Raw genomic sequence first — 115,343 nt, 5'->3', positions numbered from 1 at the left:
AAGGTGACCCTGGCCGTGTTCGCCGCCATGGCGGTCGCCACTGCGGCCGCCGCCATCGGGGTCCAGCACCGCAGCTTCGGCCTCTTCTTCGGCTCCTACATGGTGGTGTTCCTGCTGAGCGGCCTGGGCAACGGGTCGATCTACAAGATGATCCCGTCGGTCTTCGCCGCCTACGGGCGCCGGCATGCCGCCGATGCCGGGATCCCGCCCCAGTCGGTGGCCGGCGGCTTCAAGCGCCAGGCCGCGGCGGTGATCGGCATCGCCGGGGCCATCGGTGCCTTTGGCGGGGTGCTGGTCCAGGTGGTGTTCCGGCAGGCCAGCCTCCACGTCTCGGCCCTCGTCAAGGCCGCCACCACACCCGCCGCCAAGCTCACCGTCGCCGTCGCCCACGCCAACTGGTCGGTCCCCGCCCTGTGGGTCTTCCTGGGGGCGTACGTGGTGTTCGCCGTGGTGACCTGGGCGGCGTTCCTGCGGAGGCCGGCAGAGGCGCCGATATAGTCGGGGGGTGACCGATGACCTGCAGCCCCGCCTCGCAGACGCCGAGGGGAAGCTCGCCCACGTAAAGGAGTACCTTTGACGTCCCGGCCAAGCGCACCCGGGCGGCGGCCCTGCACGATCTCGCCGCCCAGCCCGGGTTCTGGGACGACCAGGCGGCGGCCACCCGCCAGATGGCCGAACTGGCCCGCCTCGACGACGACCTGAAGTCCTACGACCGCCTGGCCGAGTGCCTCGAGGAAGCCGGCGTGCTGCACGCCCTGGCGCTCGAGGAGGCCGACGAGGCCACCCAGGTGGAGGCGGTCGCCGCCCTCGACGCAGTCGAGGCGGAGCTCGAGGCGCTGGAGGTGCGTACGCTCCTGTCGGGCGAGCATGACGAGGCGGCGGCCATCGTCAGCGTGCACGCCGGGGCGGGCGGCACCGAGTCGTGCGACTGGGCCGAGATGCTCCTGCGCATGTACCTGCGCTGGGCCGAGCACCATGCCTTCAAGGTAGAGCTGGTCGAGGTGGCCGAGGGGGAGGAGGCCGGCATCAAGCGGGCCACGTTCACCCTGGAGGGGCGCTCAGCATACGGCCTGATGTCGGCCGAGAAGGGTGTCCACCGCCTGGTGCGGATCTCGCCGTTCGACGCCTCGAAGCGCCGGCACACCTCCTTCGCCAGTGTGGATGTGGTGCCCGCCCTGGCCGACGAGGACGAGGTCGAGATCGATCCCAAGGAACTGCGGATCGACACGTACCACTCGTCCGGGGCCGGCGGCCAGCACGTCAATGTGACCGATTCGGCGGTGCGCATCACCCACCTGCCTACCGGCATCGTGGTGTCGGTGCAGAACGAGCGCTCGCAGATCCAGAACCGGGCCGTCGCTATGAAGATCCTGGGGGCACGGCTCGCCCAGCGCGCCGCCGAGGAGCGGATGAAGGAGCTGGACGAGATCCGGGGCGAGCAGATGGAGAACACCTTCGGTTCCCAGATCCGCTCCTACGTCCTGGCCCCCTACCAGCTGGTGAAGGACCACCGCACCGGGGTGGAGGTGGGCAACGTCGAGGCTGTGCTCGACGGCTACATCGATGGGCTCATCACTGCCGAGTTGCGCAGGCGTGCCTCGAAACCCGGAGCCAGCAACTAGATCGAGCCGAGAATCGGACCCTCTGACAGTTTCCTGAGGATCGCTTAAGGTACCGGTAAATCACGACAAAACAGGCACAAATTTTCGGGATTCCGAGACCCATCTGGTAGGATCGGTCGCCTAGGCGTGCCCGCCTTACCCGGTCTGGGGGAGAGCTTCGGATGGACAGATGATCCGGCTCGAGAACGTAAGCAAGGTCTACAAGGAATCCGTCGTTGCGCTGCGCGACGTCTCGGTGGACATCGCCAAGGGCGAGTTCGTCTTCCTCGTCGGCACCACGGGATCGGGCAAGACCACGCTGATCAAGATGCTCCTCCGGGAGGAGGACCCCAGCGAGGGCCGCATCTACGTCGCCGGCAAGGACCTCAGCATGCTGCCCCGGTGGCGGGTGCCCTACCTGCGCCGGATGATCGGCTGCGTCTTCCAGGACTACAAGCTGCTGCCCAACAAGACGGTGTACGAGAACGTGGCGTTCGCCCTGGAGGTCATCGGCAAGCCCCGCCACGACATCCGGGAGCGGGTGCCCGAGATCCTTGACCTCGTCGGGCTCAGCGACCGGCTCACCAACCGTCCCGATGAGCTCTCCGGCGGCGAGCAGCAGCGGGTCTCCGTGGCCCGGGCGATGGTCAACCGACCGGCCATCCTGCTGGCCGACGAGCCCACCGGCAACCTGGACCCCGCCACCTCGGCCGACATCATGAAGCTGCTCCTGCGCATCAATGCGGCGGAGACCACCGTGTTGATGGCCACCCACGACCACGCCATCGTCAACCAGTTCCGCAAGCGGGTGATCGAGCTGGAGAACGGCAAGGTGGCCCGCGACCAGGTGCGGGGCGTCTACGGGCTGGGGGGCAAGTAGCGCTCGTGGGGCTCCGCCTGAAGTACTTCGCTGGCGAAGCGGTCGTCAACCTGAAGAGGAACCTCTTCATGACGGTCGCCGCGGTGTCCACCGTCTCGGTGAGCCTTTTCCTGCTGGGCGGCGTGATCATCTTCGGCCACATCGTGGGCAACGTCGTCGGCGACTTCGGCCAGAAGGTGCAGATCAACGTTTTCCTGGACGACAGCATCACGTCGCAGGCCCAGGCCGACCTGAAGACCTCGATCCAGTCGATGCCCGATGTCGCCCAGGTGATCTTCGTGTCCAAGGACCAGGCGTACAAGGACTACAAGGACATGTTCGCCAGCAATCCCGACATCACCAAGGACGTGTCCCCCGACGCCCTCCCGGCCTCGTTCGAGATCCGCCTGAAGGACCCCAACCAGGTGTCCGCGGTCAAGAACCAGCTGGTGGGCCGGGCGGGAATCTCCGATGTCAACGACGGCGGCCAGGCGGTGAAGAGCCTGCTGCGCATCAACTCGCTGCTGCGCACCGTCAGCCTGGTCATGACCATCCTGCTGCTGGCCGCCGCCACGGTGCTCATCGCCAACACCATCCGCCTGGCCATCTACTCCCGCCGGCGGGAGATCGGGGTCATGAAGCTGGTGGGCGCCACCAACTGGTTCATCCGGGTGCCCTTCATCTTTGAGGGCGTCGTCGAGGCGGTGACCGGGGCGCTCGTCGCGGCCGCGGTCATCGGGATTGCCAAGGTGCTCTGGCTGAACCGCCTGTCCAAGGCCCTGGTCATCCTGCCGATCGGCGTGACCGGCAGCACCGTGGTGTGGATGCTCATCGTGCTGGTGGCGGTGGGCATGACCGTCGGGACGCTCGGTTCCACGCTGGCACTGCGCCGCTTCCTCGAAGTCTGAGCCCGCCTTCCCCAGCCGTAATTTCACCCACGTAATTACGTCGGTGAATCATAAAGGAATTACTCTCCTGTAATTAGGCATATTTCCCGATCTCCGGCTCGTAACAGGCGTTATGCTCTGTGAGCCGAATGCAAGTTCTGATTCCATGAGTCGTCTTCTGAGGTTATCCGCCGCCGCCTGCGTCCTGGCGCTTCTCGCCTTCGGGACGCCGGGCGCGGCGTCCACCCCTCGTGCCGTGCCTGCGGCATCCGGGGGGAGTGGGACGACGTCGGGCTCGGGTTCCTCGCAGACCGCCGACCAGATGGCAACGTTCTGGAACGGGTTCCGGACCGCGCAGCTCCAGGCGACGGCCCTGCAGGCCAAGATCACCCAGGAGACCAAGCAGCAGAACCAGCTGAAGGGCCAGATCGCCAGCTACACCTCGCAGATCGCCGCCGCCCAGGCGCAGCAGGCGGCCGACACAGTGCAGCTCACCGCCACCGACGCCCAGCTTGCCAGCCTGGAGGCAAGCATCGCCACCACCACCGCCCAGGTCAGCGACGCCCAGCAGCAGGTGCAGCAGCGCTTCGTGAGCCTGTACAAAGCCGGGCCGGCGTCGTATCTCGGGCTGATCCTCGGGGCGACCAGCATGAACGACTTCATCAACCGGCTGAACTACGTCGGCAGCGTGGTGGGCTCCGACAAGGGCAAGATCGACGCCCTGAAGACGCTCAACGACCAGCTGGACGCCCAGAAGACCCAGGCGAACCAGCGCAAGGCGCAGATCGCCGCCGAGCAGGCCGCCGTCCAGGCCGAGGGTGCCAAGATCACCGCCCTGCGGGCCAGCGTCAGCCAGGCGAGCGCCACCCTGACCAGCCAGATCGCCGCCCAGAAGCCCGAGCTGGACCAGATCCAGGCCCAGAAGGCGATCTACCTGCAGGACATGGCCACCCTGGCGGGCGAGTCCTCGTCCATCACCGCCATGGTCCGTGCCCGCCAGGCCAACCAGGCGTACACCTGGCAGGGCAAGAAGCTGATCTGGCCGGTGCACGGCGCCATCTCGTCGCCCTTCGGGCCCCGCATCAACCCGATCTTCGGCAACAACGAGTTCCACACCGGCATCGACATCGCCGTCGACATGGGCGTGCCCATCCTGGCCGCCGCCCCCGGGCAGGTCATGTACGCCGGGGTCATGCAGGGCTACGGCAACGTGGTGATCCTGGACGACGGCGGGGCGCTCGCCACCCTGTACGCCCACATGTCGGTGATCGGGGTGCACCTGGGCCAGACGGTGAAGCAGGGCCAGCAGATCGGCGCAGTCGGCTGCACCGGGCTGTGCACCGGCCCCCACCTGCACTTCGAGACCCGGGTGGGTGGCACGCCGGTGCAGCCGCTGGGCTTCATGCCGTAGGTGCGTCCGCCACAATAGGCGGATGGCCAAGAAGAAATCCAAGACGAAGCCGGCCGGGACGGTGGTCATCAACCCCAAGGCCCGCCACGACTTCGAGATCCTCGAGTCGATGGAGGCCGGGATGGTGCTGACCGGCAGCGAGGTCAAGTCGCTGCGGGCCGGGGGAGCGTCGCTCCGGGAGTCCTTCGCCGTCATCCGGGACGGCGCGCCGCTGCTGATCGGCATGCACATCGCCCCCTATCCCCAGGCGGGCTACGCCCAGCACGAGCCCGTGCACAACCGCAAGCTGCTCCTGCACAAGGACCAGATCGAGCGCCTGGTGGGCAAGACCGCCGAGCGGGGCCTCACCTTGGTGCCGCTGAAGGTGTACTTCACCCACGGCCTCGCCAAGCTCGAGCTCGGCCTCGCCCGGGGCAAGAAGACCTACGACCGGCGGGAGTCGCTGAAGGAGCGGGACGCCAAGATGCAGATCGACCGGGCCCTCAGCCGCCGGCGGTAAACTGACTCCCAGAGAGGGGGCGAATTGGTTTCGAGGCCGGTATCGCGTTTGGTGGAAGCGGGCCGAGGTCCGGGTACCTCGTAAAACTGCCTGGAACACTAAACCGAAACGTCGCTGCCTAAGCGATAACCCGCCGTTATATCGGCGGGCGTTCCACCCGGGAGGGCCTGCGGCCCGGGATGGGGCGTCGTGCAGCAGGCTGACCCTGAGCGCCCCCGTCCGGTGAGCGCCGGGGGACAATCCAACCGGGCTGGGCACCGGCAAGCCAGCCAGCAGCACCTGCCGGGCTGAGACAAAAAAGTTGGCTACGCCCGTAGATGCCCCAAGTGGGAGCCGTGTCGACCCGGGTTCAAGTCCCGGCGCCTCCAAGAGCGCTCAGGCGCGAGTCTGAGCGTTGTTGGGGGCGGCCAATGCCCCGTTGCTGTGCCGGTGAGCATTTTTGGATCAAAATCACGCGCCTCGCGTGATTTTCATCCAATAATCGGAGCCTCACCACCGGAGCGGCAACTCTGAGGCATCATCACCTCCATGACCCCGAAGGCTGTCCCCGCCACGCTCATCGTCGGTGACGACCCGTACCTTGTTGCCGAAGCGGTGGCCAAGGCCCTGGCCGGCATCGATCCCCTGTCGGTCGAGGATCTGAAGGCAGCCGACGACAAGGAGCGGGTCCTCCCCGCCCTGGACAGCACCTCGCTGTTCGGCGGCCGGCGGGCAGTGGTGGTGCGGGGGGTCGACGAAGCCGGGGCCGACGCCCAGCGGGCGTTCGTCGCCTACCTGAAGGATCCCAACCCCGACTGCCTCCTGGTGCTGACCACCGCCAAGGCGATACCCAGCCTCGCCGAGGCAGTCCGCAAGGTGGGCCATGTGGTGACGGCCGGGAAGGGCAAGCGCAACGACCTCTTCATGTGGCTGCGAGAGAAGGCCAAAGCTCTGGGCCTGCGGCCGTCGGGCGACGCCATGGGGGCGCTCATCGAGGCGGTGGGGGAGGAGCGGATGGCGCTCGCCCACGCCCTCGAGGAGCTCTCGCTGGCGCTCGGCCGGGACGCCCGGGTGACGCCAGACGACATCGCCCGCCAGTTCCGGGGGCGCAGCCAGGCGACCACGTTCGCCTTCCTGGACGCCGCCGCCACCGGGCAGACCGGGACGGCCCTGCAGGCGATGCGGGTCCTCATCGACCAGGGCGAGGCTCCCCAGGCCCTCTTCGGCGCCCTGAGCCGCCACGTGCGCTCGATGATGGAGGTCACCGACCGGACCCCGGCCGAGGTGGTGAAAGAGGTGGGCATGCACCCGTTCCGGGCCGAGAAGCTGGTGAAGCAGGCGGCGGGCTACCCGCCCCCGGCGCTGGCGAGGGCCTACCGGGCGATCGCCGAGGCCGACCACCGCCTGAAGTCCGGCCAGGACAGCGACGAACTTGCCCTGGAGCGGGCCGTGATCGCAGTGACGACGCTGCGGGGGCGCTGAGGTCGGCCATGCCGACCGAGGCGTACGGCTGCAGACAATACCGGGGGACATTTGCCCCACTGTCCGGGACGAATGTCCCCGACTTCAGCCGAGGGGGCCGCTGAGGCCCGAACCCGAAACGCCCTACGAGGGCGTGCGCGCTGCGTGGACCCGCTTCGCCAGCGACGACTTCTTGTTCGCTGCGCTGTTGGCGTGGATCACGCCCTTGGCGGCCGCCCGGTCGATCTCCCGGCCCGCCTTGCGCAGGGCGGTTTCCGCCTCGTCGAGGTCGCCGGCGTCGATGGCGGTCTGCACCCGCTTCATGTAGGTGCGGAGCGAGGACCGTACGCTGCGGTTGGACTGGCGGGCAGCCTCGTTGGTGCGGATGCGCTTGATCTGCGACTTGATGTTGGCCATGGGACTCCAGAGTAGCGGAAGGATACCGACAGGTGAACCGGATGAGGGAACGCCGGAGTCTAGCACCAGCTGCGGTACCCTCGGCAGCGTGACTGATGACCCGGGAGCAGACCAAGCGAACCGGCGGGCGCGGGTGCGCGCCTTCAGCCTGATCGCCCACGTTGACCACGGCAAGTCCACCCTGGCAGACCGCATCCTGCAGCTGTGCAAGGCTGTCCCGGACCGGGAGATGCGCGAGCAGTACCTGGACCGCATGGACATCGAGCGGGAGCGGGGGATCACGATCAAGGCCCAGGCGGTGCGCCTCGCCTACCCGGCCGCCGACGGGCAGATCTACGAGCTGAACCTCATCGACACCCCGGGCCACGTGGACTTCAACTACGAGGTGTCCCGGTCACTGGCGGCGTGCGACGGCGTGATCCTCCTGGTGGACGCCGCCCAGGGGGTCGAGGCGCAGACGCTCGCCAACCTGTACCTCGCCGTCGAGGCCGGCCTGGAGATCATCGCGGCCGTCAACAAGATCGATCTCCCCGCCGCCGACCCCGACCGGGTCTGCGCCGAGCTCGGCAACCTCATCGGCGTGCCGGCCGAGTCGGTGCTCCGGGTCTCGGGCAAGACTGGCGCCGGCGTGCCCGAGCTGATCGAGGAGGTCATCCGCCGGGTACCCCCGCCCCAGGGCAACCCCGACGCCCCCACCCGGGCCCTCATCTTCGACTCGGAGTACGACAACTACCGGGGCGTGGTCACCTTCGTGCGGGTGATCGACGGCACCCTCGAGCCCCGCCAGAAGGTGCGCATGATGGCCACCGGCACGGTGTGCGAGCTGGAGGAGGTCGGTGCCTTCGCCCCCTCCATGATGGCCACCAAGGGCCTGGGCACCGGCGACGTCGGCTACGCCATCCCGGGGGTGAAGAACGTGCGCGAGGCCAAGGTCGGCGACACCATCACCGACGCCAGCCACCCGGCGGACCACGCGCTGCCCGGCTACCGGGAGCCCAGGCCGATGGTGTGGGCCGGCCTGTACCCCACCGACGGCGACCAGTACGCCGACCTGCGCGACGCCCTCGACAAGCTGCGCCTAAACGACGCCGCTTTCGTCTATGAGCCCGAGACCTCCCAGGCCCTCGGCTTCGGTTTCCGGTGCGGGTTCCTGGGCCTGCTGCACATGGAGATCGTGCGGGAGCGCCTGGAGCGCGAATTCGACCTCGACCTGCTCATCACCGTGCCCAGCGTCGCCTACGAGGTGCTCAAGCGGGGCGGGGAGATCCTTTCGGTCCACAACCCCGCCGAGATGCCCGACGCCGTCGCCATCGAGGAGATCCGCGAGCCCCTGGCCGCGGCGATGATCATCACGCCCACCGAGTTCCTCGGCGCCCTTATGGAGCTCTGCCAGGAGCGCAGGGGGGAAATGAAAGAGATGCACTACCTCTCCGAGGACCGGGTAGAACTCCGCTACCACCTGCCGTTGGCCGAGATGATCGTGGACTTCTTCGACCAGCTGAAGAGCCGCACCCGGGGCTACGGATCGTTGGACTACGAGGCGGTGGGCTACCGGGCGGAGGACCTGGTCAAGGTGGACATCCTGTTGCACGGCGAGCCGGTGGACGCCTTCAGCGCCATCGTCCACCGGGAGCGGGCGGTGAGCTACGGCCGGCGCATGGCCGAGAAGCTCCGGGAGCTGGTCCCCCGGCAGATGTTCGACGTGGCGGTCCAGGCAGCCATCGGCTCACGGGTCATCGCCCGGGAGACGATCCGGGCACGCCGCAAGGACGTGCTGGCCAAGTGCTACGGCGGCGACATCACCCGCAAGCGCAAGCTCCTGGAAAAACAGAAAGCCGGTAAGCGCCGCATGAAGCAGGTGGGGTCGGTCGAGATCCCCCAGGAGGCGTTCATGGCCGCGCTCCGTTTAGACGACAAGAAATGAACGGGGAGCAGTGAACCTGCCGGCGGCGCCCGCCCTCAGCGGCCGGGGGGTCTACGTCCACATCCCCTTCTGCCTGGTCCACTGCCCGTACTGCGACTTCAACGCCTACGCCGGCATGGACGACCTGAAGGCGCCCTACGTCGAGGCCCTCCGCCGCGAGATCGAGGCGGCGGCCGATGGCGAGCCGGTGGACACCGTCGCCTTCGGCGGGGGCACGCCGACGGAGCTGGCGCCCGCCGACCTGGCGAGCATCCTCACCACCATCCGGGAGTCCTTCGCCGTCCGGCGCAACGCCGAGATCTCGCTGGAGGCCAACCCGGAGTCCATTGACATGGCGGCGTTCGACGCCCTGCTCGAGGCCGGCTTCACCCGGGTCAGCCTGGGGGTGCAGTCCCTCGCCCCGCATGTGCTGGCGTGGCTGGGGCGGGCGCACAGCCCGGAGCAGGCCGTCGCCGCCCTCCGGGACGCCCGGGCGGCGGGCTTCGCCCACGTCAACGCCGACCTGATGTTCGGGACCCCGGTGGAGACCCTCGATGACTGGCGGTCCAGCCTGACCGGGGTCATCGCCACCGGGGTCGACCATGTCTCGACCTACGCCCTCACGGTCGAGGAGCGCACCCCCCTGCACACCTGGGTGCAGCGGGGCCTGCGGGACGCCCCGGACGACGACGACCAGGCCGACCGGGACGAGGTCAGCAACGACTTGCTGCCGGTGGCGGGGCTGCTGCGCTACGAGGTGTCCAACTGGGCCCGCCCGGGCTGCTGGTCGCGCCACAACATCGGGTACTGGACGGGCACCGACTACCTCGGGTTCGGCGCCGGGGCGCACTCCTTCCGGGACCACCGGCGCTGGTGGAACCTGCGCTCCCCCCGGACCTATGCCCAGCGGTCGCCGGACGTCCTCGAAGGCGAGGAGACCCTGCTCCCCGACGAGCGCTCCGCCGAGGCCATGATGCTCGGGCTCCGCCTGGCCGGGGGCGTCATCCGGGCCCGCTTCGAGCACCGCTACGGCGCCGACCCGGCTCTCCGCTGGGCGCCCGAGCTGGCCCAGGCGGTCGATCTCGGCCTGGTCCGGGTGACCGAGGAGAAGGTCCTCCTCACCGCCCGGGGCGTGTTCCTCTGGGGCCACGTCGCCCGCTCCCTGCTCGCCGCCTGACGGCACCAGCGCCCGCGAAAAAGCGAAGCTTGCCCCAGGCGGGGGCTTCTGGGAGAATCCCCCACTGGCGGGGGGAACCGCTAGCGGGCGACGGGGGGTGGTCACCATGTTCTTGGCACAAACGACATCCAATACGGCCAGCGGTGGGGCAGTCGGAGCGATTTTTCTGATCTATCTGGTCCTTATTATCTTCTTCATCGCAGTTGGTTGGAAGATCTTCACCAAGGCCGGTCAGCCCGGGTGGGCAGCGATCATCCCCATATACAACCTCTACATCCTGCTCAAGATCATCGGGCGACCAGCATGGTGGATCATCCTGTTCCTCATCCCCTTCGTCTCGCTCATCATGGCGATCATCGTGGCAATCGACCTGGCGAAATCGTTCGGTAAGGGCACGGGCTTCGCAGTTGGCCTGATCCTTCTTGGGCCGATCTTCGCTGCCATCCTCGCTTTCGGCAGCGCCACCTACCGCGGCCCCGCCGCCGAGGGCCTGCCGCCGGGCGGCTACCCGCCGCCCGGTTACGGCTACCCGCCGCCCGGATACCCCCCTCCGGGCTATCCCCAGCAGCCCGGCTACCCACCCCAGGGCTACCCGCAGCAGCCGCCGGCCGGGTACCCGCCACCGCAGGGCTACCCCCCGCCGCCCCAGTACCCGCCGCCTCCGCAGTACCCGCCGCCACCCTCGCCGCAGTAGCGGACCGGCGGCTGGGGCCCCCCAGAGCGGGAAAAATTAGCAGTCGGCTTCCTCAAGTGCTAGATTTGAGGATGCCGCCGGGCAGGCCGATATCCCGTAGGGACTGGGGATTCGCCGTTGACGATCACCGGAAGGACTGCTGTGCTTGACTCGCGCAAGGGGGCCATCCTGCGGGCCATCGTCCGTGAGTACGTCCGCGCGGGCCAGGCGGTGGGGTCCAAGGCCCTTACCGAGACCATCGGCCTGGGTGTCTCCGCCGCCACCGTGCGCAACGACATGGCCCTCCTCGAGGAGCTCGGCTACATCAGCCGGCCCCACTCCTCGGCGGGCGGCGTCCCCACCGATCTGGGCTACCGCTGGTTCATCGACAACTGGCCCGGCCCCGCATGGCCCGAGCTGCCGCCCGGCCAGCAGCGGGTCATCGAAGACGCCTTCCAGAGCGGTTTCCACGCCCTGGAGGAGGCGCTGAACGCCACCTCCCAGCTCCTCTCCGAGGTCACCGAGTCCGTGGCGGTGGTCGCCGCCCCCCCGGCCCGGGAGAACCGCCTCCGCCGCCTGGAGCTGCTCGCCCGCTCCGATGGGCGGGTGGGCCTCCTGCTGATCGCCGACACCGGCCTGGTCGAGCAGGGTCTGATCGATGTCCCGGAGCCGCTCTCCGACCAGCAGCTGGCCGACCTGGGCGCCCACCTGACGGCGCGCCTGAGCGGTGAGGCCCTCGAGGTGGTCCCCGCTCGCCTGGCCGCCATCGCCGAGCACACCGGCCCCACCGGGGTGGTGCCGCGCATCGCCGCCGAGGTGGGCCGGGTCGTGAGCGGGTCGGTGTGGGAACGGATTTACCGGGGCGGGACGGCGAACATCCTTTCGCGGGAGAAGTTTTCCGACCTGGAAACCGCCCACGGCGTCGTGGGCGCCATCGAGCGCCCGCCGGTGCTCGCCACCCTCATGGCGGAGGCTCGGGAGTCCCGACCGGGGTCGGGCACCCTGGTGGTGCTGATCGGCCAGGAGAACCCCATCCAGCAGATGCAGGTATGCGCCACCATCTTGGCCCCCTACGGCTCGAACGTTCCCGGTGAAGGGCCGGCGCACCGGGGCATGGTGGCGGTCATCGGCCCCACCCGGATGGATTACCCCTACACGATCTCGGCGGTGAACCTGGTGGTCCGCTCGCTGTCGGGCCTCCTCGACGAACTGGCCAGCTGATGCCCCGCGACTACTACGAGGTCCTCGGTGTGGACCGCCAGGCGGCCGAGGAGGACATCAAGAAGGCCTACCGGCGCCTCGCCCGCCAGTACCACCCGGATGCCAACCAGGAGGACCCGGAGGCCGAGGAGAAGTTCAAGGAGATCGCCGAGGCCTACGGCGTGCTGGGCGACGCGGGACGCCGCCGGGACTACGACATGTTCGGCCACGCCAAGATGCCCGCCCAGGGCTTCGACCCCTTCGATTTGTTCGCCTCCTTCTTCGGCGGGGACCCCTTCGGCTCCTACGCCCGCCGGGGCGAGAGCCGGCGGGGTAACGACCTTGCCCTCGAGCTCGAGGTGACCCTGGAGGATGTCGTCAAGGGGGCCACGAAGTCGGTCACCCTGCGCAACCTCACGCCGTGCGCCACCTGCTCGGGCTCGGGCTGCAAGCCGGGCACCTCGCCGGTGCGCTGCTCGCGCTGCTCCGGGACTGGGGCGGTGCGCCAGGTGGGGCGGAGCATCTTCGGCAACGTCATGACCTCCTATACGTGCCCGCAATGCCACGGCTCGGGCGAGGAGATCGCCTCCCCCTGCCCGCAGTGCAACGGCGACGGCCGGATGGAGCGGGTGGACGAGGTGGCGGTCACGGTCCCGGCGGGGGCCGACGACGGGGTCCAGATCCGGATCTCGGGCCGGGGCGAGGCCGGGCGGCGCGGGGGTGGCGTGGGCGACCTGTACGTCGCCATCCGGGTGGCGCCCGACGAGCGCTTCCGGCGCTCGGGCTACGACCTGGTCACCCGGCTGGACGTGGAGATGACCCAGGCCGCGCTCGGGGGCAGCGCTGAGGTGGAGACCTTCGACGGCCCGGTGACCCTGGCGGTGGCCCCCGGCACCCAGCCCGGGACTATCACCCGGCTGAAGGGCAAGGGCGTCCCGCACCTGGGCCGGTCGGGGCGGGGGGACCTGCTCGTCGAGATCGGCGTGCGCATCCCCACTCATCTGGGCGACGAGGAATCCAAGACGCTGCGGCGCTTCGCCGCCCTGCGGGGCGAGGAGGTCAACGAGGACCACGGGCTCCTCGGCAAGCTGCGCAGCGCCCTGCACGGCTCCTGACCGCACGACCCACCGGACCCATAGGGCCCGCCGGACGCTCGTGAGCGGGCACCCGCCCTACTTCTTCGTCGAGCCCGGGCGGCTCGCTGACGACACCGTCAAGCTCGAAGGCCCGGAGGCCCGCCACCTCCTGACGGTCCGCCGGGCGGCCCCGGGCGACGAGGTCACCCTGTCCGACGGCCACGGGTCCGTCGCCGAGGCCCGCATTGCGTCTACCGGGCGGGGGTCCGTGACTCTGGCGCTGGTCGACCGGCGCACCGTCGAGCGTCCCCGGCCCCGGATCGAGGTCCTTCTCGGCCTGGCGAAGACCCCCAAGGTGGACAGTGCCATCCGCCAGCTGGTCGAGCTGGGGGTGGACGCAGTCACCCTCTTCCCGGCGACCCGCAGTGTCGTCCGGTGGGACGCCGGCCAGGCCGGAGCCGCCCGGCGGCGGTGGGAGGGCATCGCCCAGGCCGCCGCCCAGCAGTCCCACCGGGCGTGGTTGCCGGAGCTCGAGGGCCCCCTGCCCCTGGGCACGGCGGCGGAGCGGGCCGCCTCCCAGGGGGCCGGCTTGGTGGCCGATCCCGGCGCCCCGAGCGCGCTGAGCGCGGTGCTGGCTGGGTGGCCGGTGGACCCGGCAGGCGTCTGGGTGGTGGCCGGGCCAGAGGGGGGGCTCACCGAGGCCGAGGTCGGGCTCCTCCGGGAGGCGGACGCCGTGCCCGCCACCTTGGGTGCCCAGATTCTGCGGGCGGAAACGGCGCCGATAGTCCTGGCTAGCATCCTGCTGTACCACTTCGCTAGATTCGAACGATATTTGCCATAAAAAGTGGAAGGTTTTGGTCGACGGGGTGAACTACGGCGATGTGGTAGCGTCGCAAGCGATTGATCGTCGTCTTCGGGGGGAGCGATGACCTACGCCCAGTCCGTTGGTGAGCGCCTTCGCAACGTCCGTTTGCAGAAGGGTCTCTCCCTGCATGAGGTCGAGCACAGTTCCCGGGAAGAGTTCAAGTCCTCAGTGCTGGGTGCCTATGAGCGGGGCGAGCGGAGCATCTCGGTGCCGAGGCTCCAGCGCCTGGCCCGCTTCTACGGCGTCCCGGTGGACCACCTCCTGCCCCGGGACGCCGGCGGGGACGCCTCCCCGGCCAGCCCGGCGGCGGGCAGGGTCTGCATCGACCTCGTCCGGCTGCGGGAGACCGAGGCCCCGGAGTGCGTGGTCCTGCAGCGCTACGTCGGCGTCGTGCAGGCGCAGCGGGGCGACTTCAACGGCCGGGTGCTCACCATCCGTTCCGACGACCTGTGGGCCCTCGCCAGCGCCCTGGGCGCCTCTCCCGACGCCCTGCTGACCACGCTGGGGGACCTCGGCCTGACGGTGGTCTGAGGTTCGCGCCCGGGATCGGGCATCGGATCCAGGCCATCGAGCCTGGCTCGGATCTGCGATGTGCCTCGGCGCTCGCCATCACCGTGATTGAACGGGCTGTGCTCGGGAGCCTGACATCCCCGGGAGGATGGGCACCGAGCCGGCCAGCCATTCCTGAGCAAACGGTTGCCCGGCCCCGCTCTATCCGGGAAGATGGGGCCAGCCCGCCGCAGGGTCTGCTTGGACGCGGGCAGGAGAGGTTGTTCCAATGAAGCTACTCATCTTGACTGCCAGCGTCGGGGAGGGCCACAACGCGGCCGCCCGGGCGGTGAGCGATGAAATCCGGGAGCTGGACCCCGCAGCCGAGGTCCAGGTGGAGAACGGCCTCGCCGTCGTGGGCGCCTTCTGGGAGAAGTTCGTCATCGACGGCTACAAGATCCAGCTGGACAAGGCCCAGTGGTCCTACTCGTGGCTGTACTGGTCGATCGTCAAGTCCAAGAAGGTCACCTACTTCTACAAGGGGCTCTGCGCGGTCATCGGCTGCCGCAAGATCCACCGCCTGATCGAGGCGTCCCAGCCCGACATCGTCCTGTCCACCTACCCACTGACCTCGGCGATGCTGGCGTCGCTCAAGCGCCGGGGCAAGATCACGATGCCGTGCGCCAACCTGGTGACCGACTTCGCCCCGCACCCGATGTGGATGTACCCGGACCTCGACGACAACTACGTGATGCACATCTCCACCGTCGAGACCGTCGCCTCGATGATGGAGCCCTCGCCCACCACCGTGGTCGCCCCGCTGGTGGCCCGCCGGTTCCTGGGGCCGTCGCGCCGGGCGAGTGCCCGGGCCGAGCTCGGCGTGCCCGACGACGCCTTCGTGGCCATGGTCATCGGCGGCGGCTGGGGCGTGGGCAACATCGAGCGCTCCGCCCGGGCCGTCGCCACGGTGGACGGGGTGTGGACCCTGGTGGTCTGCGGCAAGAACGAGTCCCTCAAGGCCAAGCTGGACGCCGATCCGCCGCCCCGCACCATCGTCTGCGGGTACGTCACCAACATGCCCGACCTGATCGACGCCTGTGACCTGGCGGTGCAGAACGCCGGCGGGCTCACCTCGCTCGAGGCCCTGCGCCGGGGCTGCCCCCTGCTGATCACCGACGCCATCCCGGGCCACGGTGTCGCCAACGGCGAGCTGATGGACCGGGTGGGGGTGGCCCGGTACGTGCGCGACGTCGCCGACCTGCCGGCCGCGGTGGCCGCCTGCCGGGACGACCCCGGCCTGCGGGCCCGAGCCGAGCGCCTGGCCGTGGGGTTCGCCGAGCTGCCCTCGGCGGGCTCGGCGCTGGTCGACCTCCACTCGGGTGCCCGGAGCCGGGCGGCCGTCGGGCTGCCCGACCACCTCCACCCCGAAACCGATCCGGCAGCCTCCTCCGGCCGTCCCCAGCAGGCCGGCCCTGCCCGGCGGAATGCAACCACCCCGACCGGGTCACGGGCGGGCAAGGCCGGCGGCCGGCACCGGCTGCGCTGGCTCTCGGCCACCGGGGTCGCCCTGGTGGCCCTCTTCGTCCTGCTCACCAGCGGGACCTCGGTGTCCTTCGCCGGCGGCCACCTCGGGTTGCCCGTCGTGGAGCGGGCGGGCACGGTCCCGGCCGGCTCGGTCGTGCTCTGCATCCGGATGGCCGACACGGCATCGGTCAACGGCCTGCCCGCCCTCCTCGCCGACCACGGGGCGCAGGCGACCTTCTTCCTCCCCGCGGGCGACGCCGCCGGGGCGAGCGCCTTCCTGGCGGACTACGCCACCGCCGGGGAGATCCAAAACGGCGGGGTGGGCGGGGTGTCCCGGCTGTCCACCCCTTCGGCGGTGCGCCGCCAGGTGGACGAGGGCTCGGAGGACGTGCGCGGCGCCACCGGGCACGCCCCGATCTACTACCTGCCCGCACACGGCTCACTGACCCCGGCCGCCTACCTGGCCGCCCGGGCGGCGCACCTGCGGGGCGTCGTGGGCAGCCTCTGGATCCACAACTCCGGTGGGGCCAGCTGGGCCAGCCACCGCCTGCGCTCGGGCGACGTCGTCGTCCTGGACCTGACCCGCACCACGCCCGCGGGCGGCCGCGCGATGCTGGGTGCCTTCCTCGCCGAGGCGGCGTCCCACGGCCTGCACGTGGTGGACCTCAGCGCCTCCGGCGCCGCCCTCCCGGCATGACGGGGGGCAACGGCCACCACGCGAGCGGGCGCAACGGTCATTCCCGGGGCCGCCCGGTCCGCCGCCTCCTGTTCACCACTGCCGCTCTGGCGACGGTGCACGCTGCCCCGGCGCTGGCGGTCACCGCCCTCGGGCGGCCCGTGTTCCGCACGGTGCGCCACCTGGACCAGCCTGGGAAAGTGGGCCTGACCTTCGACGACGGCCCCGAGCCCCAGGCGGTGGAGGCGTTCCTGGCGGCCCTTGCCGAGCTCGAGGTCACCGCCACCTTCTTCCTGGTCGGCGAGCAGGTCCGGCGCAGCCCGCAGTCCGCCCGGGCGATCGTCGAGGCGGGCCATGAGATCGCCTGCCACGGCTACCGCCACCTCAACCACCTCCGGCTCACCCCGCCAGGCACGGTGAAGGATCTGCTGGACGCCCGGGACATCATCGAGGGGGAGACCGGCGCCCTCGTCCGCCACTTCCGCCCGCCCTACGGGGTCTTCAGTGCCGCCTCCTGGGTGACGTCGGGCCGGCTGGGCTGGAACCGGGTCCTCTGGGCGCGCTGGGGCAAGGACTGGGAGCCCACCGCCACGCCCGCCCTCATCCACAGCCGCCTCCTGGAGGGGGTCCGGGACCGCGACGTGCTGCTGCTCCACGACGCCGAGGCCTACTCGTCGGCAGGCGCCTGGCGCCGCACGCTGGGCGCCCTGGAGCCGATCGTGGCCGAGCTGCGCTCCAAGGGGCTGGAGCCGGGCCCGGTGGGCGCCGCCCTGGGGGAGGCAACAGGGCGGCGATGAGCCTGTTCCGGGCTGGGTCCCTGGCGGGCATCGCCCAGCGGGCCCGCGCCCGGCCCTTCGTCGCCCGCTGGAACCGGACCCGGGCGCACGTCACCGTCGGCGTCCTGGTGGCCGGCACCCTGGGCGCACTGCTGACCCGCCAGAGCCGGGGCCTGCCCCTCCTGCTGGTGGCGTCGGCCGCGTTCGTCCTCCTGGTCGTCATGGAGGTGCTGGCCCCGGTGCTCGATCGCCGGGTGGTGCTGTGGGTGAGCGCCGGGCTGGTGCTCGCCGCCGTGCTGGCCCCGCCCCGGGACTCCCAGGACGTCTGGTCGTATGCGATGTACGGCCACATGGTGACCCACTACCACGCCAGCCCGTACGCCGCCTCGCCCATGGCGTACTCGGGCGACCCCTGGTTCTGGCGGGTGTCGGTGTGGTGGCAGGACACCAAGACGGTCTACGGCCCGGTCTTCACCGGGCTGTCGGCGGCAGGCATGCTCGGGGCCGGGGGATCGGCGCTCGCCGCCCGGCTGTTCTTCCAGCTCCTCACCGGCGCCGCGGTCCTGGGCGCCGTCGTGCTCCTGTACCGCCGGGGAGCCGAGGCCGGCGCGCTGGCGTTCCTCGGGCTGTCGCCGGTCATGACCGTGAACGTGGTGAACGGCGCCCACAACGACGCCCTGGTGGGGATCGCCGCCCTGGCGGCCGTCCTGGCCCTCTCCCGCGGGCGGCCCACCCGGTCCGCGGGCGCCGTCCTGGCCGGGGTGCTGCTCGGTCTGGGCGCGCTGGTGAAGCTGGTGGCCGTGCTGCCGGCGGCGGCCCTCGTGGCGTGGTTGTGGCGCCGGGAAGGCGTCCGGCGGGCGCTCGGGGTGGCGGGCATCGTGGCCGGGATCGTGGTGGTCGGCTACCTGCTCGTCGGCGGCCTTCCGGCCCTCGGCCCGGTGCAGGACGCCTCCCGGCTCGTTGACCACTGGTCGCTGTGGGGCTGGTTCGGCCACAAGGTCCCGCCCTCGCCGGTGGCGCAGGGCCAGCTGGGCGGCCTTTTGATTCCGCCCGCCCCCAAGCTGTGGCTGACCGGCAATGCCCGCTACGCCGGGAGCGCCCTGGTGGCGGTCGTGGCGGCCGTCGCCGGCCTGGCAGGCAGCGCCGACTCCCGCCCCTCCTCCGGGATGGCGGCCACCGCCCTGGGCTTCGTGCTGGCCACCTCGTACATCCAGCCCTGGTACCTGGCGGCGCTACTCCCCCTGCTCGCCCTCCAGTGGCGGTCCCGCCTGGCGGCCCTGGGGCTCGCCTACTCCGTCCTGTTGCTGCTCTCCGACGCCTGGACCAATTCGACCGGGGTGCTGAAGACCGTGCTGCGCGTGCCGCTGTCCACCGCCTTCCCGGTGTTCCAGCTCGTGGCCCTGGTGGCCCTGATCGGCCTGGCGGTGGCGCAGGTGCGCCGCGCCGGGCTGCCGCCCCTGCGCCCGGCGCTGGCCCGCCCTCCCGAGACCCTCACTGCTGCATGATGCCCGCCAGCTCGAAGTGCATCGGGTCGGGGGGGTAGAACACCCCGCCCCAGCGGTAGCCCCACCGCTCGAACGCCTCGATGAGGCGGGGGTCCTGGTGGTTCGAGCCGCCCTCCGGGTTCTCGGTGCGGTTGATGTCGATGGCGATGCCCCAGGCGTGGTACGAGATCCCCCGGGACGGGTCGCTGTCGACGAAGCGGGGCTGCCAGCAGTTGCCCTCGTGCTGGTGGTACTCGGCGACGTTGATCAGGTTCGCCAGGCCCTCTTGCTGGAGGTCGGTCATCACCCCGATCAGCTGCGGGAACATGAGCTTGTTGCAGGTGACCGACCCCAGGACCGGCACCGTCCGGGTGACGATGTTGGCGTTGACCCAGCGGGAGTCCTCGGTGATGGAGCCGTTGGGATTGGCCTTGTAGTTGAAGGAGCCCAACAGCTTCTCGGCGGCGCTCCCCGAGACGAGGGCGTGGTCCACCAGCGCCACCAGGGGCGTCGTCACAGCCTGCGGGATCGCCTTGGCGATGGCCTTGGTGACCGGGTCGATGTCCACCCCTTGGGCCACCGACACGAGCATCTCGGTCGGCCCCGGGAGCCCGAGGTCGGCGGCCTCCTGCATCGAGATCAGCCCGCTGGCGATGTTCGGGGTCCCGTTGGCCGCCAGCCCACCCACCCGCAGGGGCACCGTGGCCTCCGGCCCGGTGGTGGCGAGGTCGGCGCCCAGGGCGACGTTGAGCACCGGCTGCTCCTCGTGCGCCAGGTAGATGTCGCCGGCCAGCAGCCCCTGCCAGACGAAGTCGGCCTGGGCCGTGACCGCCGGGGCGAGCGGGCGGAACTCCAGCGGGTCCACCGCCGCGATCGACACCTGGCGGAGGCCCCCGGCGGTGTGGGCGGTGACGTAGGCCAGCACCACCCGGGCGACGCCCACCACCCCGGAGATGCCCCGCACCGCCTGGGCCTGGGCCGCCGAGAGGCCGGCGGGATCCTGGACTTGGAGGGCCGGGGCCACGGGGTTGACCGGTGGGAGTGGCGAGGGCGACGGCGTGGGGGTCGCGCCCCGGACGGCCCGGGTCGATGCCTCAGTGGGGGTGGGGGAGGTCGGCGAGACGCTGGCGGGCGCGCCGCTTCCGCAGGCCGCCGCCACCAGGGCCACCACCACGGTCAGGGCCGCCCCCAGGTGGGCACGGGCGGATCGCGCTCGCACAACGCCCCCGAGGATACCGCCCGAACTTCCCGGGTTCGCCTGTGGACCGGCTGTACCGGGGCGCGCGCCCGGCACGCTGGTATCCTCGCGGGGCAGCCCAAACTTGGGAAATCAAAAAGAAAAGACATCTGTAGGCAGACTTGCAGGCCACAACGCAGGTGAAGATTCTCGTCCCCGGGGATCTCCCCTTGGTGAATCTCTTCGGGACGCGGGACGAGCTGCTCAAGCTCGTGGAGCAGAGCTTCGACGCCTCGGTGTTGGTGCGCGGCAACGAGATCACCCTGAGCGGGGAGCCGCACGAGGTGGGGCTCGTGTCCTACCTCTTCGAGGAGCTCATGGAGCTGATCGGCCGGGGCTACCCGCTCACCGCCGACGCCGTCGTTCGCTCGATCGACATGGTGAAGACCGGCACCGTGAAGCCCTCGGAGGTGTTCTCCGACGCCCTCCTGGTGTCCCGCACCAAGTCGGTGCGCCCGAAGACCGTGGGCCAGAAGCAGTACGTGGATGCCATGCGCACCAACACCATCGTCTTCGCCATCGGCCCGGCCGGCACCGGCAAGACCTACCTGGCGGTCGCCTCGGCCATCCAGGCCCTCGCCCAGAAGCAGGTCCGGCGCATCATCCTGACCCGGCCGGCGGTCGAGGCCGGGGAGAAGCTGGGCTTCCTGCCGGGCGACATCGCCGCCAAGGTCGATCCCTACCTCAAGCCGCTCTACGACGCCCTCTACGAGATGCTCGAGCCCGAGGCCTACGCCCGGGCGATCGAGCGGGGGGAGATCGAGGTCGCCCCGCTCGCCTTCATGCGGGGCCGGACGCTGAACGACTCGTTCATCATCTTGGACGAGGCCCAGAACACCTCGCCCGAGCAGATGAAGATGTTCCTGACCCGCCTGGGATTCGGCTCCCGGGCCGTGGTGACCGGCGACGTCACCCAGATCGACCGGCCCGAGGGCCAGTCGGGCCTGGTGAGCGTCCAGGAGATCCTGGGGGGGATCGACGGGGTGGCCTTCGCCTACCTCGATGCCCACGACGTCGTCCGGCACAAGATCGTCCAGCAGATCGTCGAGGCCTACCGCCGCTACAACGAGGCCGAGCGGCCGGACCGTGCCGGGGGGCCAGCCCCCGACGTCCGGGCGGCGGCCCGATGAGCGGCGGCCACGTAGCGCTCACCCCTTCGGTCTCGGTCAGCATCGATGACCAGCAGCCCGACCTGTGGGTCGACCTCGACCGCCTCGCCGACGTCGCCACCCGGGTGGCCCTCGCCGAGGGGGCGAACGGCGAGATCTCCATCATCCTGGTGGACGAGGATCGCATCGCTGACCTGAACGAGCAGTACATGGGCGGCGACGGCCCCACCGACGTCCTGGCCTTCCCCATCGACGGCCTGGTCACCACGGCGCCCAAGAAGGGTCCGCCGGTGATCATCGGCGAGATCGTGCTGTGCCCGGCGATTGCCGCCGGCCAGGCCCCCGAGGGCGACGGGGGCGTGGTGTCGGAGCTGGACCTGCTCGTCACCCACGGGACGCTGCACCTGCTGGGCTACGACCACGACACCGAGGAGGCCGCCGCGGCGATGCGGGCGCGCGAGGAGGCCGGCTGCGGGCGGTCCGGGGCGCGGGCGTCCGAAGACGAGCCGGAGGACGAGCCGGAAGACGAGCCCGCAGCGGAGCCGCCGGCAGAGCAGTCAAGCCCACCGGAGCCCCGAAAACCATGACGTGGTCGGGCTGGGAGCTCGCGATCGCGGCGGTGGCCGTCGCAGTCGCCTTCTCGGCCTCGGCCTGGGTCAATGCCCTGAGCCACCTGTCCCACGCCCGGGCCCGCCGCCTGGCCGAGCAGGACCCCCGCCGGGGCGAGCTGCTGGTTCGCCTGGCGGCCAACCCCCGCCCCTACCTGGCGTCGGCACTGCTCGTGATGCTGCTGGCCCGGGTGACCGCCACCGTGCTGGTGGCCGACGTCCTGCTCCGGGAAGGGGTGCCGGCGGCGGCCGCCGTGGCCATTGCGGTGATGACCTTCGTCGCCTTCCAGTTCGCCGAGATCGCCCCGCGGGCGTGGGTCCTGGAGCGGCCCGACCAGGTCAGCCTGCTCTCCGCCCGCCCGGTGTGGTTCCTGGGCTCGGTGCTGCGCCCGCTCGTGGCGGCGCTCATCGGCATCAACCGGCTGTTTCTGCTGGTACTGCCCGGGCGGGGCGTGCCCCGCGGCCCGGTGGCCTCCGAGGAGGAGATCATGTCCATGCTGGAGGTCGCCGAATCCGAGGACGTCATCGAGACGCAGGAGCGCCAGATGATCTCCTCGATCTTCGAGTTCGGCGACACCGTCGTGCGGGAGGTCATGGTCCCCCGGCCGGACATGGTCTGCGTCCAGGCGGAGGCCGAGCTGGCCCTGGTGCTCGACCTCATGCTGGACCAGGGCTTTACCCGGGTACCGGTGATCGGCGCCGACATCGACGACCTCGTCGGCGTCGCCCACGCCCGGGACGTGATGCGCCGGCTGCGGGCCAACGGCGGCGACCAACGCCATGCCCCCCGCCGCATCGGCGAGGTGGTGCGGGAGGCGTACTTCGTGCCCGAGTCCAAGAAGGTCGCCGAGCTCCTGGGCGAGCTGCAGGCCTCCAAGACCCACATGGCCATCGTGGTCGACGAATACGGCGGCACCGCCGGGCTGGTGACCATGGAGGACCTCCTGGAAGAGATCGTGGGGGAGATCGCCGACGAGTTCGACTCCGACGAGCCGCCGGTGGTCCGGGTGGACGACGACACCTACCGGGTCATCGCCCGCCTCGGCGTCGACGAGCTGTCCGAGCTGGTGGGCGCCGACCTCCCCGACGCGGAGTGGGACTCGGTCGGGGGCCTGGTGGCCGGAACGCTCGGCCGGGTGCCGACCCAGGGCGACGAGATCCACCTGGAGGGCGTCGACCTGCAGGTGGATCGCATGAACGGGCGCCGGGTGGCGTCGATCCTGGTGCGCCGCCACCGGGAGCACACCAAGGACAACGGCAAAGAGCCCGAGGCCAACACGCCCGGCGACCCCCCGGAGTGACGCACCGCTCCGGCTTCGTCGCTCTCGTCGGCAGGCCGAACGCCGGCAAGTCCAGCCTGCTGAACCGCCTGGTGGACGCCAAGGTGGCCATCGTCTCCGACAAGCCCTCGACCACCCGGCACGCGGTGCGGGGCATCCTCACGCTGCCCGAGGCCCAGATCGTGTTCGTGGACACGCCGGGCCTCCACAAGCCGGCCAACGCCCTGGGCCGCCGGCTGAACGAGGTGGCCCGGGAGGCCCTGGGCGACGTCGACGAAGTGGTCTTCGTCCTCGACGCCGCCGCCCGGATCGGCGAGGGGGACCGCTTCATCGCCCGGGCCCTGGGGTCAGTGGACGTGCCGGTGCTGTGCGTCATCACCAAGGCCGACCTGGTCCTCCCGCCCAAGCTGCTGGCCCAGATTGAGGCCGCCCGGGGGCTGGGGTCGTGGGTGGATGTGCTCACCACCTCGTCCCCGCGGGGCACCGGGTTCGGGGACCTGGTCACGGCCCTGGTTGCCGGGCTGCCCGAGGGGCCGCCCTACTACCCGCCCGATGAGGTGAGCGACCAGCCCACCACCCGGGCCGCCGCCGAGCTGATCCGCGAGAAGGCGCTCGCCCTGCTGGCCGAGGAGGTGCCCCACTCGGTGGCGGTGGTGGTGGACGAGATCGCCCCGGGGGACACCCCCGGCGTCCTCGTGGTCTCGGCCTCGGTCTACGTCGAGCGGGACTCCCAGAAGGGGATCCTGATCGGCAAAGGAGGCCGGACGCTGAAGGAGATCGGTACCCGGGCCCGGCCCGACCTCGAGGAGCTGCTCGGCGCCCCCGTGTTCTTGGACCTGCGGGTGCGGGTGTCGCCCAACTGGCCCCGCCGGGAGGACCGCCTGGAGCGGTTCGGGTACTGACGCCGGGCCTGCGTGCCGCCCCACCCGGGCTGCAATCCGGGGCCATGTCCTACCCTGCTCCTACACTTGTGCGGTGCTCTACAAGGACGAGGCCGTGGTCCTCAAGACGATGCGCCTCGGCGAGGCGGACCGCATCATCACCTTCGTCGGGCGGGGGCAGGGCAAGATCCGGGCAGTCGCCAAGGGCGTCCGCAAGACCAAAAGCCGGTTCGGGGGCCGCCTGGAGCCCTTCACCCACGTCTCCCTCGTCCTGTGGCGGGGCCGCTCCGACTTGGACATCGTCAACCAGGCCGACCCCATCGACGCCTTCCGGGAGGTGCGAGAGGATCTCGACCGCTTCGCCCTCGGCCAGGTGATGCTGGAGGCGGTCGACCGGGTGGTGCAGGAGAAGGAGCCGGCGTCCCGGGTCCTCGGCCTGCTGCTGGATGCCCTCAAGGGGCTCAGCGCCAGCAACTCACCGCTGGTGCTGGCGTGGTTCCTGCTCAAGCTCTCCGGAGTGGCCGGCTTCGCCCCTTCGCTGGACGCCTGCACCGAGTGCGGTGCGCGGGCGACGTGGTTCTCGCCCGGGCAGGGCGGGGCGGTATGCGGCGGGTGCCGCGACCTGGCCGCCAGCCATGTGCCGCCCGGCGTCCTGAAGCTGCTGCACGACCTGGTGACCGAGGGGGCCTGGATGAAGACCGACCCCGAGGTCGTGACCGCCGCCACCCGGCTGGCCCGCTCCTACGCCGAGTACCACCTGGAGCGCCGGTTGCGCTCGGCCGTGGCCGGGGCGGCGCTCATCAAGGCATAGCCGGCACCAGGCCCGGATCTACACCGCCGCGGCCACAGGCCGGGCGGCGACATCCACGGCTTCGACAAGGACCTGCCGGCGGTGCCAGAACCCCAGGATGGAGAGGGCAGCCATCACCACGGCCAGGACACCGGCGACCAGCCCTGCGATCAGAGCCAGCTGCCCCACCCGCCACCACGCATAGGCGCTCAGCAGCAGGCCGCGGAGCGTCTCCCCCTTGAAGAGGGTGTTGACCTCATTGGTCAAGGTGGTGTTGGTGGGGTCCGCCTGCGCGGCCGCGCTCACCTGGGCATAGGTCTGGCCTTTGGCCACCTCGCTCAGGTGCACGGCGATAAAGTGGTCTGCGTAGGCCTCAGCCTGGGCCCCGTTCACCAATTGCTGGCCGGCGTAGCGGTCCAGGTAGGGCCCGATCGTCTTGGGTGCCAGGGCGGCGCTGCCTGCAGCCGGGAAGAAGATCTCTTGCGTCGCCAGCTGATTATGGATCTGGTGGTCCACGAAGGCGGCTCCCCACAGCAGCAGCGCGCTGGAACCCACCAGGGCAGCGGTCATCAGGACGCCGATCCACGAGACGATGCGGTCAATCTTCTGGCGTTGCATGGCACTCCCCTTTCATTGCCGGGCGATAGTTCTTGCGCCACCGGAAGCTACTCCTCCCCCATGTGCGAGTCAGGGGCCGAACGGCCCCTTTCCCCGGGCCCCCCGGACCCATTCGCGCCCAGAGCCGATATGCGTCAGGATGCAGGAATGACTCACGGTCGCGACGACCCCGGCCAGCGTCGCTCGGGGTCTCCATCCGTCGACGACGCCTTGGCCGGTACGGATCTGCGGCTGCTGGATGCGTACTGGCGGGCGGCCAACTACCTCGCTGTCGGCCAGATCTACCTGCTCGCCAATCCGTTGCTCCGGGAACCGCTCCAGCCCGCGCATATCAAGCCCCGGCTGCTCGGGCACTGGGGGACAACACCGGGCCTGAATCTGATCTACGCCCACCTCAACCGGGTGATCCGCGCCCGGGGGCTCAACATGATCTACATCGCCGGGCCGGGCCACGGCGGCCCGGCGATGGTCGCCAATGTCTACCTGGAGGGGACCTACTCGGAGATCTACCCGGGTGTGAGCCGCGACCTGGCTGGGCTCGCACGGCTCTTCCGCCAGTTCTCCTTCCCCGGAGGGGTCCCCAGCCACGTCGCCGCCGAGACACCGGGATCGATCCATGAGGGGGGCGAGCTGGGTTACAGCCTGGCGCATGCCTACGGGGCAGTCCTCGACAACCCCGACCTCATCGCCTGTTGCGTCGTGGGCGACGGTGAGGCCGAGACCGGTCCCCTAGCGGCGAGCTGGCACAGCAACAAGTTCCTCGACGCAGCCCACGACGGCGCGGTGCTGCCCATCCTGCACCTCAACGGCTACAAGATCGCCAATCCTGCCGTGCTGGCCCGCATCCCGGACTCGGAGCTGGACGCCCTTTTCACGGGATACGGGTACCGGCCGCTTGTGGTGGGGGGCAGCGACCCATTTCAGGTACACCGCGACCTGGCTGCGGTCCTCGACGCCGCCCTGGATGACATCGGGGCCATCCAGCAGGCGGCCCGGGACGGTGACCGGCACCGGCCGCGCTGGCCCTTGATCATCCTCCGCACGCCAAAGGGCTGGACCGGCCCCAAAACCGTGGACGGTGAGCCGATGGAAGGCACCTCCCGGGCGCACCAGGTCCCCCTGGCCGACGTTCGGAGCAACCCCGTCCAGCTGGCGGCCCTGGAGGCCTGGATGCACAGTTACCGCCCGGACGAGCTGTTTGACGCCGCCGGCGCCCTCCGCCCCGAGCTGGCGGCCCTCGCCCCGTCGGGAAGCAGCCGGATGGGGGCCAATCCCCACGCCAACGGCGGGCTGCTCCTCCATGATCTCAGCCTGCCTGATTTCCGGTCCTACGGGGTGAAGGTCACCGCCCCCGGTGCCTCAACCAGCGAACCGACCCGGGTGCTGGGGCAGTGGTTGCGCGACGTGGTGTCCGCCAACCGGGACCGCTTCCGGGTCTTCGGGCCCGACGAGACGGCGTCCAACCGCCTGACCGCGCTGTTCGAGGCCACCGACCGGGCCTTCGATGGCCGGATCGAGCCAGGAGACGACCATCTCGCCCCGGACGGGCGCGTGATGGAGGTCCTGTCCGAGCACCTGTGCGAGGGGTGGTTGGAGGGCTACCTCCTGACCGGGCGCCACGGCCTGCTGAATTCCTATGAGGCCTTCATACACATCGTCGAGTCGATGTTCAACCAACATGCCAAGTGGCTGAAGGTGTCCGCCGGGTTGGGCTGGCGGCGCCCGATCGCTTCCCTCACCTACCTGCTCAGTTCGCATGTGTGGCGCCAGGACCACAACGGGTTCTCCCACCAGGACCCGGGGTTCATCGATCACGTCGTGAACAAGAAGGCGGGCGTCATCCGCGTCTATCTCCCGCCCGACACCAACTGCCTCCTGTCGGTGGCTGACCACTGCCTGCGGAGCCGGGACTACGTGAACGTGGTCGTCGCCGGCAAGCAGCCCTCGCTCAACTGGCTGTCGATGCCCGACGCCGTCCTGCACTGCGCCCGCGGCATTGGGATCTGGGAGTGGGCCAGCCGCGGTGTCCAGGATCCCGATGTGGTGATGGCCTGCTGCGGCGACATCCCCACCCTGGAGACCCTGGCCGCAGTCGACCTCCTTCGCCGGGAACTGCCCGAACTCAAAGTGCGGGTCGTGAACGTCGTGGACCTCATGCGCCTGGAACCGCCAACCGAGCACTCGCATGGCATGACCGACGTGGAGTTCACGTCGGTGTTCACCCCCGACCGCCCGGTGATCTTCGCCTACCACGGTTACCCCTGGCTCATCCATCGCCTGGCTTACCGGCGGGAAAACCACCTCGGCCTGCATGTGCGGGGCTACAAGGAGGAGGGCACCACCACGACGCCGTTTGACATGGTGATGCTGAACGACATGGACCGCTTCCACCTCGTCATGGATGTGATCGACCGGGTGCCGGGACTCAACTCCCGGGCCGGCGATGTCCGCCAGCGCATGGTCGATGCCCGGGCACTCGCCCGCGCCTACGCTCACCGGGAGGGCGAAGATCCGCCCGACATCCGCGAGTGGGTCTGGCCTGGGTAAGGCAACGCGCGGCGGTGCGGGTCCTGGTGGTGAATGCCGGATCTAGCAGCCTCAAGCTGCGGATCCTCGACGGCGCTCGCGTGGCGGGCCGGACCGATCTCGCTCCCGCGGCTGCCGAGAGTGCCGAGCTCGTCCGGTGGGCTGCATCGGCGTCGCCCGAGGCGATCGGGCACCGCGTCGTGCACGGTGGCCCGGAATTCACGAAGCCCGTGCGCGTTGATGACAGGGTCCGGGCGCAACTTGGGAACCTGGTTGCCCTCGCCCCGCTGCACCAGCCACCGGCCCTGGCGGCGATCGACGCCCTGCGCGCCGGGTTGCCAGAGTGCCCTTCGGTGGCGTGCTTCGACACCGCCTTCCACGCCACCCTCTCCCCGGCGGCCGCCACCTATGCCCTCCCGGATGCCTGGCGGGAGCGCTGGGGGATCAGGCGGTACGGGTTCCACGGTCTGTCGCACGCCTACGCCGCCCGCAGGAGCGCCGAGATCATGGCCCGGCCACTGGCCGGACTGCGGATCGTCACCTGCCATCTGGGGGCAGGCGCGTCGCTGGCCGCGGTGGCAGGGGGACGCTCCGTCGACACCACGATGGGCTTCACCCCCCTCGAGGGCTTGGTGATGGCGACCCGCGCGGGCACGGTCGACCCGGGGCTGCTCCTGTGGTTGCAAACCAACGGCGGGCTGTCCGCGGCGGACCTCACCGACGCCCTGGAGCGCCGTTCCGGCCTCCAGGCGTTGGCCGGCACCGCCGACATGGCCCGGATCGTCGAGCGGGCGCGTCTTGGCTCCGGCCGTGAGCGTGCGGCGCTGGAGGTCTACCTGCACCGCCTCCGAGGCTCGATCGCGGCGATGGTAGCCAGTCTCGGGGGCCTGGACGCCCTCGTCTTCACCGGAGGCGTCGGGGAGAATTCCGCCGTTGTGCGGGAGCAGACAGCGGCCGGCCTCGGGTTTCTGGGCGTAGCCGTCGATCCTGCCGCCAACCGGAGTGGGACCGGGGACCGAGATGTCGCGCCGCCCGGCATCGCCGTCCGCACTCTCGTGGTCGCCGCCCGTGAGGATCTCGAGATCGCCCGGGCCGTAGCCGCCGTCCTGGCCTGAGGCTCAGCCGGCGTTGGCCAACCGCCCGACGGCCTCCAGCAGCGTCTCGCGGGTCAGAGGCCCGAACAGCATCTCCCGCCCCGGTCGGATCCTGATCGGCGGGTCGCCGATGCCCCGCAGGAGCATCCGGGGCGTGCCCGGGTGGGTGGCCTCGTGGCCCTGCCACACGGCCCGCCCTTCGATGGTTGTCAGTCCGAGGTCGTCGATGATCACGTCTGCCTGATCCGCCATCGGGCAGCGCAGGCCCTTCATGAGGGGGCAGCCGAAGGCGGTATCCGCCGGGCCCCCGCAGACCGTGACGTCGTAGCCCTGGTCACGCAGGACCGTGGCCACCGTAGCCGGCAGGGCCACTCCGGGCATCTCCAGGAGAACGCGAGGCCGGCGGATCGGCGGTGTGCTCCCCGGGATGCCGCTGGTGTGCATGTGCCACCACTGGCGCTCATCGTGGTCGTCCGACCAGGCCAGCGATCCGGGGCCGAGGGCCGGGTGGTGGAGGGCCAGGTGGAGGTCGTCGGGTGTGTCCATCGTCTGGGTTCCTTTCGTGGTCTGGCGGTGGCAGCTGTTCCTTCTGGGAGTGTGCGCCCAGCGCAGGGACGACCACCAGGGCTGGTCGGCCCGAACTTTTAGGACAGGTGGCCTCCGCAAAGGAGGCCGAACTGCCGTATCGGGTTGGAGGTCTCCAGCTGATGATGGTTGGCGGGCCGCCGGAAAGTGCCAGACCGCGGCACGAGGAGGGCCAGAGTAAGGACTAGAGCAAGGAAGGGACGATGAAAACGAGGACACAGGACGCGCGAAAGGACATGTGATGGGCAGGATCGTAGTGGGCGTTGACGGGTCGCCAGAGTCGTTCGGAGCCGTGCAATGGGCTGCCCATGAGGCCGCGCTGCGCGGTGACCGCCTCGTCCTGGTGCACGCCTGGCACCTTCCGGCGGCCTTGGGGCTGGCCGATGCGGTGGGGGAAGCGGTCGATTGGTCCTTCGTGGAGGGTGTGGCCCGGCAAACCCTTGACCGGAGCCGGGAATGGGTGACAGAACCCGGCGTCGAGGTGGAGCAGGTACTGATTCAGGACCCGCCGGTCCAGGCGCTGCTGGAGGCCGCGCGGGGTGCGGAGCTGCTGGTGGTCGGCACCCGCGGGCTCGGGGCAGTTGCCGGCCTGGTGCTCGGGTCGGTCAGCAAGGGCGTGCTGCATCACGCCGGCTGCCCGGTGGTGGTGATCCCGGCACAGGCCTCCCGCGAGCATGCACCGGCGGAGTCATCGAATGCAGCACGAGCCCCTGCAACCGGCAGGCGGGCAGTCGGGTCCCGGGAGCACAGTCCTCTCGGCCCGAGCCCGGCAACCGAACCGGTCACCTGATGGGTCACCATGCCACCCCGTTCCCCCACGCCGGCCGCAGCACTCCCGGGCCTCGGGGTGCGGGCGGTTCGCGAGCTGGTTTGGTCCGCCGTCCCGAACCTCCGGCGCCCGACGCCGGGCCTGTCCCTGCGCGGCCGTCGCCTCGGCGCCCCGGGCACTCCACTTTCCCCGGCAGCCCAGCTGCCACCGCAGGACCCGCCGGTGGTGGATCATTCCGCTCTGGCTCGGGGCCCGCGGCGGATTTCGGCCTCCAGCTCCTCCACCAGCGTGCGCATGTGGCTGGCCGCCTCTCCCTCCAAGGGGCTGACCCCGCCCAGGAGCCCTTCGAGATCCCGTGCCAGGTGGCTCCCGTGCCCGAGACCGAAGGTCCCCAGCACCCCGGCCAGTTTGTGCGCTTCCGCTTCCGCTTCGCTGCGCTGGGGCGGCGAGATGCGCCCCTCGGACGCTGCCGTGGAGGCGGCCTTCAACCGGCCGAGGCGGCTCAGGATGGCCTCCAGGCTCTCCCACCAGACCCCTATCAGGTAGGCCGGCACGGCCGCGGATTCCGCGTCCCGCACCGGTGCGCCGGGCCCGCCGCCGTCCGCCGTCAAGCCTTCGGGCCGCCGGCCGGACCGCGCGAGGTAGGGGTCCAAGGAACGCATGAAGCTGGTGGGCTCGATAGGCTTGGCGAGGTAGTCGTCGAATCCCGCCGCCAGTAGCCGTGCCCGGTCCTCCGGTTGGGCAGCGGCAGTGAGGGCCACGACCGGCACGTCCGGGGTTGCCGGGTTCGAGCGCAGCAAGGTGAGGGCCTGCACGCCGTCCATGTCGGGCAGGTGCTGGTCCACCAGGATGAGATCCGGCGGGTCAGTCCGAAGTGCCCCGGCCATATCCGAGCCCCTGGTGCACACCGACAGCCGGTGCCCGGCGCCCCGTATGAGGTAGCCGACCAATTCCGCGCTGGCCGGGTCATCCTCCACAACAAGCACGCAGGCCACGCCTTGCTCCAGTGCGCCAACGGTGCGCCTGCCCAGGCGCCGGTTCTCCCCTGGAGGATTGTCCCGCTCCCGGAGCAGCTGCGCAACCCGTCGCCCGTTTCGCACTCGACGGCAAGACGACCATGTGTCACTATCACTTCCTAAAGCAAAATGACGGCACCGGAGCGCCCGTGGCTCACCTAACTATTCGTCTGGATCCCTCGCCCACCGGACCTCTGCGGGCGTTCCCGACGCCGCTGGGCGGCATTGCCTGTTGGCGATCAAGGCCCCCTACGCCATGAGCGCCAGCGATCTTGAGGCCCAGAACCTCCGGTGGAACGAGGGCGCCCGCCGGCTGTATGGATACGACCCAGCCGAGGCGGAGGTCAAGGCCCCCCACCGCGACCCTTCGGCGAACCCCATGGGGTCCCTGCTCATCTCGCGGGACATCTTCGAGGAGGTGCGCCTCACCGAGGCGTTGAAGGCCACGCAGTACTGCACGCGCTCGCTGAGCGAGCAGCAGCGGCGCGAGTCGGAGTCCTGCAACCGAGGGCTGATCGAGGCCTCCCTACACGGGCTGATCACGGTGGACTCCCCGCTGGCCATCAGCGATGTGAACAAGACGATGCGCCGCGTGTCCGGCTACACCCGGGACGGGGTGACCGGGTCGCCGTTTCGCCCTCCCAATTCACCGACCCCAGGCGCCCCCGGCGCGGGGTCCGGCTCACGCTGGAGCAGGGGGATGACCAACGACGAGTCGATCCTGGGCACCCGCCAGGGCCAGGAGCGCTTGGTTTCCCTACATGTCGACGTCTTCAAGGACCAGGACGGGCATGTGCCCGGCATCTTCGCCTCCGCCCCGGCACACACCGAACTCGCCGGCCAGTAGCGGGCGTGGGGACCATCCTGGTGGTGGACGATACCCGGCAAGTCCGGGCCCTGCTGGGCAGCATCCTGCCGTCGGCTGGGCACTTGGTGGTCTGGGCCACCGACGGCGCCGAAGCGCTCGAACGGGTGGCCGCCGAGGCCCCTGACCTCGTGATCAGCGACATCCTCATGCCGACACTCGACGGCTACGGCCTCCTGCGCGCCCTGCGGGCGCGGGCCGAGACCGCCGCCACCCCATTCCTGTTCTACTCCGCGACCGACTCCACGGAGGAGGTGGCTCGGCTAGCCGGAAATCTCAGCTATTCGGGCATTCTCACCAAGGCCACCGGCCCCATGGAAATCCTGCAGTCCGTGGAGGCCGCCCTGCGCCGCGGGCCTCTGCCGACCCAAGGAGGGGACCCGGACGACTACCACCAGGAGCCCGTGGCCCTCCTGAACGCCAAAGCCCTGGACCGGGGAGCGGACGCCGAGGCCATGGACAGCGCCCGCCAGGATTTGGCACGTGAGCTGCGGGCAGTGGAGGCCCAGCGGGCCGAGCTGGTCCGCCGGCTGGTCTCGGCCCAGGAGGAGGAGTCGCGGCGTGTCGCCGCCGACATCCATGACGACTCGGTCCAGGTGATGGCGGCGGTGGCGCTGCGGCTGGGTGTGCTGCGGATGACCCTTAACGGGCAGGACCAGCTCCAGGAGTTGGACGAGCTTCAGGCCGCCGTGCAGACTGCCATCCGGCGGCTCCGCCGGATGCTGTTCGTGCTGCGCCCCGCCCCTCCGGATCTCGACGGCCTGGCCGGCAGCCTGGAGGAGCTGGGCGCCATCCTGGGCCGCGAGGCCGACTTTGCCGCGACGGTGGCCATCGAGGTGGGCACCGCCCCGCCGCCTGAGATCCTGGTCGTCCTCTACCGGGTGGCCCAGGAGGCCCTGGTCAACGTCGCTAAGCACGCCCGGGCGCGCCACGTGACCATCGGCCTGCGCGAGCAGGGACAGGGCCTCGGGCTGGTCATCGCCGATGACGGCACCGGCTTCGAGGCGGAAGCCGCGCCGGAATCGCCGGGCCACTACGGGTTCACTTCCATGCGGGATCGGGCCGAGGTGTGTGGGGGGCGCCTGGAAATCACTTCCTCACCCGGGGCGGGAACCACGGTCGCCTGCTGGGTTCCCACCCGAATTCCCCGCGCTGCCCCGGCGTGAGTGCCATCCGGGTCCTCGTCGCCGATGACGATCCGATCGTGCTCGCTGCCCTCAGGGCGGTGCTGGCAAGCGACCTGAGCCTGGTTCTGGTGGCCACCGCGGTCAACGCCACGGAGGCGGTCGATCTGGCCCTGCTCCATCAGCCCGACGTAGCGTTGCTGGACGTCCGGATGCCGGGCGGGGGGGTGCAGGCGGGGGCACAGATCTCCCGCCTGTGCCCCAGTACCCACATCATCGCTCTGACCGCCTACGCGGACCGGCGCACCATCCTGGCGATGCTGGGCGCTGGCGCCCGGAGCTACCTGGTGAAGGGTGCCAGTGCCGAGCAGATCCTGGCGGCCATCCACCGGGGTGCTCGGCACCAGGGGTCGGTGTCCGCCGAGGTCGCCGAGGTCCTCATCGAGTCACTGGCCGGGATGCCCCAGGCCCAGACAATCGAAACGGAACGACGGTCACAGCAGATCGGGCGGGTCACCAAGGCGCTGCAGGAGGGCTGGTCGAGGGTCCAGCTCCAGCCGATCGTGGACCTGCGTGCTGGCTGGGCAGTGGGCGCGGAAGCCCTGCTTCGGGTGGAGGGGGAGCCCCGCCGGGGCCCAGACGTCTGGCTGGCCGAGGCGGCGTCGGTGGGCTTGGGGGAGGCCTTCGAGCGCGCCGCGGTGTCGCTGGCGGTGGTCTCCGCCCATGCACTGTCTCCCGAACTGTTCATCTCGGTTAATATATCCCCCGGGGCCATCCTGGAGCCCCGGACCCGAACGCTGCTGGACGAGATCGCGCCCGAGCGCCTCGTGATCGAGGTCACCGAGCACGACCCCATCGAGGACTACGACGAGCTGATGGCGGCGCTGCGGCCACTCCGGGCGCGGGGTGCGCGGGTGGCGGTGGACGACGCCGGGGCGGGCTACGCCAGCTTCCGGCACATCCTGCGCCTGCAGCCGGACATCATCAAGCTGGACATCAGCATCGTCCAGCGGGTCACCGTGGATGAGAAGGCCCGGGCGCTGGCCGCCGCGCTGATCTCGTTTGCCGGCGAGACCCGGGCAACCCTCGTGGCCGAGGGTATCGAGACCCTCGCCCAGGCCGGCGCCCTGCGTACCCTGGGTGTCATCTGGGGCCAGGGCTACCTTCTGGGCCGACCGGCGCCGCCGCCGCCCAGCGGGATGTACCCCCGCTATGTCGGAGCTCCCGGAGGGGGGGATCTGGGCCCTCCGCTGGTCGGGCTAGGCGAGAAGAACACCCAGATCGCGCTCCTGCGAACCGCCATCGAAGCGGGTTCGGCGGGCAGCGTCGAGGCGGCCCTGCACCTGGCGCTGGAGCGCATCTGCTTCTACACCGGCTGGCCCGTGGGCCACGCCTGCCTGCTCACCGGTGAGCCAGCGGTCGGCCCAGCAGGTGGGGACACGGGTGGCGACGCGCGTGGCGACGGAGAGCTGGTCAGCACCGCAATCTGGCACCTGGCCGCCGGGGCGCAGTTCGACGCCTTCCGAAGGGCGTCGACCGGGCTGCGTTTCGGCCCCGGGGTGGGCTTGCCGGGCAGGACGCTGGAGGCGGGGGAACGCGTGCTGATGGCCAATCTGGAACTCGACCCCCGGCTCGCCCGCTCAGCGCAGGCGGTGGCGGCGGGCCTGCAGGCCGGTTTTGGGATCCCGCTCGCCTTCGAGGGCCGGACTCTCGGCGTGCTTGAGTTTTTCTCGATGCAGTCTGAGATGCCCGACGAGTCATTGCTGGTGGTGCTGGACGGCTTTGCCAGCGAGCTGGCCCGGGTGCTGGACCGCCAACGCGTCGAGGCAGCGTACCGGGAGCGGACCCGGCACCTAGACTTGACCGAGGCGATGACCCACGCCGGGAGCTGCCGCTGGGAACCGGAGCGGGGCGCTGGCTGGTTCTCCGACGAGCTGCGCCGGATCGCCGGATTTCCCGTGGGTACAGCCGCGTCCTTCGATGACTTCTTGAGCATCGTCCACCCCGATGACCTCCCGGCGGTGGTCAGCGCCATTGATAGCGCCGCCCGGGGCGGGGTGGTCGACTTCGCCTGCCGCTTCGTCCGGCCCGACGGCACTCAACGGCGGCTCTCGTGCCGGGTGGAGCTGGACGCGAACCCCGGTGCCACGCCGGCCCTGACCGGCGTCTTCCAAGACGTGACCGAACTGGTGGTCCAGCACCGACCATCTGCACCGGCCGCCCCGTCCCTCGGCCAACCCCTCTGGATGGGCGGGCCGGGGTAGCCGGGCGGCAGGCGGGGGCCATGATGCGGCGAGGGCGGCCACGCCGAGGCGGACGCGCTCGACGTTCTGGGACCTGGCGCTGTGGATGCCGAGCCCGGGCCTACAGACCGGGCTCGCGTCCCCCTGTCTGGTGGTGGGGCCCGGCATCCGGCCCGGCACCAGCTCCGGCCCGCATTCTAGGCAGCCTGGGGCGCAGTCTGCGCGGTGTCCGACGTGGCGTCCGTGGACGCCGTGCTGGCGGCGTTCTGGCTTCGCTACGTGCTGTCGCTCCCTCGGCGTTCAGTGCGGTCCCGGTCGGCGTTGCCGTCCTGGCGGGGGACCATGGCCTCCGATCCGACGCCGGCCGGTCAGGGAGGTGCTGGCGGACGTCCTCGGCGCTGCGCTCAAACTGGTTGATGACCTGATAATATGCTGAACTCATCATGCCAGGTCATCCTCACAGGTACGTCCAGGCACATGAATGTTCCATCGACCCAATCGTCGGGTTGAAGAGGTCTATATCCAGCAACATGACCGCCCAGGGTGTGCTGCTGTGGATCGCCCCGTTCTATTCCTGTGCAGCCACCGATCCCGAAACGCCGGTGGCGTTCGATGACACCTTTGCCCATCTGGTGCGCCACCAGTACTCAGGGCGGATCGCAGGTACGTGCCCGGCTCCCTCCGGGAGGGAGATCCGCTCCTGCGCCATGGGGGGGAACCCCCGCCCTCGTGTCCGCCGCCGGGCGGCGTCGCCCTGAGGTGGGACTACCGCAGCTGGATCCGTCGTGCTTGCGGCTAGGTAGTCTACTATGTCCGGATATGCGCAGCCGGTGCTTGCGCGAGAAGGAACCCTGGATGGGGGATGCGCCTGCTACAGGGCCTCCGCTGACCGCTGGTCTGCCGTGACGGTCGCCGTCGCCCATGCGCCATGGAGTACCGCCGGCGAGCGGGGATGCACCAGAATGCGACGAACGGAGGGGATCGATTGATGAGCGAGCAGGGCGTAATCAAGGTGCTCGTTGTTGACGACCACCAGATGTTCGCGCAGACCCTCATCCGGGTCTTCCGGGACCAGAGCGATCTCGAGGTCGTCGGCGCTGCGGCTACCGCGGCGGACGCCCGACATATGGCCGCCCGGTTCCACCCCGATGTGGTGCTAATGGACAACCAGCTGCCCGATGGCGCCGGCATCGATGCCGCGGCCGACATCAGGGCCGAGTGCCCGGCGACAAAAGTGGTCATCCTGACCGCGTACGCCGACGACAACGCGTTGGTCCATGCCATCGAGGTCGGGTGCTCCGGCTTCATCTCCAAGGTGGGTTTGGTGGAGGACGCCCTCTCCGCCGTCCGGGCTGCCGCGGTGGGGGAGACCCTCATCCCGCCCGAGCTGCTCATGCGGCTCCTCCCCCGGCTGCGCCGGGAGCATCAGCAAGTGTCATACGGCTTGACCGACCGGGAACTCGAGGTGCTGGAACTCATGGCCCGAGGCTTGCACAACGCGGCAATTGCTGAGGCATTGTTCTTGAGCGTCAACACCGTACGCAAACATGTCCAAGCCATCTTGACGAAGCTGGAGGCCCACTCGAAACTCGAGGCGGCGGCGATCGCCGTGCGCCAAGGCATTTTGCAGATGACTGAGGACGGGCCGAAGGTCATGAGAAAGCGGCACCGATAATTCCGCAGCCGGGTCCCTCTTTCGCATCTACGTGCTCTCCTGACCCGAGCACGTAGGTGGTGGGGTAACCCCTGTTTTCCCTAGGGCGGTTGGGGACAAAATTACCGGAGCCCCGGACCCTAGGGCCCGAGGCTCCGGAGCGTTTTATCGACCAAGCATCGGGGAGGCTGGTCCCGCTACCTGCGGGAGAACACGGTGAAGATCTTGAAGCCCCCGCCCAGGGCCATCAGGCAGCCGGCGGCCAGGAGCCCGGCGTACAGGAGGCCACCCTGGGGGTTACTTGCGCCGGTGCGGCTGGCGGCGGCATCCGCTTGGCCATGGTGGGCAATGGTCATCGTGGTGACCCCCGCGTGCTCAGAAGCCGGGGCAGCCGGGGGCGGGGTCGGTGCTGCGACGGTGGGGACCGGGAACACCGGAGCCGGGGCAATGACAGGGGCAGGGGCGACGACCGGCTTGGGGGCAGGGGGCGCCACCGGCTTGGGGGCTGGTGCCACTGCCGGCTTGATGGCTGCAGCCGGGCGGGCGGCCGGGGCCGGGGCGGGGGAGCCGCCATCAATCTCGGAGAAGTCTTCAGTGACCCATACCTGGCCGTTTTCATCGATGGTGACAGCGACGCCCAGATAGTTGAAGCGGGGGTTCATGATGTTGGCGTAGTGCTCCGGGCTGGCCTTCAGCAGCGACTGGACAAAGTCGAGAGTTGTGCCCTCGCCGACGTTCTCGCCCAGGTACGAAGCGTGCAGGGCGCTGTGCGCCACGTCCATGTACCCGGTCATGTTGTGGTACAGCTGGTCCTGGTTGGCCATGTCGTCCGAGTGGGCCTGGGCAACCTGCTGCGCCCAAGGCTGGTTCTGCAGCGCCGCCAGACCGCCGGCCGCCCGGAGCGAGTTGACCCAGGCGAAGTTGGTGCTGGCGGCGTCCGGAGCGGGGGTGGAGGCCGGGGCGCCGGCCGCCAGGGCTGGCGCGGCACCGAAGGTGAGGGTCATGGCAAATCCAGCACCAATCAGAGAGGTGAGAATGCCCTGGGTCCTTCGCATCGTCGTCTCCTTTCTTGAGGCGACATGGACGGACTCTCGAGGGATTTCTCGGGCATCCGGTAGCTGGCTGCCGTGATCGCTGTGATCGACGGCCCTATAGCTTTGCGTCGCCTCGTTTCCGAGGGTTTGCCTTTGGCGGTGCTTGTTTCCTACTTCAAATATCGGGCTCATGGGATCGTCTGAACAGCCGCACAGTGACCAATAAATCTGGTACATGAAGGCGGACGCGGGGAGCCATTTGGGGCCACGCCGGACGGCGCGAATGCAGTAGGCCCGGATCGTTCGCCCGGACTAGGGGTCGGCCAGCAGAAGAAGATGCACAGAAGCGGTAGCGGAGGCTTCTGGAGGACCGGGCACCGCGCGGTGCGCCGGTGATGGCTTGTGGAGCCGGCGGGCTGGCCGCGGAGTGCCCCATGCGCCCAGCTGGGAGGTTCCTACCAGTGCATGCTGCCGGGACCTAAGCCTGGATCCACGATGAACCGGCCGATCTGAGGCCCGGATAGACGCGAAAAATGCCCTCTGACCAGGGAGAATGGTGTCTGCGAAAACGACATCCGCCCTACTCAGAAAGGCACTTTTCAGGTGACATCTTCCCACAGCCTCGACCGAGCGTCGGTGATCTTCGACGACGACCACGCGGTGGCCAACGCCGGGCTGGTCCTGCCCGCCACCTTGGCCCAGCACCTGGGCATCGAAGAGCTGGTGCATGCCACCGTTGAGCTTGGGGATCGCCCCGGGGCTGCCCTGCCGGGGCGCAAGGTGCTCACCCTGGTGCACTCGATGCTGGCCGGTGGCGACTCGATCGACGACGCCGACGTGCTGCGCTGCGCCTCGACGGCCTCGGTGCTCGGGCACCGGGTGATGGCCCCCTCGACGCTCGGCACCTTCCTGCGCTCTCAGCTTCGGACACGTTCGCCAGCTCGACAAGGTGACCGGGAAGCTGCTTGCCCGGGCCTGGGCGGCGGGGGCGGGACCGGGCGGGGAGGTGCTGATGCTGGACTTCGACTCCACCATCTGCGAGGTGCACGGCTACCACAAGCAAGGTGCCGCCTACGGCTACACCCGCCGGCTCGGCTACCACCCGCTACTGGCCACCCGGGCCGAGACCGGTGAGGTGCTGCACGTGCGCCAGCGCAAAGGCTCGGCCGCCAGCGCCCGGGGCTGCGTGCGCTTCCCGGACGAGACCGTCGCCCGAGCACGGCGGGCGGGCTCCAGCGGGGAGCTCCGGCTACGGGCGGACTCGGCGTTCTGGTCCGAGAGGTTCGTCAAGGCGTGCCGCCGCCACCGCATCGGCTACTCGATCACGGTGCCGTCCAACTCCGCGGTCAGGCTGCCAGCGCCACGATCCCCGAGGAATCGTGGGTGAGCATCGACTACACCGCCATGGGCGAGGCGCAGCTGGCCGAGACCAGCTACAAGGGTGACCGCCTGATCGTGCGCGGCACCCGGCTGATCGGCGACCAGGCCGAGCTGTGGCCTGACTGGCGCCACCACGCCTTCGTCACCAACCGCCCGGGGGAGGCCGTCGCCCTGGGCGTCGAGCACCGGGGCCACGCCGTCGTCGAGCTCGCCATCCGGGACCTCAAGGAGGGATCGGGGCTCAGCCACTGCCCCTCGGGCAACTTCTCGGCCAATTCGGCCTGGCTGGTGATCACCTCCCTGGCCCACAACCTGATCCGCTGGGTCGCCTCGCTCGGCCTGGGCCACGTCGGCCCCGTGGTCGCCCAGAGCATCCGCCGGCGCTTCCTCACCCTGCCGGGACGCCTTACCCGCTCGTCACGGCGATGGCACCTGCACCTGCCGTCGGGCTGGCCCTGGGCCGAGGAGTTCTCCGCCGGCCTCGACCGCCTGCGGGGCATTGCCCTGCTCGCCTGAGCCGGATCACCGCAGGTGCAACCCGCCCCACCGGACAGGTTCCGGGCCACAGCCGTGCCCTGGGCATGAAATTGGCTCAGTTGTGGGCCTTCAGGTCACCCCAAACGTCGACGTGACGCCGGTCCAACTCGGCGACCGGGGCCCAGATCATCACCTCGCCTCCCAACGGTGGCACCTGCCGCCGTGGGGTCAGGCTATCGGTGGATCCAGGCTAAGCCGCTTGGTCCCCTCAGAGGGCACCGTGGACCGGGATCAATGCGGTTTGCCGGCGAGCGGAGCGTGACCACCGCCGCCGCGGACCCTGCTCGGCGCCAGATGGAGTTAGAAGAGGTGGCGGAGAAGGGTGGTGGCAATCGCGGCCGCCCTCTGAATGGCGTTCTTCCTGCCCGGCCGGTAGCTGGTCGACAAGCCGCGAAGGGCGTGTGGCGCAACGGTGGGCATCGTGGCAACCGTCGAGGGCTCAGGGTCGACGACGGGCGTGGCCGTCGGGGCGGGGGTGACCACCGGGGCGGGGGTGCTGGCGGCGGGAGCCGGGGCCGTCGCGGCGGGGCCGGGATCGGTGGCCGGCACCGGGGCGGCAGCCTTGCCATGGATGGCGGCCCGGGCGGGCGCAGGCGTGTGGACCGGGCCCTGCGCCGGGGTCGAGGCCGCCGGGGTCGAGGGCGCCGGGGCTGCCGCAGGCGTGCGCACCGGCGTCGAGGGCGCCGGGGTCGAGGGCGCCGGGGCGTCCGCAGCCGTGCGGACCGGGGTCGAGGGCGCCGGGCTGCCGACCGCGGCTGGCGCGGGCTGAGCGGGCGCTGGTGCGCTCGTGCCCATGAAGTCCTCGGTCACCCAGATGGTTCCGCCTGCCCCGTCAACCACGCCGATGCCAACCTCGGTGTAGTGGACCTGCAAGATGTTGGCCTTGTGTTCGGGCGAGTTGAAGAAGGCGGTGACGAGTGAAGAGCAGTCCGGGCCCTCTCCGACGTTCTCGCCGAGGTACTGCCAGTCGGACGGGGCCTGGTTGGTGAGGCTGGGATTGTGCGACAGCGAGCCGGCCGCGGCCAGCTGGCCTGACCAGGCCTCGGCCATGGTCGCCAGCGCTCCGCTGTTGGTCACTGCACTCAGCCCGGCGGCGGTGCGCTCGGAGTTGATCGCTGCGAAGAAGCACGATTCCTCCGAGGGGCTGGCAGAAGCGGGAGCGACACCCGCAAGAACGATCGTGCTCAGTGTGCCGGCGGCTACCAGGGCACGGATGGTCAGAGTCTTCACGGCGCTCTCCTTCGGCGGTCTGGCGATCTCCTCTCGAATAAGACGAAGGGGAGATCCATGACTTTGCGTCCCCAGGTCGCCCTGGGTTTGCCTTTATCGGGGGGCCCAAGCGGAAGCTCCTCGTGCTGCGCCTCGGGGTGCCGCATTGCACGGTGCGCCCCTCGGCTTGGTGCGGTTAGAAGCCCTCTAGCAACGAACCCTCTGCTACGAACCTTCGTGGCCCTCGATGGTTGTCGCTGATTGCACTAAGAGTTTCGTCATGACGTTGGAGTCCCTGCATGACGCATTCGCTCCAACTTTGTGCGGTTCAATTGGACCGCGCGCAGCGGCTTGGGGGCCACGGGGCCCCGGTCGGCACGGGCCGTTCGGCCCTGCCGCCTACTTCATTTGAGTCCCGCCACGGTACGCGCTAGGGACGAGAGGAAGATAGGCCGGTGAGCCCTTGGCGACGCTCCGCGTGAATCCGACACTACAACCGGAAGACTTGTTCCCACGACGAGACGAGGAGCGCACATGAGCACCCAGGACCTGAGGCGCCCCCTGTACGAAACCCTGCGACACGCCCCTGCCAAGTTGGCGGCCATGCTCCCTTCCGGTGGATCCCTCGCCCTGCCAGAGTGGCGGCGGCGTCACCGGGCCATCGTGTGGCTGCTTTGGGCGCATGTGGTGGGCGTGGAGATCTACGGGCTGATCCGTGGGTTCAGCTTCATCCACGTGAGCCTCGAGGTCTGCGTCATGGCCCTCTGCGCCCACGTGGCAAACCGGGAGAGCCTCACGCCCAAGCGACGCTCCATTGCGGCGAGCATCGGGCTCATGACCGCCTCCGCCGAGCTGGTGCACCTGTCCGGCGGTCTCATCGAGATGCACTTTCATTTCTTCGTGATGGTGGCGGTCATCGCCCTGTACCAGGACTGGCTACCCTTCCTACTCGCCGTCAGCTTCGTCCTGGTGCACCACGCGGTCATGGGGACCATCGACCCCCGCTCGGTGTACGACAATCCTGCAGCCATCGCCAACCCGTGGCTGTGGGCCGCCATCCACGCTGGTTTTGTCCTGGCCGAGTCGGTGGCATGCCTGGTGTGGTGGAAGCTGGCCGAGGAAGCCAATGTGCGCCAACGCAGCGCAGAGGCGGCCAGCAGGGCCACCACCGAGCAGCTGGCCCGCAACGGCAACCGCTTCCGCGCACTGCTACAGAACGCCTCTGACGCCGTCCTGCTCCTCGACGCCCAATTCCGGATCACCTACGTGAGCGAATCGGCCGGCCGGGTGCTGGGGCGGGTGCCCGGCGAGCTGATCGGCGGCAGCTTCCCCGAGATGGTTCATCAGGACGATCTGAATGAGGTCCTTGCACAATTGGAGGCGGCCCGCACCACGCGTGATTCGGTAGCGTCCCTCGAGCACCGGTTCTCGACCGCTGGCGGGTCCTGGTTCCGCTGCGAGACGGTGGTGGCCAACCTCCTCGACAACCCAAGCGTCGAAGCGTTGGTGCTCACGACCCGGGATGTGACGGTCCGCCGAGACCTCGAGGACCAGCTCCGCGTGCTGGCGTACCGGGATCCCCTTACTGGCCTCGCCAACCGGCATGCTTTCCTGGCGCGGGTGGAGGATGCCTTGAGCCGGCGTGACGGGGGGGCCGGCGGATGCACCGTGCTGTTCCTCGACCTCGACAACTTCAAGACGGTCAACGACAGCCTGGGTCACCCCGCCGGCGACTCCCTGCTCTGGACCGTCGCTCGACGGATCGAGGCCAATGTTCGCCCGCATGACGTGGTCGCACGATTGGGCGGAGATGAGTTTGCCGTCCTTATTCCTGACATCCTCGATCTAAACACGCTGATTGGCCTGGCGGAACGTCTCCTGGCGAAGATCCATGAGCCGGTGCTGCTGGATGGCACCGAAATTCTCCCGCAGGCCAGCCTCGGGGTGTCGCTCGGCAGCGGCCCCGCCCAGGACGTTGCTGCGCTCCTGCGGGACGCTGACGCCGCCATGTACGAGGCCAAGCGGCGCGGCAAGGGGTGCTACCAGCTCTTCCGGCCGGAGTTGCTGGCGGGAGCCCTGGCCCGGCTGGAGCTTGAGGCTGACCTGCGCCGGGCCATCGCCGAGGAGGAGTTCGTTATCCGCTACCAGCCCGTGGTGACCCTGGGCGACGGGGAGTTGGCCGGCGTCGAGGCACTGATCCGCTGGGAGCACCCGCAGCGCGGCCTGCTCAGTCCCGCCGAGTTCATAGAGGTCGCCGAGGAAACCGGCCTCATCGTGCCCATCGGGCGGTGGATGTTGCAGAGGGCCTGCGAGCAGATGGTCCGTCTCCAGCGCCGCACGGGTAGCCGTTTCCATTTGAACGTGAACCTCTCCTCCCGCCAGATTGCGGAGGACGGGTTCGAAGCGGAAGTGGCGGCCGTGCTGGCGTCGACGGGCATGGACCCCGCGTGCCTGGTCCTGGAGATCACCGAGACCGTGCTGATGAACGACGCGGACGAGACCGTCGGGCGGATGCGCCGGCTGCACGAGCTGGGGGTCCGCTTCGCGATGGACGATTTCGGCACCGGGTATTCGTCGCTGGCCTATCTCCGCCGCTTCCCCATTCAGGTGCTCAAGATCGACCGAGCGTTCGTCAGCTCCATGGGGGACGGCGTTGAGGAGCTCGCCCTGGTCCGTGCGATTATCAGCCTGGCCGAGACATTCGGGATGGAAGTGGTCGCCGAGGGCGTCGAGCACCAGTGGCAGGCCACCCGGCTGTTCTCGATGGGCTGTGGGTTGGGCCAGGGGTACTTCTTCGACCGGCCACTGAGCATCGACGCACTGGAGGCACGCGTCTCTAGGCCCCCGCTGCAGCGCCGCCCCCTGGTCTCGGCATCCCTCGTGCCAGCCCTGCCCGCCACCGCCTGAGGAGCCTGACGCCGGCGACCACTTCTCTTCGAGTTTTCGATGGGGTGGTGATCGCCGCGGCCCCCGGCGTCAAGCTGGTGCTGCCGGCATGTGGAGAAGGACCGCAGGGCCTGACCAGAGCGCGCTGGGGACTCGCCGAAGCCGGGGCGGTGTCCACGCTCCGTGCCCTACGGAGCGCAAACGAGTGCAACGGGGCTCGCTAGCTCAAGGGCACGCTGGTCACGGCAGCGTGAGGGCGGGGACGGGCCCTCCAGGAGAGCCGCACCCTTTGCGAATCAATGTGGCATACTCGTTGGGTATCGCGAGACGAAAGTCCCGCGGTGTACTGGACAGGATTTTCTCGGAATCTTAGGTTTCTGAACGTTGTTGGCCGGGGGGCCTGAACACGGGAGGAGCCCGTATGGTCCCCGAAGGTGGTACGCACACCCCAAACCCCCGCGCCCCAAACCCCCGCGCCTTGCCATCGATGGCAACAAGCAAGCGAGGGTCCCTCCCCTGCATCCTGGTCGGCGAATTGCCGGAGTACGCAGCCCTGGTGGGCGGGGTCTGTGCGTGTCTCGCCTCGTCAGACGCCGTTCGCAATGACCGCGTGGACCAAAGGAAGAATCCCGCCCATTCAGCCGTGGCAGTGCTCGCGGTGCGGCCTGGACCCTCGCCATCTGCCATTTCCGAGAGGGCCCGCCCGTGAGCATGCCTCCCGGCCCCTCGGACGGTCGGCCGGTTACGATCGGGGCACTACGCCGTCATGCTGCTGTCCGGACGACCATATTCGTCCTGCTGGTCGGTCTATTGGTTACCGCGGCTTTGGGCCTCGTTACCGCCAACTCGGTGCACCGGAACCAGCGGACCCTGCTGGTGCAGCAGGCGGACCTGACGGCCGGCACACTGAACGCCCTGGTCGGCCAACTCAGGAATGCGTTGGACATGGTCGGTTCGGTGGCATCCGCCACCGCAGGCCGGCCCGCCCCGATTCAGCGTGCGTCTGCCCTGCCCTCCCTCGCGTCGTTTTCCTCCCTGGTGGTCCTGCAAGCCCCAGATCCCGCCGGCGGGGAGTGGATCCCGACCCTGACCCTAAAGCCGGCGACAGTGACTGCCGGTACTCCCCCCGAGGCGATGATGCAGGCCATCAATGGCACCAGTGCCCAAGGGCTCACCGTGCTCGGCGTCGTGACTTCGGGGTCTGCCCGGACGGTTGCCCTGCTGGACCGGCCACCCGGCGTGTCCCAGTACGCCGTCTACGCGGAGGTGCCCTTCAGCACGGCGAAGCCCTTCGAAGGGCTGGATTTCGCTCTCTATCTCGCGGACCGAGAGGTTCCAACAAACCTCTTGTTAGCCAGCACCACCCACCTACCCTTGACCGGCAAGCGAGCAGTCGCCAGGCTCGACACCAACACGGGTGCAACACCCCAGGGCCGTCTGAGCACACGTCCCGACGACACGACCGGCCCGCCGGGTGCCCTTCTGCTCGTCATCCGCCCGACGCAGCCGCTCAATGGTCGCCTCAGCGCTGATCTTCCCTGGCTTTTTGTGTCTGCCGGGATCCTGCTCTCCGTGCTGGCTTCAGCCGGTTTCGGCGCGATCGTGAGCAGCCGGAACGCCGCGGTGGGCCTCGTCAAGCAGGCCCAGCAATCGGAGGCCAGCCGGGATCGAGCCCTCGAGGAGCGGGAGGAGGCTGAGCGGCACCGTGCGCGCCTGGAGGCGCAATTGGGGCAGGCGCAACGGCTCGAGGCTGTGGGACACCTTGCTGGCGGCATCGCACACGATTTCAACAATCTGCTGGCCGTGATCTTGAACTTCGGTCACTTCGTGCTGCAGCAACTCGAGGGTCATCCCGCAGAGGATGACGTCAAGGACATGTGCCGGGCTGCCGAACAGGCTGCCACGCTCACCCGCCAGCTGCTGGTCTTCAGCCGCAAGGAAGTGGTCAGTTCCCAGCAAGTGGACCTCAACTCCGAGATCGAAGCCTCCACTCGCATTCTGGAGCGGGTTCTGGGCGAGGATGTGGCGATCGACCTGCGCCTGGCCAAGTCCCTCCCCCCGGTCGAAGCCGATGTTGGCGGAGTTGAGCAGGTGCTGATGAACCTCGCCGTCAATGCCAGGGATGCCATGCCCAACGGGGGGCAGCTGACCATCGCCACCTCCGTGGCCCATCTGGACGAAAGCTATACCGCCGCACACCTGGGGGCCTCAACTGGACCCAATGTGCTCCTCGAGGTCACCGACACCGGCTCGGGCATGCCGCCCGAGGTGAGCCTGCAAATCTTCGAGCCTTTCTTCACGACCAAGCCCGCCGGCGTCGGGACCGGGATGGGCTTGGCAACGGTCTACGGCATCGTCAGTCGCTGGGGCGGCCACATCAGCGTGTATTCCGAAGTCGGTATCGGCACGTCGTTCAAGATATGGCTTCCCGTGCAAGCGTTGCCCTCCACTGCTCCCAACCCAGGGTCGGCGGAGAAACTCGAGCGGGGGACTGCCTCTCTGGTACTCCTGGTTGAGGATGAACCCGGAGTACGCCGCGCCGCCCACCGGATCCTGGAATCGGACGGGTACGCCGTCATCGATGCCGCCAATGGTACCGAGGCTCTGGAGGCCGTTGCGGCCGGCCCACCCGACGTGGTCGTCACCGACGTCATCATGCCGGGGCAAATGTCCGGGAAGGCCCTTGTGGAGGAGTTGCGAGCGAGGTTTCCGGGCCTCCCCGCCCTGTTCATGTCCGGGTACACCGCCGACATCATCACATCTCGGGGCTCGCTCAATCCCGACATGATACTCATCCAAAAGCCATTTACCGCCGACACCCTCGTCCAAGGGGTGAGGCGTGCGCTGCGAGCGGGAGCGGCAGTGACCACCTCAAGCTCAGAGGATCCGCCGGTAGCTCCGCAGAACGGGTAGCAGGCGCTGGTTCGGTTCCCAAAGCAGCCGTCCGGCTATCACCGCATTGTTCCTGGGGCCGCTCTGGCGCCCCGCGTGGGCCATGGCGCACTGCCTCCGGAACTGGTCCTGCATGGCCACCCAAGATCGCGCAAACGGATCATGTGCCGGACCCTTCCCCGCCCGAAACATCTAAGGGAGAGGCCACCCAACAGCCGGTGGCACCGGGACGGAGCGCGAGGTCGCTATGGAGAGTCAGCGGGGATTCCGGTCCATCCGGCAGCGGGAGGACGACGCCGGTCAGGGACGGCGTGGGCTCGGCTCCCGGGGCTCGGCGGCGCTGGAGTTCGCTCTGGTCATCCCCATGGTGGTGATGCTGGTCCTAGGCGTCGTGGACTTCGGCAACGTCTACAACCAGTGGGCCGGGCTCCGCTCCGGCGTGGCCGCCGGGGCCCGCTTCGGCAGTGTCGCCAACTTCGGGGCGACCTCCGCGTGCCCGCTGACCTTCGTCGGCGGCACAGCACCCTCCGCCGACCTCCAGAACCTCATGTGCCTGGTGAAGAGCAGCATCGGTCTTCCGCAGAGCGGCGTGCGTATCGACGTGCTCATCTCCGATCCGACGCTCAGCACCACCGGCACCGCATGGCTCGTGGGCGGGGGGCTGACGCTGTGTGCCGAGTACCCGGTCCTTTCGGTCACTGGAGCGTTCGGTTCCGCCTTCGGCGGGCACTACCTGCGCTCCAAGACCACCATCCGCATCGAGCAGGCAGCCAGTCAAGTCGAGACCCAGGGTGCCGAGACAGACCCGTCGGGATCGGGGTGGGCATGGTGCACGCCATACAACTCGGGTCCATAGTTCGCCGGATGGCGGCGGCGGTCGCCCGGCGCGTCGCGGCTTGCGCAGCCGACGACCGCGGCGCCATCGCAGTGGTGGTTGGCGTCCTCATGGTCGTACTGGTGGGCATGGCGGGGGTGGGGATCGATCTGGCCCGCACCCGGAGCTACGCCGAGGCCGCTCAGGCCAGCGCCGACTCGGCCGCCCTGGCCGGTGCCCAGGACCTGCTGGCTTTCCCGGGGTGGCCCCGGGTGGTGTCGGATGTCGAGACGTTCGTCCAGGCAAACCTGCCGAGCGCGGCGCTCTCGTGGAGCGGCTGCACGGACGCAGCTGCACTCCCGTACCAGCCCGACGCCGCGCATGGCAACGGCTGCATCTCGGCCGACTCCAGCACCTCGCCCACCCGTCTCCGGGTCCGGCTACCCGCCATGGCGGTCCCCACGAGCTTCGGGCGCGTGCTGGGGGTGGTCTCGGTCCCAGTTGCGGCGGCCGCCACCGCCCGGGTGATCACCTCGCCCGACTGCGGTCTGTGCGTGCTCAGCTCCACGGCCAACCCGGCGTTCAGGGCCAACGGTACCGCCCTGGTGCAGGTAACCGGCGCCGCGCTGCTGGACAACTCGACGGCGGCGGATGCCGCCAGCGTGATCGGCTACTCCAGCGTGGTGGCCGACGAGATCGGCGGCCCGTCAGCCCCCGACGGCTTCCGGACCACGGGCAATGGCCGCTATACGCCCCAGCCGGTGCAGGCTCCCCCCGTCGGCGACCCCCTTGCCTCCCTCCTGCAGTGCCCGCAGGCCGGGGCGGCGGTGTGCCCGGCCGTGGTGGATCCCGACGTCAACCTGACCGGCAGCACCTCGGCGTCGATCACCCCCGGCATCTACCAGAACATCTCGGTGCAGGGCCAGGCATCGCTCACGATGGCGCCGGGCACCTACATCATCACGCACTCGATGAGCTTCTCCGGCGGCGGCGCATTGACCGGCAACGGCGTGACCCTGTACTTCGCCTGCTCCGCCTATCCCGCGCCGTGCACCGCCGGGCAGTCCGGGGCCACCTTCTCCATCACCGGCAACGGGGCCACCGGCATCACGCCCCCCGCCTCCGGGCCTTTCCAGGGGCTGGCGATCTTCGCCGACCGCAACAACGCCACCTCGTCCAGCCTCAACGGCAATGGCGGCACGTTGTTGACGGGCACGGTCTACACCAAGGGCGAGGCGCTGGCGCTGACCGGGAACGGCGCTGAGACCAGCACCCTGAACTCGATGGTGATCGCCAATACCGTCACCACCTCGGGCAACGGGAACCTGGCCATCGCATTCTCGGCCGCCCAGAACGCTTCCCTGGGCACCGTAGCTCTCCAGGGCTGAAACCCGGCCGGGTTTATCTTGCCGCCGCACGAAACCCTCCCTGCCCATATTTACGGCGCCGGCCCCTTCCCGCCTACGGCGTGGCTGCCTCCGCAGGCGGCTCGGCTGGTTGGGCCGGCGGCTTCACGTCCACCGACAGGATGCGCCGCCGACCGAGGTTCGCCACCCGCAGCTTCCACCCGCCGACGTCCACCTCGTCGCCCCGCCGGGCGAGGCGCCCCAGCTGCTCGATGACGAAGCCCGCCACCGTCTCGTAGTCGCCCTCGGGCAGGACCAGGCCCGTCAGGTCCTCCAGCTCGTCCGGGCGCAGCGTGCCCGGCACCCGGTAGCCGCCCTCCACCCGCCGGGGACCGGCGGGCTCCCGGCGGTCGGACTCGTCCTGGATCTCGCCGACCAGCTCCTCGAGGATGTCCTCCAAGGTGATGATGCCGGCGGTCGCTCCGAACTCGTCCAGCACGATCGCCAGATGCGCCCGCTGGCGCTGCATCAGCACCAGCAGCTCGTCGAGCGGCAGGGAGTCGGGGACCAGCACGGGCGGGCGCATCGCCTCGCCCGCCGTGGCGCTCGGGCGCCGCCGGGCCAGGCGCAGCATGTCCTTCAGGTGGACCCACCCGACGTACTCGTCCGGGCGTTCCCGCCAGACCGGGAACCGGGAGAAGCCGGTGCGCTCCACCCGCTCCAGGATGCTCTCCAGCCGGGCCGAGAAGGGAACCGCCTCGACGGAGACCCGGGGCACCATCGCCTCGACGGCACGCCGCTCGGGGAACTCGAGGGTGCGGGTGAGCAGCTCGCTCTGGCTCGGCTCGATCGACCCGCCCCGGCGGGACTCCTCGACGATGAGGGCCAGCTCGCCGGGGGTGTGGGCGCTCGACACTGCGCCCGGGTTCACCCCGAGCAGGCGCAGCACGGGAGAGGCGCTCGCCTGGATCAGCCAGATCAGCGGCCGGAAACAGGCGGTGAACGCCCGCAGCGGGGTGGCCACGGCGAGGGCGACGCGCTCCGCCTTGGTCAGGGCGAGGTTCTTGGGCACCATCTCGCCCACGACGACATCGAACAGGGTGATGGCCACGAAGGCGATGATCGCCGCCACGGCGTGCGAGCCGGCCGAGCGCACGGCGTGCGGCAGGTGGGCGAAGACCCGTTCGAGGGCATCGGCCAGCGCCGGCTCGCCCAGGGCGCCCATGCCGAGGGCGGTGAGGGTCACGCCCAGCTGGGTGCCCGACAGCATGCGCCCCAGATGCCCGGTGGCCTTCTGGGCGCTGGCCGCCCGCCGGTTGCCGTGTGCCACCAGCTCTTTCAGCCGTGTGCGCCGCACGGTCACCAGGCCGAACTCCGCCCCGACGAAGAAGGCGTTGATCAAGGTGAGGACGACGATGCTGGCGATCTTCCAGAGGTTCATGGCGCTCCCGCCACCACCGAGATCGGCACCGGGAGGGGGCCGGTGGTGAGCACGGCGGCGAACTCCTGCGCCTGGGCCTGGGTGAAGGCGCCCTCGATGACGGTTGCCGCCGCCGTGATGCCCACGCCGCAGCGCACGTCGCCACTGACCGAGGGCGCCGACGCCACCTGAGCATCCAGTACCAGGGCCATCTGCCGGCCGGAACCGGTGGCGCACGCCAGCTGCCCGGTGAAATGGGTCCACACCGCTGCTGCCTCCGGGGCGAAGCCGACCTGGACCACCCACCCCTGCCCCCCCGGCGAGACCGCGGCCGCCGATTGGACGGCGGTGCCGGTGAGGACGGCGGGGCCCAGGGAGAAGGTCTCGGTGGCGGCCGGGCCCAGGCCCCCCAGCACCACCGGCTGCGCCGGATCATCGACCGCGGTCGGCGTCGCCGTGCCCGTCTGCGAGACCCCGAGCACCGGCCGCACCTCGAAGGTCCCGGGGTCCTGCACCAGGTTCAGCAGCTGCTGGGCGTTGCTCGAGGGTGGCAGGGTGACCAGGACCCCGGTGCCCTGGCGGGTCACCGACACCCCCGGGATCCCCACGAGCCGGGCCGAGAGCACGCTGGCCACCTGCTGGATGACGGTGGCCGTCGTCCCGGCGGGCACGCTCACCTGGAGGCGGACGGCGGGCGACGTCGGCCCTCCGGACGCGGTGGCCGTGACCGCCGGGTGGGTGTTCAGGGGCGTCGACACCCCGTTGGTGTTCCGGGACTTGTTCCCGCCCCCCAGAATCACCCCCGCCGCCACCAGGGCGATGACCACCACGAGCCCGGCACCCACCACCCAGCGGCGCCGCGGCCGATGATCCTCGTCACCGGGGGCGTCGGGCTCCGGATCCCCGGTGGCCGGCGGATCGGTCACCGGCGGCTGCTCGTCGTGGTCGTCCATGCTCCGAGGAGTGTGCCCGCAGACCAGGGTTGTTGCAACGCCAGCCCGCCTCAGGCGTTCACGGGCCCCCGGGGATTGCCGGCGGGGGTCGCTGCTTCATGACCCCAACCCCAAGGCGGACGGGGAGCTGACCACTGGTGAGCACGGTCGCCAGCTGCTGGGCCTGCGCCTGGGTGAAGTCACCGTTGATTTCGGTAGTGCCGCCCGGGATGCCGACTCCGCAGGTGACGACGCTGTTCACGGTCGGGGCGTCTGACACCTGGCCGTCCATCACGATGGCCAGTTGCCGCTGGGCGCCGGAGGCGCACGCCAACTGGCCGGTGAAATGAGTCCAAACCGGCCCAGCCTGCCTCGTGAAGGTGACGACGATGGACCACGCGCCATCACTCGGGTTGACCACAAGGTCGGTGTTCTGAACCGCGGTGCTGGTCAAGATCGCCGGCCCAAGGGAAAAGGTCTCCCCGTCTGCCTCAGCGAGCACTGCCGGCTGCGCCGGATCGTCGATGAAAGTGGGTGTAACCGTCGACGTGGGGATCCCGAGGACCGGCCGGATCTCGAATATGCCCGGGTCCAGAACCAGGTTCACCAGGCCTTGCGGATCGATCGTCTCAGGTACGTGCACAAAAACTCGGCTTCCCTGGCGGGCGATCGTGGCCCCTTTCACCCCGTGCAGGCGGGCAGAGAGCACGTCCGCCACCCGCTGGACCACGCTGGCCGTCGTTCCGGGAGGCACGTAGACCTCCAGCCCGTTGCCCACGAACCCGGGCGGATCCGAAGCCGTGGCTGTGGGAACTCCACTTGCTGGCGGCACGGCGGTGACTCTCTGCGAGCCACCGCTCCGCGCCAGTAGGCCGACTCCCACTGCCGAAGCGGCCAGCGCCACGACGAGCACGAGCACCAGGCGGCGGGTTTTTCTCTGGGCGTCAGGCTCGTCCATCGTGCGAGTGTGCCCGCCCACTCCCGGCGATGCAACGCCAGCAAGCCCCAGGCACGGGAGGGCCCCATGGCATGATGGGCGCCACTATGCCCAGCTCTTCCGGCGCTCCGCCGGCTCCGCTGTCTTCCAAAGGCCCCTCCCTCGACACCATCGTCAACCTCGCCAAGCGCCGGGGCATCGCCTTCCAGTCCTCCGAGATCTACGGCGGGCTGCGCTCCACCTGGGACTACGGACCCCTGGGCGTCGAGATGAAGGACAACGTCAAGCGGGCGTGGTGGAAGGCGATGGTCCAGGAGCGCGACGACGTCGTGGGCCTGGACGCCTCCATCCTCATGCACCCCCGGGTCTGGGAGGCGTCGGGGCACGTGGAGAGCTTCACCGACCCCCTCGTCGAGTGCCTGAACTGCCACCACCGCTTCCGCGCCGACCACCTCGCCGACCCGCCCGTGTGCCCGGACTGCGGCAACAAGGCCTTCACCGACCCGCGCAACTTCAACCTGATGTTCAAGACCTACGCCGGCCCGGTCGAGGACGCCGGGGCGCTCGTGTGGCTGCGGCCCGAGACCGCCCAGGGCATCTTCGTGGACTTCATGCAGGTCCAGGCGGTCTCCCGCAAGAAGCTGCCCTTCGGCATCGCCCAGCGGGGCAAGAGCTTCCGCAACGAGATCACGCCCGGCAACTTCATCTTCCGCACCCGGGAGTTCGAGCAGATGGAGCTGGAGTACTTCGTGAAGCCGGGCACCGACGAGGAACGCCACCAGTACTGGATCGACCAGCGCTTCGCCTGGTACCTGCGCCTCGGCATCCGGCCCGAGAAGCTGCGCCTGCGCGAGCACGGCGCCGACGAGCTGTCGCACTACTCCAAGCGCACCGTGGACATCGAGTACCAGTTCCCCTGGGGCTGGGCGGAGCTGGAGGGCATCGCCAACCGGGGCAACTTCGACCTCACCCAGCACGCCAAGTTCTCCGGGGCAGACCTCTCCTACTTCGACGCCGAGACCCAGGAGCGCTACGTGCCCTACGTCATCGAGCCGTCCGCCGGTGCCGACCGGGGCCTGCTGGCCTTCCTGGTGGATGCCTACCGGGAAGAACCGGTGACGTCGGCGGCCGGTAAAATCGAGACCCGCACCGTTCTCGCCCTGCACCCCGACCTGGCGGCGTACAAGGCGGCGGTGCTGCCGCTGTCCCGCCACGAGACCTTGGTGCCCAAGGCGAGGGAGGTCGCGGCGGTGCTGCGGCGGCGCTACATGATCGACTACGACGACGCCGGGTCGATCGGGAAGCGCTACCGCAGGCAGGACGAGATCGGGACGCCGTACGCCGTGACCGTGGACTTCGACTCCCTGGAGGACGAGGCGGTCACCGTGCGGAGCAGGGACACGATGACGCAGGACCGCATTCCTATCGCTGGGCTGGTGCGCTACCTCGACGAAAGGCTGGTGGGCACATGAGCATTGTCGCCACGGTCGTACGCGGCACGGTCACGAAGGACGGCACGCCGACCGAGGGGGCCTACGTCCGGGTACTGGGGCCGTCGGGTGAGTTCGTCAACGAACGGCGCACCGGCCCCGACGGCGGCTTCACCCTGCACCTGACGCAGGCGACCTGGACGTTCATCGCCTTCGCCCCCGGCACGAACCGCATCGAACAGGCGGTGACCATCGAGGGCGGTCCCGAGGCCGCCATCACCCTTGACCTGTCCACTACGCAATGAATCGCGTACATGAATTAGGAGGACCTTGATCATGCCCACCGCTGGCACCTCCCCCAGCCCGAGGACTGAACCCGGCACCACGCGAAACAAGAACCACCGCTACGTCTTCGACTTCGAGGAAGGCACCAAGGACCAGAAGGACCTGCTGGGCGGCAAGGGCGCCGGCCTGGCCGAGATGACGAACCTCGGCCTGCCCGTCCCCCCCGGCTTCACCATCTCGACGGTCGCCTGCAACGACTACATGGACCTCGGCGCCCTGCCCGAGTCCCTGATGCCCGAGGTGACCCGCCACCTGCGCCGCCTCGAGAAGAAGATGGGCCGCCGCTTCGGCGCCGCCACCAACCCGCTGCTGGTCTCGGTGCGCTCGGGGGCCAAGTTCTCGATGCCCGGGATGATGGACACCGTCCTCAACCTGGGGCTGAACGACACCACTGCCGCCGGGCTCGGCGCCCAGTACGGCGACCAACGCTTCGCCGCTGACGCCTACCGCCGCTTCGTGCAGATGTTCGGCAAGATCGTCATGGGGGTGCCCGGCGAGCGCTTCGAGGAGGAGATCGCCGAGGTCAAGCACACCAAGGGCTACCGCGCCGACACCGACCTCACCCTCGAGGACCTCACCGGGCTCGTGGCCCGCTTCAAGGCGATCGCCGCCGCCGGGGCGGGCACCGCCTTCCCCGACGACCCCATGGCCCAGCTGGAGATGGCCATCCGGGCGGTCTTCGCCTCGTGGAACGGCGAGCGGGCGCGCATCTACCGCCGGCGCAACAAGATCTCGGACCACCTGGGCACCGCGGTCAACGTCGTGTCGATGGTCTTCGGCAACGTCGGCGAAGGGTCCGGGACCGGCGTGGCCTTCACCCGGGACGCCTCGACGGGCGAGAACAAACACCTGGCCGAGTACCTGCCCCAGGCCCAGGGTGAGGACGTCGTCTCCGGCGCCCGCACCCCCCTCAGCCTCGACGAGCTGAAGCGCAGCAACAAGGCCGCCTACACCGGACTGTTGCAGGTCATGGCCACCCTGGAGGGCCACTACCGGGATATGTGCGACATCGAGTTCACCGTCGAGCAGGGCCGGCTGTGGATCCTGCAGACCCGCATCGGCAAGCGGACCGCCGCCGCGGCCGTGAAGATCGCCGTGGACATGGTGAAGGAGAAGCTGATCACCAAGGAGCAGGCGGTGCTCCGGGTGGACCCGGGCTCCCTCGACCAGATGCTGCACCCGCAGTGGGACCCGGCCGCCGAGATCCACGTCATCGCCCAGGGCCTGAACGCCTCGCCCGGCGCCGCCTCGGGCAAGGCGGTGTTCGACGCCGCCACCGCCATGGCGTGGGCCGACAAGGGCGAGAAGGTGATCCTGGTCCGGCCCATGACCGAGCCCGACGACGTCGGCGGCATGTACGCCTCGCAGGGAATCCTCACGTCCCGGGGCGGCAAGACCTCGCACGCCGCCGTGGTGGCCCGGGGTGCGGGCACGCCGTGCGTGTGCGGCGCCGAGTCGCTCTCCATCGACGTCATCGCCCGGCGCTTCACCGTGGACGACACCGTGGTCTCCGAGGGCGACACCATCGCCATCGACGGCAGCACCGGCCGGGTGGCCATCGGGGCGGTGCCCCTGGTGCCCGCCGCGCTCTCCGCCGACCTGGAGAAGGTCCTGCGCTGGGCGGACGGCGTGCGCCGCCTCAAGGTCCGGGCCAACGCCGACAACCCCGAGGACGCCGCCAAGGCCCGCTCCTTCGGGGCGCAGGGCATCGGCCTGGCCCGCACCGAGCACATGTTCCTGGGGGACCGGCTCCCCGCCGTCCGCCGGGTGATCCTGGCGGTGGACGCCGACGAGGAGCGCGCCGCCCTGGGCGAGCTGCTGCCGCTGCAGCGGGAGGACTTCCTCGGCATCTACGAGGCGATGAGCGGCCTACCGGTCACCATCCGCCTGCTGGACCCGCCGCTGCACGAGTTCCTGCCCTCGTCCAAGGAGCTGGAGCTGCACATCAAGGAGTTGGAGCACGAGCTGCGGAGCGCCAAGAGCGACGACCGGGTGCGCCTCAAGACCGAGATCGCCGAGGTGGTCGAGCTGCTGGGCAGCGTCGAGCACCTGGAGGAGTCGAACCCGATGCTGGGCATGCGGGGCGTGCGCCTAGGCGTCATGCGCCCGGGCCTGTTCGCCATGCAGGTGCGGGCGATCATGGAGGCCGCCTGCATCGCTCAGGACCGCGGGCTGAAGCCGGTGATCGAGATCATGATCCCGTTGGTGGCGCTCCCCGAGGAGCTGCAGATGGCACGGGCCGAGGCCGAGGCGGTGATCGCCGAGGTGATGCACGGCCGGCGGCGCAGGATCGACGTCCTGATCGGCACCATGATCGAGCTACCCCGGGCCGCCTTGGTGGCGGGGGAGATCGCTGCCAGCGCCGACTTCTTCTCCTTCGGCACCAACGACCTCACCCAGACCACCTACGGCTTCTCCCGGGACGACGTCGAGGCCAAGTTCCTGGCCCAGTACCTGGACAAGGGGCTGCTGAAGGCGAACCCGTTCGACTCGCTCGACCGAGCTGGCGTCGGCCGCCTCATGCGCCTGGCGGTGGCCGAGGGCCGGGAGGCCCGGCCGGGCCTGAAGGTCGGCATCTGCGGCGAGCACGGCGGGGACCCCGCCTCGGTGGAGTTCTGCCACCAGGCGGGCATGGACTACGTGTCCTGCTCGCCCTTCCGGGTCCCGGTCGCCCGCCTGGCGGCCGCCCACGCCGCCCTGCACGAGGCGGGGGCGCACGGGGATGCTCGGGGGTCGGACACCCGCTGAGCACCGGATGGCCCTGACCGATCGCATCCCCGATCCCGGGCCCGACGGCCCGGGAGGCCCGGGTTGGCCGGGTGGTCTCGACGTCGCCCTGGGGCGGCCGGTCGAGATCGCCTGGGTGATGGCCGGGGCGGGCCGGGCGCTGGCCACCCTGCTGGGCCTCCTCGAGCCGCCGCTGGTGGCGCTCAGCGAGCTGCAGACCGCCGTGCTGCGGGTGCCCTGGCTGGGCCGCATCCGCAACGCCGAGACCCCGGCCTTCGCCGTGGGCCTGGTGGGGATCGACGAGGAGGCCTGCCACATCTTCCTGATGGAGGAGCGGGAGCCGGTGCCGGGGGAGTTCGGCGCCTACCGGGTGCCGCACCTGGACGAGGTGGGCTACCGGCCGGGGATGCACGCCATCGTGCGGTCGGCCGGATCGCCCGTGGGCCATGCGGTGGCGGCGGCCACGGCGGTCGCCGTCGCCCGGGAGAGCGGCGGGGCAGTCATCGACCGGGCGCAGGAGTGGCTGGCGGTGGACCCGGCCACCGGGTCGGCCACCCACAGCCCCGACGAGGTCATCCAGGCCCTGACCGCCGACCGGCGCTACGCCAGCTCGACGGATGGTGCCCAGGCGCTCTGGGCGCGGCGGCCGCCGATAGGACGGAGGTAACTTCGCCTTCGACCCCGAATTTTTGCGAGAGTTGGTCCCACAAAATACCCAACGTATTTCGGTCAAATACAGGAGCAATGAGCTGCCATCGTCGCCGCCAACCCCGCCGGCGCCCAGAGCACGCATGCCGAGGTGCGGGAGCTGGCGAACGAGGAGTCCCGCCAGTCCTACCTGGCGGGGCGGCTGCCCACCCTGGCGACCGGGCGGGGGGTGGCGGGCAACTACGCCGTCGGCACCGAGTTCGTCAAGGCCTCGCCCGCCGACCATCTGAACCATGACTCAACCGACCTCCTGTCAAACCGGAACGTCACCCCGGAGATGGCCCGGCCCGCCTCCGGCCAGGACCTGATCGAGCGCAAGCTGTCGGTGAGCGAAGGGGCCTGAGTCCTGAGGTGCCGGGCAGGGACTGTCGTACTCCGCTGTTAGCCTGAACCCCGTGGTGGACACCCAAAAACTGAGCTGCGTCCGGGAGGAGATCGAGGGGCGCGAGCGCGCCACCCTCGCCCCGGGCGCCACCCTGGCCGCCGAGACCCGGGGCCGGGTGCTGCCTGAGCCCGAGCACCCCCTCCGCACCGCCTACCAGCGGGACCGGGACCGGATCCTGCATGCCAAGGCGTTTCGCCGCCTCGCCTACAAGACCCAGGTCTTCTTGGCCCCCGAGGGCGATCACGTCCGCATGCGCCTCACCCACACTTTGGAGGTGACCCAGATCGCCCGCACCATCGCCCGGGCGCTCCGGTTCAACGAGGACCTGGTCGAGGCCATCTGCCTCGGCCACGACCTGGGCCACACCCCGTTCGGGCACTTGGGCGAGGACGTCCTCTCGGACTTCCTCGGCCACCCGTTCCGCCACAACGAGCAGTCCCTGCGCATCGTCGACGTGCTGGAGACCCGGGATGCCCGCCGGGGGCTCAACCTGACCTGGGAGGTGCGCGACGGCATCGTCAACCACACCTGGTCGATGCCCACCCCCGCCACCCCCGAGGCCCAGATCGCCCGCTACGCCGACCGGATCGCCTACGTCAGCCACGACATCGACGACGCCGTGCGGGCGGGGATCCTCGCCCCGGGCGACCTGCCCGAGGTCACCCGGCGAGTCCTGGGGGAGACCCCATCGGACCGCATCGACGCCATGGTGGGGGCGGTGGTCGATGCCAGCTCGGGGGTCGGTGCCGACAACGCCGGAGAAGACGCAAACAATGAAGACGCAAACAATAAAGGGGCAGCCACGAGCGAGGTCACCATGCGGCCCGACGAGTTGGCCGCCATGCTCGAGACCCGCAAGTTTCTCTTCCGCCAGGTCTACCAGCGGCCGTCGATCATGGCCGAGGTGGGTGAGGCCCGGGGGGTGCTCAGGGCCATCTGCGACTGGTACCGGGCGCATCCCGACGCCCTGCCGGCGGACGCCCCGGAGGGCACCCCCCCGGACGTCCGGGTGGTGGACCACGTCGCCGGCATGACCGACCGCTACGCCCTGCGGGAGTTCGACCGGATCGCCGGTCTCGTGGGGGATTAGTGCGCTGTCTGCCGGTTAAGGGGGGAACATTCTGGGGAAAGTTTTCCGTCAAAACGACGGCAAAGTTTCCCCAGAACCCAAACCCGGCCCGCCCCCGCCCCGCCCCCGCCCGCTGATGCCCGGGCGCTACCTGCAGGAGGACGTCAACGAGGTCCGTGAGCGGGCCGACCTCGTCGAGGTGATCTCCGGCTACACCCAGCTGCGCAAGGCAGGCGCCATCTTCAAGGGGCTCTGCCCGTTCCACCAGGAGAAGAGCCCCTCGTTCACCGTGGACCCGGCCAAACGGCTCTACCACTGTTTCGGCTGCCACGCCGGGGGCGACGTGTTCACCTTCCTCCGGGACATTGAGGGCCTGCCCTTCCCCGAGGCCGCCGAGCGCCTCGCCGGCCGGGTGGGGATCACCCTCCGGGCGGAACCGGGCACCGGCGCGGGCCAACGAGCCCCCGAGGGGGGCCGCCGGCGGCTCATGGAGGCCACCAAAGCCGCCCAGGAGTACTTCGCCGGCCTCCTGCTCCAGAGCCCGGAGGCCGCCGCCGCCCGGCGCTACGTCGAGGGTCGGGGCTTCACCTCGGAGGACGCCAAGGCCTGGGGCCTGGGCTATGCCCCGGCGGGCCGGGACACGCTCTACCGTCACCTGCTGGCCGCCAAGTTCTCGCCCCAGCAGATCGTCGATGCCGGCCTGGCCCTGGTCACCGAGCAGGGCGAGCACCGGGACCGCTTCCGGGGCCGCCTCACCTTCCCCATTGCCGACCTGGCGGGCGACGTGGTGGGCTTCGGCGCCCGGGCGCTGGGCGACGAGCCCCCGAAGTACCTGAACTCCCCGGAGACGTCCCTCTACCATAAGTCCAAGCTCCTCTACGGGCTGGACCGGGCCAAGCGGGAGATCGTGCGCGAAGGCCAGGCGGTGGTCTGCGAGGGCTACACCGATGTGATGGGCCTGCACCACGCCGGGGTGCGCACGGCGGTGGCCACGTGCGGCACCGCGCTGGGCGAGGACCACTTCGCCACCCTCAAGCGCTTCTGCGACCGGGTCGTGCTGGCCTTCGACGCCGACGCGGCGGGCTCGTTCGCCTCCGAGCGGGGCTTCGGCATCGACGAGAAGGTGGGCCTCCAGGTGCTGGTCGCCCTCCTGCCCGCGGGCAAGGATCCGGCCGACCTGGCGCTGCAGGACGGCGCCGAGGCGGTCGCTGCCACCCTGGGCGCCGCCGTGCCGCTCCTGGCCTTCATGCTGGAGACTGAGCTCGCCCGCCAGCGCACCGACACCCCGGAGGCCAAGGCCCGCGCCCTGAAGGCGCTGGCGGCGATGATCGCCCGGGAGCCCAACCGTATCGTGCGGGGCGAGTACGCCTTCTGGATGGCCAGGGCCCTGGCCGTCGACGCCCGCCAGGTGCAGCAGGAGATCTCCGAGCTGGCCCGCCCGCCCGGCCGCGACGCCGGCGGCCCGCGGGTGTCCCCCCGGCGCTCGGGCCAGCTGCGCCTGGAGCGGGAGGCCCTCGCCCTCCTGCTGGACAGCCCGGGCACGCTGCACCGGGTCCGGGAGTGGCTGACCGAGGAGCACTTCACCACCCCCGAGCACCGGGTGGTGCTCCAGGCGCTGCTGGCGACTTCGGGCACCGGGGCGTCGGCGCTGGACGCCCTTCCGGACGACGCCTCCCGCCGCCTGGCCGCCGAACTGGCCCTGACCACCGTCACCACCGAGGCCGTCGATGAGGTCTTTTTAAGACTGGCGGAGACCCTGCTCGAGCGGCAGATCGCTGCTTTGCAGGCTACACTCGGGCGGCTCGATCCCAACGCAGACCCCGACAACTACGACGCCACGTACCGCGAGCTATTGCGTTTAGAAGAACAACGGAGGCGCTTCGATGACCGATGAGGGCGTGGCTGTGGCACCGGGAGCCGAGAAGGACGGCCATCTCGATGAGATCCGTGAGCTGGTCGCCCGCGGCAAGGAGAAGGGCTGGCTGACCGCCGACGAGATCGCCGACTCCCTGGGCGTCCTGGACCTCTCCGCCGAGCAGGTGGACGGGGTGTACTCGGTGATCGCCGAGGAGGGCATCGAGGTCGTGGACCGCGAGCCGGGCGGCGAGTCGGACGACGTCGAGGACTTCCGCCGGGACCCCGAGCTCCTCAAGGCTCCGACGAATGACCCGGTGCGGATGTACCTCAAGGAGATCGGCAAGGTCCCGCTGCTCACCGCCGAGCAGGAGGTCGACCTGGCGATGCGCATCGAAGCCGGCCTCTTCGCCGAGGAGATGCTGGAGGACACCAAGCACTTCAACCCGGAGCGGGCCCGGGAGCTGGCCATCCGCTCCAACCTCGAGGTGCAGTCCACCAAGCTCAGCAACGACAAAGCCCGGGAGATCTGCCGGCGGATCGTGCGGGACGGGCTCCTCGCCAAACGAAAGCTGGTCGAGGCCAACCTCCGCCTGGTGGTGTCGATCGCCAAGCGCTACGTCGGCCGGGGGATGCTCTTCCTCGACCTGATCCAGGAGGGCAACCTCGGGCTCATCCGGGCGGTCGAGAAGTTCGATTACAAGAAGGGGTACAAGTTCTCGACCTACGCCACGTGGTGGATCCGCCAGGCCATCACCCGGGCCATCGCCGACCAGGCCCGCACCATCCGGATCCCGGTCCACATGGTGGAGACCATCAACAAGCTGGTCCGGGTCCAGCGCCAACTCCTGCAGGACCTCGGCCGGGAGCCCCTCGCCGAGGAGATGGCCGAGCAGATGGAGATGACCCCGGACAAGGTCCGGGAGATCCTCAAGGTCTCGCAGGAGCCCGTGTCACTGGAGACGCCGATCGGTGAGGAGGAGGACTCCCATCTCGGCGACTTCATCGAAGATTCCGACGCCGTCGTCCCTCTGGATGCGGCGTCCTTTATTTTGTTGCAGGAGCAGCTCGAGTCGGTCCTGCACACGCTCTCCGACCGGGAGAAGAAGGTCATCCAGCTGCGCTTCGGCCTGCACGACGGGATGCCCCGTACCCTGGAGGAGGTGGGCCGCGAGTTCGGCGTCACCCGGGAGCGCATCCGCCAGATCGAGTCCAAGACGCTGTCCAAGCTCCGCCACCCCTCCCGCTCCCAGAAGCTGCGGGACTTCCTCGAGTGAGCTCCCCGGGATTCCGGGAGCACCTCCAGGGATTTATTTCCAATCTGCACCAGCCGGGGATGCCCCGCGGCGAATACCTGAGCAAACTGGTCCGGAACCGGTGGCGCGCCCGGATCATCGCCAATCGGTGCTGCGGCCACCCGGGCGAGCCCGGCTGTTGAGAGGGCCACCCCCTCGGGCACCGGTCGGCGTCCCACGATCATCCGCACCCTCACTAAGCCTGATCCTGGGAAGACCTGGGAATGTAAGAATCTGGCACCACGGGACCGGGCCATAGCTACTGTCATATTATGGAAGTGATAGAAGGCGGGCTAGTGGAGGGCCTGACCCACCTCTCCGGTCCCGGGGGCCGATGCTATGCTCGTTTGAGCCCTTCGGGGCTCGTTCGGGGGTGGCGCAACGGCAGCGCGGCTGACTGTTAATCAGTAGGTTGCGGGTTCGAATCCCGCCCCCCGAGCCGGTAACGCCGAAACAACGCGCGTCTAGGGGGCCGGGTGCGGGCTACACGGGGTGCGCTGGGGGCTGTGGCCGTCGTCGTGATGATGGCGAGCGCCTGCTCGTCGGGGCCCCCCAAGGCCGGCACCTCGGCGACCTCCGGGACCAGGGTGCTCGCCGGCGCCCCCCCCACCGCCAGCGCCCGGCCGGGCCATTCCACCGCTCCGGTGCTGAACCAGCGCATCAACGTCGCCGACTTCGCCTTCTCGCCCACCCGGCTCACCATCCGGTCCAACACCACGGTGATCTGGTACCAGGAGGGGCCGTCGCAGCACACGGTCACCTCGGGGAGCGACAACACCGCCACCGGCGCGGTCAAAGCGGACGGGAAGTTCACTTCCGGGACCCTCAAGGTGGGGTCGAACTTCTCCCGGACCTTCACCCAGCCCGGCACCTACACCTACTACTGCTCCATACATCCCAAGCAGATGAGCGCCCTCATCATCGTTGAGTGACGTCGAGAAGGTGTGACTTGAGTCTTTTCCCGCGCCTGCGCTCACCCAGAGTGGTGATCCGGTCACAGAATTCCTTATGAAGATTCTTTCATTGGGCTTAAGTCCCCTCGTTTTCCCGACGAGACCACTGCTAGGCAATTTTGCTCAGCCGACGCGGACTAGTCCGTCTCCGGCTGGGCGACCGGCATCGACGCGGTATTAGGGGGAGTCCGTGAACATGTACGAAGACGAGCAGGTGCCCTCAGTCGACGCCCAGGCCGGTGTTCGGATCAACCGGCGGCGGGCGTACCGGCTCAAGGTTTACAAGTCGCGTATGGTCCGGATCGTCATCATCGGGCTGCTGGCCGCCCTCCTGCCGTCGGCCTTCTCCGCGCCCTCCAACTTCCTCGAACTCGACGGCAACATCATCAAGGACGGCAGTGGGGTCTATGACTGGGCAAACAGCGGCCCCCTGAACGTTACGGGCACCACCGTGACGACGGGCACCGTCATCAGCCGGAGCGGCTCGGGAGGCATCTTCGATGGCGGCACCTACCAGGGCACCACCACCCCCCCACTGCCGCCCCACCTGACGCCGGCCGCCGCCAGTGACCCCTCCATTCCCAACGCCATTTTCATCCCGGACCCCCTGAGCACTGACAACACCACCTGTTCGACCAAGGCCGCCGACCCGACCACCTTTACGGGCAGCAACAAGAATGCCGATCCGATCAGCTCGATGACCTGGGGGGCCGGCCAAGTCCCCGCCAAGAGCGAGCTGAGCGACGTCTACGCCGTCTCCCACGTCTCGCAGACGGTGAACGAGATCTTCTTCGGCGCCGAGCGGGTGGTGAACAACGGCGACAGCCACGTGGACTTCGAGTTCCTGCAGTCGCCCATCTCGACGAATGCCGACTCCAACGGGTGTGCCCCGGCGGGGGGCGGCACCTTTAGCGGCCACCGCACCGAGGGCGACCTCCTGGTGGCGGTGGACTTCGGCAACGGGGGCGCGCTGGGCACCGTGAATATCTTCCGCTGGCAGTGCGGCACCGCCGCCGGCCCGGACGGGGTCATCTGCGACCCCAGCGTCAGCACCACCGCCAACTACGTGTTGGCTTCCACCAGCGCGGTCAGCGTGCAGGTCAACTCGGGCGGCCCCATCGAATGTGGTGGCTGGGCCTGCCGGGACGTCAACGGGAACTTCACCGCCACCCTGGATACCAACGAGTTCCTGGAGGGCGGCATCGACCTCGCCGCCGCCGGGTTCGCCACCGGGTGCTTCAGCACCTTCCTGCCGCACACCCGCACCTCCACCAGCTTCAGCTCGAGCCTGGAGGACTTCGCCGGCCCGATCAGCTTCAGCAACTGCAAGACCCCCACGGTCGCCACCACGCTTTCCAGCGGCTCCCAGTCCGGGACCCACCTGACGGTCTCGGCCGGGGCCTCGGTCAGCGACACCGCGGTCCTCACCAAGACGGCCGGCACCCCGGCGGGCTCGGTCACCTACACCGTGTTCTCCAACAGCGCCTGCACCCCGGCCAGCGCCATCGCCACCCAGACCGTCACGCTGAACGGCGACGGCAGCGTGCCCTCGACCTCGAACATCGCCTTCCCCGATGCCGGCACCTTCTATTGGCAGGCCGCCTACAGCGGGGACGGCGCCACAGGTGGCAAGAATCTCCCAGCCGTGAGTCCGTGCACCGCTGAGGTCCTCACGGTGAACGCCGCCCACATCACGCTTACCAAGACGGCCGACGCCACGCCGGTCGACGACGGCATGCCCATCGGCTTCACCGTCACCGCCACCAACACCGGGGCGGGCGACGCCACCGGCGTCACGGTCAACGACCCGCTGCCCGCCGCCGGCGGGGTCAACTGGGTGATCGACCCGCCCAACGCGGCGTGCACCATCACCGGTGCGGTCGGCAGCCAGGTCCTGCACTGTAGCTTCGGGACCCTGGCGTCGGGCGCCTCGGCCAGCGTCCACATCCTCTCGTCGACCGACGCCAGCACCGGCACCAGCCACCTGGTGAACGTCGCCTCGGTGACCACCACCAATGACGGCAGCGCCTCGGCGACTGCCACGGTGGACACCCGGGCGGCCCACATCACCCTGGCCAAGACCGCCGACGCCGACCCGGTGAACGACGGCATGCCCATCGGCTTCACCGTCACCGCCACCAACACCGGGGCGGCCGCCGCCACCGCGGTGACGGTCAACGACCCGCTGCCCGCCGCCCCCGGCGTGAGCTGGGTCATCGACGCCGCCAACTCGACACCGGGTTGCACCATCAACGGCACGGCCCCCAGCCAGACCTTGGTGTGCAACTTCGGCACGCTCGGGTCGGGGGCGTCCGCCCACGTCCACATCACGTCCGCCACCGACGGCACCACCGGCACACAGACGCTGGTGAATGTCGCTTCGGTGACCACCACCAACGACGGGAGCGACACCGCCACCGCCACGGTGCACACCCTCGCCGCCCAGATCGGCATCACCAAGACCGCCGACGCCTCGCCGGTGGCCGACGGCAGCCCCATCGGGTTCACCATCCAGGTGGGCAACTCGGGCGCCGCCCCGGCCACCACCGTCACCGTGAACGACCCGCTGCCGGGAGCACCGGGGGTCAGCTGGAGCATCGACGTCCCCAACTCCGCCCCGGGCTGCACCATCAACGGGAGTGCGCCCGCCCAGACCCTGGTCTGCAGCCTCGGCACCATCGCCTCGGGGGCCAGCGTCTCGATCCACATCACCTCGCCCACCACGGGGGCCACCGGCACCCGGACGCTGACCAACACCGCCACCGCCGCCACCGGCAATGACGGCAGCGGGCAGTCCACCGCCACCGTGAGCACGCTGGCCGCCGCCGTCGGGGTGGTCAAGACGGCCGATCAGGCCGTGGTCTCGGCGGGCGACCCCATCGGCTTCACCATCACCGCCACCAACACCGGCGCCGCCCAAGCAACCACCGTCACCGTCACCGACACGCTGACCACGCCGGCCGGGGTGATCTGGACCGCCACGCCGTCGCAGGGGTCCTGCACCATCGTCGCCGGCCTGCTCACCTGCACCCTGGGCACGCTGGCGGCCAACGGCGGCACGGCCACCATCCACCTGACGTCCCCGACGAACGCCGCTTCGTGCACCACGATCGACAACACGGCGTTCATCACGTCGGGCAATGACGGCTCGGGCAGCTCGCAGGCGGCGTCCATCACCATCCAGTGTCCGGACGTGGGGGTCACCAAGACCGCGGTCACCGCCACGATCAATGCCGGCGACACCGCCGCCTTCACCATTGTCGTGTTCAACAACGGCCCGGGGTCGGCGGCGGGTGTGACGGCCACCGATACCCTGCCCCCCGGCCTGAGCTGGACCATCACCACCCAGCCCGCCGGCACCCCGTGCGCCATCACCGCCGGTGTCCTCAACTGCACCTTCGGTACCCTGGCGGCCGGCACCTCCGTGACCGTCACCGTCGCCGCGCTGACCTCGGCAGCCAATTGCGGTTCCCTGGTGAACACCGCCCGGGTGCACGCCACCAACGAGCCCAACACGGACGCGGCCGAGCGCAACGACGTGTCGTCGGCGATCGTGACGGTCAACTGCGCCTCCATCGGCATCACCAAGACCGCCGACTCCACGCCGGTGTCCGCCGGCGACCCGATCGGGTTCACCCTCGATGTGGTCAACTCGGGCTCGGGCATTGCGCATGGCGTCCTGGTCACCGACACCCTGGAGACGCCCGCCGGCATCTCCTGGTCGGTGGCCCCGAGCCAGGGCTCGTGCGGCCTCGTCAACGGCGCCTTCCTGTCCTGCGAGATCGGTGACCTGGCCGCCAACGGCGGATCGGCCACCATCCACCTGACCTCGCCCACCACGAAGGTCAGCTGCGGGACCCTCAACAACACGGCCTTCGTCACCACGACCAATGACGGTTCCGGCAACTCGTCGGCCTCCATCGACGTCCTGTGCCCGGATGTGGGAGTCACCAAGACCGCGGTCACCGGCACGATCAATGCCGGTGACACCGCCGCCTTCCAGATCCAGATCACCAACGCCGGCCCGGGAGACGCCTCCGGCCTGGCCCTCAACGACCCGCTGCCGGGCAACCTCGCGTGGCAGATTCAGTTCCAATCCCCCGTGCCGGCATGCTCGATCCAGGGCGGCTCGCTGACATGTGCCTTTGGTACCTTCGGGCCGAACGTCACCTTCACGGTCATCGTGTCTGCACCGACCACCAAGACCGACTGCGGCCCGCTGGTCAACAACGTCACCGTCACAGCGACCAACCAGACCACGCAGCCCACCTCGGGCGCCACCATCCAGGTCAACTGCGCCAACGTCAACGTCCTGAAGACGGCCGACCAGCACCTGGTGTCCGCCGGTGACCCGATCGGGTTCACCATCACGGCAACCAACACCGGGGCCGGGGCGGCCCACGGTGTCGTCGTGACCGACACGCTGGTGTCCCCGGCCGGAGTCTCCTGGACGGCGACCACCTCGCAGGGCTCATGCACCTTCAACTCCGGCACTGCGTTGCTGACCTGCACGATCGGTGACCTGGCGCCGGGTGGCACGGCGGTCATCCACCTGACCTCGCGCACCGCCCCGGGGACGTGCACCACCATCACCAACGAGGCCTTCATCAGCTCGTCCAACGACGGGTCCGGCAACTCGACGGATTCCCTCGAGATCCTGTGCCCGGATGTGACGGTCACCAAGACCGCCGTGTCGGCCACAGTGAACGCCGGCGGCACCGCGGCCTTCAACATCGTGGTCGCCAATGGCGGGCCCGGCACCGCCCACGGGGTCACCCTGACCGACGTGCTCCCGGGCGGGATCACCTGGACGGTCACCTCGCAGCCGGCCGGCAACCCGTGCACCATCACGGGCAGCCTGACCCAGACACTCAGCTGCTCCTTCGGCGACGTGGCTTCGGGGGCCAGCCTCACCGTGGTGGTCTCGGGCACCACCGCGGCCGCCAACTGCGGGATGTTGGTCAACACCGTCACGGTGGGCGCTCTCAACCAGGCCGGCGACCCCACCTCGCAGGCGGTCATCACCGTCGTCTGCCCGTCGAACCCCCCGGAGATCCACGTCCACAAGAAGGCGGACGACAACCCGGAGAGCGCCGGTGAGCAGATCGGCTTCACCATCGAGGTGTCGAACTCGGGGGGCACCACGGCCACGGACGTCGTGCTGACCGACCACCTGCCCACCGCACCCGGCATCCACTGGACCATCGACGGCTCGGTGCCCGGCTGCTCGATCTCGGGCAACACCCTCACCTGCACCCGGGCCGCCCTGGCAGCCGGTGGCCACTTCACGGTCCACGTCGTCTCCGACACCAGCTACCTGGCGTTCTGCGACACGCTGCACAACACCGCCCGGGTGACCTCGGAGAACGGCGGATCGGACGAGTCCTCGGCCGACATCCACATCAAGTGCGCCCACATCACGGTGACCAAGAAGGCCGACGACAACCCTGAGAGCCGGGGTGAGCAGATCGGCTTCACCATCGTCGTCAAGAACACCGGGGAGGACGGCCTGCTCAACCCCAGGCTGAGCGACGACCTGCCCACCGGCACCGGCATCCACTGGAGCATCGCCAACCCGGTGGCCGGGTGCTCCATCGCCGATGACACGCTCACCTGCGCCCAGCCCTGGCTGGACCCGGACGGCGGCAGCTTCACCGTCCACGTCATCAGCCCGACCACCTACCAGACCGAGTGCACCACCCTGCACAACACCGCCAAGGTCACCAGCACCAACGGCGGCTCGGACCAGGACTCGGCCGAGATCCACATCAAGTGCGCCGCCCTGTCGGTTGAAAAGCACGCCGACAACAAGTCGGTGACCGAGGGCAACCAGATCGGCTTCACCATCACGGTGAAGAACACCGGTGACGACGGCATGCTGAACCCGAAGCTGGTGGACCCGCTGCCTGACGGCGACGGCATCTCGTGGACCATCGCCAACCCGGTGGCCGGGTGCTCCATCACCGGTGACACGCTCACCTGCACCCAGTCCTGGCTGGACCCGGACGGCGGCAGCTTCACCGTCCACGTCGTGAGCGACACCGGCCCGTCCAGCTGCGGCACCTACGACAACCACGCCACGGCCTCGAGCACCAACACGGGTGACGCCCAGGACTCGGCGGAGCTCGAGGTCACCGGGTGCCCGACGGTCCAGGGCAACAGCACGGTCCAGACGAACGGCAACCCGGGCAGCGACGTGCTCGGCGAGCAGTTCAACCGGCAACCAAGCCCGAGCACCATTGACCAGGTCGTGCCGGCTGTCACCCACGCGCTGCTGCCCTTCACCGGCTTCAATGCCGTCGCCACCAGCCTGCTGGCCCTGATGCTGCTGGCCACCGGCAGCGTGCTCGTCCTGATCAGCCGCAAGCGCAACCCGAAGGGTGAGTAGCCCGGGCTGCGAGTAAGTCGGCCATACGTCCGCCGGCATCGAGCGCTTTCCGTCCGGACCCCGACCACCGGGGCCCGGACGGGTCGCGTTCTAGGGTTGTACTATTCGCTGCGCTCCCCCGAAGCGACCCCACACCCGCGCTGAGACAAGGACAAGCGACCGTGACCGACACCTCTACGTCCCTGACCGCCAACCAGACCCTCCTCGCCTGGGTGGAGGAGGTCGCCGCCCTGACCACGCCCGCCGCGGTGCACTGGTGCGACGGCTCGGCCGAGGAGTACGACCGCCTGTGCGGGCTGCTGGTCGAGGCCGGCACTTTCACCCGCCTCGACGAGGCCAAACGGCCCAACAGCTACTGGGCCGCCTCCGATCCGGGCGACGTCGCCCGGGTGGAAGACCGCACCTTCATCTGCTCGGCGGACCCCGGTGACGCCGGCCCCACCAACAACTGGCGGGACCCGGCGGAGATGCGGGAGCTGCTGAAGGGGCTGTTCACCGGGTCGATGCTGGGCCGGACGATGTACGTGGTGCCGTTCTCGATGGGGCCGCTCGGCTCCCGGATCGCCCACATCGGCGTGGAGATCACCGACTCGCCCTACGTCGCGGTCAGCATGCGGATCATGACCCGGATGGGGGCCAAGGCCCTCGACGTCCTCGGCCCCGACGGGGAGTTCGTGCCCTGCCTGCACTCGGTGGGGGCGCCCCTGGAGCCCGGGCAGGCCGACGTGTCGTGGCCGTGTGACGCCGAGAACAAGTACATCGTGCACTTCCCGGCCACCAAGGAGATCTGGTCCTACGGTTCGGGCTACGGCGGCAACGCCCTGCTGGGCAAGAAGTGCTTCGCCCTGCGCATCGCCTCGGTGATGGCGCGAGAGGACGGGTGGCTGGCCGAGCACATGCTCATCGTCAAGCTGACCTCGCCCGACGGTGTCGTGTCGTATGTGACCGGTGCTTTCCCCTCCGCGTGCGGCAAGACCAATCTCGCCATGCTGGTGCCCACCCTGCCGGGCTGGAAGGTGGAGTGCCTGGGCGACGACATCTGCTGGATGAAGTTCGGCGCCGACGGTCGGCTCTACGCCATCAACCCCGAGGCCGGGTTCTTCGGTGTGGCCCCGGGCACCTCGGATGCCACCAACTACAACGCCATGCGCGCCTTCGAGACCAACAGCCTGTTCACCAACACCGCGCTCACCGCCGACGGCGACGTGTGGTGGGAGGGCATGGGCACCGACGCCCCCGACGGGCTCACCTCGTGGAAGCGCAAGCCGTGGTCGCCCGGCGACGGCTCGGGCACCGCCGCCCACCCCAACGCCCGCTTCACGGCGCCCGCCGCCCAGTGCCCGGTGATCGCCCCGGAATGGGAGGACCCCGCCGGCGTGCCCATCTCGGCCATCCTGTTTGGCGGCCGGCGGGCCGGTGTCGTGCCCCTGGTGACCGAGGCGTTCGACTGGCAGCACGGCGTGTTCCTGGGCTCGATCATGGCCTCGGAGACCACCGCCGCCCAGGCGGGGGCCGTAGGCCAGGTGCGCCGGGACCCCTTCGCCATGCTGCCGTTCTGCGGCTACAACATGGCCGACTACCTCGCCCACTGGCTGGCGGTCGGCGCCAAGGCCGACCCCGAGAAGCTACCGAAGGCCTACTTCGTCAACTGGTTCCGCAAGGGGCCGGACGGCAAGTTCCTCTGGCCGGGCTACGGCGAGAACAGCCGGGTGCTGGCGTGGATCTGCGAGCGGATCGCCGGGGGGGCCGAGGTGGTCTCCACCCCGATCGGCAATGTCCCGGCGCCCGGGTCGCTTAACGCCGAGGGACTCGCGCTGTCCCCCGAGGACCTGGCCACGCTGACCTCGGTGAGCGGCGACGACTGGCGGGGCGAGCTGGACTCCATCAAGGCGCACTACGAGAAGCTGGGCGACCGGCTGCCCGCAGTGCTGTGGGACGAGCTGGCCGCCCTGGAGGAGCGCCTGGCGCCCCAGTCTTAGTGCGCCATTAGCGCAGCCGATGAATTATCCTTGTCACTGTCACTGACGGCAGCGCACAGACCGCCGAGCACGGAAGGACGGGCACGTGAGCGAGACCTACACCGCGGTATACGCACGAGAGGGCGACCAGTGGGTCGCCGAGATCACGGGCCAGCCGGGCGTGGGCGGCCGGGGTGCCTCCCTGGGGGAGGTCCGCGAGCAGATCCGCCAGGCGCTGTCGACCACGCTGTCGGTCCCGGCCGACGGGCTGCACATCGTGGACACCATCCTGCCTCCCACCCAGTTCCGGGCGATGCAGACCGAGGTCCACGCCACCCGGACGGATGCGGACAAGGCCAAGATGATGGGCAACATGACGGACCAGAAGACCGCCACGGAGTGGGCCAACGAGCTGGGCCTGGCGGACCGGGAACCGGGTGCCATCAAGTGGCTCAAGGAATTCGGCGACGTCGAGCTGGGCATTGACCAGCTCTGCCACACCATCACCCTGGCCGAGGAGATCGCCCGCTGGGGTGAGGTGGACTTGGGCGACGACGCCGCCACGGCCTCCGGGCCGATCCAAGCCCAGTAGCTCCCCCAGCCGGCCCCTCGCCAGCCCTACAGAAGCTCGCCAGCTCGACCGGCGAGCCGGTCTGGCTCGTCTCGGGATGCCACGCGGTCAAAGCACTGCTGGCCGATCCCCGGCTGAGCCGCACCCACCCCGACCCTGCACACCCGGCCCGCCGGGGCCAGGTCGGCGTGCTGGGTGGGCCGATCGGTGACCCGGAACAGGAGTCGGCCGACCACGCCCGCCTGCGTCGGCTGCTGGCGCGCCCGCTCTCCCCTCGCCGGCTGGAGGCCCTCCAGCCCCGGATCCAGGGCCTGGTGGACGGCCTCCTGGACGGCCTCGCCGCCGCCGGCTCGCCCGCCGACTTCCATGCCCTCGTGGCCAGCCGGTTGCCCCTGCTGGTGGTGTGCGAGCTGCTCGGCGTCCCCGAGGAGCAGCGGGCCCACCTGCGCATCTGGGCGGACGACGCCACGCGGGTGGACCAGCCCGGCCGGTCCCGGGCCGGCCTGCAGTCGATGTGGCGCCTTTTCGGGGGCCTGGTGGAGCGCAAGCGCTGGTCCCCGGGCGAGGACCTGGTGTCCGATCTGCTGGCGGCGGCCGCCACCGACCCCTCGCTCAGCGACGACGCCATCGCCTACCTGGCCGCCGGGGCCCTGTTCGCCGGGACCGCCACCGTGGTCAGCACCATCGACCGGGGCGCCCTGCTGCTGCTCACCCACCCCGACCAGGCCACGGCGCTGATCGCGGATCCGGGCCTGGTCGTCACCGCCGTCGAGGAGATCATCCGCTTCCCCAGCCCGCTCGACCCGCCCCAGGCGGCCCGGCGCGGGGGCCTGCCCCGCTACGCCGCCGACGACATCGCTATCGGAGGCGTCACCATCCGGCGGGGTGACTTCGTCATGTTCGCCCTCCAGGAGGCCAACCTGGAGCCCGATGTCTTCCCCGACCCCACCCGCTTCGACATCACCCGCCGGGAGAACCCGCACCTGGCGTTCAGCCACGGACGGCACTTCTGTATCGGGGCGCCGCTGGCCCGCATCGAGCTCCAGGCCCTGTTCGCCACCCTGTTCCAGCGCTTCCCTGGCCTGCGCCTGGCGGTGCCGCTCGGCAAGCTGCAACCGCTGCCCGACCGGGTGGCCGGGGCGGTGGCCGAGTTGCCCGTGGCCTGGTGACCCCACACCTTCCGCCCTCAGGAGCCGGACGCAGGCCTCCCCGTAGGCCTCCCCGCAGATCTCCCCGTTGATCCATTAAGCTGAACCGTATGGTTCAACAAGTGGTCGTTTCGCCTGACCCTGGCACGCTTGATCGGGTCTTCCACGCCTTGGCCGACCCCACGCGGCGCGCCCTCCTTGCTGAACTGGCGGCGGGGGAGCGCACCATCAGCGAGCTGGCGGCCCCGTTCCCGATGTCGCTCACCGCGGTGTCCAAGCACCTCCGGGTGCTGGAGGGCGCCCACCTCGTGACCCGGGAGCGCCGGGGCCGGGAGCAGCACTGCCGGCTGGTGCCGGACCCGCTCTCGGGGGCATGGGAGTGGATCGAGCACTACCGGGGCTTCTGGGAGGCCCGCCTCGACGCTCTCGGGCAGTACTTCGAGGCGCAGCAGTGAGCGAACGCCTGCAGCTCACCCGGGTGCTGCGGGCCTCCCGGGCAGCGGTCTACCGGGCATGGGTGGATCCCGCCATCCTCAGCCAGTGGTTCGCGCCCGGCCCACTGTCGGCGGTGGTGGCCGAGCTGGATGCCACCGAGGGCGGCCGGTTCCGCATCGAGATGCACGCCCCCGACCGGGTCCACGTGGCAGTGGGGACCTTCCGGGAGCTTGCCCCGGGCGAGCGGCTGGTGTTCAGCTGGGCCTGGGAGGGCTGGGCGCTGCCCGAGACCACCGTGCGGGTGGAGTTGCGCGCCCTGGGGGACGCCGAGACCGAGCTCACCCTCACCCACGAGGGCTTCCCGGACGCCGCGGTGCGCGACGTGCACGCCGACGGTTGGGGCCGGATGCTGGACCGGGTCCCCCACACCCTCCCGGTGTAGCCTGAGCCCGGTTTGGCGGGGACCCTGCGGGAGGAGATCGGCGACCGGATCCGCACGAGCGGGCCGATGCCCTTCGAGTCCTTTATGCGCCTCGCCCTCTACCACCCCCGCCATGGCTACTACGCCACCCGGGTGCCCGGCGCCGGGAGCGACTACCACACGTCGCCCGCCCTGACCCCCTGGTTCGGCCGCCTCGTCGCCTGCGAGTTCCAACACATGTGGGAGGCGCTGGGCGCCCCGGAGGCCTTCACGGTGGTCGAGGTCGGCCCCGGGCGGGCTGATCTGGCCGCCGGAGCCCTGACGGCCATCGCCGAGGCGGGCGGTGGCCTGGCCGGCGCGGTGCGCTGGCGCTTCGTCGAGCGCTTCCAGGCCATGGCCGATCTGCAGCGCGCGCGGCTGGGGCCGCTGGCCGCCTGCGCCGAGTGGTCGGCGCAGCTGAGCGGCCCGCAGGCGCAGGCCGGGTGTGTGCTGGCCCACGAGGTGCTCGACAACTTCCCGGCGCACCTGCTGGAGAAAACCGCCGCCGGCCAACTGGCCGAGATCCACGTCGCCGAGGAGGGCGGGTTCCTGGTGGCGCGCCCCGGGGCGCTCTCCGACGAGCGCCTCGCTCCGGTGGCGGCCGATATGGAGCCCCAGGTCCCCACCGGTGCCCGCTTCGAGGTGTGCTGCGACCTCGAGGGCTGGTGCCGGGACGCCGCCGACGTGCTCGCCCGGGGCTACCTGCTCGTCATCGACTACGGTGATAAGGAACCGAACCTGTGGCGGCGCCACAGCACCAGCAAGTGGGGGACCATCGTGACCTACGGACCGGACGGCTTCGGCGAGGACCCGCTCGCCGGCCCGGGAACCCGGGACATCACCGCCGAGGTGAACTTCTCGGCGGTCGAGCGCCTGGCGGGGCGGGTGGGTTTCATCCCCGACCTGTTCACCACGCAGCGCCAGTGGCTGCGGTCGTTGGGGTTCGACGAGGTGGCCGGGGGGCTGACCGGGCAGGCCGATGCGGCCTGGATGGCGGGGCGCAACCGGGAGGCCATGGCCCTGGAGGAGGAGCTCTCCGGCCTCCAGAGCCTGGTGGCCCACCTCGGGCTGGGCGACATCATGGTGCTGCGGGAGGCCAAGGATGCCCCGCCGCTCCCGCCCGCGGTCATCGAGGTCCCGTGAAGGCCATCGTCCGCCCGCCGGGCGACGCCCTGGTCCGGGCGGTGTCCTCCCACCCGGAGCGCCACCTGATCGACCCCTCCCGCGCCCGGGCGCAGCACGCCGCCTACCGCGCCACGCTCGAGTCCCTCGGCGTGGAGCTGATCGACGTGCCGGCCGACGACCAGCACCCCGACGGGTGCTTCACCCAGGACACCGCCATCGTGCTGGGCTCCGCCGCGCTCATCGGGTGCTTCGCCCTCGCCTCCCGGCGGGGGGAGGAGGCGGCGGTGCGGGCCGTGCTGGCCGAGCGTGGGTTTGCTGTCCGGGCGGTGGACGGGCCGGCCACCCTGGAGGGGGGCGACGTCCTGGAATTCGGCTCACGCCTCCTGGTCGGCCGCTCCCGGCGGACCAATGACGCCGGGGTGGCGGCCCTGGCGGCGTTCGCCGAACCCCTCGGCTACACGGTGGAGACGGTCGAGGTCCCCGACTGGGCGGTGCACCTGTCCACATCGGCCACCGTCGTGGACGGCCGCATCGCCCTGGGCGTGGAGGAGGTCATCGCCCAGCCGGCGTTCCGGGGCGCGGAACGGGTACCGGTGGGTGACGACCGCCTGGCCGCCAACGTGGTCTCCATCGGCCGCCATGTGGTGGCCGCGGGTCAGCACGGGGTGCACCGCCAGCTGGCGGCACTGGGCATCGAGGTGCACGCCGTGGACCTGAGCGACTTCAACCGGGCCGACGGCAGCCCGACCTGCCTGTCGCTGCTACTGCCCTGAGGGCTACCGGGCAACTTTACCTCCGTATTGCGGAGGTTTTGTTGCACAGTTCACCAATGCTCGACGGGATGTAGCACCCTCCTGCTTATATGTGCGCGTGGATGCCGACGCCAGCCTCGCCACCCCTGCGGCCCGGCAGTATGGGCCGATCTCCCGCGAACCGGCGCGACCTGTGCCACGTTGCCCTCGGATTCCGAGGGTGTTGTTGCCCAGTTGCGCCCGGGGGCGGCTACGCCGGGGGCGGCTTCGGGGCGGCCTTCGGGGAAATGGGGGCCCACGGGGTGAAGGCGTTGTCGGGGTTGACCAGGCTCGCCAGCGAGGGGTAGTGGCGCCGGATCACATCCCTCATCGTCGTCTGCTGGATCCACCGCATCCCCAGCGGGGTGTACACCTGGGGCGTGAAGTCGGTGGTGAAGAAGCGGTCGCTCCGCAGCCGGCGGGATGCCATCAGGATAAAGATGCGGAAGGCGGTGTCGGAGAAGCCGAAGCCCTTCGGCAGCGGCTCGGCGAACATGCCCACCGAGGTGTCCACCCGGTCGATCCTCCCCTCGTACACGTCCTCCACCTGCTTCGCCAGGGCGGCGTCGCCGCCGCACAGCGCGCTGAAGGACGTGTAGGGCTTCATGTGCAGCAGGCGGCGGAACTCGTTGTACCTGGGCACGCCCCGCTCCCGGGAGCGCAGGATGTCGGTGGCTGCCAGGTCGATGACGCTGCCGTCCGGCTTCGTGAACTCCTGCAGGAACTTGGGGAAGTTGTGCAGCCGCACCGCCCCGGCGTTGCCCACGCCGAAGCTGTACAGCAGGTCCTCCATCGGCACCCCCTCCAAGGTGGCCCTCGCCTGGGTCCCGGCGATGTCCCGGAACGTCTTCTCCAGGATCACCTCGCCGGTGGCGGCGGACCGGAAGGTGAACTCGTCGGGGATGAGGGGGTGCATGCGGTAGACGGCCACGAACTCCTCGGTCAGGCAGTAGGGCGCCCCGTCGTGGTCCTTCTTCGAGCCCGGGATCCCGGTCAGGACCTCGTTGTGCAGGGGCAGCAACAGGGTGCGCATCCAGGCGGGGACGGCGCCGTACCAGTTGATGTGCATGGCCTTCTGCGAGGTGGGGTGGGTGATGATCGCCGGCGTCCATTCGACGGTGTGGATCTTGGCCAGGAGGCCGGAGACGATGAGCCGGGCCCGGGCGAAGAGCTGGTCGTCGGTCCACGAGGGGTAGGTCGCACGCAACGCGTCGCACACGGCGTTGTGCTCCTGCATGAACAGGCTGTGCAGGATCCCAAGGCCCAGCCACCAGTTCCCCGATACCCCGGCCACATCGACGCCCTTGCCGTCGAAGCTGGAGGGGTCGAAGGGGATGAGATGGTTCTGGTCCAGCTTCACCTTGCCGTCCTCGCGGGTGCGCAGCAGGTCCACCAGTTCGGGCGGGGGGTCGGTGCCGTAGAGCTGGGAGGCGTCCCACCAGTGGGTCTCGGTGTTGGTGAAGGTGGGCGGGAGGCTGGCGTCGGCACCGGTGCGGGTGGTGTCCGCCCGGGTGCGCTGGATCGGCATGGGCCGGTCGTGGTCCCACGGGTCGGCGTCGTCTACGGGGACGAGGAACGGGTTGGCCTGCTCATTCGGGCCGTGGCTCATCCAGTCGTGGACCATGAACTGCAGCCAGGCAGCCACCAGCAGGTTGATGATGGTGGCGGGCTGGAAGCTCTCCCGGGTCAGCAGCTCCCGGCTGACCAGGCGCACATTGGGCTCCAGCAGGTCCGGCTCCGCCTCGGGGACGGCGGCGGCCAGCGGCACGTTGCGCCCAAAGCGGGCCGCGGCGGCGCCCATCTGCGGGTTCTGCAGATCGTTGTAGGTGCCGTCCGGGCTCCGGGCCTCCAGCTGCTGGGGCGGCGCGTGGGTGGGCGCCGGGGGGTGGCCGGGGGTGTTGGTGTCCACCAGGTTCTCGGCCCGCAGCGTTGCCCGCAGGCCGGCGATGGAAACGAGTCCGAGGGGCAGGGGCAGCTTGTCCCAGCCGTATCGGCGGTCCAGCCACCCGCCCAGCCCACCAACGGCCCGAGACACCAACGAGCGCGCCATGCCGGCCTCCCTCCCCCGCGTAACAATAGGCCAACTCGGCGCGGGTGACACCCGAACGAGCCGAAACAGAGCCGGACAAAGACTGCCCGGAGGGGAGCCCATGCTCGAACCGACGGAAACCTGGCTGCGCGAGGTGGTCGCGGGCGCCACCGGGCGCCCCGCCCCGGCTGCCGTGCGCCGCCTCCCGGGCCATGCCTCGCGCAGGAGCTACTGGCGGGTCGGCGACCCGGGCCGGGACTCGTACATCGTGATGCTGCTGGCCCCCGATGCCGCCCCCGACGAGATCGGCAGGGTGGGGCCGCTGCTCGGGGTGGTGCCCTTCGTCGAGGTCCAGCGCTACCTCGCCCGGCTGGGCGTGCGGGTGCCCCGGGTCCTCTCCTGGAGCCAGGGGCAGGGCTATGCCGTGCTCGAGGACCTGGGCGACGAGACGCTGAACGCCCGGGTGCTGGGCGGGGCGGCCCCGGCCCCCCTGTACCGCGCGGCGATCGACCAGCTCGTCAGCATGCAGGTCCGCGCCGAGCGGGCGCCCGACCCGGGCTGCGTCGCATTCCAACGGGCCTTCGACGCCGACATCTACCGCTGGGAGCTCGACCACTTCCTGGAGTGGGGGCTCGGCGCCTGGAAGGGCGTCGCGCTCCCGGGCCCGGAGTACGAGGTGGTCACCGCCGCGTTCGACGCCATCGCCCGGCGCATCGTCGCCGAGGCGACGGTGTTCACCCACCGGGACTACCAGTCCCGCAACCTGATGCTGCTGCCCGGTGGCGAGCAGGCGGTCATCGACTTCCAGGACGCCCTGCTGGGCCCCCGGGCCTACGACCTGGTCGCCCTGCTGCGGGACAGCTACATCGCCCTCGAGCCCGAACTCATCGTCCAGCTCATCCGCCACTACCTGGCGACGACTGCCGCTGCCGGGGGCCCCCAGCTCAACGAGGCGGGCTTCCGCGAATCCTTTGACCTGCTCACTGTGCAACGCAAGCTCAAGGATGCGGGACGCTTCGTGTTCATCGAGCGGGTGAAGGGCAATCCCTCCTTCCTGCGCTTCGTACCGGCTGCTCTGGGCTACGTGCGGGACGCGCTTGCCCGGCTGCCGGACCTTGCCGATCTCCAGGCGATTCTGGCCCGCTACATCCCCGAGCTCGAGCCCGAAATGCATCCGTAAAACCTTACTGAAAGCGCCCGGCTTTCCGGCCTGTCTGCCATTCCAGCCGGGCGGCCAATGGGCGAAGGGCGGGGCCGTACCCGCCGGTGCTGGTAAGCCGATCTTCCTTGTCCGGGAAGAGGCGTCTGATTAGCGTTAAACGATGGCTTAGGCCTGCTCGTTGGCTGTGAAGCGGCTGGATTTTTGCGGGTTGCCCCGATTTGCAGGGATAGCCCTGCTCGACGGCCGGGTCACCATACCCGGGAACAGAACGCCTGGTTTGATTGCCGAACCTGTAGATGTTTCCTGCGCAAAAGATCCGCCAGTTGGCGGATGTCTCAGCGCCTGGCCTGCCCCAGAATCCCGGGTGAAGGCGACTTCAACCGGGCATCTATGAAGGCAGGCTGTCAATGGACGCTAACGAGGACGGCAAGCGGGCATACGGCGAGCCCCCCGAGGGCTGCTGCCGGCCGCTCATCCCGGTGGCGCGCCCGAGGCGCACCGTCGCATTCCCCGTGGCCGAGCGCCTGGGCACGGTGCTGCTCCGGGGCCCGCGCGCCCGGGGCACCCGGACCGATACCACCGGTGCCTGGCCGGTCAGCGCCCTCGGGCGCTCCGCCCGCCGGTGGTGGGACGACGGGTGGCGGGAGGCGGGCCCGGCGCAGGGCTGCGTCCGGGTCCCGGCCGGGTGCGAGCTGGGCCTCCGCCTGGCTCGGGAAGCCGATGGGCAGGCGCTGGTCGACCTGTGCCCCGGCGATCTGCAATGCCTCTCCATCCGCCAGGCGATGGAATCGGTCCTGCGCCTTCTGGGGGAGCTCGAAGGGTTGGTCGCCCTGGATCTGTGGGGGGCGGAGGTGGACGACGACGCCATGTTCGCGGTGGCCGCCTGCCGGAACCTCGAGGCCCTGGATCTCTGGGGGACTCGGGTGGGCCCGGCCGGGCTGGCCCGTCTCGGATGCCTCGCCGGCCTGCGCCGTCTGACCGCCCCCGGGGACTCCTGGGGCGATGATGCCGCCGCCGGCCTGGGGCTCTTCCCCGGCCTGCACGTGCTGGACCTGTCGGGCACCATGATTGGTGACCAGGGCATCGACCGGATGGACGGCGTCCCCCTGCTCACCCGGCTCTCGCTCTGGGGTACCCGGGTCACCGACCGGGCCCTCCCGCTCCTGGCCAGGCTCCCCCGCCTGTCTGGCCTGGACCTGGGTGACACCGCCGTGACCGACGCCGGGCTGGACGCCCTCGTCGGCCTCCGGCGGCTGCGTTCGGTGTCGCTGCAGGACGCCCTCGTGAGCCGCGAGGGCCTCGAGCGCTTCCGGGCCGCCCGGCCGGACTGCCGGATCGAACCCCGGCCGGACCGGGGTGGCTACCACGGGGTCCGGTCCCGGGCCGCTCGGCCCGGCCTCCGCGGCGTCTAGCGGAACCGACGATGGCCAGACACACGGCCACGGGGGCGTTGGGGCGGTGGGGCGGTGGGGCGGTGGGCGGGCCTCCGCGGCGTCCCAGGGATCCAACCCGGGTCCTGTCCCGAGCCCGACCTGGGGCCGACCTGGGGCCGACCTCAGCGGCCGCGCTTGCGCCGCCGCCCCCCGGTCTCGGTCGCCAGCCAGGCCCCGTCGCTCTCGGCTCCGGCATCCGGCGGGGGAGGAGCAAGCTCCCAGGCGTAGGCCAGCGCCTGCTGGAACGCCTGGGCCGCCCACGTCGCCTGCGGCAGGCCCAACTGCTGCTGCAGTGCGAAGGTGCGGTCGGTCAGTTCGATGGCGGCATCCGGCCCCTCCCTGCGCCACGGCCCTTGCAGCATGGTGGCGACGCCGCCCCCGGCCGCCCGCAGGAGCAGGCTCCGCTCGGTCGGCAGGCCGGCGATGCGGTCGCCCAGCAGGTGGCCGAGGAGGCCGGGGTCGGACAGCACCCCGGCGCCGTGCTGGGCGACGCCCTCGCGGAGTGCGCCGACGGCGAACCCGCGCCCGTCGAGCGGTGTGTTGTTGGTACCCGTCAGCGTCTCGTCCGTGTTCCCCATCCCTCCGGCACCCAGGACGATAGGCGCTCAGCGCCGTCCGCGCTCGCTTCCGCCCGCGTCCCGCCCTGGCTCCGTCGATCCCGCGCCCGACAGCAAGCGGGCCAGCCCCGCCCGCCGGGGCACGCCCAACTTGGCCAGCACCCGCGAGGCATGGGTCTGCACCGTGCGGACCGAAACCTCCTGCAGCCGGGCGATCTCCGGGTTGGTGCGCCCCGCCGCCATGTGCCGGGCCACGGCCGCCTCCGACGGCGTGAGGGTCTCCCACCCGGGGACCGAGGGGGGCGCCGCCTCGGCCAGCGCCGGCCCGTCGGCGTGGAACCAGGCATCCACCCGGGCCACCGCCCGGGCGAGGTCGCGCCGGGCGCCGATGCTGCGGAAGATTTCCCGTGCCTCCTCGGCCAGGGGACCGGCCTCGCCCGGCCGGCCCGCGGCGGCAAGGCAGGCCGCGGCGTCCTCGCACGCCAGCCCCAGTTCCCGCCGGCGGGAACTGCCCCGGTACGCCGCCACCGCCGCACGGTGGGCCGACGGGGCGCCGCTCACCAGGGCCCGGCACCGGGCTGCCGCCCCGTTCATGAAGGCGACGCCGGCACCCGCGGCGAGCGCCTCGACCGCCGCGGTCACCTCCTGGGCCAGGGCCATCTCGCGCTGCTGGACCGCAAGCCGGACCAGGTCGGGGCCGAACACCGGGTACTCGGTGGCCGCCCCCGCTGCGCAGCACAGGTTCCAGGCGCCCCGCAGGCTGGCCAGGGCCTCGGCGGGCCGGCCCTCGGCCTCCGCCAGCAGCCCCCGCGCCCAGAGGGGCCGGTCCGGCCGCCACTGCAGCCCGCTGCAGTCGCCGCCGTCCTCGGCAGCCGCCAGCTCCCGGCGGGCGGTCGCCAGGTCGTCCCGGTGCAGGGCGATGAGTGCCAGCAGGGTCGGGGCCAGCAGCATGCCGGGCCGGGTGCCCACGGTGCGGGCCACGTGCAGGGCGGCCTCCAGATCGGTGCAGGCCGCGTCCCACTCACCCATCCAGAACGCCGCCTCGCCCAGGAGGGCGCGCTCGAGGGCATAGCTCCACCCTGAGGCCTCGTGGCGCCGGAACCGGCGCCACGCCCCCAGGGTTTCCCGGGCCTCGGCCGCCCGGTCCACGTCGACGAAGAACCCGGCGAGATTGAGCACCGGCTGCACCGGCTGCCGGAGCGCCCCGGCGCCGCGGGCGACCCGCTCCAGCGCCTCCCGGCCCTGGCGCAGGGCCTCGGCGAAATCCCCGCGCAGGTGGTGGACGACCGCCAGCGTGGCGAGTGCGGCGCCGGCCGCGGTCTCGTCGCCCCCGCGCTCGGCCAGCACCAGTGCCCGCCCCCCGGAAGCAGCAGCGCCGGCCAGGTCCCACCCGGCCGCCTGGCAGGTGGCCTGCCATACCAGGAGGTGGGCCGGCCGGAGCCCGTCCAGGCCGGGAGCCTGCAAGGCGGCCTCGATCTCCCGCCGGGCCTCGTCCACCCGGCCCTGGCGGACGGTGGCTTCGATGAGGCAGGCCCGGGCCCGCGCCCGCAGGTCGGGATCCAGGGGGCACGACTCGTCCTCCGCCAGGAGCGCCCGGCAGATGGCCTCGGCGTCGGCGGGGCGCTCGCACCAGAGGGCGTAGACGGCGAGATCGCTGCGCGCCGCCGCCCGGTGGGGGTCACCCGCCGGCGCCACCTCCAGCGCCCGGGTGAGCAGCTGGGCCGCCACCGACGGCGATTGCGCCGCCGCCTGGCGGGCGGCCACCCGGAGCCATTCGGCCGCCGCCGGGTCGCCCGGGACGGCCCCGCGCACCACGTGCTCGGCCACGTCGGCACGGCTGCGCCCGGTCCCCTCCAGCAGCGAGGCGGCCGCCAGGTGCCACCAGCTGCGCAGCGTCGGGGACATCGAGTCGTAGAGGGCCTCGCGGATGAGGTCATGGCGGAATGCCAGTTCCGCGCCCGCCTCGCCGATGACGCCCGCCCGGGCGGTGGCGGTGACCAGTGCGGTCAGGGACGCCGCGGGCTGGCCCACGGCGATGGCCAGATCGGCCACCGAGAAGCGGGACCCCAGGATCGACGCCACCTGCAGGGTCTCCAGCGTCTCCGGGCCGAGGTACTCCATGCGATGCAGGATCGTGGCGGTCAGCGACGCGGGCATCGGCACCGCCTCGCCCTCCGGCCCGGTCACCTCGGCGCGCACCAGATCGCCCTCCTGGGCGAAGGCGATCGCCCCCTCCCGTGCGAGGCTGGCGGTGAGCTCGGTGGCGAAGAACGGGTTCCCGCTCGCGCGGGCGAGCTGGCGGAGCAGGCCGGGGCCCGGCTCGGCACCGAGCAGGTTGCTCGCCAGGGCGGCCACCGCGCCCGCCTCCAACCGGCCCAGTGTCAATCGCAGGACGCCGCCGGAGCCGGCGCGCAGGGCGGCCAGGACGGTCTCCATCTCGATGGAGCGGGGCAGCGGGCGCAGGGTCCCGATCACCACCAAGGGAAGCTCGGCGGCCTGCCGCCCCATGCGGATCAGGGTGAGGAGGGTGAGGAGGGTGGAGGGATCGGCCCACTGCAGGTCGTCGAGGCCGATGGCCACCGGTCCCCGGGTGGCGCGCCGGGCGACCTCATCCACGAGCCCGTCGATGATGCGGAACTCGGTCTCCGGCGAGCCGGCATCGTCCGCCGGCGTGCCCTCACCTTCCCACCGCCGGGGCATCCCCAGCGCCTGGGCGATGGCGCCGAAGGGCCGGTGGCGCTCCAGCTCGGCAGCGGCTCCGGAGCAGCACTGGAAGCCCAGGCCCCGGGCGCGGGCTAGGGCCTCCTCCAGCAGCGAGGTCTTGCCGATGCCGGACTCGCCCTCGATCAGGATGACGCCGACGCCACCGACTCCACCGGGGTAGGGTCCCTTGGAGGCGGCCCCGCCCAGTACGGCGTCAATGCGCGCCATCTCCGCCTCCCGCCCCACGAGGACGGGCGGCCGGGGGGCCGGGCGGGCGGCGTCAGGGCAGCGGGCCACGCGGTTCCGGAGGGCCCCCTGCCTGCCAGCGGGTGGCAGCAGCCGCCAGCTCGGCGCGCCGGGACATGCCCAGCTTCTGGAGGATGTTGGACGCATGGGTCTGCACCGTCCGCCGGGACACGAAGAGACGCCGGGCGATCTCGGGATTGTTCAGGCCCTCGGCCACCAGACCGGCGACCCGGACCTCCGTCTCGGTGAGGGCATCCCAGCCCCGCTCGGGCCGCGCCCGCTCCGAACGGGGGCCGAGCGACGCGGTCCGCACCCCGGCCGAGCGCAGGCGCGCCACCGCCCGGGCTGTGTCGCGCCGGGAGTCCAGGGCCTGGAAGATGGCCAGGGCCTCCTCGGCCAGCGGTTTCGCCTCCTGCCCGCGTGCGGTCGCTGCCAGGGCCACCGCGGCGTCCTCGCACGCCAGCCCCAGTTCCCGCAGCCGGCCGCTGGCCCGGTAGGCGTCGGCGGCGGCCACGAACGGGGCAGGCTCCCCGGACACCAGGCCCCGGCAGCGCAGGGCGGCCCCGGTCACGCTGGCGACGCCAGCCGCGGCCGCCAGGCTCTCCAGTGCCTCGGTCACCTGCGTGGCGACGATGGACTCCCGGTTGGCCATCGCCAGGCGGACCAGGTCAGGCCCGATCACCGGGAACTCCGCCGCCACTCCCGCCGCCGAGCACAGGTCCCAGGCCTTGAGCAGCGTGACCAGGGCCTCGCCCGGGCGGCCCTGCGCCTCGGCGAGCAGGGCCTGCGCCCACAGCACCCAGTCCGGGCGCCACTGCGGGCCACTGGCGTCGCCCTCGGCCTCGGCTGCCGCCAACTCCCGCTCGGCGGTCACCAGATCGTCGCGCTGCAGGGCGATCAGCGCCCGCAGGCTGTGCGCGACCAGTTGCGCCTGGAAGACCACCACCTCCTCGGCGAAGTCGGCGGCGGAATCGCACTGCGCCAGGGCCTCGTCCCACTCGCCGGAGCAGAACCGCCCCAGGGCTGAGACGAAATGGTAGGTGGGTAGGTTCCACCGGGCTCCCCGCTGCTCCCGGGCGAAGCGCCCCTGGCGCAGGGCGTGCTGGGCATCCTCGAAGCGGTCGACGTCGATGAGCATCAGGGCGTGCATGATCGTCAGCCGGAGCCGGCGGGCCTCGGCCGACCCGCTGCCGGCCGCCGCCGCGACCGCCTCCTCGCCGAGCGCCAGCGCCTCTCGGAACTGCCCCTGGCACTGGCGCACGGCTGCGACGCCCGCCAGGGCGACAGTCGTCCCGAGCTCGTCCTCGATGCCCCCGCAGATCCGGAGCGCCTCATCGGCGTCCCGCAGCGCCCCGGGGAGGTCCCAGACGATGACCCGGCAGGTGGATGCCCATGCCCACAGACGGCCCCGCTCCCGCTCGGTGAGCGCGGGTGACTCCACCGCCAGGGCGATTTCGGCCAGCCCGCCGGCCACCCGGCCCTGCCCCACGCACGCCTGCACCAGGCACAGCCGGAGCGGCCCCTCCACTGCCGGGTCGTGGGGCCGGGCCAACGTCGCCCGGCAGAGCGCCTCGGAATCCGCCAGCCGGCCCGAGGAAAGCTGGAAGAGGGCGAGGTCTGCCTGCGCGGCGTCGTAGCTGGGTCCGCGCTCCTCCGCCAACTCGAGGGCCCGGGTGAGGAGCTCGGCGGCGATGACCGGCGAGCGGCTCCCCGCCTGCGCCGCCGCGGTCCGCAGCAGCTGCACCGCCTCCAGGTCCCCGGCATCGGCTCCCCGGAAGACGTGCTCGACCACCTCCTCGGGGGGGACGCCGGCTTCCAGCAGGGTGGCCGACGCGTTGAGGTGCAGCGCGTGACGCAAGGCCTGGGGCATCGACTGGTAGAGCGACTCCCGGATGAGGTCGTGGCGGAACGCCAGGCGGGCGGTGTCGCCATTCAGGATGCCGCCCCGGATCGCTTCGTGCAGGTCCGGGCGCAGGCTCACAGGTGGGCGGCCGGTGAGGGCCGCCAGGTGCGAGACCGGGAAGGAGGAGCCCAGCACCGATGCCACCTGCAGCGTGGTACGGGCTCCCGGGCTCAGGTAGTGCAGCCGGTGCAGGACCGTGGCGGTCAGGGAGGCGGGCAGCCACCGGGTGGCCGGGCTCCCCTCGGGCGACCGCAGCTCCACGCGGCCACCGGCCATCTCCAGGGCATCCGTCTGCGCCAGTGTGGCCAGCAGCTCGGCGGTGAAGAAGGGATTGCCGCCCGCCCGGTCGAGCTGGCGCAGGAGCCCGTCGCCCGGCGGGGCGCCGGCCAGGACGCTGACCATGGACGCCACCGAGGCCCGGTCCAGGCGCTCCAGCACGATGCGCAGCGGCCGTCCGGCCTGGTCCCGCCCCTGGTCCCGCCCCTGGTCCGGGTTGCCGAGGTTCAGCAGCGCCTCGAGTTCCGGCGAGCGGGGCAGGAGGCGCAGCGTGGCGAGGATCAGCAGCGGCAGGTCGGGCACCTCACGGCTCAGCCGGTTGAGGGCCAGGAGGCTGGAGGCATCCGCCCACTGCAGATCCTCCACGGCGATGGCCACCGGCCCGTCGGCGCACAGCTGCTCGACGTAGTCGATGAGGGCGTCAACGATGCGGTACTCCGCCTCCGGCGCCCCCGGGGTCTGCACCTGGGCGCGGGCCGGGCTCCCGGCGCCCCGGGTCCGGTCCTCACTCCGGCCCTCACTCAGGTCCCCCCGCAGCAGGCGCAGGATCCCGGCCGCCACGTCGACGGCGCCCTCGGGCCTACCCGCTGCGCTCCCGCGGTGGCGGATGCCGAGGGCCTCGGTGACGGCCCCGAAGGGCCGGTGGCGCTCCAGCTCGTCCGCGCCGCCCGACCAGCAGCGGAAGCCCATGGCCTCGGCCTGCAGGAGCGCCTCGCGCAGCAGGGAGGTTTTGCCGATGCCCGCCTCGCCTTCGACGAGCACCAGGCGCCCGCGGCCGCGTTCGGCCTGGGTGAGCGAGAGCAGCAGTTCGCCCAACTCGGTGCTGCGGCCCACGAATGGGCTATCGGTGTCGGTGCCCGTTGTAATCGGCGGTGGGCCCAACGTCACAGCCCTCCTCCCCAGGGTGTGGTCCCGCCAGGCGCCGCCCAACCCGTGCCGCGCTTCCGCGGGCAGAAGTCTATCGACCGGAGAGCGGCGATTCCCAGTGCGATTCCCAGTGCGATTCCCAGTGCGATTCCCCAGTTCTGCGATAGCGGGCGGCTGCGCCAGCCCCTTTACTGCGCCATTTACTGCGCGATCCGGCCCGACCGCACCGCCTGGGCGAGCGCGGCGTGGTCCCGCTCGTTCTGGTCGGCGTAGGCCTCGGCAAACGACACCAGGGCCCGGTCGAAGGAGTCGCTGTTGCCGAGGTAGGCCGCGATCGCCACCGGGTCGCCCGAGCGGGCGTGGGAGCGGGCCAGCACCCAGCCGCACACCGAGGCATAGCTGGCCAGCTGGGGCCCGGACAGCGCCGTGGCATCCACCGAGCGCTTCATGTCGTGCAGTTGGCGCACGGAGTAGTCGCGGCCGTCGGCGCCGCGGACCCACCCGAGGAACAGGTCGCTGGCCGCCTGGCAGAGGCGCTGCCCGCGCACCACCCGCTCGCCATGGTTGCCGTACGCGGACCGGCCCGCCGCCGGCTCCAGTACCGAGGCGGAGGCCTCCTTGACCTGCAGGAACAACGCATCCCCGGCCCCCGCCCCGCCCAGCAGGAGGGCGGCGGCGCACCGGGTGCCCACGCTGCCCACCCCCACGACCTTGCGCACCGCATCCACCAGGCGGTATCGCCCCAGCAGGACCCGCCGCTCCGGCTCCAGCGAGCCGGCGTAGCCTGCCAGGAGTCGGTCCATCCCGGAGACCGACCCCGGCCCCCCGGTCTCGTGCACCACCAGGGGTGGGTCCTCCACGAAGCGGGGCGCGTCCCCGGCTGCGGGGGTTGCGGTGAGCTTGGCGAGCTCCTCGGCACCGGTCTCCGCCCGGGTACGCGCGATTGCCCGCTCGCCCAGTTTCTCGGTGGCGCCCAGCAGCGATGCCACCGCGGTGGCGTCCACCGCGGCGTACCAGACCTCCAGGTGCGTCCACGCCGCCATGGTGCGGATGTGCTCCCGGTAGCTCTGCACCGCCGCCCGGGCCGCCTCCTGGCACTCCAGCCCCGACCGCCCGGCGGTGCGCCCCGCCACCACCGCGCTGGCCGCCAACCGCTTCACGTCCCACTCCCAGGGAGCCGGGAGCGTCTCGTCGAAATCGTTGAGGTCGAAGATGAGGTTGCGCTCCGGGGTGCCGTACAGCCCGAAGTTGGCCAGGTGGGCGTCGCCCGCCGCCTCCACCCGCAGACCGGTGGCCGGCGCCGTGGCCAGGTCGTGCGCCATGACCACCGCAGCCCCCCGCAGGAAGGCGAAGGGCGAAGCCAGCATCCGCTGGTAGCGCAGGGGGACCAGCTCGGCCACCCGGTGCTCGTCCTCGGCGCTGAGCAGGGCCACCGGATCGGCACGGTCGGCCGGGGGCGACCACGCGGCGTGGGACGAGCGGGGCACCCGCTCGCGCAGCGCGCTCCCGCGGCCCTCCAGCGCCTCCTTGCTCACCGGGGAAGCGTAGTGCCGGCCCGGCCCGCAGTGCTCGTCCGTGGGGGACGGACAAGATAGATTTGACATCCGGGGGGCTCTGCCCCTGGCCTCCCGAAGCCAGACGCACAGGCACGGACCCGGATTCCCGGTAAGCACAGGCACAGCCCCGAACCCCCGAAGGCAAAGGCACAGAACATGAGCCAACCCGAACGGACGGAGGGCACCAGCGCCGCCCCCGACGTCCCCGCCGGCGCCACCCGCCGGCGGGCGCCCAAGACCGGCCGGGCGGGCGGCGCCCGCCGGTCGCGTGCCGCCAGCCCGCCCGCCTCCGAGCACGGGGCCGAATACCGGTACCTCAACCGCGAGATCGCCCGGTTGGACTTCAGCGCCCGGGTGCTGGCTCTGGCCGAAGATCCGACCCTGCCGGTCCTGGAACGGGCCAAGTTTCTGGCGATCTTCAGCCAGAACCTCGACGAGCTGTTCCAGGTGCGCGTGGCCGCCCTGCACGAGCGCCAGTTGCTGGGTGCCCCGACGCTGTCACCCGACGGGCTCAGCCCCAGCGTGCAGCTCGCCCGGGTGCGCGAGGCGGCGGAGATCCTCATGGAGCGCCGGTCCCGCATTTTCCGGGAGACGCTGGTGCCCGATCTGGAGGCCGCCGGCATCCGCTTCTCGCAGTGGAAGGACCTCGATGAGGAGGATCGCGCACACCTCGACCGGGTGTTCGAGACCCGGATCTTCCCGGTGCTCACGCCGCTGGCGGTGGACCCCGCCCACCCATTCCCCTACATCTCCAACCTGTCCCTGAACCTTGCCGTGGTGGTCCGCCAGGGGCCCCGGGTGCCGCCGCTCATGGCCCGGGTCAAGGTGCCGCCCCTGCTGCCCCGCTTCGTGGTGCTGCCCGACGGCGAGCGCTTCGTGCCGGTGGAGCAGGTGATCGCTGCCCACCTCAGCTCGCTGTTCCCGGGCATGCAGGTCCTGGCCCACCACACCTTCCGCCTCACCCGCCAGGCGGACTTCGAGACCGACGACGGCGCCGCCGACATCCTGGTGGCGGTCGAGTCCGTCATCCGCATGCGCAAGCGGTCCCCGATGGTGGTGCGCCTCGAGATCGAGAAGGGTATGTCGGACTGGGTCCGGGAGTTGCTCACCCGGGAGCTCGAGGTGGACGACAGCCGGGTGTACACCCTGAAGGGGCCGCTGGATCTCACCGGCTTGTGGGCGCTCTACGGGCTCCCGCGCCCCGACCTCAAGATGGAGCCGTGGACGGCCAGCATCCCGCCCCGGCTGGCCCCGGTGTCGGTGACCCCGGGCACGCCGGGCGCCACCGGCCAGCTGCCCAACGTCTTCTCGATCCTGCGCCAGGGCGACGTGCTGGTCCACCATCCCTACGAGAGCTTCGCCGCCTCGGTTGAGGCCTTCGTCGACCAGGCCGCCGCCGACCCCGACGTCCTCGCCATCAAGCAGACGCTGTACCGGACTTCGTCCACCGACAGCCCCATCGTGCGTGCCTTGATCCGGGCGGCGGAATCGGGCAAGCAGGCGGTGGCCCTCGTCGAGCTGAAGGCCCGCTTCGACGAGGAGGCCAACATCGCCTGGGCCCGTGTGCTCGAGGAGGCCGGCGTCCACGTGGTGTACGGCGTCGTCGGGCTGAAGACCCACGCCAAGACCTCGCTGGTGGTGCGCCAGGAGATCTCCGGCATCCGCCTGTACGCCCACATCGGCACCGGCAACTACAACTCGGACACCGCCCGGCTGTACGAGGATCTGGGCCTTCTCACCGCCAACCCGGTGCTGGGCGCCGACCTGTCTGAGCTCTTCAACTACCTGACCGGCTACAGCCAGCGCCGGGAGTACCGCAGCCTCCTGGTGGCCCCGGTGACCATGCGGGCCGAGATCCTCCGCCTGATCGAGGGCCAGTCCCACCCCGGCGGCCGGATCACCATCAAGGTCAATAACCTCGCCGACCCCACCATCATCGACGCCCTGTACGCCGCCTCGGGGGCGGGGTGCCAGATCGACCTCATCGTGCGCAGTGTGTGCTGCCTGCGCCCGGGCGCCGAGGGGCTGTCGGAGAACATCCGGGTGCGGTCGATCGTGGGCCGCTACCTCGAGCACTCCCGCATCCTGCGCTTCGGTGTCGCCGGGGGTGACTCCGGTGGGCAGGCGCACTACTACATCGGCTCCGCCGACCTTATGATCCGCAACCTCGACGAGCGGGTGGAGGCCCTCGTGCCCATCGCCGACCCCATCCTCACCGCTCGGCTGGACGAGGTTCTGGAGGTCAATCTCGCCGACGACGAACTGGCCTGGGAGCTGGGTGCCGACGGGGCTTGGACCAAGGTGCCCACCACGGTGGGGATCAACGCGCAGCACCGCCTGCAGGAGATGGCAGCGGTCCGCGGGCGGGGTGGGGCGATCAAGGAGGTCATCGCCCTTGTTTGAGCGGGAGGTGAAGCTGTCGGCCCCGGCCGGCTTCCGCTGGCCGGTGTTCCCGCCCGAGTCGGCCGTGGTCGCCGTCGCGCAGGAGCGCAAGAACTTCCAGACCGTGTACGTGGACACGCCCGACCTGCGCCTCGCCCGGTGGGGCTGCAGCCTGCGCCACCGCAGCGGCGAGGGGTGGACGCTGAAGCTGCCGACAGCCTCGGCATCGGGGCCGCTGCTGGTGCGGGGCGAGTACACCTTTGAGGGCGAGGCCACCGGCCCCAACCCCAAGCCGCCCGCCGAGGCCCTGGCCCTGGTCACCGCCTACATCCGCGGGGCGGAGACCAAGCCCGCCGCCCGGCTGCGGACCGTGCGCCACCCCGTGCGGCTGCAGGGGGCAGACGGCACGCCCCTGGCCGAGATGGTGCTCGACGAGGTGTCGGTCCTCGAGGGCCGCAAGCTGGTGGAGCGCTTCCGGGAGATCGAGGTCGAGGTGGGGCCGAACACGTCCGCCGAGACCCTTGACGTCATCCTCGAGGCGCTGCGGTCGTCCGGCGCCGTGCCCACCGACCCGGTGCCGAAGTACGCCCGGGCCCTCGGCACCCGGGCCTGGGCACCCCCCGAGGTCGAGGTCACCGAGCTCAGCGCCACCGCCTCGGCCGGTCAGCTCGTTCGCCGGGCCATCGCCGCGTCGGTCGACCGCTACCTGCGCCAGGAGCCTGGCGTGCGCCTGGGCGAGGATCCCGAGGCCGTGCACCAGGCCCGGGTGGCCACCCGGCGGCTGCGTTCCGATCTGCGCACGTTCGCGCCTCTCATCGAGGAGAGCTGGAGCCAGGAGCTGGGCGACAAGGTGCGCTGGCTGGGCGGGCTCCTGGGCGCCGCCCGGGACGCCGACGTCCTCCACGAGCGCCTGCGCGCCCGGGTGGAGTCCCTCCCCGAGGACGACCGCCCGGCCGGCTCGAAGCTGACTGCCGACCTGGGCGCCGACCGGGCGGCCGCGCACGCCGCCCTGCTGGACGCCCTGAAGGGCGACGAGTACATCGCGGTGGTGCAGGCCCTGGTGGATGCGGCCCGCTCGCCCCACCTCCTGCCCGACTCGCACCAGCCCGCCCACCAGGTCGCCGGAAGCCTGCTGCGCGGGCCGTGGCGCAAGCTGCGCCGGCAGGTGGCGGCGCTGGCCTTCCCGCCCCCGGACGCCGAGCTGCACGAGGTGCGCATCCGGGCGAAGCGGTGCCGCTACGCCGCCGAGGCGGTGGCGCCGGTCCTGGGCCGGCGGGCGGCCGCGTACGCCCGCGCCGCTGCCGGGCTGCAGGAGGTGCTCGGCGAGCACCAGGACGCGGTGGTGGCCGCCGGAGTCCTGCGGAAGCGGGGCACCGGGGCTCCCGCCGAGGTCGCCTTCGCCGCCGGGGAACTGGCGGGCCTGGAACAGGCGGCGGCGGCCGAGGCCCGCTCGCACTGGCCGGATGCCTGGAAGGGCCTGCGGAAGGCGGCCCGGGCCCTGGAGCTGTGAGCCGCGGCGGGAGCGGCGGTCCGCCGGCCGCGGGCGCCGGCGGGGCCGCGGGCGCCGGAGGGGCTGAGGTCCTCCGCGCAGTCTGTGACTGCTCAGTTCCCTATAGCACCCCCAAACACTCACAGGCTGCTCAGAGCAGGGCGCAATGGGCTCGATCTTCCTGATCCGCCACGGCGAGGCCGGCCGGCGCTCGGAGTGGACCGCCCCCGACCACCTCCGGCCGCTGACCGCCCAGGGCGAACAACAAGCCCTCGGGCTGGTGCCCCTCCTGAGCGCAGCGGGGGCCGGGCCAGTCCTCAGCAGCCCGTACGTGCGCTGCGTCCAGTCGGTCGAGCCGCTGGCGGCGGCGCTCGGGGTGGCGATCGAGGAGGCGGCCTGGCTGGCTGAGGGGGCCTCCCCGGCGGCCGCGCTCGACCGGCTCGCGGCCCTGCCGGACCCGGCCTACGCCTGCACCCACGGCGACGTGGTCGAGGGGATCCTGGGCATCCTGGGCGAGGCCGGCGTGCTCCTGGACGGCCGTTCTGGGAACGGCGAGGAGACCCGCAAAGGCGCCACCTGGGTGCTGGAGCGTGCGGGGGTCCAGGGAGAGAGCCGCATCGCCGCCGGGCGCCTGCTGCCCCCGCCTGCCTGAGCTTTTCCCACGGCCGGTGTACCGGTGCGGATCCTCTCGGGGGACGAGGGAAGCGACCCTCACCTATCGCGCGCTCCGGGCTGCGCTGCCCGTCCCGGCCGAGGTTGGCGAGCGCCGGCTCCTGCGCAGCCAACCGGTCACCGGGTGTGGCGCGAGCGCTGCGTGGCCGCGGGCGGGACCGTGAAGGCCATCGCCCGCACGCTGATCGCCTCGGGCGACGCCGGTCCCGGTGTCGGCCCGCGGCACGGCCTTCGCCTGGACGTCGATGACGTCGAGGCCCTGAGCACCCGCAGGCTGGCCCTGGACCGCCGGTCGCCGCTGGCTGTGTAGGCCGGGGTGCCGGAGCTGGTCCTCACCGGCTAGCAGCTAGTCCTGCATCTCCCGGGGCGCCACGAAGTCTTCCAGCTCGGCTGGCTCAGCCCCAAGTTCCTTCCACGCTCCGTGCGTGCGCAAGGCGGCCAGGGCGCCGGTCGGGAACTTCTCGTGCAGCCGCCGGAGGTCGTCCGAGGCCCGGGCCAGCATGATCGCCAGCTCCTGCAGTGCCGGATTGTGGCCGATCACCATTGCCGCCGAGGTCTTCCCTGGAATCCGGCGCAGCCGGCGCAGCAGCTCGCCCGAGGTGGCCCCGTAGAGTTCCTCCTCGACGGCGATGGTGGCGGAGCCGAGTACCGGCCGCAGGGTCTCGAGGGTGTCGAGGGTGCGGCGGGCCGGTGAGCACAGGACCAGCCCGGGCCGGGGCGCGCCGCCCTCGAAGGAGACTTCGAGATACTCGGCCAGCGTCGCCGCCGAGCGCTCGCCCCGGGCCGACAGCGGCCGATCGCGGTCGGCGAGGGCCAGGTCGTCCCAGCTCGACTTGGCATGGCGCACGAGATAGAGAAGGGTCACCGGGAATGATGGTAAGGCAAGACAGCGTAGGCGGAGCCGGAGCGCCAGAACAATGAGCCCGAGAACGGGGCGGGAACGCCGGGAGCGGAGGAAACGGCGGATGGCAGATGAGATCGTCCGGGCGGCGGGAGGCGTCATCGTCCGCCGCGGGCCCACGGGCGAGGCGCACATCGCCATCGTCCACCGCCCTGCGTACGACGACTGGTCCTTCCCCAAGGGCAAGCTGATGGACGGGGAGTCCTTCGAGGAGGCGGCCCTGCGCGAGGTCCGCGAGGAGACCGGGCTGCAGTGCGAGCTCGGCCTGCCCGCCGGGCGTTCCAGCTACCGGGACCGGCGGGACCGGCCGAAGGTCGTGCGCTACTGGCTCATGCGCCCGCTCGACGGGCGCTTCGCGCCCAACTCCGAGGTGGATGAGCTGCGCTGGATGCCACCGGCCGAGGCCGTAGAGGCGCTGACCTACAGCCACGACCGGGAGATCCTCGAGGAGGTGCTGGACGACCTCAACGAGGAGGCGGTCGGTGGCCCGCCCGGCGCCTGACCCGCGTGTGCAACGATACGGGTATGGGGGACCCCAGCAACTTCGACTTCGCAGGCGAGCCGGGCCGTGAGCTCTCCCGCTCCGCCATCGCCGTGCTGGCGGCCGCCCTGCGCCGGGACACCGAGGCGCTGAAGGCCTCGCTGAAGCTGGTCCCGGCCGAGTCGATGGCCACCACCCTGGCGATCGTCTCCGCCACGCTGCTGGCCGAGGTGTACGGGTCGGTGGACGGGGCCCTCGCCGCGGTGAGCGCCCTGGGGTTGCGCATGGGAGGCGAGAAGTAGCTTCCCTGGTCGGCGTTGACGTCGGGGGCACCTTCACCGACGTGGTGGTCTCGGTCGACGGCCGCCTGGTCACCTGGAAGGTCCCCACCACCCCGGACGACCAGAGCGCCGGCTTCGAGGCCGGGGTGCGGGAAGCCCTGGACATCGCCGGGGCGCCGGGCGTGGCCCGCATCGCCCACGGCACCACGGTGGCCACCAACGCCGTGCTGGAGCGCAGGGGAGCGGTGACCGGGTTCCTCGCCACCGCCGGGTTCGCCGACCTCCTCGCCATCGGGCGCCAGAACCGGCCCTCGCTCTACGACTTCTGGGTCGACCGCCCGGACCCGGTGGTGCCCCGGGCGCGCTGCGCCGGGGTGCCGGAACGGGTGTTGCCCGACGGGGCGGTCGAGGTGGCCCTCGACGAGGACGCCGCCCGTTCGGCGATCGCCACGTTGGTCGAGGCGGGGGTCGAGTCGCTGGCGGTGTGCCTGCTGTTCTCCTTCGCCAACCCAGGTCACGAGCGCCGCCTGGCGGCCCTTGCTGCCGAGGTGGCGCCCGGGATCCGGGTCTCGCTGTCGTCGTCAGTGAGCCCGGAGTTCCGGGAGTACGAGCGGGCATCCACCACGGCGCTGGACGCCTATGTCGGCCCGGTGGTGGAGCGCTACCTCGACCGCCTCGCCCAGCGCTGCACCGACCTCGGCGCCGGCGTCGTGGTCATGCGCTCGGGGGGCGCCACCATGACGCTGGACGAGGCGGCCCGAGCCCCGGTGCACACGGTGCTCTCCGGGCCGGCTGCCGGCGTCCGGGGGGCCCTGGTGGCCGCCGCCGCCTCCGGCTTCGCCGACCTGGTGACCTTCGACATGGGCGGCACGTCCACCGACGTCTGCCTGATCGAGGGTGGCACTCCGGCCGTCGACTCGGAGACCGAGCTCGGGGGCCTGCCGGTGCGCATCCCAGCCCTCGCCATCCACACCGTGGGGGCGGGCGGCGGCAGCATCCTGTGGCTGGACGCCGCCGGTGCCCTGCGTGCCGGGCCGGAGAGCGCCGGGGCGGAGCCGGGCCCGGCCTGCTACGGCCGGGGAGGCGAGCGGCCGACGGTGACCGACGCCCAGGTGGTCGCCGGCCACCTCGACCCGGACCACTTTCTTGGCGGGCGGCTGGGGCTCGATGCCGGCGCCGCCGAGCGTGCCCTGGCCACCCTCGCCGGGCCGCTGGGCGTGCCGGTGGCGGAGGTGGCCGCCGCCGGCCTCCGGGTCGTGGAGGCGCAGATGGCCCGGGCCATCCGGGTGGTCACGGTGGAGCGCGGCCGCGATCCCCGGGGCTTCGCCCTGGTCGCCTTCGGCGGGGCGGGGCCGATGCACGCCTGCGCGCTCGCCTCGGCCCTCGAGATCGCCACGGTGCTCATCCCGCCGTCGGCCGGGGCGCTGTCCGCCCTGGGCCTGCTGGCGGCGCCCCTGGCGGCGGACGTCGCCCTGACCCGGCCGATGGTGGACCCCTTCCTCAAGGACGTGGAGGCAGTACTGGACCAGCTCGCCGCCGAGGCCGCCGATGGCCTGCGGCGCCAGGGGGCCGAGCCCGCGGTCACCGAGGCCCGGATCGACTGCCGCTACCGGGGCCAGGCGCACGAGGTTTCGGTCCCGTTCACCTCGCTGGCCGAGCTGGCCGAGCTGCCAGCGGCCTTCGGCGCCGCCCACCAGGCCCGCTACGGCTGGGAGGCACCGGGGGATCCCGTCGAGCTGGTGACCTTCCGGGTGCGGGCGCTGGGCCCGGAGCCGGCGCTCCCGCTGCCCCCGGTACCGGAGAGCCACCGGGTCCGGGTGGAGGGGCCGGCGTGCCTCTGGGGCGACCACGCCACCGTCGTCGTGGAGCCGGGCTGGGCGGGCGAGGTGGATGGCGTCGGCACCCTGATCCTGCAGAGGGCATGAGGCTGGGCCTGAGGATGGACGCCCTCGATCTCGAGATCGCCCGCCACGCCCTCGCCGGCATCGCCGAGGAGATGGGCGTCACGCTGAAGCGCACCGCCCGGTCGCCGAACATCACCGAGCGGGAGGACTGCTCGTGCGCCCTGGCCACACCCGATGGCGAGCTGTGCGCCCAGGCCGAGCACATGCCGGTGCACCTGGGCTCGATGCCCGCCAGCATCGCCGCGGTCCTCGCCAAGTTCCCCGGGCTGGACGAGGGCGACGCCGCCGTGGTGAACGACCCCTTCGCCGGCGGCACGCACCTGAACGACCTCACGCTGGTCTCGCCCGTCTTCGCCGGCGGCACCCTGCTGGGCTACGTCGCCAACCGCGCCCACCACGCCGACGTCGGCGGCAAGACGCCGGGCAGCATGCCGGGCGACTCCACCGACGTCTTCCAGGAGGGCCTCCGGCTGCCGCCGGTGCTCGCCTGGCGGGGCGGGGTACCGGACGACGCCGTCCTCGACATCATCGCGGTGAACTCCCGCACGCCGGCGGAGCGCCTGGGCGACTTCCGCGCCCAGGAGGGCGCCAACGCGGTGGGCGCTGCCCGGCTTCGCTCCCTCGCCGCGCGCCTGGGGGTGGCCGGCCTGGCCTCCGCCATGGCCGGGCTGATCGCCTACAGCGAGGCCGCGGTCCGGGCGGGGATCGCGGCCCTGCCGGACGGGGAGTGGACCTTCGCCGACGTCCTCGACTCCGACGGCTCCGGCTCCGGCCCGGTGCGCATCGTGGTCCGCCTGGGCATCGCCGGGGACGCCCTCACCGTGGACTTCACCGGCACCGATCCCCAGGCCCGGGGCAACGTGAACGCCCCGCTCCCGGTGACGGTCTCGGCGGTCACCTACGTGGTGCGGGCCGTGACCGGCCCCGACGTCCCCCCGACCGCGGGCGGCATGCGCCCGGTCACGGTGATCGCGCCCGAAGGGAGCGTGGTGAACGCCCAGTCCCCGGCGGCGGTCTCGGCGGGCAACGTGGAGACCTCGCAGCGCATCGTGGACGTGCTGCTCGGGGCCTTCGCCCAGGCGGTGCCCGACCGCATCCCGGCCGCCTCGCAGGGCACCATGAACAACACGCTGATCGGGTGGTCCTCGTTTGCCTACTACGAGACCGTGGGCGGCGGCCAGGGCGCCCGCCCGGGCCGCGACGCCATGTCGGGCGTGCACACCCACATGACGAACACCAAGAACACCCCGGCGGAGGCCCTGGAGTACGCCTATCCCCTCCGGGTCCGGGCCTACCAGCTCCGGGAGGGCACCGGCGGCGAAGGCCGCTGGCGGGGCGGCGACGGCATCCGGCGCGACCTGGAGTTGCTGGCCGACGCGGCGACGCTGTCGCTGCAGACCGACCGGCGGGTGTCCCGGCCCTACGGCCTCGCCGGGGGGCAACCGGGGGCGCCCGGCCGAAACGTGCTGCTGCGGGCGGGCGGGGAAGAAGAGGAGCTGCCCGACAAGGTCACCCGGGAACTCCACCGTGGCGACGTCATCTCGGTGCGGACGCCTGGTGGAGGCGGCTGGGGAAGCATTAATGGATGAAAATCACGCGTGACGCGTGATTTTGATCCAAAAATGTCGGTGGGCATCGTTATGGTGCCCTCATGGATCTTCTCAGGGAGTTCGCCGCCGAGCAGCACGGCCTCGTCACCAGGGAACAGTGCCTGGCTTGCGGCCTGTACCCCGGCGCTCTGGTCCGGGCCATCGAGCGGGAAGAAATCGAGCGGGTCCTGCCCGACGTGTACCGGCTGACCGGCGCGCCCCCCTCCCGGCACCAGGATCTGATGGCCGCGTGCCTGTGGTCGGGGAGCGGCGCGGCCTCGCACCGCTCAGCGGCGGCCCTGCACGGGCTCAAGGGTTACGACCTCAACGCCCGGGATGCCCAGGGAGTTCTGGAACCCCTCCAGATCATCGCCCCGAAGCGTGGCCTGAGCGTCCCCCAGGTGCAGGTCTACCGCCGCGTCCCAAACCCTCAGTTCGTCATGCAGGCGGAGGGCATCCCGGTGATGAACCCTGCCATGACCCTCATCAACCTCGCCGAGGTTGAGCCGGACCCGGTCGTGTTCGAGAACACCGTCGACGAGGTGATGCGCCGCAACTTCGCCAGCGAGATGCAGTTGCGCTGGGCGATGGCCAAGATCGCGGGTCCTGGCCGCCGCGGTGTGGGTCGGCTTGCCCGCCTCCTGGACGACCGCGGCCCCAAGGACGGCCCCTCGGCCAGCGCTTTCCAGAAGTCGGTCCGGGCGCTCCTGGCTCCGGAGGGCGATTTCGTCGAGGAGTACGAGATCCGGGACGTGCGCGGCCGGCTGATCGCCGTGGTGGACTTCGCGTACCCGCCGCTCCGCCTCGGCGTGGAAGGGGACGGGTTCGAGTTCCACGGTGGTCGCCAAGGGTGGTGGCACGATCTGCGGCGCCGCAACGCCATCACCGCGCGGCACTGGACCCTGCTGCACATTACGCCCGACGATCTGGCGGACCCACGCCCCTTCCTCAGTTCGCTACGGGCGGCGATGGCCGCCTGAAGGCCCCAGCCGTGGCCCAGAAGCTCCCGGTAGTATGGGAGGCAACTACTGGGACTAACTCTACGCGAGGAGGAAGCAATGCCCATCGAGATCCCCGAAAGCCACCGCGACCTGCTGGAGAAGAAGGGCTTCGCCCACATCGCCACAGTCGGCCCGAAGGGCGAACCGCAGACGACGCCCGTCTGGTTCACCTGGGACGGTTCTCAACTGATGTTCAGCAACACCAAGGGCCGCCAGAAGTTCCGCAACCTTTCCCGCGATCCCCGGGTTGCGGTGTCCATCCTGGACCCCGACAACCCCTACCGGTACCTCGAGATCCGGGGCACTGCGACCATCGAAGACGACTCCGACAAGGTGCTGATCCAGGAGCTGGGGCACAAGTACACGGGCACCGACTACCCCAGCCCGCCCGAGGAGCAGCGGGTCATCATCCGCATCACGCCCGAGCACGTGAGCCACATGGGCTGAGCGGTCACGGCTACCCGCGGCGCCGGACGTAGTCCGACAGGATGAAGCGGCCCAGGTCCTGGCTGTCCATCCGGAACACCCGGCCCGCGGTCAGCCGCCCCAGCTTCTCCATGAAGGCCACCAGGCCGGGTGAGTCCTCCAGCATGAACACGTTCAGCGTCACGCCTGACGCCGCCAGACGCATCCCCTCCGCCAGGGTGGCTCGGATCGTCTCGACCGTCGGCGGGTAGGAGAAGAAGGCCTCCGGCTCCCGGTTCGGACCGAATTCCACCAGGTGGGCGGTGGGCTCGCCGTCGGTCACCATGATCACCTGCTTGGAGGCCCGGGGGTCCTCGGCCAGCAGCCGCCGGGCCAGCAGGAAGGCGTGCTGCATGTTCGTGCCGTACACCCGCTCCAGCGGCGCCCGGGCGGTCAGGTCCGTGGGCTGCAGCCGGCGGGCGTAGTCGGAGAACCCGATCAGGTGCAGGCGGTCCTGCGGGTATTTGCCCTCGATCAGCGCGTGCAGGGCGAGGGCCATCCGCTTGGCCGGCAGCCAGTGGCCGCGCAGCGGCATCGAGAACGACAGGTCCAGCAGCAGGGCCGTGGCGGTGCGGGTGCGGGTCTCGGACTCGACCAGCTCGAAGTCGTCGGGGATCAGCGCCACCCGGCCCCCGGACGACGTCGGCCCGGCCCGCAGGACGGCGTTGAACACGCTGCGCTGCACGGCGATCTCGCCGGTGTCGCCGAAGTGCCAGGGCTTCGTGGCCCCGGTGGGCTCGGCGGCGCCGCCGGTCTCGGGGGCGTCATGGGTGCCGGGGCGCTCGTTGTGGATCCGCTCGAAGACCGCCACCAGCGCGCGCTCGCCCAGCCGGCGGGCGCCCCGGGGGGACACCTCCAGCTTGCCGCCCTGCCGGGTGACGATCCCCGCCTCCTCCAGCGCCTTCTCGATCGAGCGCAGGTGGCGCAGGTTGGTGACGGCCCCCTCGCCCAGGCTGCGGCGCAGCTTCTCCTCGTCCACGTCGTCCAGCGACGCCCCGGGGTAGTCGCCCCGCAGGGCCTGGTCGAGTTCGTCGAGGTCGCTCAGCTCCTCCACCGCGCCGACGGCGTCGGAGAGCGGCATCGGCTCGTCGCCGAACCCGCTCACCGGTTCTCCCCAGGGCAGGTAGGGGGCCAGCGCCCGCAGCTCCGAGGCCAGCTGGTCCATCTGGAACGCCAGGTCGAGGTCGCCGAGGAGGGTCTCGGTCAGCTCCTGCAGCTGGCGGCGCTGCTCGGGCGAGAGGCTCGCCAGCAGCCGGCTCATCGCCGCCATGCGCCGGGCGAGGGACTCCAGCAGCTCGTCGAGGGTCTTGGGGTTCTCCGGGAACATGTCGCCGAAGCGGTCCATGAAGGCGGGGAAGTCGTACTCATCGCCCCGCTCCCGGGCGGCGATCATGGCGTTCAGGGCGGCCAGCATCTCCCGCACCCGGGCGACGTCCTCGGGGGTCATCGATCCCAGCCCGCCCGACATCGCCTTGAAGTGGGCGTCCAGGATCTGCTTCTGCAGGTCGGCCACCAGCTGGTCGAAGGCCTGCTGGGCCTCGGGCGAGGCGAAGCGGTAGTCCATGAGCTCCTTGAGTGCTCCGGGCGGCGAGTCGGGCAGGGTGTCCAGGAAGCCCTCCCGCATGCGGGCGTCGTCGGATTGCTGCTCGGCGAGCGCCGCCCGCTCCTGTTGGAGGATCTCGTTCAGGCGGTCCTGGAGGTCGGCGATCGGCCCCTCCAGGTTGAGGTCCCGGGCCATCCGGCGCCGGCGCTTCTCCAGCCGCTTGCGGAGGTCGTCGAGGCCCCCCAGCTTCGTTCCGTTGGCCCCGCGCATGCCCCGCCGCATGAGGCGCCGGAGGGCGGCCTGGGCGCCGAAGCCGGACAGGACGTCGTCGGAGATCTCATCGAGGACCTGGGCGAGGTCGACGTCGGGCCCGAACGGGTCCTGGCTCCCGTCCCACTGCGCAAAGCGGGAAGCCATCGGGCTCAGTTCCCGAACGTCCAGCCGCCTCCATTGGCGGCAGTGCCGGCCGACTTGTTCAGGCGCTTGGAGAGGTGGAGCCCCTCCAGGGCGAACTCGAGCGCCGAGGCGGCCGACTGCTTGGACTCCTCGGTGATGGCCAGGGCCTGCATGATCCGGCCCAGGCCGGGCACCCGGGCGAACTGGGCGAGGAAGGTCTCGGCCCCCATCGCCTCCGAGGTCTCCACCGACAGCCCCTCGTCGAACAGCTGCTGGAGCGGGCCGAGGCTCTCGCCCCCGAGGCGGCGGCGGTAGACGTCCACCATCGCCCGCTTGAGGGCCTGCTCGACCACCCACTCCTCCCGGCCCTCCTCCAGGGTCTCGAACTCGATCCGGCCGAGCGACTCCCCGAGGGCCGACCACAGGTCGACGGGGCGGGGGACCGCCCGGGGCTCGCCCGCCCGGAGCGCGCGGCGCAGGGCACCCGCCGCCACGGTCTCGAGGTTGCCGATGCTGTAGCGCACCGACACGCCGCTGCGCTGGTTGACCTGGGCCGAGCGGCGCAGCTCCCGGGTGAGCGCCGCCACCAGCTCCTTCATGTAGAGCGGCAGCGCCAGCTCGGGCCCACCGTCCGGCCGCAGGTCGGGGAGGTGCGCCTCCTGGTCCATGATGCGGATCTCGGCGGCGACCTCCTGCGGGTAGTGCGTGCGCACCTGGGTGCCGAAGCGGTCCTTCAGGGGCGTGATGATGCGGCCCCGGTGGGTGTAGTCCTCCGGGTTGGCGCTGGCCACCAGCAGCAGGTCCAGCGGTAGGCGGATCTTGTAGCCCCGGATCTGGACGTCGCGCTCCTCGAGGATGTTCAGCAGTCCGACCTGGATCCGCTCGGGCAGGTCGGGCAGCTCGTTGACCGAGAAGATGCCCCGGTTGGTGCGCGGGATCAGGCCGTAGTGGATGGTGAGCTCGTCGGCCAGGTAGCGGCCCTCGGCCACCCGGATCGGGTCGACGTCACCGATGAGGTCGGCCACCGAGGTGTCCGGGGTGGCGAGCTTCTCGGCGTAGCGGGTGTCCCGGCCCACCCAGGCCACCGGCGTCGCGTCGCCCCGCTCGAGCACGAGGGCCCGGCACCGGGCGCAGATCGGGTGGTAGGGGTGGTCGTTGACCTCGCATCCCTCGATGACCGGGATCTCGTCGTCCAGCAGTTCCACCATGTGGCGGATCAGCCGGGTCTTGGCCTGGCCGCGTTCGCCGAGCAGGATGAGGTCGTGGCCGGCCAGGATGCCCCGCTCCAGGGAGGGCAGGACGGACGACTGGTAGCCGATGATCGACGCGAAGAGCTCCTCGCCCCGGCCGAGGCGGGCGACGAGGTTGGCGCGCAGCTCCTCCTTCACCGTGCGGTCGGGGTAGCCGGCAGCCCGGAGCTCGCCGAGGGTGGTGGCTGCCATCGCTACAGGTACTGCCCCGTGGGGTGTTCCCGCTCGGGCTCACCGATGCCCGGGGGCCGAATCTGGCCGCCCGGGCCGCCGCCGCCCTGGCCGAGCTGCGCCAGCGCCTGCATCTGCTGGTACTGCACGGCGGCCTGCAGGCCCTGAAAGAGCCCGCCCAGCCACCCGATGAGCCCGGAGTAGGCCACCCGCACCTCCTGGGGCGTGGCGGCCTCCGCCCGGTCCCGCCAGGGGAGGGTGAGGTCGATGGCCTCCAACTCGCTGCGCAGGCTGTTGGGGAGCGCCTCCCAGGCCTGGGCGGTGACCCGGTCGTGCAGGGCGGCCAGCTCGGCGGCGGTGGCCTGGTCGGGGTCCATCTGGCGGGCCTCCTCCAGCACTGCCCGCACCAGGCCGGCCAGCCGGAGCAGCCGCTCGGGGTCCAGAGGCCGGTCGCCCTCGGGCACCTCGACGCCGCCCTCGCCGGCGATCTGCACTTCAACCATGGGACCCAGGGTACCCGCTCCCCCGGGCTTTACCCGGCCTGGGCCAGTCTGGTCCGCCCAGGTTTATCCAGGGCGTCGATTGGGGAAACGTTCACGCGTTGTTCACAGTCTCGACAGGTGGCGGTCCCGCTGGCGCAAGGTCGGTACGCTAGCTTGCCTTCAGGGACATTCAGGGACATTCGGGGACGGGAGGATGAACCCGGTGACGGACGCAACCACGCATGGGCTCTTCCGGCGGCTCAGGCAGGCGATCTCCCGGACTCCTCTTCTACCCGTCTGGCCCGACCCATCAGGGGCTCCGTCCCCCAAGCCCTTCCTCCGGAGTCCCTGGGGGTACGACGCCCTGCGGTCCGCTCTGGGCCTCGATGTCACCACCGTGCCGCCGACGGTGACCGCGGCGAGCGGCACCCTGCGGGCGAGCGCCGGGCAGGCCCCGTGGTTCCGGCCGGAGCACATCGTCGAGCCGGTGTGGTACGCCGAGGACTAGGCCTTTTTTTGGGTTAGCCCGCACCTCGCTTCCAGTTCGTCGCTCCTCTCCGCCTGCGCAAGGCTTGTCTCTCACCGCCCGCACATCGTCTTCGCACACAGCGGCGATGTATACTCCTGATGTATGCGGCGAACACAGATCTATCTGACCGAGGAGCAGGATCAACTCGTGGGGACCCGAGCGCGCGAGCTGGGGGTCTCGAAGGCGGCGGTGATCCGCCAGTTGTTGGACGAGCGGCTTGGGATCGACGAGGGTGGGGAACGGGAGGCGGCCATCCTCCAGACGTCCGGCCTACTCGCCGACTACCCGGACTGGCCAGAATGGTTGGCATCGGTACGGGGGCCGTCAGCCGACGAGAAGCTGCATCGCCTTGGGTTATGAGTGGTTATGAGTGGTTATGAGTGGTTATGAGTGCAGCCGGAGCCGGGCACCTGCTCGACAGCACGATTCTCATCGCCCACCTCCGGGGCGATGAACGGGCCACGGCGCTGCTCCTTCGGCGTGAAACCTATGCCAGCGTCGTTTCCCGGTCAGAAGTTGAAGGCGGCACGCGCTCGGCCGAGCGAAGCGCGGTTGCGCGCCTCTTCGACGCCCTGACACTCCTCCCGGTAACGGATGAAGTGGCGCGCACTGCGGGCCGGATGATCCGGTCGCATCGCCGGTCGCACGCCGGCATCGACCTCGGGGATTACCTCATTGCGGCGACGGCGGATGTCGCCGGGTTGCCGCTCATCACGTTGAACGTGAAGCACTTCCCCATGTTCGCCGGCCTGCAGCCGCCCTTTCCGGGCTGAGCGGGCCCCTGGCGGGGCGGGCTGGGATCAGCCTAGGCCCAGACGGCGCAGCACCCGCACCTTGACGGGGTCCAGCGCCAGCATCGATGCCACCGCGATCCCCAGCACCGCCAGCATCGGCCCCAGGCCCACCGCCGGCATCAGGATCCCCAGGCGGGCCACCAGGCCGACCGCCAGCAGGTCGCCTACCGTGGCCGCCAGCAGCAGCCCGGCGGGCCGCGACGCCCACAGCCGGCCCCGCTCCCGCACCAGGTAGACCGTTGCCTGGCCGGTGACCACCAGCATCACGAACATCAGGGTCTGGGTCTGGCCCCAGTCCAGGTGGAACGCCCCCCGGGCGAGGGCCAGGTCGAGGAACGACTGGCCGGCCACGCCCAGCGCCAGCACCAGGGCCGCCGCGGTCAGGGCACCCGCCCGCCAGCGGTCGGGCCACGCCGAGGGGCGCACCCGGTCCACCGCCAGCGACATCGTGACGAAGTCGTTGGCGAACAGCAGCAGCACGATGTCCAGCGGCGTGGTGACCATCCGGTGGGTGAGGAAGAAGCCCACCGTGAGGAAGACCGACACCTGCGCCGTCTTCACGATCTTGTTCAGCACCCAGGTCAGCATCCGCTGGTGGATGCTGCGGCTCACCCGCACCGCCTCCACCAGGTCAACCAGCCCGGGGTCGGTCAGGACCATGCTGGCGGCCGCCCGGGCGACGTCCACCGCCCCCTCGACCGCCACGCCCACCTCCGCCCGGCGGAGGGCCGGGGCATCGTTGACCCCGTCGCCGGTCATCCCGACGGTGTGCCCGGCCTCCTGGAGGGCAGCCACCACGGCGTGCTTGTCCTCGGGGTAGACCGCGGCCACCACCGCCGCACTGCGGGCCCGCCCCGGGTTGGCTCGGATGTCCGCGCCCGTGATGACCGGCCCGCGGATGCCCACGGCCCGGGCCACGGCCATGGCGGTGGCGGCCGTGTCGCCGGTCACCATCTTCACCGCGACACCGAGGGCGTGCAGCTGGTCCACCAGCGCCCGGGCGTCGGGCCGGGGCGGGTCGGCCAGGCCGAGGAGGCCGGCGAACTCGAGCGCCCCGGCCGGCCCGGCGGCCACCGCCAGCACCCGGCACCCCATCACCGCCAGGCGCTCCACCGCGGCGTCCAGCCCCTCCGGGGGCGTCGCGCACAGGCCGGCGACCACCTGGGGCATCCCCTTCACCACCACCTCGCGCTCGAGTCCATGGGGGCCGTCCCGGTCCACCGTCGCCTCGGTCCGCTTGGTGGACGGGTCGAAGGGTTGGAAGGCCACCCGGCGCCACCCCGAGGCGGCCTGCGTCCCCGGCGTCCCCGGTGTCCCAGCCGCTGCTGCCAGGATCGCCAGGTCAATGGGGTCCTGCCCGGCGGAGTCCGATGCCAGGGCGGCGAGCTCGAGCAGGGCGTCCCGGTCAAATCCCGGACCCGGCTCGGCGGCCGCCAGGCGCAGCCGGTTCAGCGTCAGCGTCCCGGTCTTGTCGGTGCACAGCACGTCCATCGACGCCGCCTCCTGCACCGCCGCCAGCCGGCGGACCAGCACGCCGTGCTCCCGGCTGAGCTCCTGGGCGCCCACGGCCTGGGCGGCGCTGAACGTGGTCGGCAGGGCCACCGGCACCGAGGCGATGAGCACGATGAGGGCGAAGGGGGCCACCTGCCCCAGCGGCGTGCCGGTGGCCAGCGCGTAGACCACCATGACGGCCACCAGCGTGGCGTCGATGGCCACCAGGTACCGGATGATCGTGAAGACCGCCCGCTCGAGCGCGGTGGGTGCCCGGGACTCCTGTACCAGGCGGGCGGCCCGGCCCAGGTAGCTCGCCGGCCCTGTGGCCGTCACCCGGGCGGTCACCTCGCCCCGCTGCACCAGGCTGGAGCCCAGCGCCACCCCGCCCGCGTGCACATCCTCGGGCAGCGATTCCCCGGTGAGGCTGGACTGGTCCAGGCTGACCGAGCCCTCCAGGACCTCGAGGTCGGCGGGGACGATGTCGCCGGTCCGGATGCGCACCAGGTCGCCGGGCACCAGCTCGCGGGCTGGCACCCGCCGCCAGGCCCCGTCCCGGTGCGCCCGGGCGGTGACGGCCAGCCGGCTCTTCAGGGCCTGCAACGCCCGGTCGGCCCGGGCGGACTGACGGAAGCCCAGCAGCCCATTGACGACGAGGAGGCCCGTGATGATCACCGCCTCGGTGGCCTTGCCAAGGGCGAAGGTCGCCACGATGGTGACCTCCAGCATCCAGGGCAGCGGGCCCCAGAATCGCCGCGCCAGCCGCACGAGGGCGGGCTCGGCCCGCTCTTCGACCGCATTGGGCCCGACCTCGGCCAGCCGGCGGGCGGCCTCGGCGCTCGCCAGCCCCTCGAAGGGCGGGGCGGCGAAGCTGCGGGCGACCTGCGTGCCGGACATCGACCACCTCCTGAATAGTTCATGAACTGAATAGTTCATCTAGTGAAGTAGTATACGATCCGGCGATGGAGATGCAAGACGCCGCCGAGGAGTTGGCGGAGCTGGTGCCGAGGCTCTACCGGCTGCTGCGCACGGCCCTCGATGTCGAGCCCGGCTCCCCGTCGCTGGAGCAGTTGCGGGTGATGCACCGCATCGACGAGGGGTTGCACCACGTCAGCGCCCTCGCCGCCGCCCGACAGATGCGGATGTCGGCCATCACCGCCATCCTGGACGTGCTGGTGGACCGGGAATGGGTCGAGCGGGTGCCGGACACCGCTGACCGCCGGCGCACCTTCGTCAATCTCACCGCCGCCGGGCACGAGGCGCTCGCTCACGGGCGGGCGTGCACCACCCGGCGGATGGCGGCGGTACTGGAGGGCCTTCCGGAATCAGTGGCCGATGCGGTGCGTGCCCTGACCGGCGCAGTGGCGGACTACGACGCCCGCCTGGTGGCGGCCCGGGAGGCTCAGGCGAACCGCAGTATGCCCAGGGCGCCCGCCACCCGGCAGTAGGTCCCGAAGGGCGCCAGGTTCCTCGACGCGAAGAACCGCAGGAGGAGCCGGGTGGCGATGTACGCCGTCACCGCCGCCGGGCCCGACCCCGAGCAGGATCGCCTGGAAGTAGGTGCGCATGCGCCGGGACCATGCCGGGGCACCCCGGACAGTGGCCGTTAACCAGCCGGCCCGGGCCCGGCTACTCGCATAGGCTGGTCACGCCATGGCCCACAGCAACAACCTGGTCCTCTTTGCTGCCGTCTTCCTCGCGAGCGCGGTCGAGATGGTGGAGGCCCTCACCATCGTGGTCGCTGCCGGCTCCACCCGGGGCTGGCGCTCAGCGCTCGAAGGGGTCGGTGTGGCGGTGCTCACCCTGGGCGCCCTGGTCGCCGTCCTCGGGCCGGCCATCGTCACCTACGTCCCGCTCGACGCCCTCCGGGTCGTGGTCGGGGGGATCCTCCTGGTCTTCGGTCTGCAGTGGCTGCGCAAGGCCGTCCTGCGCGCCGCCGGGCTGAAGGCCCGCCACGACGAGGACGCCATCTTCCGCCGGGAGACCGCTGAGCTCTCCGCCGCCCCCCGCCGGGAGCCCGGGCGGGGGGCCGGGCGGGACGCCCTGGCGTTCACCGTCGCCTTCAAGGGCGTGTTCCTCGAGGGCCTCGAGGTGGTCATCGTCGTCCTCACCCTGGGCACCGCAGCCCACCGGCTGGGGCTCGCAGCGGTCGGCGCCGGGGCCGCGGTCATCCTCGTCGGCGGGGTGGGCGCGGTCGTGGCCCGCCAGCTCGCCGGGGTGCCCGAGAACGCCATGAAGATGGGCGTCGGCCTCATGCTGGTCAGCTTCGGGACCTTCTGGAGCGGCGAGGGCCTCGGGGTGCGCTGGCCGGGAGAGGACATCGCCATCGTTGCTCTCGTGGCTCTCTACGGGCTGTGTGCCTGGGCCGCCGTCCGGGCACTGCACGCCGCCGCCCCGGTGGCGGAGCGCCAGAGCAGGCGGGAAGCCGCGTGAAGGCGAAACTCCGGGCCGGGGCCGCCGCCTTCGGGCGCTTCTGGTGGGAGTTCCTGGTGGGCGACACCCCCGAGCTGTTCATCGGCGCCCTGCTGGTACTCGGCCTGATCGCCCTGCTGGTGGGGGTGGGAGCACCCCGGATGGTGCCGGTCGTGGTGCTCCCCGGGCTCGCCATTGCCCTGCTGGCGGCGACTCTCGTCCGGGCGCGCCGTGGCAGCCAGTAGCGACGACACCCTCGGCGCACTGCTCGGCGTCCACGCGGAGCAGTGCAACTCCTACGTCACGCTGTTGTGGCAGGTCCCGGCGGTCAGCCTCATGGCCCAGGCGTTCCAGTTCACGGTCCTTCTGGACCCGAAGAGCCCGCGGCTGGCCCGCCTGATCACCGCAACGCTCTCGCTGGTGATCTCGCTGATGTCGAGAGCACGCCACGATCGCGGCGGCCATCGCCCGGCGTCTGGGCTACGACGACCTGATGGTCCCCGGTGGGGGCCCGGGGTCGGATCCGGCCGAGGCACTCGCACACATCAGCGAGGGGAACTACCGCCTCTGGCTGGTGGGCCTGGCCCTCTTCGGTGGCACCGCCGTCGTGGCCCTGGTGGGCTCGCTGTTCCACCCCGCCTGGTTCTAACCGGCGGGGGCGCTCTGCCCACCCCCCCGCCCGCGCGGCCGGCTGGGGCGGGAGGGGATCCCAGAGGGAGCCGCCTTGGGGGGATCGAGCCTGCCCTCTCCCAACCATCAGGTCGCTTCGCCGAGAAACCGCCCTGTGGGGGATGGATCCCTTCCCGTGATGCCCCGCCGGTTGCCGCACTGCTCGTACCTGCCTGCGTGCTGCCGGAAGCAACTTGGCAGGATGTTAGCATTGGGTCAGTATAATAGGTCAGCACGTCGGCTGGCGAGTCGATTCTGAATCCAGCCAGCAGCGCCGGGTTGGCGGTCTGCGACCGCTGGGTGGTCCAGGTAGGGGCAGGGACTGGCCGCCCAGACGCCGAAAAGCCGAGTTCCATCAATGGCGATCGACCGTCGGCAGAGTTCGCAGCCCAGGATCGTTGCCATCTCCGTTGACGGCCGAGGAGCGACCTGCCGGCACATGGTTGGCTTCATGCTGGAATCCTAACGTAGTGTCCGCCCCGCTAAGCGCTGATCCCCGATGCTCGACAGCAACCTCGCCGGCATCGGCGGGCACCACGCTAGAGCAGCGATGTGAACGGAACGTGACGACCCACTACGACGTTGTAGGTGATCTCGCCGTGCGCCAAGCCCAACTTCGTGGGCCACACCGTGACCGACCAGAGCTCGGTCTCCAGCTTCATCGAGCAAGAACTGGAAGCTCAACAGCCTGGACCTGAATTCCTTCACGACCATCGCCGGGTCGCGGGACAGCATGTTCAACCTCAACGGTGGCCACAGCCCGGCGCTCTTCCTCGACCCCGCCCGCCGGCGCGTGGAGGGTCCTGCCCGGGCCGGCCTATGCCGGCGGGCGGAGGGCGGGCAACGCGACGGTGAACCGGGTGCCCCGGCCCAGCTCGCTGTCCACCGAGACCCGGCCGTTGTGCTGCTCCACGACGTGGCGCACGATGGCCAGGCCGAGGCCGGTCCCGCCGGTTTCCCGGGAGCGGGCCCGGTCCACGCGGTAGAAGCGCTCGAAGATCCGGCCCAGGTCCTTGCCGGGGATGCCCGGCCCGGTGTCCGCCACCTCGACGATGGCCTGTTCGCCCTCCCAGCGCAGGCGCACGGTGATCTCCCCGTCCAGCGTGTAGCGCAGGGCGTTGTCCAGCAGGTTGCGGAGGGCGAGGTGGAGGTCCTCCAGGTTGCCCGCCACCATGACGCCCTCCTCGGACTCCTCCTTGAAGGCCAGGCCCTTGGACTCCGCCGTCGCGCGCACCCGGGCGGCCTCCTGGCTCACCAGCCGGGTGAGTGAGATGACGCCCCGCTCGGGTGGACGCCCCTCCAGCCGGGCGAGGTCCAGGAGGTCCTGGACCAGCGCCGACATCCGGCGGGTCTCGCTGAGGAGGGTGCGCATGAAACCCGGGACGGCGCGGGGGTCGTCCTCCACGGCCATCTCCAACGTCTCGGCGACCGCCAGGATGGAGGCGACGGGGGTCTTCAGCTCGTGGGAGGCGTCGGCCACGAAGTCCCGCCGCATCGCCTCGATCCGCTTGGCCTCGGTCACGTCCTGAATCGCCACCAGGCGGCGGCCGTCGGCGAGGCGCAGGCAGGAGGCCTTCAATTCCAGACGGCGGGGGTGGCGCAGGGTGAGCTCCACCGGCCCGTCCGCCCGTAGCTGGGTGGGCAGCACCGTGGCGCCGGACAGGAGGTCCTGGGCGGTCGGGTTGGCGTAGAGGATCCGTCCGGTGGGATCGGCCAGCACCACTCCCTCGGACATCGAGGAGAGGATCTGTTCCCTGAGGCTGGATTCCCGGTGGAGCTCGTCGAGGCGCCCGGAGACCTCCCGGGCCACCTCGCTCAGCGAGCCGGCCAGGCGGCGGACCTCCTGCGGCCCCCGCTCCACCGGGGGCGGCGGCTGTCCGGCGAGGGCGGTCGAGAGGGCGCCCGACATCTCGGTGAGCGGGTCGGTCACCCAGCGGCTGTTGGCGGCGGCCAGGACGCCGGCCAGGGTGCCGGCTGACCCGAGGCCGACGAGGAGCGCCCAGCCATCGGGCAGCCCGGCGGCGATCCCCAGCCCGGTGACCCCCACGCCGGTGACCGCCACCGCGAGATGGGTGGTGGCGACCCGCCGGCCCAGGCGCCCGGACCTCACAGCCCGCCCCATGCGGCCGGCGGGTCGCCGCCCGAACCAAGGCCACCGGCATCGAACTCGTCCGCGGCGGCCTCGTCGGCCTCGTCGGCGGACTCGTCGAGCGTCCCCTTCGGCCGCACGCGGAAGCGGTAGCCCAGCCCCCGCACCGTCTCGATGTACCGGTACGCCGAGCCGGCCTCCATCTTGCGGCGCACGTTCTTCACGTGGGTGTCGATGGTGCGGGTGTCGCCTAGGTGGCTGTAGCCCCAGACCTGCTCGGCCAGCTCCAGGCGGGAGAACAGGCGGCCCGGTTCCGAGGCCAGGCGGGCGAGCAGCGAGAACTCCTTGGGCCGCAGCCCGATCTCGGCGCCGGCCACCCAGCACCGGAAGTCCCTGGCCACCAGGCGCAGGTCACCGAATTGGATCTCCGGCGGCGCCTCGGTGCGGATGGCCTCGGCCCGGGAGCGGCGCACCAGCGCCTTCACCCGGACGACCAGCTCCTCCATGGAGAACGGTTTGGTGAGGTAGTCGTCCGCCCCGGCGGCGAAGCCCCGCAGCTTGACCTCCTCCTCCCCCCGGGCGGTCAGCATGAGGATCGGCAGGTTGGGGCGAGCGCCGCGCAGCTGCTCGGCCACCTGCACGCCGTCCAGCCGCGGGAGCATCACATCGAGCAGCACCAGGGAGACGTCCGGCTCCCGGGCTCGGCGCAGGCCGGCCGCCCCGTCCCGGGCGATGTCCACCTCCAGGCCCTGGCGGCGCAGGTTGTAGGCCACCATGTCGGCCATGGTGGGGTCGTCCTCCACCACCAGCACCAGCGCCACAACGGCCTCCAGTTTTCACGGTTTTCACCCCAATTTCATCTGTATTTCACCATACGCGGCCCCGCCGCCCGCCCGATCCGGCGAAGAAGGGCGAGAAGTTCACACAGAGTTCGCGTGGAGACCACCAACCGGCCCTCCCCGGCCCCTAGCGTCGCGTTGTAAGCCGGGGTGGCGCGCGGCGCGCTCCCCCGGTGAGTCCGGACACAGCACACAAAGGGAGGAACGCCGGGATGAGACGTGGGAAGACGCTCGTTGGGATCGCTGCTCTCGTGGGCATGACCGCCGTAGCGTGCAGCAGCAAGACCAACACAGGCACCTATGCCTCAACGGGAGCCACCGGCGGCGGGTCATCGTCGATCACCGCCGCTTCCGCGCTGACCGCCGACGGGAGTACGTTCGCCCAGCCGCTGTACGTCAAGTGGGCAACCGGCTACGCCTCCAAGGGCACCCAGGTGAGCTACAGCGGCACGGGTTCCTCTCAGGGGATCTCCGACCTGCTGCACAAGGTGGTCGACTTCGCCGGCACCGACGCCCCGTACATCCCGGCTGCTACCGAGACCCACACCGACCCGATCCTCAACATCCCCACTGCCCTGGGCGCGGTGGCGGTGACCTACAACCTGACCGGGGTCAGCAAGCTGCAGCTCAGTGCCCAGACGCTGGCCGACATCTTCTCGGGCAAGATCCCGGCGTGGAACAACGCTGAGGTCAAGGCGGACAACCCGGGCGTCAACCTGCCGAGCACCCCGGTGTCCGTCGTCCACCGCTCGGACGGTTCGGGGACGACCTTCATCTTCACCAGCTACCTGTCGACAGTCTCGGCCGGCTTCAAGACAGCCATCGGTGCGGGCACCATCCCCACCTGGCCCACGACGGCCCAGTTCAAAGCAGGCGCCAAGAGCACGGGCGTGGACCAGCTGGTCAAGACCACCCCCGGGGCCATCGGCTACGTCGAGCTGACCTACGCCCTCCAGAACAACACCCAGACCGCGCTGATCCAGAACGCCGACAAGTCGGCCTACCTGGCGCCTACGGTGTCGAACACGGCTTCGGCGGCGTCGAACTTCAGCGCCTCGAGCCTCACCGGCGACAACCTGATCTTCAACCTGCTGAACGAGCCCGGCGCCTCCTCGTACCCGATTGCCGGGCCCACCTATGCCATCCTGTACCAGCAGCAGGCCGACGGCGCCAAGGGCAAGGCCGTGGTGAACTTCCTCGCCTGGGGGCTCACCACCGGTCAGGCCGAGGAGGCCGCGTTGGACTACGTGGAGCTGCCGCCGGACCTGGCGACAAAGGCCATCGCGGCCCTCAAGTCCGTGACGTATAACGGCACGGCCCTGATGGGCAGCTAGACGAGGCAGAGTGCGCATTGGTTCCGAAGACCCTGCCTTGGCCGTAACTACTGCCCCCACTACGCACCGCCGTACGCTGACCGGGCGACGCCCTTCCGAGGGCGTCGCCCGGGGCGTTGCGATGGGTGGTGCCCTCCTGCTCCTGGGGGCGCTGGGGCTGATGATCGTCCGCCTGGCCCAGCTGTCGGCGCCCATATGGAAAGAGAAGGGCATCTCGTGGGTGTGGGGCTCCACCTGGGCCCCGGCCAACGGCGTGTTCGGCGCCCTCCCGTTCATCCTGGGCACGGTCATCACGTCGGCGATTGCCCTGGTGATCGCCACGCCGCTCGGGGTCGGCACCGCCCTGTTCATCTCCGAGCTGTGCCCGGCCCGGCTGCGCCGCCCGGTCGGCAGCGTCATCGACCTTCTGGCCGCGGTCCCCTCGGTGATCTACGGTCTGTGGGGGATCTACGTCCTGCTGCCCATCCTGCTGCCGGTCGAGCGGGCGCTGGCCGATTCGCTCGGCAGGGCGATCCCCATCTTCTCCGGGCCGATCGGGGGCAACGGCAGCGGGTTCTTCGCCGCCGGCGTGGTGCTGGCGATCATGATCCTGCCCACCATCTCGGCGGTGTCGCGTGAGGTCATGCTGACCATCCCCCGCGACGCCAGGGAGGCTGGCTACGCCCTGGGCGCCACCCGCTGGGAGATGATCCGCATGGCGGTCCTGCCGCCCGCCCGGACGGGCATCATGGGCGCCCTGATCCTCGGCCTCGGGCGGGCGCTCGGCGAAACGGTGGCCGTCCTCATGCTCATCGGCGACGTCCCGGCGGTCAACCATTCGCTCTTCGCCTCGGGCTACTCGATGGCCAGCGTCATTGCCAACGAGTTCAACGAGGCCATCGAGCACCTCCACGTCCAGGCCCTCATCGGCATCGGCATCGTCCTGTTCCTGGTGACGGTCGTGATCGACATCGGCGCCCGCCTGCTGGTGCGCAAGGCGGGGGGCTAGGGCGATGGCAAGGGCGATGCAGACCGCCTCCACCCGGCGCAAGGTCGTGGACAAGGCGATGCTCGTGGCGATGG

General features: G+C 70.9%; 98 protein-coding genes, 1 tRNA gene, 1 other RNA gene and 2 riboswitches (2 of these 102 cut by a window edge). Of the genes, 76 read left to right on the top strand and 24 right to left on the bottom strand.

Going from position 1 to position 115,343, the window contains the following annotated elements; all coding sequences use genetic code 11:
- From VFW71_15615 to holA, 8 genes are all read left to right on the top strand, one after another.
- Nucleotides 1-498, top strand: partial view of an MFS transporter gene (locus tag VFW71_15615; protein HEU5004189.1) — the 3' portion only. 1,008 nt of this gene lie to the left of the window's left edge; the window shows 498 of its 1,506 coding nt (coding positions 1,009-1,506); its start codon lies off the left edge, out of view; the stop codon is at nt 496-498.
- Nucleotides 499-505: 7 nt separating this feature from the next.
- A protein-coding gene (prfB, locus tag VFW71_15610) for a peptide chain release factor 2 (GenBank protein ID HEU5004188.1) occupies nt 506-1,622 on the top strand; the annotation gives its coding sequence in 2 pieces (ribosomal slippage) (nt 506-562 and nt 564-1,622; 1,116 coding nt in all).
- A gap of 169 nt (nt 1,623-1,791) precedes the next feature.
- Nucleotides 1,792-2,481, top strand: coding sequence for a cell division ATP-binding protein FtsE (gene ftsE / locus VFW71_15605; GenBank protein ID HEU5004187.1), 690 nt, complete (start codon nt 1,792-1,794; stop codon nt 2,479-2,481).
- Nucleotides 2,482-2,486: 5 nt separating this feature from the next.
- Nucleotides 2,487-3,368: a permease-like cell division protein FtsX gene (gene ftsX, locus VFW71_15600; protein HEU5004186.1), complete on the top strand. Its 882-nt coding sequence runs from the start codon at nt 2,487-2,489 to the stop codon at nt 3,366-3,368.
- A gap of 145 nt (nt 3,369-3,513) precedes the next feature.
- Nucleotides 3,514-4,758, top strand: a complete 1,245-nt coding sequence (locus tag VFW71_15595) for a peptidoglycan DD-metalloendopeptidase family protein (protein HEU5004185.1) — start codon at nt 3,514-3,516, stop codon at nt 4,756-4,758.
- 22 nt (nt 4,759-4,780) lie between these two features.
- On the top strand, nt 4,781-5,257 hold the full coding sequence (gene smpB / locus VFW71_15590; GenBank protein HEU5004184.1) for an SsrA-binding protein SmpB: 477 nt from the start codon (nt 4,781-4,783) through the stop codon (nt 5,255-5,257).
- A 15-nt stretch (nt 5,258-5,272) separates the two neighbouring features.
- Nucleotides 5,273-5,626, top strand: a transfer-messenger RNA (tmRNA) gene (gene ssrA, locus VFW71_15585).
- A 159-nt stretch (nt 5,627-5,785) separates the two neighbouring features.
- Nucleotides 5,786-6,718 carry a DNA polymerase III subunit delta gene (holA, locus tag VFW71_15580; GenBank protein HEU5004183.1) on the top strand — a complete coding sequence of 311 codons (933 nt, stop codon included), beginning with the start codon at nt 5,786-5,788 and terminating at the stop codon, nt 6,716-6,718.
- Nucleotides 6,719-6,841: 123 nt separating this feature from the next.
- Here the strand turns inward: holA and rpsT are convergent, their stop codons facing one another.
- A complete protein-coding gene (rpsT, locus tag VFW71_15575; GenBank protein HEU5004182.1) occupies nt 6,842-7,114 on the bottom strand; it encodes a 30S ribosomal protein S20 in 273 nt (90 codons plus the stop codon).
- An 88-nt stretch (nt 7,115-7,202) separates the two neighbouring features.
- On the opposite strand from rpsT, the gene lepA reads away from it, so the two are divergent.
- The 10 genes from lepA to VFW71_15525 all read left to right on the top strand — a co-directional run bounded on the left by lepA (nt 7,203) and on the right by VFW71_15525 (nt 18,978).
- A complete protein-coding gene (gene lepA / locus VFW71_15570; GenBank protein HEU5004181.1) occupies nt 7,203-9,038 on the top strand; it encodes a translation elongation factor 4 in 1,836 nt (611 codons plus the stop codon).
- A gap of 10 nt (nt 9,039-9,048) precedes the next feature.
- Nucleotides 9,049-10,194 (top strand): radical SAM family heme chaperone HemW, encoded by a 1,146-nt coding sequence (hemW, locus tag VFW71_15565; protein ID HEU5004180.1) that lies wholly within the window; start codon nt 9,049-9,051, stop codon nt 10,192-10,194.
- Nucleotides 10,195-10,300: 106 nt separating this feature from the next.
- Complete coding sequence (locus VFW71_15560; protein ID HEU5004179.1) at nt 10,301-10,888, top strand: DUF5684 domain-containing protein; 588 nt, start codon at nt 10,301-10,303, stop codon at nt 10,886-10,888.
- A gap of 141 nt (nt 10,889-11,029) precedes the next feature.
- Nucleotides 11,030-12,088 (top strand): heat-inducible transcriptional repressor HrcA, encoded by a 1,059-nt coding sequence (gene hrcA / locus VFW71_15555; protein ID HEU5004178.1) that lies wholly within the window; start codon nt 11,030-11,032, stop codon nt 12,086-12,088.
- Nucleotides 12,088-13,182, top strand: a complete 1,095-nt coding sequence (gene dnaJ, locus VFW71_15550) for a molecular chaperone DnaJ (protein HEU5004177.1) — start codon at nt 12,088-12,090, stop codon at nt 13,180-13,182. The genes hrcA and dnaJ overlap by 1 nt, the downstream gene beginning before the upstream one ends.
- A gap of 40 nt (nt 13,183-13,222) precedes the next feature.
- Nucleotides 13,223-13,984, top strand: a complete 762-nt coding sequence (locus VFW71_15545) for an RsmE family RNA methyltransferase (protein ID HEU5004176.1) — start codon at nt 13,223-13,225, stop codon at nt 13,982-13,984.
- A gap of 84 nt (nt 13,985-14,068) precedes the next feature.
- Nucleotides 14,069-14,539, top strand: a complete 471-nt coding sequence (locus VFW71_15540) for a transcriptional regulator (GenBank protein ID HEU5004175.1) — start codon at nt 14,069-14,071, stop codon at nt 14,537-14,539.
- A gap of 247 nt (nt 14,540-14,786) precedes the next feature.
- A complete protein-coding gene (locus tag VFW71_15535) occupies nt 14,787-16,718 on the top strand; it encodes a glycosyltransferase (GenBank protein ID HEU5004174.1) in 1,932 nt (643 codons plus the stop codon).
- Entirely contained in the window at nt 16,715-17,494 is a 780-nt protein-coding gene (locus tag VFW71_15530) for a polysaccharide deacetylase family protein (GenBank protein ID HEU5004173.1), read from the top strand. Before VFW71_15535 ends, VFW71_15530 begins: the two co-directional genes overlap by 4 nt.
- The gene (locus VFW71_15525) at nt 17,491-18,978 is read left to right on the top strand and encodes a hypothetical protein (GenBank protein ID HEU5004172.1); all 1,488 of its coding nucleotides are present in this window, start codon (nt 17,491-17,493) and stop codon (nt 18,976-18,978) included. Before VFW71_15530 ends, VFW71_15525 begins: the two co-directional genes overlap by 4 nt.
- Here VFW71_15525 and VFW71_15520 read toward each other — a convergent pair.
- Nucleotides 18,965-20,176 (bottom strand): M15 family metallopeptidase, encoded by a 1,212-nt coding sequence (locus VFW71_15520; GenBank protein HEU5004171.1) that lies wholly within the window; start codon nt 20,174-20,176, stop codon nt 18,965-18,967. The genes VFW71_15525 and VFW71_15520 overlap by 14 nt on opposite strands.
- A gap of 191 nt (nt 20,177-20,367) precedes the next feature.
- Here VFW71_15520 and VFW71_15515 point away from each other — a divergent pair, with 191 nt between their 5' ends.
- The 5 genes from VFW71_15515 to recO all read left to right on the top strand — a co-directional run bounded on the left by VFW71_15515 (nt 20,368) and on the right by recO (nt 24,883).
- On the top strand, nt 20,368-21,324 hold the full coding sequence (locus tag VFW71_15515; GenBank protein HEU5004170.1) for a PhoH family protein: 957 nt from the start codon (nt 20,368-20,370) through the stop codon (nt 21,322-21,324).
- Nucleotides 21,321-21,890, top strand: coding sequence for an rRNA maturation RNase YbeY (gene ybeY / locus VFW71_15510; protein HEU5004169.1), 570 nt, complete (start codon nt 21,321-21,323; stop codon nt 21,888-21,890). Before VFW71_15515 ends, ybeY begins: the two co-directional genes overlap by 4 nt.
- 32 nt (nt 21,891-21,922) lie before the next feature.
- On the top strand, nt 21,923-23,212 hold the full coding sequence (locus VFW71_15505) for a hemolysin family protein (GenBank protein HEU5004168.1): 1,290 nt from the start codon (nt 21,923-21,925) through the stop codon (nt 23,210-23,212).
- Complete coding sequence (gene era / locus VFW71_15500; GenBank protein HEU5004167.1) at nt 23,209-24,093, top strand: GTPase Era; 885 nt, start codon at nt 23,209-23,211, stop codon at nt 24,091-24,093. Before VFW71_15505 ends, era begins: the two co-directional genes overlap by 4 nt.
- Before the next feature lie 73 nt (nt 24,094-24,166).
- Entirely contained in the window at nt 24,167-24,883 is a 717-nt protein-coding gene (gene recO, locus VFW71_15495; GenBank protein HEU5004166.1) for a DNA repair protein RecO, read from the top strand.
- Between the two features lie 18 nt (nt 24,884-24,901).
- Here the strand turns inward: recO and VFW71_15490 are convergent, their stop codons facing one another.
- Nucleotides 24,902-25,480: a hypothetical protein gene (locus VFW71_15490; protein ID HEU5004165.1), complete on the bottom strand. Its 579-nt coding sequence runs from the start codon at nt 25,478-25,480 to the stop codon at nt 24,902-24,904.
- A gap of 147 nt (nt 25,481-25,627) precedes the next feature.
- Between VFW71_15490 and VFW71_15485 the strand changes: the two genes are divergently transcribed.
- Nucleotides 25,628-28,027 (top strand): phosphoketolase family protein, encoded by a 2,400-nt coding sequence (locus VFW71_15485; protein ID HEU5004164.1) that lies wholly within the window; start codon nt 25,628-25,630, stop codon nt 28,025-28,027.
- Nucleotides 28,028-28,041: 14 nt separating this feature from the next.
- A complete protein-coding gene (locus VFW71_15480) occupies nt 28,042-29,121 on the top strand; it encodes an acetate/propionate family kinase (protein ID HEU5004163.1) in 1,080 nt (359 codons plus the stop codon).
- Between the two features lie 3 nt (nt 29,122-29,124).
- On the opposite strand, the gene VFW71_15475 is transcribed toward VFW71_15480, so the two are convergent.
- On the bottom strand, nt 29,125-29,646 hold the full coding sequence (locus VFW71_15475; GenBank protein ID HEU5004162.1) for a hypothetical protein: 522 nt from the start codon (nt 29,644-29,646) through the stop codon (nt 29,125-29,127).
- 280 nt (nt 29,647-29,926) lie between these two features.
- Between VFW71_15475 and VFW71_15470 the strand changes: the two genes are divergently transcribed.
- Nucleotides 29,927-30,475: a universal stress protein gene (locus tag VFW71_15470; protein HEU5004161.1), complete on the top strand. Its 549-nt coding sequence runs from the start codon at nt 29,927-29,929 to the stop codon at nt 30,473-30,475.
- Nucleotides 30,476-30,684: 209 nt separating this feature from the next.
- Here the strand turns inward: VFW71_15470 and VFW71_15465 are convergent, their stop codons facing one another.
- Nucleotides 30,685-31,440: a response regulator gene (locus VFW71_15465; GenBank protein ID HEU5004160.1), complete on the bottom strand. Its 756-nt coding sequence runs from the start codon at nt 31,438-31,440 to the stop codon at nt 30,685-30,687.
- Between the two features lie 262 nt (nt 31,441-31,702).
- Between VFW71_15465 and VFW71_15460 the strand changes: the two genes are divergently transcribed.
- The 4 genes from VFW71_15460 (at nt 31,703) to VFW71_15445 (ending at nt 37,377) form a co-directional block, all read left to right on the top strand.
- A complete protein-coding gene (locus VFW71_15460) occupies nt 31,703-32,317 on the top strand; it encodes a PAS domain-containing protein (GenBank protein ID HEU5004159.1) in 615 nt (204 codons plus the stop codon).
- Nucleotides 32,318-32,322: 5 nt separating this feature from the next.
- Nucleotides 32,323-33,501 (top strand): response regulator, encoded by a 1,179-nt coding sequence (locus VFW71_15455; protein HEU5004158.1) that lies wholly within the window; start codon nt 32,323-32,325, stop codon nt 33,499-33,501.
- Complete coding sequence (locus VFW71_15450; protein HEU5004157.1) at nt 33,498-35,723, top strand: EAL domain-containing protein; 2,226 nt, start codon at nt 33,498-33,500, stop codon at nt 35,721-35,723. The genes VFW71_15455 and VFW71_15450 overlap by 4 nt, the downstream gene beginning before the upstream one ends.
- 967 nt (nt 35,724-36,690) lie before the next feature.
- Nucleotides 36,691-37,377, top strand: a complete 687-nt coding sequence (locus tag VFW71_15445; GenBank protein ID HEU5004156.1) for a response regulator transcription factor — start codon at nt 36,691-36,693, stop codon at nt 37,375-37,377.
- Nucleotides 37,378-37,553: 176 nt separating this feature from the next.
- Here the strand turns inward: VFW71_15445 and VFW71_15440 are convergent, their stop codons facing one another.
- Nucleotides 37,554-38,360, bottom strand: a complete 807-nt coding sequence (locus VFW71_15440; GenBank protein HEU5004155.1) for a CAP domain-containing protein — start codon at nt 38,358-38,360, stop codon at nt 37,554-37,556.
- Nucleotides 38,361-38,466: 106 nt separating this feature from the next.
- Nucleotides 38,467-38,552, bottom strand: a riboswitch (cyclic di-GMP riboswitch).
- Between the two features lie 437 nt (nt 38,553-38,989).
- A complete protein-coding gene (locus VFW71_15435; protein HEU5004154.1) occupies nt 38,990-39,295 on the bottom strand; it encodes a hypothetical protein in 306 nt (101 codons plus the stop codon).
- A gap of 44 nt (nt 39,296-39,339) precedes the next feature.
- On the opposite strand from VFW71_15435, the gene VFW71_15430 reads away from it, so the two are divergent.
- Complete coding sequence (locus VFW71_15430) at nt 39,340-39,777, top strand: transposase (protein ID HEU5004153.1); 438 nt, start codon at nt 39,340-39,342, stop codon at nt 39,775-39,777.
- Nucleotides 39,774-40,286, top strand: coding sequence for a transposase (locus VFW71_15425; protein ID HEU5004152.1), 513 nt, complete (start codon nt 39,774-39,776; stop codon nt 40,284-40,286). Before VFW71_15430 ends, VFW71_15425 begins: the two co-directional genes overlap by 4 nt.
- 321 nt (nt 40,287-40,607) lie before the next feature.
- On the opposite strand, the gene VFW71_15420 is transcribed toward VFW71_15425, so the two are convergent.
- Nucleotides 40,608-41,537 (bottom strand): CAP domain-containing protein, encoded by a 930-nt coding sequence (locus VFW71_15420; protein HEU5004151.1) that lies wholly within the window; start codon nt 41,535-41,537, stop codon nt 40,608-40,610.
- Between the two features lie 10 nt (nt 41,538-41,547).
- Nucleotides 41,548-41,639, bottom strand: a riboswitch (cyclic di-GMP riboswitch).
- A 411-nt stretch (nt 41,640-42,050) separates the two neighbouring features.
- Here VFW71_15420 and VFW71_15415 point away from each other — a divergent pair.
- The 4 genes from VFW71_15415 to VFW71_15400 all read left to right on the top strand — a co-directional run bounded on the left by VFW71_15415 (nt 42,051) and on the right by VFW71_15400 (nt 49,496).
- A complete protein-coding gene (locus VFW71_15415; GenBank protein HEU5004150.1) occupies nt 42,051-44,423 on the top strand; it encodes an EAL domain-containing protein in 2,373 nt (790 codons plus the stop codon).
- 690 nt (nt 44,424-45,113) lie between these two features.
- The gene (locus tag VFW71_15410) at nt 45,114-47,315 is read left to right on the top strand and encodes an ATP-binding protein (protein HEU5004149.1); all 2,202 of its coding nucleotides are present in this window, start codon (nt 45,114-45,116) and stop codon (nt 47,313-47,315) included.
- Between the two features lie 226 nt (nt 47,316-47,541).
- Complete coding sequence (locus VFW71_15405; GenBank protein ID HEU5004148.1) at nt 47,542-48,150, top strand: TadE/TadG family type IV pilus assembly protein; 609 nt, start codon at nt 47,542-47,544, stop codon at nt 48,148-48,150.
- Nucleotides 48,120-49,496: a pilus assembly protein TadG-related protein gene (locus tag VFW71_15400; protein ID HEU5004147.1), complete on the top strand. Its 1,377-nt coding sequence runs from the start codon at nt 48,120-48,122 to the stop codon at nt 49,494-49,496. Before VFW71_15405 ends, VFW71_15400 begins: the two co-directional genes overlap by 31 nt.
- Before the next feature lie 73 nt (nt 49,497-49,569).
- On the opposite strand, the gene VFW71_15395 is transcribed toward VFW71_15400, so the two are convergent.
- The 3 genes from VFW71_15395 to VFW71_15385 are packed head-to-tail and all read right to left on the bottom strand — an operon-like array spanning nt 49,570 to nt 52,764.
- Nucleotides 49,570-50,895, bottom strand: a complete 1,326-nt coding sequence (locus tag VFW71_15395) for a hemolysin family protein (GenBank protein ID HEU5004146.1) — start codon at nt 50,893-50,895, stop codon at nt 49,570-49,572.
- Nucleotides 50,892-51,827 (bottom strand): hypothetical protein, encoded by a 936-nt coding sequence (locus tag VFW71_15390; GenBank protein HEU5004145.1) that lies wholly within the window; start codon nt 51,825-51,827, stop codon nt 50,892-50,894. Before VFW71_15390 ends, VFW71_15395 begins: the two co-directional genes overlap by 4 nt.
- A gap of 58 nt (nt 51,828-51,885) precedes the next feature.
- A complete protein-coding gene (locus VFW71_15385) occupies nt 51,886-52,764 on the bottom strand; it encodes a hypothetical protein (GenBank protein HEU5004144.1) in 879 nt (292 codons plus the stop codon).
- A 119-nt stretch (nt 52,765-52,883) separates the two neighbouring features.
- Between VFW71_15385 and VFW71_15380 the strand changes: the two genes are divergently transcribed.
- From VFW71_15380 to VFW71_15295, 18 genes are all read left to right on the top strand, one after another.
- A complete protein-coding gene (locus VFW71_15380; protein ID HEU5004143.1) occupies nt 52,884-54,215 on the top strand; it encodes a glycine--tRNA ligase in 1,332 nt (443 codons plus the stop codon).
- Nucleotides 54,212-54,478 carry a DUF1416 domain-containing protein gene (locus VFW71_15375; protein ID HEU5004142.1) on the top strand — a complete coding sequence of 89 codons (267 nt, stop codon included), beginning with the start codon at nt 54,212-54,214 and terminating at the stop codon, nt 54,476-54,478. Before VFW71_15380 ends, VFW71_15375 begins: the two co-directional genes overlap by 4 nt.
- A 31-nt stretch (nt 54,479-54,509) precedes the next feature.
- Nucleotides 54,510-57,266, top strand: coding sequence for a pyruvate, phosphate dikinase (gene ppdK / locus VFW71_15370; GenBank protein HEU5004141.1), 2,757 nt, complete (start codon nt 54,510-54,512; stop codon nt 57,264-57,266).
- A 7-nt stretch (nt 57,267-57,273) separates the two neighbouring features.
- Nucleotides 57,274-57,912: a hypothetical protein gene (locus tag VFW71_15365; protein HEU5004140.1), complete on the top strand. Its 639-nt coding sequence runs from the start codon at nt 57,274-57,276 to the stop codon at nt 57,910-57,912.
- A 132-nt stretch (nt 57,913-58,044) separates the two neighbouring features.
- Nucleotides 58,045-58,296 carry a hypothetical protein gene (locus VFW71_15360; protein ID HEU5004139.1) on the top strand — a complete coding sequence of 84 codons (252 nt, stop codon included), beginning with the start codon at nt 58,045-58,047 and terminating at the stop codon, nt 58,294-58,296.
- Nucleotides 58,297-58,348: 52 nt separating this feature from the next.
- Nucleotides 58,349-59,428 (top strand): deoxyguanosinetriphosphate triphosphohydrolase, encoded by a 1,080-nt coding sequence (locus tag VFW71_15355; GenBank protein HEU5004138.1) that lies wholly within the window; start codon nt 58,349-58,351, stop codon nt 59,426-59,428.
- Nucleotides 59,429-59,543: 115 nt separating this feature from the next.
- Nucleotides 59,544-61,301, top strand: a complete 1,758-nt coding sequence (gene dnaG / locus VFW71_15350; protein HEU5004137.1) for a DNA primase — start codon at nt 59,544-59,546, stop codon at nt 61,299-61,301.
- Nucleotides 61,291-62,538 carry an RNA polymerase sigma factor RpoD gene (gene rpoD / locus VFW71_15345; protein ID HEU5004136.1) on the top strand — a complete coding sequence of 416 codons (1,248 nt, stop codon included), beginning with the start codon at nt 61,291-61,293 and terminating at the stop codon, nt 62,536-62,538. The genes dnaG and rpoD overlap by 11 nt, the downstream gene beginning before the upstream one ends.
- Before the next feature lie 385 nt (nt 62,539-62,923).
- A tRNA-Asn gene (locus VFW71_15340) sits at nt 62,924-62,995 on the top strand.
- Between the two features lie 37 nt (nt 62,996-63,032).
- Entirely contained in the window at nt 63,033-63,488 is a 456-nt protein-coding gene (locus VFW71_15335) for a plastocyanin/azurin family copper-binding protein (protein ID HEU5004135.1), read from the top strand.
- 217 nt (nt 63,489-63,705) lie between these two features.
- A complete protein-coding gene (locus VFW71_15330) occupies nt 63,706-69,897 on the top strand; it encodes a hypothetical protein (GenBank protein ID HEU5004134.1) in 6,192 nt (2,063 codons plus the stop codon).
- A gap of 161 nt (nt 69,898-70,058) precedes the next feature.
- Nucleotides 70,059-71,876, top strand: coding sequence for a phosphoenolpyruvate carboxykinase (GTP) (locus tag VFW71_15325; GenBank protein ID HEU5004133.1), 1,818 nt, complete (start codon nt 70,059-70,061; stop codon nt 71,874-71,876).
- A gap of 85 nt (nt 71,877-71,961) precedes the next feature.
- Entirely contained in the window at nt 71,962-72,447 is a 486-nt protein-coding gene (locus VFW71_15320) for a hypothetical protein (GenBank protein ID HEU5004132.1), read from the top strand.
- Between the two features lie 167 nt (nt 72,448-72,614).
- Nucleotides 72,615-73,595 (top strand): cytochrome P450, encoded by a 981-nt coding sequence (locus VFW71_15315; GenBank protein HEU5004131.1) that lies wholly within the window; start codon nt 72,615-72,617, stop codon nt 73,593-73,595.
- 101 nt (nt 73,596-73,696) lie between these two features.
- Nucleotides 73,697-74,029: a metalloregulator ArsR/SmtB family transcription factor gene (locus VFW71_15310; GenBank protein ID HEU5004130.1), complete on the top strand. Its 333-nt coding sequence runs from the start codon at nt 73,697-73,699 to the stop codon at nt 74,027-74,029.
- Complete coding sequence (locus VFW71_15305) at nt 74,026-74,451, top strand: SRPBCC domain-containing protein (protein ID HEU5004129.1); 426 nt, start codon at nt 74,026-74,028, stop codon at nt 74,449-74,451. The genes VFW71_15310 and VFW71_15305 overlap by 4 nt, the downstream gene beginning before the upstream one ends.
- Nucleotides 74,452-74,463: 12 nt before the next feature.
- Nucleotides 74,464-75,612 carry an SAM-dependent methyltransferase gene (locus VFW71_15300; protein HEU5004128.1) on the top strand — a complete coding sequence of 383 codons (1,149 nt, stop codon included), beginning with the start codon at nt 74,464-74,466 and terminating at the stop codon, nt 75,610-75,612.
- The gene (locus VFW71_15295) at nt 75,609-76,367 is read left to right on the top strand and encodes an arginine deiminase family protein (GenBank protein HEU5004127.1); all 759 of its coding nucleotides are present in this window, start codon (nt 75,609-75,611) and stop codon (nt 76,365-76,367) included. The genes VFW71_15300 and VFW71_15295 overlap by 4 nt, the downstream gene beginning before the upstream one ends.
- A 229-nt stretch (nt 76,368-76,596) precedes the next feature.
- Here the strand turns inward: VFW71_15295 and VFW71_15290 are convergent, their stop codons facing one another.
- Entirely contained in the window at nt 76,597-78,435 is a 1,839-nt protein-coding gene (locus VFW71_15290) for a peroxidase family protein (GenBank protein ID HEU5004126.1), read from the bottom strand.
- Nucleotides 78,436-78,535: 100 nt separating this feature from the next.
- On the opposite strand from VFW71_15290, the gene VFW71_15285 reads away from it, so the two are divergent.
- Nucleotides 78,536-79,594 carry a phosphotransferase gene (locus tag VFW71_15285; protein HEU5004125.1) on the top strand — a complete coding sequence of 353 codons (1,059 nt, stop codon included), beginning with the start codon at nt 78,536-78,538 and terminating at the stop codon, nt 79,592-79,594.
- Between the two features lie 389 nt (nt 79,595-79,983).
- A complete protein-coding gene (locus tag VFW71_15280; protein ID HEU5004124.1) occupies nt 79,984-80,988 on the top strand; it encodes a hypothetical protein in 1,005 nt (334 codons plus the stop codon).
- 143 nt (nt 80,989-81,131) lie between these two features.
- On the opposite strand, the gene VFW71_15275 is transcribed toward VFW71_15280, so the two are convergent.
- From VFW71_15275 to VFW71_15260, 4 genes are all read right to left on the bottom strand, one after another.
- Nucleotides 81,132-81,587 (bottom strand): hypothetical protein, encoded by a 456-nt coding sequence (locus VFW71_15275; protein ID HEU5004123.1) that lies wholly within the window; start codon nt 81,585-81,587, stop codon nt 81,132-81,134.
- A 27-nt stretch (nt 81,588-81,614) separates the two neighbouring features.
- Entirely contained in the window at nt 81,615-84,662 is a 3,048-nt protein-coding gene (locus tag VFW71_15270) for an AAA family ATPase (protein ID HEU5004122.1), read from the bottom strand.
- Nucleotides 84,550-87,528, bottom strand: coding sequence for an AAA family ATPase (locus VFW71_15265; GenBank protein HEU5004121.1), 2,979 nt, complete (start codon nt 87,526-87,528; stop codon nt 84,550-84,552). Before VFW71_15265 ends, VFW71_15270 begins: the two co-directional genes overlap by 113 nt.
- A 233-nt stretch (nt 87,529-87,761) precedes the next feature.
- Nucleotides 87,762-89,096 (bottom strand): DUF2252 domain-containing protein, encoded by a 1,335-nt coding sequence (locus VFW71_15260; protein HEU5004120.1) that lies wholly within the window; start codon nt 89,094-89,096, stop codon nt 87,762-87,764.
- A gap of 177 nt (nt 89,097-89,273) precedes the next feature.
- On the opposite strand from VFW71_15260, the gene ppk1 reads away from it, so the two are divergent.
- The 4 genes from ppk1 to VFW71_15240 all read left to right on the top strand — a co-directional run bounded on the left by ppk1 (nt 89,274) and on the right by VFW71_15240 (nt 93,970).
- Nucleotides 89,274-91,520: a polyphosphate kinase 1 gene (gene ppk1 / locus VFW71_15255; protein HEU5004119.1), complete on the top strand. Its 2,247-nt coding sequence runs from the start codon at nt 89,274-89,276 to the stop codon at nt 91,518-91,520.
- Nucleotides 91,513-93,009 (top strand): CYTH and CHAD domain-containing protein, encoded by a 1,497-nt coding sequence (locus VFW71_15250; GenBank protein HEU5004118.1) that lies wholly within the window; start codon nt 91,513-91,515, stop codon nt 93,007-93,009. The genes ppk1 and VFW71_15250 overlap by 8 nt, the downstream gene beginning before the upstream one ends.
- Nucleotides 93,010-93,154: 145 nt before the next feature.
- Nucleotides 93,155-93,640 (top strand): histidine phosphatase family protein, encoded by a 486-nt coding sequence (locus tag VFW71_15245; protein HEU5004117.1) that lies wholly within the window; start codon nt 93,155-93,157, stop codon nt 93,638-93,640.
- A 144-nt stretch (nt 93,641-93,784) separates the two neighbouring features.
- Nucleotides 93,785-93,970: a hypothetical protein gene (locus VFW71_15240; protein ID HEU5004116.1), complete on the top strand. Its 186-nt coding sequence runs from the start codon at nt 93,785-93,787 to the stop codon at nt 93,968-93,970.
- 36 nt (nt 93,971-94,006) lie between these two features.
- Here the strand turns inward: VFW71_15240 and VFW71_15235 are convergent, their stop codons facing one another.
- Nucleotides 94,007-94,525: a histidine phosphatase family protein gene (locus VFW71_15235; GenBank protein ID HEU5004115.1), complete on the bottom strand. Its 519-nt coding sequence runs from the start codon at nt 94,523-94,525 to the stop codon at nt 94,007-94,009.
- Nucleotides 94,526-94,625: 100 nt separating this feature from the next.
- Between VFW71_15235 and VFW71_15230 the strand changes: the two genes are divergently transcribed.
- The 6 genes from VFW71_15230 to VFW71_15205 all read left to right on the top strand — a co-directional run bounded on the left by VFW71_15230 (nt 94,626) and on the right by VFW71_15205 (nt 100,264).
- On the top strand, nt 94,626-95,063 hold the full coding sequence (locus tag VFW71_15230) for an NUDIX hydrolase (protein ID HEU5004114.1): 438 nt from the start codon (nt 94,626-94,628) through the stop codon (nt 95,061-95,063).
- A 23-nt stretch (nt 95,064-95,086) separates the two neighbouring features.
- Nucleotides 95,087-95,344, top strand: coding sequence for a hypothetical protein (locus tag VFW71_15225; protein ID HEU5004113.1), 258 nt, complete (start codon nt 95,087-95,089; stop codon nt 95,342-95,344).
- 5 nt (nt 95,345-95,349) lie between these two features.
- Complete coding sequence (locus tag VFW71_15220; GenBank protein ID HEU5004112.1) at nt 95,350-97,248, top strand: hydantoinase/oxoprolinase family protein; 1,899 nt, start codon at nt 95,350-95,352, stop codon at nt 97,246-97,248.
- A gap of 14 nt (nt 97,249-97,262) precedes the next feature.
- Nucleotides 97,263-98,816 (top strand): hydantoinase B/oxoprolinase family protein, encoded by a 1,554-nt coding sequence (locus tag VFW71_15215; protein ID HEU5004111.1) that lies wholly within the window; start codon nt 97,263-97,265, stop codon nt 98,814-98,816.
- Nucleotides 98,817-98,878: 62 nt separating this feature from the next.
- A complete protein-coding gene (locus tag VFW71_15210; GenBank protein ID HEU5004110.1) occupies nt 98,879-99,796 on the top strand; it encodes a type IV toxin-antitoxin system AbiEi family antitoxin domain-containing protein in 918 nt (305 codons plus the stop codon).
- A 78-nt stretch (nt 99,797-99,874) separates the two neighbouring features.
- Entirely contained in the window at nt 99,875-100,264 is a 390-nt protein-coding gene (locus tag VFW71_15205) for a PPOX class F420-dependent oxidoreductase (protein ID HEU5004109.1), read from the top strand.
- Nucleotides 100,265-100,274: 10 nt separating this feature from the next.
- On the opposite strand, the gene VFW71_15200 is transcribed toward VFW71_15205, so the two are convergent.
- The 3 genes from VFW71_15200 to VFW71_15190 are packed head-to-tail and all read right to left on the bottom strand — an operon-like array spanning nt 100,275 to nt 104,145.
- Nucleotides 100,275-102,242 (bottom strand): VWA domain-containing protein, encoded by a 1,968-nt coding sequence (locus VFW71_15200; protein HEU5004108.1) that lies wholly within the window; start codon nt 102,240-102,242, stop codon nt 100,275-100,277.
- A gap of 5 nt (nt 102,243-102,247) precedes the next feature.
- Nucleotides 102,248-103,663 (bottom strand): magnesium chelatase, encoded by a 1,416-nt coding sequence (locus tag VFW71_15195; protein HEU5004107.1) that lies wholly within the window; start codon nt 103,661-103,663, stop codon nt 102,248-102,250.
- A 2-nt stretch (nt 103,664-103,665) separates the two neighbouring features.
- Nucleotides 103,666-104,145, bottom strand: a complete 480-nt coding sequence (locus VFW71_15190; protein HEU5004106.1) for a proteasome activator — start codon at nt 104,143-104,145, stop codon at nt 103,666-103,668.
- Nucleotides 104,146-104,347: 202 nt separating this feature from the next.
- On the opposite strand from VFW71_15190, the gene VFW71_15185 reads away from it, so the two are divergent.
- The 3 genes from VFW71_15185 (at nt 104,348) to VFW71_15175 (ending at nt 105,426) form a co-directional block, all read left to right on the top strand.
- Nucleotides 104,348-104,632, top strand: coding sequence for a hypothetical protein (locus VFW71_15185; GenBank protein HEU5004105.1), 285 nt, complete (start codon nt 104,348-104,350; stop codon nt 104,630-104,632).
- Between the two features lie 123 nt (nt 104,633-104,755).
- Nucleotides 104,756-105,013: a CopG family transcriptional regulator gene (locus tag VFW71_15180; GenBank protein ID HEU5004104.1), complete on the top strand. Its 258-nt coding sequence runs from the start codon at nt 104,756-104,758 to the stop codon at nt 105,011-105,013.
- A 26-nt stretch (nt 105,014-105,039) separates the two neighbouring features.
- Nucleotides 105,040-105,426 carry a type II toxin-antitoxin system VapC family toxin gene (locus VFW71_15175; protein ID HEU5004103.1) on the top strand — a complete coding sequence of 129 codons (387 nt, stop codon included), beginning with the start codon at nt 105,040-105,042 and terminating at the stop codon, nt 105,424-105,426.
- A 27-nt stretch (nt 105,427-105,453) separates the two neighbouring features.
- On the opposite strand, the gene VFW71_15170 is transcribed toward VFW71_15175, so the two are convergent.
- A complete protein-coding gene (locus tag VFW71_15170; protein HEU5004102.1) occupies nt 105,454-107,835 on the bottom strand; it encodes a plasma-membrane proton-efflux P-type ATPase in 2,382 nt (793 codons plus the stop codon).
- A gap of 65 nt (nt 107,836-107,900) precedes the next feature.
- On the opposite strand from VFW71_15170, the gene VFW71_15165 reads away from it, so the two are divergent.
- The 4 genes from VFW71_15165 (at nt 107,901) to VFW71_15150 (ending at nt 109,999) form a co-directional block, all read left to right on the top strand.
- Nucleotides 107,901-108,386, top strand: a complete 486-nt coding sequence (locus VFW71_15165; protein HEU5004101.1) for a MarR family transcriptional regulator — start codon at nt 107,901-107,903, stop codon at nt 108,384-108,386.
- Nucleotides 108,387-108,591: 205 nt separating this feature from the next.
- The gene (locus VFW71_15160; GenBank protein HEU5004100.1) at nt 108,592-109,371 is read left to right on the top strand and encodes a hypothetical protein; all 780 of its coding nucleotides are present in this window, start codon (nt 108,592-108,594) and stop codon (nt 109,369-109,371) included.
- A complete protein-coding gene (locus VFW71_15155) occupies nt 109,368-109,595 on the top strand; it encodes a hypothetical protein (protein ID HEU5004099.1) in 228 nt (75 codons plus the stop codon). The genes VFW71_15160 and VFW71_15155 overlap by 4 nt, the downstream gene beginning before the upstream one ends.
- A gap of 248 nt (nt 109,596-109,843) precedes the next feature.
- Nucleotides 109,844-109,999 (top strand): hypothetical protein, encoded by a 156-nt coding sequence (locus tag VFW71_15150; GenBank protein ID HEU5004098.1) that lies wholly within the window; start codon nt 109,844-109,846, stop codon nt 109,997-109,999.
- Nucleotides 110,000-110,558: 559 nt separating this feature from the next.
- Here the strand turns inward: VFW71_15150 and VFW71_15145 are convergent.
- From VFW71_15145 to VFW71_15135, 3 genes are all read right to left on the bottom strand, one after another.
- Entirely contained in the window at nt 110,559-110,681 is a 123-nt protein-coding gene (locus tag VFW71_15145) for a hypothetical protein (GenBank protein ID HEU5004097.1), read from the bottom strand.
- 155 nt (nt 110,682-110,836) lie between these two features.
- Nucleotides 110,837-112,129, bottom strand: coding sequence for an ATP-binding protein (locus VFW71_15140; protein ID HEU5004096.1), 1,293 nt, complete (start codon nt 112,127-112,129; stop codon nt 110,837-110,839).
- Nucleotides 112,126-112,929 carry a response regulator transcription factor gene (locus tag VFW71_15135; GenBank protein ID HEU5004095.1) on the bottom strand — a complete coding sequence of 268 codons (804 nt, stop codon included), beginning with the start codon at nt 112,927-112,929 and terminating at the stop codon, nt 112,126-112,128. The genes VFW71_15140 and VFW71_15135 overlap by 4 nt, the downstream gene beginning before the upstream one ends.
- A 230-nt stretch (nt 112,930-113,159) precedes the next feature.
- On the opposite strand from VFW71_15135, the gene pstS reads away from it, so the two are divergent.
- The 3 genes in view from pstS to pstA are tightly spaced (at most 10 nt apart) and all read left to right on the top strand, a layout consistent with a single transcriptional unit that may run on beyond the window.
- Nucleotides 113,160-114,281, top strand: coding sequence for a phosphate ABC transporter substrate-binding protein PstS (gene pstS / locus VFW71_15130; GenBank protein HEU5004094.1), 1,122 nt, complete (start codon nt 113,160-113,162; stop codon nt 114,279-114,281).
- Nucleotides 114,282-114,291: 10 nt separating this feature from the next.
- Complete coding sequence (pstC, locus tag VFW71_15125; GenBank protein ID HEU5004093.1) at nt 114,292-115,269, top strand: phosphate ABC transporter permease subunit PstC; 978 nt, start codon at nt 114,292-114,294, stop codon at nt 115,267-115,269.
- Nucleotides 115,270-115,273: 4 nt separating this feature from the next.
- On the top strand, nt 115,274-115,343 hold the 5' portion of the coding sequence (gene pstA, locus VFW71_15120; GenBank protein HEU5004092.1) for a phosphate ABC transporter permease PstA. Its footprint extends 794 nt past the window's final position; only the first 70 of its 864 coding nucleotides appear in the window; it begins with the start codon at nt 115,274-115,276; the stop codon falls past the right edge of the window.

The sequence above is a fragment of the Actinomycetota bacterium genome, from assembly GCA_035765775.1.
Taxonomy (GTDB): domain Bacteria; phylum Actinomycetota; class CADDZG01; order JAHWKV01; family JAOPZY01; genus DASTWV01.
Note: the sequence above shows the minus strand (reverse complement) of the source record. Positions and strands in the feature narration are given on the sequence as shown.

Bases quoted from the DNA above. Each gene is read 5' to 3' on its own strand.
- ftsE (HEU5004187.1), top strand. From the start codon at position 1,792: ATGATCCGGCTCGAGAACGTAAGCAAGGTCTACAAGGAATCCGTCGTT.
- VFW71_15595 (HEU5004185.1), top strand. From the start codon at position 3,514: ATGAGTCGTCTTCTGAGGTTATCCGCCGCCGCCTGCGTCCTGGCGCTT.
- smpB (HEU5004184.1), top strand. From the start codon at position 4,781: ATGGCCAAGAAGAAATCCAAGACGAAGCCGGCCGGGACGGTGGTCATC.
- holA (HEU5004183.1), top strand. From the start codon at position 5,786: ATGACCCCGAAGGCTGTCCCCGCCACGCTCATCGTCGGTGACGACCCG.
- rpsT (HEU5004182.1), bottom strand. From the start codon at position 7,114: ATGGCCAACATCAAGTCGCAGATCAAGCGCATCCGCACCAACGAGGCT.
- VFW71_15560 (HEU5004179.1), top strand. From the start codon at position 10,301: ATGTTCTTGGCACAAACGACATCCAATACGGCCAGCGGTGGGGCAGTC.
- dnaJ (HEU5004177.1), top strand. From the start codon at position 12,088: ATGCCCCGCGACTACTACGAGGTCCTCGGTGTGGACCGCCAGGCGGCC.
- VFW71_15540 (HEU5004175.1), top strand. From the start codon at position 14,069: ATGACCTACGCCCAGTCCGTTGGTGAGCGCCTTCGCAACGTCCGTTTG.
- VFW71_15535 (HEU5004174.1), top strand. From the start codon at position 14,787: ATGAAGCTACTCATCTTGACTGCCAGCGTCGGGGAGGGCCACAACGCG.
- VFW71_15530 (HEU5004173.1), top strand. From the start codon at position 16,715: ATGACGGGGGGCAACGGCCACCACGCGAGCGGGCGCAACGGTCATTCC.
- VFW71_15525 (HEU5004172.1), top strand. From the start codon at position 17,491: ATGAGCCTGTTCCGGGCTGGGTCCCTGGCGGGCATCGCCCAGCGGGCC.
- ybeY (HEU5004169.1), top strand. From the start codon at position 21,321: ATGAGCGGCGGCCACGTAGCGCTCACCCCTTCGGTCTCGGTCAGCATC.
- VFW71_15490 (HEU5004165.1), bottom strand. From the start codon at position 25,480: ATGCAACGCCAGAAGATTGACCGCATCGTCTCGTGGATCGGCGTCCTG.
- VFW71_15485 (HEU5004164.1), top strand. From the start codon at position 25,628: ATGACTCACGGTCGCGACGACCCCGGCCAGCGTCGCTCGGGGTCTCCA.
- VFW71_15475 (HEU5004162.1), bottom strand. From the start codon at position 29,646: ATGGACACACCCGACGACCTCCACCTGGCCCTCCACCACCCGGCCCTC.
- VFW71_15470 (HEU5004161.1), top strand. From the start codon at position 29,927: ATGGGCAGGATCGTAGTGGGCGTTGACGGGTCGCCAGAGTCGTTCGGA.
- VFW71_15445 (HEU5004156.1), top strand. From the start codon at position 36,691: ATGAGCGAGCAGGGCGTAATCAAGGTGCTCGTTGTTGACGACCACCAG.
- VFW71_15440 (HEU5004155.1), bottom strand. From the start codon at position 38,360: ATGACCCTCACCTTCGGTGCCGCGCCAGCCCTGGCGGCCGGCGCCCCG.
- VFW71_15415 (HEU5004150.1), top strand. From the start codon at position 42,051: ATGAGCACCCAGGACCTGAGGCGCCCCCTGTACGAAACCCTGCGACAC.
- VFW71_15410 (HEU5004149.1), top strand. From the start codon at position 45,114: ATGCCTCCCGGCCCCTCGGACGGTCGGCCGGTTACGATCGGGGCACTA.
- VFW71_15405 (HEU5004148.1), top strand. From the start codon at position 47,542: ATGGAGAGTCAGCGGGGATTCCGGTCCATCCGGCAGCGGGAGGACGAC.
- VFW71_15400 (HEU5004147.1), top strand. From the start codon at position 48,120: ATGGTGCACGCCATACAACTCGGGTCCATAGTTCGCCGGATGGCGGCG.
- VFW71_15395 (HEU5004146.1), bottom strand. From the start codon at position 50,895: ATGAACCTCTGGAAGATCGCCAGCATCGTCGTCCTCACCTTGATCAAC.
- VFW71_15390 (HEU5004145.1), bottom strand. From the start codon at position 51,827: ATGGACGACCACGACGAGCAGCCGCCGGTGACCGATCCGCCGGCCACC.
- VFW71_15385 (HEU5004144.1), bottom strand. From the start codon at position 52,764: ATGGACGAGCCTGACGCCCAGAGAAAAACCCGCCGCCTGGTGCTCGTG.
- VFW71_15375 (HEU5004142.1), top strand. From the start codon at position 54,212: ATGAGCATTGTCGCCACGGTCGTACGCGGCACGGTCACGAAGGACGGC.
- ppdK (HEU5004141.1), top strand. From the start codon at position 54,510: ATGCCCACCGCTGGCACCTCCCCCAGCCCGAGGACTGAACCCGGCACC.
- VFW71_15365 (HEU5004140.1), top strand. From the start codon at position 57,274: ATGGCCCTGACCGATCGCATCCCCGATCCCGGGCCCGACGGCCCGGGA.
- dnaG (HEU5004137.1), top strand. From the start codon at position 59,544: ATGCCCGGGCGCTACCTGCAGGAGGACGTCAACGAGGTCCGTGAGCGG.
- rpoD (HEU5004136.1), top strand. From the start codon at position 61,291: ATGACCGATGAGGGCGTGGCTGTGGCACCGGGAGCCGAGAAGGACGGC.
- VFW71_15330 (HEU5004134.1), top strand. From the start codon at position 63,706: ATGTACGAAGACGAGCAGGTGCCCTCAGTCGACGCCCAGGCCGGTGTT.
- VFW71_15290 (HEU5004126.1), bottom strand. From the start codon at position 78,435: ATGGCGCGCTCGTTGGTGTCTCGGGCCGTTGGTGGGCTGGGCGGGTGG.
- VFW71_15285 (HEU5004125.1), top strand. From the start codon at position 78,536: ATGCTCGAACCGACGGAAACCTGGCTGCGCGAGGTGGTCGCGGGCGCC.
- VFW71_15280 (HEU5004124.1), top strand. From the start codon at position 79,984: ATGGACGCTAACGAGGACGGCAAGCGGGCATACGGCGAGCCCCCCGAG.
- VFW71_15275 (HEU5004123.1), bottom strand. From the start codon at position 81,587: ATGGGGAACACGGACGAGACGCTGACGGGTACCAACAACACACCGCTC.
- VFW71_15270 (HEU5004122.1), bottom strand. From the start codon at position 84,662: ATGCGTCCAACATCCTCCAGAAGCTGGGCATGTCCCGGCGCGCCGAGC.
- ppk1 (HEU5004119.1), top strand. From the start codon at position 89,274: ATGAGCCAACCCGAACGGACGGAGGGCACCAGCGCCGCCCCCGACGTC.
- VFW71_15245 (HEU5004117.1), top strand. From the start codon at position 93,155: ATGGGCTCGATCTTCCTGATCCGCCACGGCGAGGCCGGCCGGCGCTCG.
- VFW71_15230 (HEU5004114.1), top strand. From the start codon at position 94,626: ATGGCAGATGAGATCGTCCGGGCGGCGGGAGGCGTCATCGTCCGCCGC.
- VFW71_15225 (HEU5004113.1), top strand. From the start codon at position 95,087: ATGGGGGACCCCAGCAACTTCGACTTCGCAGGCGAGCCGGGCCGTGAG.
- VFW71_15215 (HEU5004111.1), top strand. From the start codon at position 97,263: ATGGACGCCCTCGATCTCGAGATCGCCCGCCACGCCCTCGCCGGCATC.
- VFW71_15210 (HEU5004110.1), top strand. From the start codon at position 98,879: ATGGATCTTCTCAGGGAGTTCGCCGCCGAGCAGCACGGCCTCGTCACC.
- VFW71_15205 (HEU5004109.1), top strand. From the start codon at position 99,875: ATGCCCATCGAGATCCCCGAAAGCCACCGCGACCTGCTGGAGAAGAAG.
- VFW71_15200 (HEU5004108.1), bottom strand. From the start codon at position 102,242: ATGGCTTCCCGCTTTGCGCAGTGGGACGGGAGCCAGGACCCGTTCGGG.
- VFW71_15195 (HEU5004107.1), bottom strand. From the start codon at position 103,663: ATGGCAGCCACCACCCTCGGCGAGCTCCGGGCTGCCGGCTACCCCGAC.
- VFW71_15190 (HEU5004106.1), bottom strand. From the start codon at position 104,145: ATGGTTGAAGTGCAGATCGCCGGCGAGGGCGGCGTCGAGGTGCCCGAG.
- VFW71_15180 (HEU5004104.1), top strand. From the start codon at position 104,756: ATGCGGCGAACACAGATCTATCTGACCGAGGAGCAGGATCAACTCGTG.
- VFW71_15175 (HEU5004103.1), top strand. From the start codon at position 105,040: ATGAGTGCAGCCGGAGCCGGGCACCTGCTCGACAGCACGATTCTCATC.
- VFW71_15170 (HEU5004102.1), bottom strand. From the start codon at position 107,835: ATGTCCGGCACGCAGGTCGCCCGCAGCTTCGCCGCCCCGCCCTTCGAG.
- VFW71_15165 (HEU5004101.1), top strand. From the start codon at position 107,901: ATGGAGATGCAAGACGCCGCCGAGGAGTTGGCGGAGCTGGTGCCGAGG.
- VFW71_15160 (HEU5004100.1), top strand. From the start codon at position 108,592: ATGGCCCACAGCAACAACCTGGTCCTCTTTGCTGCCGTCTTCCTCGCG.
- VFW71_15150 (HEU5004098.1), top strand. From the start codon at position 109,844: ATGGTCCCCGGTGGGGGCCCGGGGTCGGATCCGGCCGAGGCACTCGCA.
- VFW71_15145 (HEU5004097.1), bottom strand. From the start codon at position 110,681: ATGAAGCTGGAGACCGAGCTCTGGTCGGTCACGGTGTGGCCCACGAAG.
- pstS (HEU5004094.1), top strand. From the start codon at position 113,160: ATGAGACGTGGGAAGACGCTCGTTGGGATCGCTGCTCTCGTGGGCATG.